The sequence below is a fragment of the Dubosiella muris genome (genome assembly GCF_004793885.1).
Classification (GTDB): Bacteria; Bacillota_I; Bacilli_A; order Erysipelotrichales; family Erysipelotrichaceae; genus Dubosiella; species Dubosiella muris.
On record NZ_SRYG01000004.1, the window covers coordinates 1 to 114,440 of the forward strand.

Here is a 114,440-nt window from a genome sequence, read left to right on the forward strand (position 1 = left end):
CAAACAGCTTGTTTATATTACTTCTCTTTCTCCCGTTCGTCAACCCTTGTTTTGACTTTTTTAACAAGTTTGTCGTTTTCGAGAGGCGTTTCCTTAACGCTCACTTATCATACCGCACTCCTCATCAACTGTCAACTACTTTTTATATCTTTTTTAAAGAAATTTAGATGACAGATGAAGGGAGAAAAAAAGAGCGAACACGTTCTTTCGCTCTTTGTCTTTCATCATTATTTTGAAAGCTTGCTTGCCGCTTCCTTGTCGATAAACACGACAACATCGTCATGATTTTGAAGAATGGAAGCCGGGCATGCTGGATCCACAGCGCCTTCCACCATGGCTTTTACCGCGTCCGCTTTGTTGGCTCCGTTAGCCACCAGCAGGATTTTCTTCGCTTTCATGATCGTTCCGATTCCTTGCGTAATCGCTTGCGTCGGCACTTTGTTGATGTCGTTATCGAAGAAACGCGCGTTCGCTTCCCGTGTATTTTCCGTCAAATCCACGATATGTGTCGGTTCGTCGAATGGAGTGCCCGGTTCGTTGAAACCGATATGTCCGTTTTGACCAATTCCAAGCACCTGGATGTCGACACCATTGACCGCGTCCTCGTATTTTTCGCAATCTTCTTTCGTATTGCCGTAAGGAACATGCGTGTTCGCCGGATCAATGTCGATACCCGAGAACAAATTTTCGTTCATGAACGTGTAATACGATTGCAGATCGTTGCGGTCGATTCCCACATACTCGTCCAGATTATACGTTACGACGTCTTTATAGCTCGTTCCGTTTTCCTTATGATCTTTGATCATGTCCTGATACATGCCGACTGGCGACGATCCGGTTGCCAGACCTAATACGGAGGCCGGTTTTTCAACGACTTGTTCCTTGATCACTTCGAACGCCTTGTTCGAAAGATCATCATAATTTTCACACACTACAACTTTCATATTTTGCTTACTCCTTCGTTGGTATAGTCATTATATCATTCATACTCCGGTAAAGCCACCGCTGAAAGCGGTTTTTACACGATAAGCCTGTCTTTTTTCGCTTATTGGTATAGACCAAGCGGTCTAAATTGGAGAAGCTCGCGACCTCTCCTGTCTCTTTAGTCGCTCAAGTCCTCCCCGTTGCTGGCAATGACTTTTTTATACCAGTAGAACGAGTCTTTCCGGTAACGGTTCAAAGTGCCTAAATCAAACTCGTCACGATCCACATAAATGAATCCATACCGCTTTTTCATCCCCTCGTGCGTGGAAATCAAGTCGATCGCGCTCCAAGGATTGTAGCCCAGCATTTGCGCGCCATCCGTGATGGCTTCCTGGATTTGCGCGATATGCTGGCGCAAGTATTCGATTCGATACGGATCGTGGACCTTTCCGTCCTCTGTCAGCGTGTCGTAGGCGCCCAATCCGTTTTCCGTGACAAGCAGCGGCAAATGGTAGCGCGAATCCATCTCGCGAATCGTCGCGCGGAAGCCAACCGGGTCGATTTCCCAGCCAAATTCCGTCGTCACCAGATTTGGATTCCGGAATCCTTTGTACATTCCCGCCTCGATGCTTCCGCTTTGCTGGTCCGCCACCGCGTCCGCCAAAACTTCCTCATCCGAGGCGGCTTCCACCGTCGCGGTGTTGTAGTAGTTGAAGCCGATGAAATCCGGATGCGCGTTTTTCATCGCCTCCTCGTCACCAGGCGCAAACGTCGGCGTCGCGTCGTTTTCTTCCAAATAGCTCCATACGATCGCGTTGTAAATGCCGTAAACCGCCATATCCAGATACAGCCAGTTTCGAATCGCGTTGAAGTTTTGCGCCGCGATCACGTCCTCCGGCTTGCATGTGGCCGGATACACTAGCGAGATGTTTGGCGCCGGTCCGATCTTGGCTTCCGGCAGCATCTGGTGGCAAAGCACCATCGCTTTCGCCTGCGCGACAAGCATGTGGTGGTTTTGCTGGTACACTTCCTTTAAAACGTTCGTGCAGCCTTCCGGAATCATCAAAGTCCCGATCACCGGACCAACCAAAGTAAGCATGTTTTGCTCGTTGATCGTCAGCCAGTACTTGACGCGGTCCCCGAAGTTTTCAAACAGTACCCGGGCGAAGTCGACAAACCATTGCACCGAATCCGGGTTGCCCCAGCTTCCGCGCTCGTCCAGCGCCGCCGGCATGTCGAAATGGAACATCGTCACGATCGGCTCGATGCCGTACTTCAAGCACTCGTCGATCAGTTCGTTGTAAAAGTCGATTCCCTTCTGGTTGATTTCGCCGGTTCCCTTTGGCAGGATCCGCGTCCAGGCGATCGAGAACCGGTACGATTTGAATCCCATTTCCGCCATCAGGGCGACGTCCTCTTTCATGTGATGGTAATGATCCGCGCAAACCGTCAAATCCGACGTGCCTTCCGGCACTTCCTTCACGTCCTGGCATGAAGGGCCTTTGCCGTCTTCCAGATTCGCTCCTTCGACCTGATACGCCGAAGTCGAGGCGCCCCAGAAAAAGTTTTCCGGAAACGGCTTTCGTGTTTTATGTTTCATCAATCAATTTCCTTTCCTGTTTTCTACTTTAAAACGTCCAGAGATTCCGCTTTCATGCCCGGCACTTTTTTGATTTCCAGTTCCACGCCGTCTTTTTCCATTTGGCGGAACGCGTTCAAATCTTCCTCGTTCACCGCTACGCCCGGCGCGATCAAATGCTTGCCTTCCTTCATATCCATATTTCCGATATTGACTTTCTTGATCGGGATCCCGCCCTCGATCAGCTTCAGCGTGTCTTCCGGATTCGCGACCAGAATCATGATCTTCTGATCCTCATCCGCCTTCGCCAGCGTGTAAATGGCCTCGTCCACCGTCACATAGCGTGTTTGCGCGTAAGCCGGCGCGGCCATGTTCATCAGTTCCTGCTGCATTTCGTCCCCAGCTACTTCGTCATTGACAACAAGCATCCAATCTGGTTTCAGTTCCGTGCACCATTGCGAAACGACTTGTCCATGAATCAGGCGGTCGTCGATTCGCGTTAATAAAATATTCGACATTGTCCTGTCTCCCTTCTAATGATAGCGCTTATAAATTAGCTGTTTTTATTATACACGATTCCAAACGGTTTTTCCCTTTACACTATTTAACGATGCGTTTATACTTTTTAATATAAGATATATACGAGTGGTGACATTTATGCAAAAAAGAACAACGAACTATTTTTTTAAAAAATATGGAGACGTCTATTACCGCATGCCGGAAGCGGCGGAAAGTCTGAACGACTCGACGCTCACTTTGCGAGCGAAAAAATTCGATCGGATGTTTTACTCGTCCTCCGATATTTATATCGCGAACGAGGAAGGCATCTCGATGCTGTTCGTCTCCCAGGACGGCGAGAACTTCGAACAGTTCATTATGCATCGAATCGTCCGGATCGACCCAAATGTGTATTTTAACATTGTCCCGATTTCCTCGAAGTCCACGATCAATTTGCGCTATAACGAGGAAACGTTCAGGCAAAAAATGATCGCGGAGCCTATTACCTTTAAGCCAATCGTCCCGCACCTGCAAATCGAGGAGATTTTATCCGCGAGCTTCCACGTCCGCAAAGCGAACTACCACGGCAAAGGGCATGTCGACGATTTCTTCGAACTCATTTATATCGACCACGGGCGAATCCACCTTTTAGTCGACAACAAAGAGTGCGTGCTCAGCGACTACGACACCCTGGTCGTCTATCCGGGACAAAACCACGTATTGTACACGACGGAACAAGACTCCTGCTCCTATTTGGTCATCGACTTCCAAATGAGCGAGTATTTTTCCCAGTCGCTTAAAGACCAGGTTTTCCGGACCGACAAGCGCATTTACAAAATCCTGTCCCGCTTTATGACCTCTTTGGAAAAAAACACCGAGCTGGACGACGATCTGGCGATCATTTATTTGAAAGAGGCGCTGCTTTTGCTGCATCAAAACCGGAGCGAAGACCAGCTGGACGACCCGATGCACGAGAACTTTGAAAACACGCTGCTGAACGAGATTCTCGTGTACATCCACAACAACTTGTACAGTCCGCTGGCGGTCGAGGACTTGTGCGAGCGCTTCACGATTTCGCGCTCCACGATCCAAAACTTGTTTCGAAGCCATATCCACACGACCCCGAAACAATACATTTCGGATTTAAAGCTCAACGAGGCGAAAAAGATGATTCTCGAACACAAGTACACGATTTCGGAAATTTCCACCAAGCTTGGATTCACGAGCATCCACTACTTTTCCCGCAAATTCAAAGAGCACTTCCAAATGTCTCCGACCGAGTTTGCCAAAAGCTCCTATACGAAAAAAGTCCGCCACGATCCTTCGTGACGGCTTTTTTTCTCGTTTCACTTTTTTTTCCGAAGCTTAAAATGCCCGATGGCGCTTCTGCCTGTTTCTGCGGCCTGTTCCGCCAGTCCAACGACATCGTCGTTGAATTTCCGGGCGGTTTCCATCTCAACAAGCATCCCCAGATTGCACCCGGCCACGACTTCGACCTTTCCGGTCGGCACGCCGATGCGAACGGCGCTTTTGAAAGGCGATCCGCCAATCAGATCCGCCAACACGAGCACACAATCACACGCATCCAGCAAAGACGCCAGCGCTTGGGACAGCTTCTCCTCCAGACGTCCAACCGAGTCGTCCGCCTCGAAATCCACAAATTCGACCCACTTTGCCGGCCCGGCGATGACTTCCATGGCGCTCACCATGCCGCTGCCAAACCGGCCGTGTCCTGTCACGAGCAATCCAATCATCGCGCGCTCCTTAGTCGCACAGCTCGATCGAATAGCCCGTCTTGAACGTTTCGCCTGGCTGCAAGATCAACGTTCCTTCCCGCGCGTAAAAATCGTCGCACGACATGTCGAAATCCGCGTGCCCGTACCAGGGCTCGATGCAAAGGAAATGGCTGCGTGACGGATGCGACCACAGCGCCAAAAACGGAAAGCCCGGAAAGCGCATCGTCAGCCGCGGCTCGCCCGCGTGCTCAAGCGTCACGCTCGTGGACGTGTAGTCCTTGTATACGATTGTGGCGTATTTTTCGATTTCGTCCCGGTCCAGCTTCCACGTATCCAGATGCACGTCCTGTTCGCGGGCCGGAACGCGCAAGTCGTCGCTAAACACGATTTGCCGCGCGTCCTCCTCGTTTTCAAAACGAATCGAATACTCTTCAAACGTTTCCCCCTCGTATTGCGGCACCCGGAACGCGGGATGAAGCCCGAAGGAAAACGGCATGTCTTCCGCTCCCGTGTTTTTGATCGTGTAGTCGATGCGGACGGTGCCACCATCAAGACGGTATTCGATTTCGTATTCGAAGTCGAAAGGATATTGTTTTCTCGTTTCCTCGTCGCTTGTGTACGTGAAGGCGACCGAGTCCGGCGTCTGCCGGCCTTCCAGCGTTGCGTAGCGAATCAAACCGTGGTTTTTCATCGAGTATTCGCGTCCGGCGATCGTGTAGGTTTTTTTATACGTCGAGCCGATGATGGGAAACAGCGATGGATTCGAACCGCTCCACCCTTCATCGCCTTGATAAATTACTTCTAAGTTTTTTTTCTTGTCGATCAGATGCAGCATTTCGCCGCCTTTAGGGGTGCATTCCAGCTTGATCCGATCGTTTTCCAGTCCGTACGTCATGTTGACTCCTCCCTTTCCTTTTTGGTTTTCGGTTTTATTCTCTTTCATTCTAGCTTCTTTGCCCGAAAAAGAAAAGGTCACCACGTGACCTATTCAATAAACGCTTTGATTTCCTCGATTCGCGCTTTCGTTTCATCGTATCCTAGCTGGAACCACGGCTTGAGCTTTTTTGGATCGGTCGTGTAGCGCGTGACGCCCAGATCCTTATGCGGCCGCAGGACAAGCGCCTTTCCTTCTTTTTCCAGTTCGGCGATGTGATCCCATTGTTCCTGATACCGTTCGTGGCGATGGCGCAAGTCGTCGACGATTTGCGGATCCTTGTACACCATTTTCGTCAGCCAAAGCTGGTAGCCCGGCGCTTTTTTGCGGACGTAGCCTTCCTCCTTGGTCGAGATAATGATATGACGTTCGCATCCGTGCTTCTCGGCCTGGCGGATGCTGATCATATCCACCAGCCCGGCGTCGAAATATTTTTTCCCCTGAAACTGGTACGGCTTGGTGAGCAGCAGCAGCGCGCAGCTCGCCTTGATCAATGTCATGGACGGATCGACGTAGCTTTTGTCGAAATACTCGATCGTATGCTCTTCCATGTTGTACAAGCCCGTATCCATTGCGGTGGAGCTGCCATAAAACGCCTTGAAATCCAGCGGCGTTTCCTTTTGGATAAAGTTGTTGGTGCTCTCGATCCCGAAAATGCTCCCTTCCTTTAACCAGGCGGAAAGTCCGACCGCCCCTTTCTGGCTTGGCGCCTCGATCCCCGTCACTTCCAGACGGCGGATCTGGCGGGACACGTACGGAAGCAGCACTTCCGCGCCGGCCGAAATCCCCACGCAATACGGAACGAGGATGTCTTCTTCCAAAAAGCATTTGAGAACACCCGCCGTATAGGCGATCTTCGTTCCTCCCCCTTCCGCAACGATTGAAACGTTTTTCATGCGAATGTTACACTTCCTTCCATGTTCGCACGACGTGGCTTTCCCGGGCCGCCTGCGCGACCGCCTCGCTCACGGCCGGAACGACCCGCTCGTCCAGCGCCGACACGATAATATATTCCGGCGAAAGCTCCTCGTCGCCAACGAGGCCGGCAATCGCCTTGACGGCCGCGATCTTCATCGCGTCGTTGATCTCGGTCGCCTGCGCGTCCAGCGCCCCCTTGAAAATGCCCGGGAACGCCAGCACGTTGTTGATTTGATTCGGATAGTCGCTTCGGCCTGTCCCGATGACTTTGGCCCCCGCTTCCAGCGCGTCGGCCCGCTCGATTTCCGGCACCGGATTGGCCATCGCGAACACGATCGGATCCGGCGCCATGGAACGAATCATGTCCTGGCTGACAATGTGCGGCGCGCTGACGCCAATCAAGACGTCGGCGCCTTTGAGCGCGTCAGCCAGTGTTCCTTGCCGGCCGGTCAAGTTGACCCGGTCGATCAGCTTGCGCTGACCCGATGTCAAATCCATGTCCGGACGCAAAATGCCTTGCCGGTCCACGAGAATCACGTTGCCCAGTCCCATATCGAGAATCAAGGTCGCGATCGCGATGCCCGCGCTTCCGGCTCCGTTGACTACGATGACCGGATCCTTTTTTTTCGTCAGGCGCAGCGCGTTGAGCAGCGCGGAGCAAACAACGATCGCCGTTCCGTGCTGGTCGTCGTGGAACACCGGAATGTTCATGATTTTTTTCAGCCGCTCTTCGACTTCAAAGCAGCGCGGCGCGGCGATGTCTTCCAAATTGATGCCGCCAAAGCTTGGTTCGAGCGCCGCGATGATTTGCACGAGCTCGTCGACGTTTTGCGTATTCAGGCAAAGCGGAACGGCGTCGATCCCGCCCAGCGCCTTGAAGAGGACGCATTTTCCTTCCATGACGGGCATGCCGGCTTCCGGTCCGATGTTACCAAGTCCAAGCACGGCCGAGCCATCGCTGATGACCGCCACCGTGTTGCCTTTGCCCGTGTAGGTGTATACCTGCTTCGGGTCGTCTTTGATGGCCAGGCATGGCGCGGCGACACCGGGCGTGTAGGCGATGGAAAGATCGTCGTGGCTGGCGATATCCATCTTGTTGACGACTTCCAGCTTTCCTTTCCATTCCTTGTGTTTTTTCAATGCTTCTTTTGCGTAATCCATCTTACTCTCCCTCAACGATATCGCGGACGATGCGAACCATCCGGTCCATTTGCTGGACGCTCGCGAACTCGAAACGCCCGTGATGATTGTACGATCCGGTGCCCAGGTTTGGACAAATCAGCCCCCGCTGCGTCAGCATGGCGCCGTCCGTTCCTCCGCGGACCGCGATCGAAACCGGTTCCAGCCCGGCTTTCTCAATGGCTTTTCGCGCCCGTTCGACGGCGCGCATATCGCCTTTCATGTAGTCTTTCATATTGGCGTACTGACGACGAACCGCCACCTCGATTCGATCGCCGTACTTTTCATTGAGCGTGTCGCGCACGCGCTCGATCGTTTCGATTTGTTTTTCGAACTTTTCCGCGTCGTGCTCGCGCAAAATGTACGTCAACGTCGCGCTTTCGCACTCGCCCTCCATGGAAACGAGATGGTAAAACCCTTCCCGGCCTTCGGTTTTGGCCGGTGTCTGGTCTTCGGGCAGCATGGAGGCGAACTCGACCGCCAGCAGGGCGGCGTTCACCATCCGGTCTTTTGCGTCGCCGGGATGGATCGAGGTGCCCTGTATGGAAACCGTCGCCTGGGCGGCGTTGAACGTTTCGTAGTCGACCGCGTCGATTCGATCGCCATCCACCGTGTAGGCGTACTCGACCGGAAAGAGCGACAAATCAAAATGGTCCACGCCACGCCCGATTTCCTCGTCGGGTGTAAACGCGACCGCGATTCGCCCGTGCGGCGCGTCGTCGCGGATGATTTCTTCAAGCGCCTGCATAATGATGGCGATGCCCGCCTTGTCGTCGGCGCCTAGCAGCGTCGTCCCGTCCGTCACGATCAAATCATCGCCAACGACTTTTTTCAAAGCCGGAAACGTCGCGGGATCCATCGCGTACTGCTCATTGAGCGCGATGACGCCGCCATCGTAGCGTTCGACGCGGCGCGCCTTGACGTTGGCGCCGCTCAATTCGGAAGCGGTGTCCATGTGGGCGACAAAACCGATGGGCGTGCGCGGCTCGCTCGTGTTGGCCTCCAGCGTCGCGTAGACGGTTCCGTCTTTTTCCCTCACCTCGTCCATTCCAAGCGCCTGGCATTCCTTGACAAGCGCGCGGGCGAGCTTTCGTTGTTTTTCAGTGCTTGGCGTCGTTTCACTGTTTTCGTCTGACTGCGTGTCAAACGTGACATAGTTCAAAAGTTTATCAGCGGCTGACATGTTGCATCCTCCCTTGTTTTAAATGAGTTCTTTGGAAAGTCCCGGCACGATTTGTTTTTTGCGGGACACGAAGCCCTGGCGTTCGAATTCGTCAATGGCCGGCGCCAGCAGGCCGGAAAGCTTTCCGGTATACAGGAAGCGGGAGCCTTTGCCTTCGACATTCGTGAAAACCATCAGGAACAAGTCCATGTGCCGCGACTTGTTTTGCTCCTTCATGAACTCGATGAAGTCGTCCTTGATCTCGTCGACGACGGAGAAATCGAAAATGAACACCTGGGACACGCAGACGTGGTAGCCGTTGAGAATGTACTCCTTGGTGTCGTTGTTCAAAATCGACTCGAACTCCTTGCCTTTGATCGTCGCGGTGTTTTCAAACAAGTCTTTCGCCATCGCGTCCAGATCGAGGTCGTATTCCTCGGCGATGCGTTTGGCCAGCATCCGGTCGATGGGCGTGCACGTTGGCGAGTTAAAGTTCATCGTATCGGAAATCATGGCGTATGTCACAAGCTTCGCCACTTTTTCCGACATCTTGATGCGGTACTCGTCGTACATCATCGCGATGATCGTGTTCGAGCTGCCGACGATCATGTTGCGGAACACGATCGGCCGGTCGGTTTCGATGTCCCCGATGCGGTGATGGTCGACAATTTCGATGATTTCCCCATGCTCGATGTCGTTGATCGTCTGCTTCTTTTCGTTGTGGTCGACTAAAATAAACTGCTTCCGGCTGCTTTTGAGCAGATGGTAGCGCGCGACCGATCCAATCAGCTTTCCTTGCTGCACGACCGGATACGAAGAGTGGCGCGTTTTCAGCATTTCCCGCTCGACGTCTTCCAAATACTCGTTTTTATTGAACTGGATCATGTTTTTGGCCGGCGTCATGATGAGCGAAACCGGAATCGCCCGGTACACCATCTGGATGATTTTCATAATATTATACGGGGTGTTGATTAGCGTCACGCCCATCTGCCGCGCCATCTCGATAATGTAGTCGTTGGGAACGAAATTCTCGGCAATCAGGATCATGGCGCATCCTTTGGCCATGCTTTTGATCATCGAGTCCTCGTGGTCGTTGAGCACCATGATGGCGCCCTTTAAATCCCGGTCCATAAGTTTTTTGTCCGCGATGCGCACTTCGCCGTTCAGTGGTTTGTTTCCTTCCAGCAGGATTTTCCCTTTCAGCGCTTTTTGGAAGTTTTCAATCGGCGTTTCCTTAAGCAGTTCCCGGGTGATGTTTAAATCCTGCATCTGGATTTTTGAAATGTCGCCCAAGGTGACCAGCCCCTTGTACTCGTCGTTTTCATCTATGATATAAAGCGTTTTCGCGTTGTTTTCAATGAGCACGTCCCAGCCCGTGCGCAGCGTGTCGTGGGTGCCGACCGTGTACGCCTCGTCGATTTCAATTTCCGACAAGGTGGATTTCGCGGTCGAAATGTGGATTGGCGGCGTCACGCCGACTTTGTTCAATATATATTCTGTTTCCGGATTCAAATGGCCGATCCGTGCCGGAATCGCGTTGATGCCCTGCGCTTGTTTCAGCTTTGCCAGCGCGATGGCTCCGCAAATCGAATCGGTATCCGGATTTTTATGCCCGATGACATAAATCGGTTGTTGCATGTGTTCTTCCTCCGTTTTTCTTTCCTGAACATTATACCATGATTATTTTCACGCCAAGAAAAAAAGAGAGGGGTTTCCTCTCTTATTCGTTGACTGCGTCTTTCAAACCTTTGCTCGCTTTGAATTTGACCGATTTCGAAGCCGCGATCTGGATTTGCTCCTTCGTTGCCGGATTGATACCTGTCCGCGCAGCTCGTTCACTGATCGTGAATTTACCGAAGCCCTTAATATCCACGGTTCCTTCCCCAATCAATGTTTCCGCCATCTGGTCAAAAACATATTGTACATATCTGGCCGCGTCCTTTTTCGAAACGTTCATTTCCTGGGCAAATTTGTCCGCCAGATCCTTTTTCGTGAGCATTAAAGCCATTGTCTACTTCCTCCTTAGATAAAGATCCCACTTATCATAGCATTGTTTATACCTCGATTCAATGATGGATGCCCGTAAAGATACTCGCCAAAACCCCCGTTTTTTCAGCGTCCATCCTCCGGCAAATCCTTCGCAAACACCACGGTTTGCGCCCAGAAGCCGGGCTCATCCAGCCTTCGATAGCCGCAATGTTCGTAAAACCGGTGGTTGCGCGTCGAGTAGTCCGGCGTTTCCAGACGGATCAGACGGCAGCCGGCCGCTTCCGATTCCAGCGCGGCCATCGCCTGCCGTCCAAGACCAAAGCCATGAAGCGAAGGATCGACAAACAAGATCTCGCCAACGCACACGTCGCCTTCCTTTCGATAAATCAGGGCTCCAATCCGTCGGGATCCTAGCCAAAGCGTCCGGCAAAAAGCTTCCGGTTCGGCAAGAAAACGACGCAGCAGCCGGCCGTCGTCATAGCCTTCGGGGCCGTCTTCCATTAAATCGGTGTGCCGTCTTGTATCCTCGTCGAACGCAGCCTTCATGACGGGCGTCAAAACGTCGACATCCTCGAGGCGCATCGCGCGAATCGAAAACAAAGAATTATCGTTCATTGTTTTTTTACTCCTTTTCGTCTTAAAGTTTTTGTTCCACCAGCGCGTTCATGGTCGCGTCCCATTCTCTGGCGTACGCGTTTTGTTCCACGCCAATCCATTTCCAAGCCGGCGTCAGCACGTTGTTTTCCTCGTGGAAAATATAGGACGGTTCAATTCGGCCGATCCGCACGGTCAAATCTCCCACATCTGTCCCGGTTTGTTTTAAAGCGGCAAGTGTTTCGGCGGGCGCGAGCAGTTCGACTTGTTCCTTTTCTTTTCCCAAAACGACGTCGAAGCGAATCATCGCGAGATTGCCGCATGGATCGAGCTCCATGTGGATCGTGCCGAAATACAAGCCGTCGTCCGCGATTTCCTCGACCGGATACTCCACCGCGATTTTTTCCTCTTTTGTTTGAATGAATGGCTCGCCTAGCGGGATGGTGTCTGGCACAAACGAATACAGCCATCGTTTCGCCTCCTCGTTCCAGTCGGGATCGACCAGAGGCGCCGTTTTCGGCTGCCGCTTTGTCATGAGCAGCCATTTTCCGCACGCTCTCGCGTACACATCCACATCCTCACCGTGAAGGACGGATGTTTCAACATCTTCCCCCGCCTGAAACGTTTCGTCGGTCCCGAATTGTTCCTGAATGCTCTTTTCCAGCCGCTCCAGCCCCACGACCGGACGGCTTTCGTAGACGACGCCTGTCGTCCGCCGGGTATCGGGTTTTTGATCCAAAACAATTTCCGTTGGCTTCAAATGGGTGTAGGCGAACGTCAAAATATTTTGACGACGTATTTCCTGCTGGATCAATGCCGGCAGGCACGCCACCAGCAACGTCAATCCAATCGTGAACGCGCAAAAGCCAAGCATGCGCCATTGAAAAACCCGGGTCCGGCAAAACCGAACGATAGAGCCCGCGCTTTTGTAGGCAAAATACCCGATGAGAACGCCAAATCCATTCGCGAGAATATCGTCGATGTCAAATATTCTTCCGCACAGAAACTGAACGCTTTCAATCGCACACGGGATGAGCACGCCTGTTCCCAGTGTCCGTTTCCATGTCGCGTTTCGCGGAAAAGCCAATGGATAGAAAAGACCAAACGGGACAAACATCCAGACGTTGAACGTGTACTGGATCAATGCGCCGTATTGTCCGTTTTGCGCTACCTCCCAAAACGTGTGGAACGGCTGCCACGCCACACTGCGGGTGGCGGCCATGAAAGAGCCGGGCAGCAGTGTGATGAGCGCGACCATGCACGCCCAGCCAATCATCGTAAAGTCGATCCAGTCTTTGGCGCGATCGTTCCCCACGATCCCTTTCTTTTTCAAAATCCAAAAAATCACCATATCCAAAACAAGTGCGATGAAAAAACTTTGAATCCCCGTCTTTAACATTTTTTTCTCCTTAAATCGCGCGAATCGAAAACAAAGATTCCGTGTTCATCGTCTTCCCTTTCCCGCCAGGGCGAATCCATCCAAAACGATCATGAACAGGCAAATCGCGTTCATTCCCATTCGAAGTCCGGCATCCAGCGATTCCATATTCCATTGAAACAGCCCGGCAAAAAACGGCGTCGCGATCGCGGCAAGAGAGAAAACCAGGTTGCCGATCCATCCCGCCTTGCCTCCTGTGGCACGATGCAGCCAGTAAAGAACGAGCCAAATCGCAATCAGGAGCGAATACCCCGCTTTCGGCGTCCAGGAAAAGATCATAAAATTCAAAAAGATCATAAAAGGGCAAAGAATCAAAAGGACATCGCTTACGCCTGTCTTTGCCTTGCCGTTTGGGTTTTGTGGTTGCGTTCCCGCGTTTTCTTGCTTCATCCCAGTTTCCGGTTCCATGTAAAAATATGGAACATCCTTTCTTTTTTATTTTAACGGGTTCGCGAAAAAAAGGAAACAAGAAATATTTTATTTTTTTTCTGCTCTTTTTTTAGAAATTGTTTCCCAAATCGACATCGACCTGTTATAATAGATAACGTTCCAGCAGGAACGCGATCAATGCCGGTATAGTATAATGGCAATACACGTCCATGGTAAGGATGAACTCGTGGTTCAATTCCGCGTACCGGCACCATTTGACGATCCACCCTTTCATCGAAAGGGTTTTTTATTTATCTGCCAGGAGAAATTGATTTTTAAAAAATCGCGAAAAGTTTACCTGGTCTACGATAAAATAAAACACAGAAAGAAGGAATTTGATGCTTGCTCTCCAACTAGAGATTTTTCTGCTCATCGCTCTTGGCTACGGTTTGTACAAAAAAGGCTTCATCGACGAGCCGATGCGCAAAAAGCTGACCGATCTGACGCTCTCGCTCATTTTGCCATGCGCCATCATCCAGTCGTTTGAACTCGACTTGACGCCCTCGCAACGAAACGCGTGCGTCTTTGTTTTTCTCGCCTCGCTTGGCGTGCAGGCGCTGTACATGGTGTGCAACCGGTTTTTATGGAAAAAGGAAAGCGCGAACAAACGGATTTGCCTGCAATACGCCACGCTCGTTTCCAACGCCGGCTTTTTCGGCATGCCCATCGCCCAGGCCGCCTTTGGCGAAATCGGCTTGCTGTTTGCGTCCATCTTTTTGATTCCCCAGCGCGTCGTCATGTGGTCGGCCGGCCTTTCGCTGTTCGCCGGCTCCACGCATTGGAAACAAACCGTTCGGCAGGTGTGCACGCATCCGTGCATTGTCGCCTTGGCGCTTGGCTTGGCCGTGCTCGGCTTGCGAACGATTGGCGTCGAATTGCCCGAGCCACTTGATTTGACGATTCGCGCCATCGCCGCGTGCAACACGCCAATCTGCATGTTTGTGATTGGCGCCCTGCTCGCCCATGCGAAAAAAAGCGACATCTTCTCCAAAACGATCATGACCTACTCCGTGGTGCGCCTTCTCGTTTTGCCAGCTGTCGTGTTTCTGCTTTTCGGGTTTCTCCCTATGGACCCGCTCGTGATGAAAATTTGCGTGCTGGAATCCGCGATGCCGGCCGCCAGCACGACCGCCATGCTGGCCGCCCGCTACGACAAGGAGCCCGCTTTCGCTTCCCAGCTGATTTTCGCCTCCACCGCTTTGTCGCTTTTGACTTTGCCGGCCTGGTCGTGGCTTTTGACGAGCCTGTAAGCGCGAAAGGGCAAGAAACAGAAAAGATCGACTCCGTCCTGGATTCGATCTTCTTTTTTACCGATTGATGATTTTCCTGAGGATCCGGTCTGTTTTCGCATCCGGCAATCCAACGACATTCGTGTACGATCCTTCGATTTTCTGCACGAAATCGCATTCCTGGATTCCGTAAGACCCCGCTTTATCCATGCACTTTCCCGAACCGACATAATCCAAAATCTCCTGTCCTTCCAAATTTCGAAAATGGACATGGGTCGTTTCGCAAAAAGAAATATCCGAATTCGGCAAGCTGATGCACACGCCCGTCTTCACTTCGTGCGCGCGGCCGCTCAAATCCACAAGCACGTCGATCGCGTCCTGTTTGGACGCCGGTTTTCCCAAAATCCTGCCATCCAGCACGACAACCGTGTCCGCCGCGACGATGCAGTCGTCGGGAAACCGCTTGCGCACTTCCTTCGCCTTTTCCACCGCAAGCTCTTCGATCGCGTGATCAATGCCTTCCTCAAGCTCAATTTTTTCATCACTTCCGCTCGGTACCACTTCAAAGCCGTACCCAAGGTTCTCCAAGATTTCCTTCCTTCTCGGAGACTGGCTCGCTAAAATGATTTTCATATGGACTCCTTCAAATCAGAAAATAATTTCTACTTTCTTATTCTACCACGGAAAGGCATTAAAAAAAACCGGTCAACCTGCATCCAGGCCAATCGGCAGTTTCTTTTTCAGCAGCCACCACGCGCCTAGTTCGAGCGGCAGCAAAATGAAAGCGGTACGCAGCAAAATCGCGACCACCAGCGCGCTGAACATCGACTCGGGGCAAATGACGATCATGAAATCGGTTGCCGGATCGAGCAGCCACAAGTCGTTTGTAAAAAACAACGTGTGGAACCGCGTCCAGAAATCCGTAAAGTCGGTGGCGATCCACAAACCAAGCCACACCAGCACGATCCCAAAACAAAGCGAGGCCGTCAACAGACCCGCGCACGCGTTGGCCAGCAGCCGCTTTGGATCCTTCGCGATCCACGCCATGCCAAACAACGTCAGCACCATGCCCGCCACCGCCGCGCCCAAAACAATCATCGCTCTTTCATACAGGAGGCGCACATCCACCATATGCGCCTTCTCCTTGGCGTTGTACACAGGCACTGTTCGACCCTCGCGCACGATCCTCTCGTTCAGATCGGCCCGCTTTCCTTGCACAAAGTCGAGCATGACCTGCATGCTTTTCGTCAAGTCCGCTTCGGACACGCCGATTTGCGACGCCAGCCTCGTCTTTTCATAATACGCCTCGTAAAACGAACGGTCGAACGCTTGCAGGCGCACCGAGCCAAGCACGACGCTCACCAGCACGCACCAGCCAAATAAAAACCGCAGCGCCTTCATCATTCGACGGCGACGAGTTCCGCTTTTTCCACCACGTCGAGCGAATTGATCAAAACGAGCAAATCGTCGGTGCTGTTCGCCAAGTCGGTAATGTCGATCGTCAGCGTGACCGAGGCGATCCCGTTGATTGGGATCGACTGGTTGAGCGCGATAATGTTCACCTTCTGGCTCGAAAGCATGCTCAAAACGCTCGACAGCGATCCCGTTTCGTTTTTCAAAATAATCGTGAAAATCGCCTTTCGCTTCGACGAGTCCTGATTGAAGGAAAACACCGCGTCTTTATACTTATAAAACGTTCCCCGGCTAATGCCTACTTTTTTCACCGCTTCCGAAATGCGGCGCGCCTGTCCGCTTTGCAGCAACGTTTGCGCCTCCATCACCTTGTCGAGCACTTCGGGAAGAATCTCGCTCGACACCACGTAGTATTTACTCATACCTCACGTCCGCTCCTTTCCTCGCGATTCGCACTTTCCGGCACGCCAAGTCCGAAAGGTCGTTTCGAAGCGCGTCCAGTCTGGACTCCTCCAGCGCCAAGACGATCATCGTCGAGCCGCTTCCCGAAATCCACAACGGCAGATTCCGCGCCGCGCAAGCCCGCTTCACCCGCTCGTATTCGGGAATGAGCCGCTTTCGATACGGCTCGTGGAGCGCGTCCACGCTGCACGCCCGCAGCACCCGCTCGTCGCCTTCGCGAAGCGCCACCTCCATCAGCAAAGCGTTGGCCACCTGCTCCTTGGCTTGCTGGAAAGACAAGGCTGCCGGCAGCACCTTGCGCGCCTCCTTGGTCGAAACGGTTTGCTCGGGCACCACGACGAGCGCTTTCCATGGCGCGGTTTCCAGCGTTTTCGAAACGACCTCGCCTTCCTGCATCGCGCTGACGGCCACGCCGCCAAACAGCGCCGGCGCGACGTTATCCGGATGGCCTTCCATTTCCGTCGCGAGCGCGAGCAGCGCCTCTTTTGACAGCGGCGAGCCAAACCAGGCGTTGGCCCCTTCCAGCCCCGCGACAACGCACGTCGCCGAGCTGCCAAGTCCTCGCGCGAACGGAATGTCCGAGTCGATTTTCAGCGCAAACGGCGGGCGCGGGCGGCCAAGCGCCTGGCACACCCGGTCGAACGCCTGCACGACGAGGTTGTCCTCGGTTTGGTAGGCGGGCGGGCAGCCTTCGATCGTCAACGTTTCGCTGGAAGAAAACGAGAACGTTCCAAACCAGTCCACCGCCATGCCCATGCAGTCGAATCCGACGCAGCAGTTGGCGCTCGTCGCCGGCACCCGCACGACGATCATAGCAGCGCCTCCAGCCCCTGGCGAACGACTTCTTTCATCTGCCCGACCTCGATGACGTCGCGATGGCGGATCGGCTTCGTTTCCAGCGCGGCCAGCGGCGCCGGAATGGCGTCCTGGCACACGGTTTCCAGCTTGCGCAGCGCGTCCCACTCGTCGACGGAAGCCGTTCCCAAAGCGTCGAGCACATCCATGCTGAACTTGTAAGGCGAGGCAGTCGCCAGCGCCACGACCGGTCTTTCCGGATGGGACCGGGCCACCCGATACCCGATCGCGGTGTGTGGATCGAGCACGATGCCCGTCGTCTCGTAAACGGACTGGATCGTTTCTTTCGTTTGCTCGTCGGTGACAAAGTCGCCATCAAAAAGCGAGCGGATGCGCGCCAGCGTGGCATCGTCCACGGTGTAGCGGCCCTGCGTTTTCAACTCGTCCATCCAGCGCGCGACTTTGGCGCTGTCCTTTCCGGTCATATAATACAAAAGCCGTTCCAGATTGGAGGAAACCAAAATGTCCATGCTTGGGGAAATCGTCTGGACGAACGCCCGGTTTTTGTCGTAGACGCCCGTTTTCAAAAAGTCCGTCAGCACTTTGTTGGAGTTGCTGGCCACGTAGAACTTTTCCACAGGCAGTCCCATCATCGAAGCGTAGTATCCGGCCAGCACGTCCCCGAAGTTGCCCGTCGGCACGCTAAACGACACCTTGTCGCCAAGCGCGACGACGCCTTCGCGAACAAGATCTTTGTACGCTTCGAAATAATAGACGATTTGCGGCACAAGCCGGCCGACGTTGATGGAGTTGGCGCTCGTGAGCATGACGCCCTGTCGGGCTGCCTCGGCGTTTAGCTCCTCGTCCATGAACAGCTCCTTCACCTTGGTTTGGGCGTCGTCGAAGTTGCCTTCGATGGCGAACACCTTGACGTTGTTCCCTTCCTGGGTCGCCATTTGCCGGTACTGCATCGCGCTCACTTTGTTGTGGGGATAAAACACCTCGATCGCGATGTTGTCCACGTCCTGAAATCCCGCCATCGCGGCTTTGCCGGTATCGCCGCTGGTCGCCGTCATGATCATCGCCTTTTGCCCGGTCGTCTTGAGCGCCGTGCTCATCAGCTGGGGAAGCAAAGTCAAGGCGACGTCCTTGAAGGCGCTGGTCGGACCATGGAACAGTTCGAGGACGTGAATATCGCCCACCGCGCGCAGCGGGGTGATCGCCGGGGAGGCGAACGAGTTTTTATAGGCGTTGTCCACGCACGCGCGCAGCTCCGCTTCGGAATAGTCGCCCAGCAGCGCGTTCAAAATATATACGGCGTTGTCCAAGTACCCGTTGTCCACGATTTTTTCCAGATCGACGCGCACTTTGTCGACGTCGGGCCACACAAACAGCCCTCCATCGGGCGCGATGCCTTTTAAAATCGCCTGTTTCGCGCTCACGGCGCATTTTGGATCTCTTGTCGATACGTATTGATTTTCCATCTCAAATCCTGCCCATTCGAAGCGCTGAAAGGGGAATCGAATGCGGCTTTATCCTTTCTGTGTTCGGAAATTCCGTCCCGATTCGAAGAAAGACGGGATCCGGTTCAGCGGCCGGCGCGTTTCAGAACTTCCGTTTGTCTAAGATTGCTCCTTGAAAAACAACAACTCCTATGATACAATGTCCGCGTTTTAAATACAAGTGTTTTCTGACAAGAAACAAGGAGGGTTTGTATGAACGCAGTCTTACTTGGATACGGCACCGTGGGAAAAGGTGTCGAAGTCCTTTGCCGCAACGTGGACGACTTGCATCTTTCGCAAGTTTTCGTCCTTCCCCAGTTTGAAGATCTCCCCTACTTTTCCAACGACGGAATCGGGATGGTCACCCGCGACGACGTGGATATCGTATTCGAATGCTTGAGCGGCACGGAGCCGGCCAACACGTTGATTACCGCAGCGTTGGAACACGGTAAGCACGTCATCACGTCGAACAAAGCCGTCGTTTCCCCGAATTTGGAGCGCTATATCCAGCTGGCCCAAAAACACGGCGGCTCGATTCAGATCGAGGCCAGCGTGGCGGGCGGCATTCCGTTTCTGGACGCGATCCTGAAACTGCAAAAGCTCGAGGACATCGACGGCTACGAAGGCATTTTCAACGGAACGAGCAACTATATTCTCGACCAGATGCAGACGAAAGGTCTTGATTTGGCGACCGCGCTCGAGCAGGCGCAGGCGATGGGCTACGCGGAAGCGGACCCGACCAACGACATCGAGGGCATCGACGTCTACTATAAAGCCAACATCACGAACATGCTGGCGTACCAGACGAAAAACGACGCGATCCTGCCGCCGCTTGGCATTTCCAAGCTGAACACGAAGGACATCGAGCTGGCGAAGAAAACCGGCAAAGTCATCCGGCACATCGCGCGATCCGTGCAAAAAGACGGCGCGTTCGCCACGCTGATCGCGCCGGCCTTTCTGGAACCGGACAACTATTTGGCCAACGTGCCTTCCAACTACAACGCGCAGCTGCTGTTCGCCAAGTCGTTTGACCAGCTTGGCTATTTCGGCCAGGGCGCCGGCCGCATGGCGACGGCCCAGGCGATGCTGGCCAACGCGCTGGACACGCTGGCCGGCACGGAACGGCGGATTGATTTAAAATTTTCAAAGCGCGTCGACAACGACTTGCTTCGGGAGGACTGGATCGTGCGCAGCGAGGCGGATTTGAGCGCGCTCGAACCCAAATACCACGAAGACGGCTACTGGATGTTTGAAAATCGCGACGGCGACTTGATCGCTGGCGTGCGCGCCATCGACCCGGACGCCATGATCGCTTTGTGGAAGTAGAGAAAGGATACGAGTGAGCCTATGTTGAAAATTACGAAATTCGGCGGATCGTCCGTCGCGGACGCCCGCCAGTTTTCAAAAGTCAAATCCATTATCGAAGCCGATCCGGACCGGAAATACGTGGTCGTGAGCGCGCCGGGAAGGCGGTTCCACTCCGACTCGAAACTGACGGACCTGCTGTACTTGCTTGACGCCCACCGCCAGTACCACGTGGACGCGAGCAACGTGTTCGCCATGATCAAGGAGCGCTTTTTGGAAATCAAAACCGAGCTGGATCTAAAACAGCCCATCGAAAAGGAGCTGGACTTGTTTTACACGAATCTCAACACGATGACCCAGGCGGAAATCGTGTCGCGCGGCGAGTATTTTTGCGCCAAGCTCATGGCCGAGTACCTCGGTTTTCCATTCGTAGACGCCAAGGACGTCATCCGGTTCCGGCTGGACAAGACGATCGACTGGGAGGCGACGAAATCGAAGCTGATCGCCAAGACGGCGCAGCATTCCAACTTTGTCATGCCGGGCTTTTACGGCGCGACAAGCCACGACCAGGTGCAGGTGTTCAGCCGGGGCGGCGGCGACATTTCGGGCGCGATCCTGGCCCGCTGCATCGAAGCCGACGTGTATGAAAACTGGACGGATGTTTCCGGTTTCCTCATGGCCGATCCGACGGTCGTGAAAAACCCGGAGCCAATCACCCACATTTCGTACTCGGAGCTGCGCGAGCTGTCGTACATGGGCGCCAGCGTCCTGCACGAGGAGGCGATTTTCCCGGTCAAGGAAAAAAACATTCCAATCCACATTTTGAACACGAACCGCCCGCAAGACGCGGGAACGATCATTCAGGAGCGAACCGCCAAAACGTCGCCATACGCGATTACCGGCATTGCCGGCAAGGCGGGCTTCATGTCGATTTACATTTATAAAAAGCACATGTCCAACGAGGTCGGCTATATGCGCAAGGTGCTCTCGATTTTGGAAGACTACAACGTGAGCATCGAGCACATTCCTTCGGGCATCGACTCGTTCACCATCGTCATTCAGGAAAAAGACATCGAGGATAGGCTGTACGAAATGCTCGCCCGCATCAAAAAGGAACTGCGCCCCGACGAGATTCGCACCCAAAACAAAATCGCCCTCATCTCGACGGTGGGCAAAAACATGTCCTCGCGTCCGGGCGTGAGCGGAAGGCTGTTCGGGGCGCTGGGCATGAACAACATCAACATCGTCATGATCGCCCAGGGCAGCGACGAAATCAACATCACGGTCGGTGTCAACGAGAACGATTTTAAGAAAACGGTGCGTGTCATTTACGACACGTTCGTCACAGAGGAGGAAAAACGATGAAGAAAACGGTAGCGATCGCGGGAGCGACCGGCGCGGTCGGGCAGCAAATGCTCGAGTGCCTGAAAGAAAGAAACATGGACGTCGACGTCAAACTGCTGGCAAGCGCCCGCTCCAAAGGAAAAGTCATCGACGGCTACGTCGTGGAGGAGCTGACGCCGGAATCTTTTCAAGGCGTGGACTATGTGCTTGGCGCGTGTGAAAACGACGTCACGAAAATGTGGATGCCGTGGGCGATGGAGGCCGGATGCGTCGTGGTCGACAACTCGAGCGCGTACCGCCTCGACGACAACGTGCCTCTTGTCGTGCCGGAAATCAACGCGGACGATATCGCCAAAAACAACGGCATCATCGCCAACCCGAACTGCTCGACGATCATCGCCCTGGTGGCGTGCGACGCGCTGAAAAAGGAGTTTGGCATCCGCCGTATGGTCGTCACGACGATGCAGGCCGTCTCGGGCGCGGGTGTGAAAGGCATCGCCGATCTGGAAAACCAGATCAAGGACGAAAACGCCCCGAAAACCGCGTTCCCGTACCAAATCGCGTACAACCTCATTCCGCAAATCGGCGACTTCGACGAGCTGGGCATTTCCAAGGAAGAGTGGAAAATGCAAAACGAGGGCCGCAAGATTTGGCACGACGACGACTTGCTCGTCAACTGCACGTGCGTGCGCGTGCCGGTGCTGCGCAGCCATTCGGAAAGCATCCTGCTCGAATGCGACAAGGAAGTCGATGTTGAAAAGGCAAAAGACGTCCTGAGCAACGCGCTGGGCGTCCAGCTCAAGGACGATCCGCAAAACAAGGTGTATCCAATGCCATTGGACACGACCAACCAGGACGACGTGTTTGTCGGCCGCATCCGCAAGGATCTTACCGATCCAACCGGAAAGACGTTGTCGTTGTTTTGCTGCGGAGATCAAATCCGCAAGGGCGCCGCGACCAACGCGGTGCAGATCCTCGAAAAACTGCTTGCACAAACCGAACAATAAAAAAGACCGGGACGCCATCCTCCTTTATTCGATGGCGTCCCGGCTTTTTGCCTTTTCCTTCATCACGAAAACGCCGGCATCCTGTCGCCATGGCGAACGTCCTGTTCAAAAACGGCTTCCACTTCCTCTTTGACATCTTCCGGCAGCGCCAGCGGCTCGAAGTCGATCGTTCCCCGCTCTTGCGTCTTTCCTTGTTTTCCATTGATCAATGCGTCGAACGCGATGGATCTCATCAACCCCTCCTGAGCATCCAGCGTATACGTCACGGACACCGGAACGAACCGGCTTGTCGAGAACCGTTCCATCCGCTCCGTCAGGCTCATGGCGTTCAGCTGGCTTTGGGTGTAGGCCGCCTTTTCACGCCGCAGCCGTCTTTGCGTCCAGTGCTCAAAATCGCGCAGTTCCCCGACCGTTTGGTTTCCTTCTGTGCGCCACGAAAACGCGGGACTCAGTTCTATATTTCCTCTCATATCCTGCTCGAACATTTCCCAGCACGTCTGGAAAACGGGCGCGAAAAAGAAATCCGTTTTCGCAATCTCGGCTTCCTCGATCAATTTGACCTTTCCTTTCGCGTCCAGGCGAATGACTTTTTCTGTATTGTCATGAAAGCGGGACAGCTCGATTTGCGTCGTTTCCCCGTCTTTTTCCCCACGCTCCACGCGGTAAAGACGATCCCCGTCGATCCATACGGAAGCCGTTTGGACGTCCCGATCGTCCACATCCGTTTGCATCCATCGGGTATGGACGGTGTACCCGCCTTGTTTCTCCCACGCCATCAGGGCGCCGGCACCGGTTCGGTCCGGAAAAAGCGTCGAGACGGCCATCGCGAATCCGGCGACCAGCAGCACGAGCGCCAGTCCTTTTCCCAGCGTGTCTTTCCAGCCGGAACGCTCTATCAACCCCCGTTTTCTGAACAAGGCCTCCAGTTTATGCAGCTCGGATGAGGAGCCGCAAACATAGAGGTCGCCCGGCTGGTCCGTGCCTTCCAAAAGCAGCCATTTCCCGTTTTGCCGAAACGCGCCAAACCGCGATAGCGGCTGCGTCACGCGCTTTTCCGGTTGATTTTCAAGCGTCAGCACCGAGCGCACCTCGTCGTTTTCGATCGTCACCTCGACATGCCCGCTACCCTGGATCTCCTTTGCGGCCTGTTTGCCAATGGCGACGACGTTCCAGATGACGAGCCCGAGTCCGCAAAGCAGGCAAAGGATCTTGAGCCATGCAGCCTTCACATACCACGCCAGTCCAAACAAAACCAGCGGAAAGAGCGCGCTGGCCAAAACGGTCTGGACGGGCACGCGCCGCCAAAACATCGCTTCGGCCCATCGTTTGTCGATGGCGTATTCGCATTGAAACTTTTCGTTCATGCTCTCACCTTCTTCGAATCCCCGCTTGTTCAAGAAAAGCGATCAAATCCATCTTTTCCTTTTTCGACAAGGAGCCGGTGTAAAACACGAACGGTTTCTCCTTGTCGAGCAGTTCGAGAAAATACGGATGGTCGATGTAGCGCTGAAAGTCACGCAACGGAAAGCTTTCGGTCACATCTTTCCCGTCCCATTTCTTTTCGATACGAAGCCCGTTTTCGTCGATTTGAAAAACAAGCTGCGTCCCGGGCTCGCCCATGTCGTCGAGCTTTTTTACCACTTCGTAAGCGGGGCGCACAAACCGGTACAAGCCCCAGCTTAAAAAGACGATCCCGACGACGAGCAGAAAACAGCCGATGGCGACGTTGCTGTCGAGCGAGCCAAGAAACGTGTCGATGCTTAAAACCAAAAACAAAACGGAAAGAAACCAATGGTGATCCATTCGGCGGGCGTGATGCGGCGTAGCGCCTGCGCGAGTGTTCCTTCCTTTGAAAGCGTGCATGTCGTTTGAAATTTCATCGTTTTCCCTCTTTCATTCAAATTCAATCGTCTGGTCGAACGCGTCGATGACGCGCGGTTTGTGGGAAATCATCACCACGGCCGCGTCGATGGAGCGGATCGTCGCCAAAATGGCGGCTTCGCTCTCCTCGTCCAGCGCCGACGTGATTTCGTCAAACAAGTACACGTCGGCTTTTTTGAGCAGCGCTCTGGCGATCGCGATGCGTTGCAGCTGGCCTTCGGACACGTTTTGTTTTCCTAGGCCATCCAAATGCGTGTCGTAGCCGTCGGGCAGCCGGACAATGAAATCGTGGATGTTCGCCTTTTGGGCGGCTTCAACCATGTCCTGTTCGCTTGCGTCAGGATTTCCCATGCGGATGTTTTCCCGGATGCTTCCCAAAAACAGCGACGGAGTTTGCGGCACATACGCGACGCGAAGCCCTTCCTTGCGTCGCACCGCGCCTTTTTGAGGCGTGTACAGGCCGGAAAGAATTTTCAGGAAGGTCGACTTTCCGCCGCCGCTTGGTCCGGCGAACAGGAGTTTCTCTCCTTCGTGAAGCGTCAGGCTCCGATCCTGAATGACGTCTTTTTTTCCGTCGTATGTGTAAAAGACGTGGGACGCCTGGATGAGCGTGTCGGCCGGCAAGTCTTCGGGATTTCTTTTTGTCCCGCTTTCCGCCTTTTCATTCGAATACAGCCGGGTGTAGGACACGCTGGCGCGCGACAAGCCGGCAAGCAGGCGGGACAGCTCGTTGAACGGCCAGCTCAATTCCATCGACAGCGAAATGAAGCCGACGAACACGCCAATCGTGATGACGTGTCTGGCGATCAGATAGATGCCCGCGATCATCCACATCGCGTTGACGCAATAGCCGATGCCGACGCTGACGGAGTTCATCATTTCCTCTTTTTTCCGGTTAGCGATGGCGTGGCGGCGATACGTTTCCACGCGTTCGTCAAATCCTTCGGCCACGTGGTTTTCGGCGCGAAACGATTTGATCATCGGCACTTCGTCGAGTACGGACGAGGCGTAGTCGCGCACGCCGGCGTCGCTGGCCTGCTTGTTTTCCTGCGTCTTTTCAATGTGCTTTAAAAATAAGGCGGGCAAAAAACACGCGATGGACGAGGCGGCTAAAATGATCAGTGTGAAGACGACGGAGTTCAAAAAGCCGTACACGAGCGCGAGACTAAACTGGAACACGCCCAAAATCAACAAGGAAACCGTCCCGGGATACGTGTCGGCTTGCAGGATATGGGCCAGCCGGGCGATGTTGTCCGGATCGAGCGCGGAAAACGGCTCGTCCATGACGACAAGGCGGGCGTTTGCGGCCATCGCCCGGGCGATGGCGAGGCGCTGCGCCTGCCCTTCGGAAAAGTCGTGGTCGACGCCGACGATCGTGTCGTATTTTTTCGGCAGCGATTGAATGACGGTGTCCATGTTGACCCGGGCGCAAAGCGAATCGAGTTCTTTTTCATCGAGCGAACGGCCCAGGCAAAGGTTGTCCCGGATTGTCGTGTGCAGCAGGGATCGGCCCTGGGGCACGTACGCGACGGCCTGGCGCAAGGTGGGGCCTTCAAGATTGGCCAGGCGAATCGTGCCGGTATCGGGCGCGTACAACGACAACACGAGTTTCATGAGCGTGCTCTTGCCGCTTCCGCTCGGGCCGACGATGTAGTTGATGGCTTTGGCGTCTAGCGTGGCGTCGAGGTTTTGAAACAGCGGTTGGGCGTTGGAATAGGAGAACGAAACGTGGTCGAGAACGAGCGTGTCGGGGCGTTTCAATGAAACGGTTTGTCCGCCTTGTTCCTGCGGCCAGTCCATGATTTCCTGGACGCGTTCGAGCGAGGCGCTTTGCATCGAAAGCCCGCCCAGCATGTTGGGCAGATCGGCGACGGAATACGCGATCGTGCCGATGGTGACGTTCCAGATCCCGATGAGCGTGCCGATGGCAAGACTGCCTTGCGCGACGTAAAACACGCCAATGAGCAAGTTGAAAATTTCGAGCAGCCGCACACCCGCTTCGGTGAGCGACACCATCCTGCCCATCGCTTTCGCGTTGCGGACCGCGTTTTCATACTTTTTCGCAAACAGACGCTGATGTTTTTGGGAAAGCGGCTGGAACAGAGCGAACAACCGGGTGACGGCGTTATTGTCGTAAAGATTTTCAGCAAAACTTTTGATGCTCGACTCCGCTTCCTGCATGCGCGTAAAGGACGTGTGCACCTGCCTGGCGCACCGCTGGTTCACGAAGTAAAAAAACGGCACCCAAAGCAGCGTGAACAAGCCCATTTGAAGATTGTAGTAGAGGACGTAGCCCAATCCGAACACGATCGAAAGCGCGATTTGGATCGCGGGCAGCATATTGACGACGACCATTTGGGAAATCTGGTCGCAATCGTCGAACAAGCGCGTGAGCAAATCCCCTTTCTCGTACCGTTCAAACGTCGAATACGGCGCTTTCAGCACCCGCTCCATCCCTCGTTTCCTGTTCGTTTGCGCGATGCTTTGCACGACCTTTTCCTGAAACACGCCAAACAAATACCCGGCAACCGCGTAGCCGCCGCTGGCCGCGCAAAACAACAGCGTGTAGCCGATAAACCTTGAATCCACAAAACCGCCGGTCACCATGTTGATGCCTGTTTGCACAAACATCGAAAACAAAATATTAAAAAACGCCAAATACATCATTGTGCCGATCAATACGACGTATTGACCGATTGGCGCTCGTGAAAAATAGAGGATTTCCTTCCAACGGGACATCGCTCTCATACCATGCACCTACCTTTCTGATTCCAACAAAAAAGTGATCCAAACACCGTCCTGTTCACACCAGAAAAGACTGGATGAAAAGCGTTTTCTTTATGAATTTCCGATTAATTATATACTTATATTTAAATATTCTGTTCATTTTTTATCTCCTTCTTTGATTCTACACGTAAAATATATCTCTATCAAATATTCATTGCTCCCAATATTCAATTTATGTAGTAAAAAGCAGAGTTAGAATATTAACTCCACTTTTGCCCCTCTTAGTAACTTTTACCGCCGCAATAGGATATAAATTTAAGAAGCATTCTATTTCAATCTTGGATTATTGATTCATTCTGAAAATCTTTTTCTGATTACGCTAAATCAAAGCTTCTCTTCAGTACATCGCACTATTTTCAAGTCCATCCATCAAAATATCATCATTTGTTTATCATACATTTTGAAAATCATCTATAAGAGAACCTCCTGAAATATTTTTCAGGTTTAAAATCTCCTTGATCTGGCTTTTCTCTTTTTCTTCCGATTCTGAAAGGGAATACGCAAATTTCGCAGTTTTTACAACCTCTTCTAAATCTGACACGGTGATTTCTTCGATTCTGCCCTCGTCGTCCATTTGAATCATATATTTGAATCCTTCCTCGTTCGAAGGTTGGATTTCATAGGTATTAGAACTTTCTTTACTTAATTCATATCCTTCTGCAAATACGATTGAATCCTCGTCTTCAACCACAGCCGGCGCGAGGATTCCTTCTAAAATCACTTTATCTGAAAGTGGGCCTCGATGATCAGTTTCATTAACGCCTTCCACAGCCAACATATCGCCAATCTTCCGAGCAAAAATCGACTTTTGTTTTGTTGGGCGATATTCGACCAATTCGACAATCGTTTTTTCCGCTTTGACTTCTTGATCCCCTTTTTTCACATAAACCCATGCCCCGTATTGCGTTTCTTCTTCCTTCCAGTTCAGCATCGTCGCCTGTGAGTTCAATCGCTTATCAGAAATTGTAATTACAAGTGAATCTACATCCGTGCTCTTGCTAATACATTTATCCAATTCCGAAATATCAAGCCGCGACTGACTTCCACATCCAACCAAAATCAGCGCAATCATTGCAATCAAAAAACTCTTCATTTTTCTCCCTTTTGTTTGCATATTTTCCTCCTCTATATCACTAACTGGCTAAATTAAAAATTTAATTTTTCATAATATCTTTTCCTTTCTTTGTTATGAATATGATAGAATTTACGCAAAAGAAAGGGAATGGATTTCTTTCGAAATTCAAAATTTTTAAAATGAGGTTTTTTAAAGAAAATAAACAAGAAAAATACGACAAAGAACGCTTTTATGGCGCTTATATTCATGATTTAAGAAGATATTATGAGATTTCCCAAAAAGATTTAGCGAAAATGCTTCATGTTAGTGCTCCTGCCCTATCAAAAATGGAGTCCGGACAACAAAATATGGATTATGGAACATTTCGACAATGTATCAACTACTTTAATAAAGTTGATCCTGATTATAATTTCAATGAAAAAATTTCGAAATTAGCTGAAGCAGAACAATTACTTGAGTTCTGCGTGCAAGAGTTTATTAACCTATCCTACTTTGATAAAACAGATAGAATTAAAAAATATCTCGATAATCAGGATAACAAAAATTCTATAGCTTACTTTCACTACAAAATGATTGAATCATTTTATGAAATGTTTAATGGAAAAGGGACAATGGAACAAATACGAGTAATATTAGAGATTAATTATTTTTTGAGTCCCGATTATTTAGCAGTTCTTTATGATTTATATGGAATTATAGAAGATACTAAAAACATTGAAATCACTCAATATCAAATCAAATTACTTCAAAAATCTCGTGCACTCGCTCAACAATCTAATCAATCCGATCTACTCGGTTTAGTTGAATATCACTTGGCTTACCGTTTTAATAATTGCCATAATTACTATTCTGCTTTAGAAATAATCGAACAGGCTGAAACAAATCTACAGAAATCAGGTTCCTATCGACGGCTTGTTACAGTGCAAATGAATAAAGCGAATCTCTACTTAAAGCTTAAAATTTATTCACGCGCCAATTTAATTTATTCAAATCTATTATCAAGAAAGGACCAAATTCAAAATAATCTTGTAGAGACCTCTCTTTACGATAATATCGCCTGGTGTTTATTCATACAGGAGAAGGATGAACAAGCCCTTGCGTACGCGATGCAGGCGCTCTCTTTAGGAAGCACCTTCCCCGACATTTACATCGTCCTCGCCTTCTCCAACTATCGCCTGCACCAGTTTGATCTGGCAAGGCAATACGCGACCGAGTTTCTTGAAAAGAATTTTGAGGAAGAACGCGCCGTTCTGATTGGACTGTTTATGGAGCTCATGCTGGCTGTTTTGGATTAGGAACCGGACATCGCTTCTTTATCTTATGAAATCACTGCCCTGCTTCCAGACTTCCGGGCGGTTGAACTGGAAATTCCGTTTTACTCTTTGTTGACCGACTACTATAAATCGCAAAACGATTTTTCCAGCGCTCTGGACGCGCAGGACAAGCTTGTTTCCTATTTGAAATTCGACTTTAATTTCCATTAAAAAAGCTGGTTTTGATTCCAGCTTTTTCTACAAAATCGGATCGTTTTTCTCCACTCGCAAAACCGAAGACGGCGCGTCCTTCGTCAGTTGTTCCATCAGTTTTTCGGCTTCCTTCCGGTCCGCAAAGTACGCTTCCGAATTGATTTGAACCGGCTTTTGGGACACATACACATGCTGCATCGAATCGTCATTTAAAACAATGCGCAATCCAACGTACAAGGCCGGGTTGCCCGCGATAGGCATCAACATCGTCACCCCGCTCAACACCTGATGGGTGAACGGCTTCGTCTTGCCTTTGTATTTCGCGTCCTCGTTCAAAATCGTCACCTTTTTGATCGCGTTCAAAGAATACGTCACACCTTCGAGTTCAAAAGAATCGTCATAAATTTTCATGTTTTCGCTCATACCATTCTCCTCTTCCATCTTCCATACAGGAAATACGCCCCGACCACCACGACTTGCGCCACATACGTAAACCATGCGATTTGGTAAAAAAACAAAGTCGCCACATCATACACAATCAATGAAACGATCAGTATATAAGGCGTGTAACGGGTCTTGTCGTATTTTCTCAACGCCGCGATTGCCAACACGAGCACCACGATATTCACCATCGGGTAGAGCGCCCGAAGCGTCGTCGAAACATCCATGCTCCCCCAATTACAAACCAAGACCATCAAAGCCCCCGCCACCAAAAATAAAACACTTGTCATGTCGCATTGACCTCTCTTTCCTTCTTCTCCATTTTAAAAATCATCCACAAGAGCGCCTTCCGAAAGATCTTCCTTGTTTAAGATTGCCTGGATCGGGTTTTTCTCTTTTTCTTCCGGTCCCGAAAGCGAATACGCGAATTTCGCGCTCTTTACGACCCCTTCCGGATCCGACACGGTGATTTCTTCGATCTTCCCCTCGTCGTCCATTTGAACCGTATATTTCCATCCTTCCGATTGGATTTCATACGTATCCGAACTTGTTTTGCTTAATTCACAGCCTTCCGCCAACGCGATCGAATCTTTGTCTTCCACCACGGCCGGCGCGAGGATGCCCTCCAGCATCGCTTTCTCGGGAAGAGGACCTCGATGATCGGTTTCATTGACGCCTTCCACCGCCAGCATGTCGCCAATCTTCCGGGCAAAAATCGACTTTTGTTCGGCTGGGCGATATTCAACCAGTTCGACAAACGTGTTTTCCGCCTTGACTTCCTGATCCCCCTTCTTCACAAACGTCCACGCTCCGTATTGCGTTTCGCCTTCCTTCCAGTTTAACAACGTGGAAAGCGGATTCGATTGTCCATCTTCCACCGTCACCACAAGCGCGTCGGCATCTGCGCTTTTTTGCATACACTCATCCAGTTCCGCAATATCGGCCGGCTACTGACTTCCACATCCTGCCAACCCCAGCGCGAGCAGCGCGATCAAAACTCTTTTTATGTCCATCTTCCCTTCTCTTTCTACTTCGCCACCCACACATGGAACGCCGTTCCCGTCTTCGAATCGCACGGCATCGCAAAATCAATCGCGCCCGTGTTCAAATTGTAGGCAAGCAACCTTGTTTCTGATAAAATCAGCAGACGATCGGCGTCCAGACGATGAATATCCATGATCCGCTCCTCCTGCTCTTCCAGCTCGACAAACGAGCTCGTTCCCGTCGTTTGATCAAACAACGTGAAGCCAAACCGAAACATGTGAGTGATCGCCAGCCGGTTTTCCCCTACGTCGTACAAATCCAAGGGTCCGCTTTCCCTGATCGGAAAAAATTCGCCCGTTCCCTGACCGATATCGTATCGAAACATCGAACCTTCCATCACTTTTTGCCGCGTCGCCGGATCCGTCCAGCCCAGACAAACGCAATAAAACACATCGCCCTGACCAAGCGTATCACCAAACCAGTACGCTCCGTTTTCGAGCGCGCCCCGGTTTTCTATCGTCAGCTTTCCATCCTGCACGCTTCCTTGCAGCAGGCGGTTTTGAAACACCCGGTTTCCAAACTCGTCCACGCTTTCCTGCAAATCCGAACCAGTCATGAAAAACGGATTGTCCGCCACTTGAAAATCGTTCACAAGGACAGAAGGTTCCAACTTCACATAGTCCGTTTCCTTCAGCTCGGGCGTAAACACCGCCACGCCATTCGTATACGCGAAATAGTTGTCGTTCGACGAACCGGCCGTCGTCCACGCGCCATGCTTCGTTTTTTGAAAACGAACTTTTCCTTCGTGGAAATCGACCGAAACCACCCGGCCCGCCTCGTCGAAAAACACGACATACCGCTCATGGAACTCTGCCCGGTGCACGAGTGGATTGACGCTTTTTTTCACAAGTTTCATTTCCGTTTGCGCGACGGGCACCGGTTGTCCGTTATCCATTCGATACCCGGTCACGCCATCGTAGCCAAGGATGTAAAAATCCGCCCCATCCACAATATCAAACCGTTTTGTTCCTCCACAGTCCGCAAGCAGGAAGACAAGAAGGAGAGCGAGTCCGAAGCCGGTTCTCCTTCGTCGTTTTCTCATGTCTGATACCTTTTTACAAACCGCCGGATGGACTCGGGACTCCGGTCCCAGTTCAGCCGAACCGACTCATCGTCTTTCGAAATATAAAGCAGCGTCGGGACCCGCTCGATCACATACGTCGCGGCGATTTCCTCCTTCTCGGCTTTTGTCAACGCGCTCATATCGAGATAGAAAACGAGCAAACTCCGGTCTTTCTCAAGCACCTCGTCCAGTCCTTTATAGAAGCTGCCGCAATGCGGGCAGTCGTCTTTTGAAATCAAAAGAAACGAATCCGAAAGATCTTTTGTCTTCCACTGCGCGAATGTCAATTCCATGATTCCCGTTTGCTTTCCAAATGCGGCCCGACCGATAACGATGAGCACCAGCGCCCAGCCGCAAACCGCGAGCAAAACCGGGATTCCCTTCTTCCATCGCTCCATTTTTCCCTCTCCTCTTTTTAAATTCCTCAAAGAACGACCGAAGACGTGTACAATTCCGCCGTATTCGAAATCTCGAACGGGACGCCGTTACATTCCTTTTGAACGGCTTTCTCCAGCTCTTCTTTTGTCAGCGTGTCCGTTCCGCCAACCGAATACAGCTGGGTGCCGTTTTTCATCCACTTGCCAAACTTGTTCAACGATTTCGACTGCGTCAGATCCGGCGCATTGTTCTTGTCCGGGAAAAACACGTACCACGTGTTTCTTGAACGTAGATCGCTGTTTTTGTTTTTGCGGTACTGTATGAGAAAGTACGCGCCGCAGGCGACAAACAGCCCGAAGATGACAACGCCTAAAACGATTGAGTTATTCATGGATTTTTCCTCGCTTTCCAACTCCATAAAACAAAATTCCCGCGCCCAAAAGCACGATCCAGAACCATGGCTGGAACTGGTACGCTTCCACAAACGTCAGCGACGCGCCCGTCATCCACTTGGCGTACGCGACGGAAAAGACGATTTCGCCAGCGACAGTCAGCAATCCCCAAAGCAAATACGTCCGCTTTTGCAGCGACAGCATGCCGCAGCAGCCAAACCCGATGAGTGAAAGGACTAGCAGAAGCCATTTTCCCGTCGCCAAAATCGTTTGATTCGTCTGGATCTGCGCCATCATTTCCTGACTCACTTCCCCTTGCAGCGAAAACAGCTGAAACAAGGTATTTTGCATGAGCAGCACGCAGCCGATATACAACACGATGGACGCCAGCCATCCGATTTGAAACATTTTCTTCATGACAAGAGCCTCCTCTTCTTCTGCTTCCTATTTTACAAAACGATATCAGTATCCAGCAATCATTTTTACTTTATTTATAATATTATAAGAAAAATAAGCCAAAAAAAGAACCATTCTTTCCATCCGTCTCATTCATACCCGATTTGCGTCGGCAACTGGGAAACCTTGTGAAAAACGACGTTCCCCAGCGTGAGCACGTCCCTTTCGATCGTCGCCTCCTGCCGGGCCAGCGGGCCGTCCTCGAAAACAATCGTCGTTCCCTTTAACGTGTAACGCCCGCCTGTCGTCGTGTACTCGGACTGGGAAATGTACTCGTACGCGTCCTCCTGGGCGTAAAACGTAAGAAAATCTTTCGGAAAGTCCGCCTGCTGAAACGTCCCAGGTAAATCCGGCACCGGGTTTTCGTTTCTTTTTTTCCCGTCCGCGACGTACGCGGTCAAAAAAACAATCATTGCCAAACTAATGAGCCATCCTGTTTTCTTTTTCATCATTCAACCCTTTTCCTTTCAATAATTATTTTACAGCAATAGATCCGGATTCGAAAACACTTTTCTTTTATTGACCATAAAATCCACGATTTTTCCATCTTTTTCCGATACTGGTGTTCTATAATAAATTGCAGGAGGTATTCATGAACTCAAAAAAAGACGCAAAATTTATCACGATGGGCGAAATCCTGCTCCGGCTCACCCCGCCCAACTATGGCAAGATCGTCGTCAGCAACGTCTTCGAAGCCAACTATGGCGGCAGCGAGGCGAACATCGCTCTCGCCCTGTCCAATTTAGGCGTCGACAGCACGTTCTTTTCCGTCGTCCCCGACAACAGCCTGGGCAAGGCGGCTATCCGCATGCTGCGCAGCAACGACGTGCACTGCACGCCCGTCCTGCTCTCGACACCGGAACAAACGCCCTCGCACCGTTTGGGAACGTATTATTTGGAAACCGGATACGGCATCCGTCCAAGCAAGGTGACGTACGACCGCAAGCATAGCGCGATTTCCGAATTCGACTTTTCCACCGTCGATCTCGATTCCTTGCTGGAAAGCTTTGACTGGCTGCACTTGAGCGGCATCACGCCCGCGCTGTCGCCAAGCTGCGCCCGGTTCGTGCTCGATTGTCTGAAAACCGCGAAAGAGAAAGGCCTGACAGTCAGCTTCGACGGCAACTTTCGCTCCACGCTCTGGACATGGGAGCAGGCGCGCGACTTCTGCACCCGATGCCTGCCGTACGTCGACGTGCTCTTTGGCATCGAGCCTTACCATTTGTGGAAAGACGAAAGCGACCCGTCTTTAGGCGACTGGAAGGACGGCGTGCCTTTGCAGCCAGGCTTCGAACAGCAGGAAGCCGTGTTCCGCCATTTTGTCGAGCGCTATCCAAATTTAAAATGCATCGCCCGCCACGTGCGCACGGCGCCAAGCGTGAGTGAAAACAGCTTGAAAGCGTACATGTGGTATGAAGGACGCACCTACGAAAGCAAGCAGTTCTCGTTCCACATTTTAGACCGGGTCGGCGGCGGGGACGCGTTCGCCAGCGGCCTCATCTACGCGATGATCAAAAACTTCCCGGCGCAGGACATGGTCGATTTCGCGGTCGCCAGCAGCGTGATCAAGCACACGATCCACGGCGATGCCAACATCATCGACGACGAGCAACTCATCCGCAACATTATGGACATGAACTACGACATCAAACGATAAAAAAACGGAAATTGGAAAGAAGAAGATGCGAAATCAGAAGCGTCTTCTTCTTTTTTCCTTTTCCCGCACAAAAAGTGGAAGAATCGAATTTTCTTCCACTCCTTACTTCATTCATAAGACAGGCGATGAAATGATCATGGATCTTCGCGCGGATTTCAATATTATCCGTCCTACGCTCTCCTGTCTTGCTTAATCAGCTAACAAGGTATGGAAGCACAATCGCGCGAAATTCCTCGTCGTATCCAAGCAGGTCGCACGCTTGTTCGGCGGTGAGCCCTTGTTTGGCCATAAGGCGTTGAGCCGAGACGACAGATCTGGAAATCATTTGGTCAATTTGACGGTCTTTTTCTTCCAACCGTTGGTCCTTTTCCTCTAACTGACGGTCTTTTTCTTTCAGCTGCCGGTTGTACTCCTTGTCTTTTTTTTCAAATTTCAAATAAGCTTCTTCTTCAATATAGTCGATCACACTCCGCATCGTGATCCCTCCTTTCTTTCGCTCGTATAAATCAAATTGTTCCAAATACACATACAGCGCCTCGGTCAGCTTCCTGTCATTGGAAAAAGCCGCCAGCGTCATCAGCGTCTCCTCCACATGCTCGATTTTCCATTGTTTTGGAGGTTCGTACATCGGATGGTCCGGATCCTTCTTCCGGCTGCGCCGGATTTGCGCGCAATAGTCCGCGATGATCCGAAAATCACTTCGAATCGACGCGATTTTCTCCTCGCTCCACCACGCGATGTTTTCTAAATTCATTGTATAACCGGAAACGAAGGGTTTCAAGAAGGGCGTCTTCTCAAGCCGGGTCAAATCATCCAAGGATTTGGCGTTCCAGGCATCGTCGCCATAATGCAGAACAAATATGACACACGGAATAAAACGGGAAAGAGGGATCTCGAATGGAGCTTTCGATTTGTGAAGGATCTGGCTTCGCTGCCAAAAGTAGAGGGTGTCGCCATAGCCTAAGGCGCGTATAGGCATCGTCCAGTCGCGCCAAATCTGGTTTTCAAAGCAGACGATAAAAAGCGGGTTCCCTTGTTTATCGAGAATCATAGCGCAAACGTCGCGGTACAAGTCGTGAAGGGAGTCGTCGAATACAAAATGGCTGGGAATGTCAAGATAGCGAATCTGATTCGAAGAAATGATGGGCGCGTTGTGAAACAAAAGCAGGTTCACAAGAGAGGCGAACACATCGGGGACGCGAAGAAGCGCCTTTTGGGTGATGTCTTTGTTGGACATGAACAAGAAATTCCTTTCTATTTAGGATTTCCATGGAAAGATCGTTTTGGGATGACCCGTCGAAAGACGGGGTTGAAATATTTCATCCCGATTATAACAATTTCCCCCTAAAACGCAAACAAAAAATGATTTTTCTGTTTCACAAAAAAGCGGAAGGATTCGATTCCTTCCACTCTGTTTGTTTCTTTCACGACAACTCGAACATCCCTTCGTACAACTGATAGTACATGCCCTGCTTTTCCAGCAGCTCGTCGTGACTGCCCCGCTCCACGATTTGACCGTGATCGAGCACGATAATGACATCCGCGTTGCGAATCGTCGACAGCCGGTGCGCGATGACGAACACAGTCCGCCCCTCCATCAAGGCGTCCATGCCCTTTTCAATGAGCTTTTCCGTCCGCGTGTCGATCGAAGACGTCGCCTCGTCTAAAATGAGCACGGGCGGATCGGCAATCGCCGTGCGCGCGATGGCGAGCAGCTGCCGCTGCCCTTGCGAAAGCGACGCCCCGTCGTTGGTGATCATCGTGTCGTAGCCATCCGGAAGCCGCTCGATAAACGAGTGGGCGTTGGCCAGCTTCGCCGCCCGCTCCACTTCCTCGTTGGTCGCGTCCAGCTTGCCAAACCGGATGTTGTCGGCAATCGTGCCCGTAAACAAGTGCGTATCCTGCAAAACGATGCCCAGGCTTTTACGCAAATCGTCCTTTTGAATGAGCCGGATGTCGATGCCGTCAAACGTGATCGCCCCGCCCTGCAACTCGTAAAACCGGTTGATCAAGTTCGTGATCGTCGTCTTGCCCGCGCCAGTCGCGCCGACAAACGCCACCTTCTGGCCCGGCTTGGCATACAACGACAAGTTCTTCAAAATCGGATGGCGCGGCGTGTAACCAAAGTCGACCTGGTCGAAAACGACATCGCCCCGCACCGGAACGACTTCCATGCGGCCATCGGCTCTAGGATGGAGCCAAACCGGTTTGCCCTCCTCGTCGCCCAGCTTCACCTTGCCATCGTCGACTTCCTCTTTTTGCTCCATGAACTCGAAAATCCGCTCCGCTCCCGAAACGCCTACAAGCACAAGGTTGGACTGCTGGGTAAACTGGTTGATTGGCATCGCGGCCTGGCGCACGAACACCAAATACGACGCCAGCGAGCCAAGATCCGAAAGCCCGGTCAGCACCATCCAGCCGCCCACCAGCGTGACGATCGCGTAGTTGACATACGACAGCGACACGACCATCGGCACCATGGTTTGGGCGAACGCCTGCGCCTTTTGCGACACGTGCTGAAGGCGGGCGCTCTTTTCCTCAAACGCCTTCCAGTTCGTCTGCTCGTGGTTGAACACCTTCACGACCTTTTGTCCCGACACCATTTCCTCCACAAAGCCGTTGAGCGCGCCCAGGCCTTGCTGCTGCAACGCGAAATATGCCTTGCTTTTGGTACCCGCCATTTGGATATACACCATCATCAAGCCGTAAAACACGAAAACGATCAGCGTCAGCCGCCAGTTGAGCACAAACAGCAGCACAAGCGTGCCCGCCGCCTGAATGAACGCCTGCACCATCATCGCAAACGAGTTGTTCAGCGCGTCGCTAATCGTGTCCACGTCGTTGGTAAAGCGCGACATCAAGTCGCCATGCGCGGTCGTGTCGAACACTTTGACCGGCAGCTTTTGCAGCTTGGCGAACAAGTCGTGCCGGATCTCTTTGACGACTTGCTGCGCGGCCACCGCCATGATTTGCGTATAGCCAAGCGACGACAAGACGCCAATCAAAAAGATGACCGCCATCGCCACGATGCCTTGCACCGCCTTGTCCCAGTCGCCTGAAGGCAGCGCGTTGACGACCGGCCGGATCATGAACACGCCAAACAAGTTGGCCAGCCCCGCCAGCGAAACGAGGATCCCGACCACAAGAAACAGCTTCGCGTGACGTCCCATATACGACAACAGCGTTTTGAGCGTCTTCTTTAAATCCCGCGGACGACCGTACTTAGCCATGGTTTCTGCCTCCTTTTTTTTTGCGTTTCATAAATTTCCCGATACACCGCGCTGCCGGACAGCAGCTCGTCGTGACGCCCTCTGGCGACAATTTGTCCATCGTCCAGCACGATGATTTGATCGCAATGCTCCACGCTTTGCACGCGCTGGGCGATGATGATTTGCGTCAGTCCCTCCATCGAGGCGAGCCCTTTTCGAATTTTGGCGTCCGTATGGGTGTCGACCGCGCTTGTCGAATCGTCGAAAATCAAGATCCGCGGCTTTTTCAGCAAGGCCCGCGCGATACACAGCCGCTGTTTCTGGCCGCCCGACACGTTCGTTCCGCCCTGGTCCAGACGCGTGTCGAGCCCCTCAGGCAGCCGGTCCAAAAACTCGTCCACGCACGCGATGCGGCACACCCGCTCGATGTCTTCCATCGAGGCGTTTTCGTCGCCCCAGCGCAAATTTTCCAAAATCGTCCCCGAAAACAAGACGTTGTTTTGAAGGACGACGCCGACCTGGTCGCGTAAAAACGCCAAATCGTAGTTTTTCACATCCACGCCGCCAATCGTCAGCGCGCCCGCCGACACGTCATACAACCGAGGGATGAGGGAAACAAACGAGCTTTTGCCGCTTCCCGTTCCGCCCAGCACCCCCAGCGTCGTGCCCGGCTCGATCGTCAAGTCGATGTTTTCGAGCACGTTTTTCCTGCCGGCCGCCGCGTATTTGAAGTCGACATGGTCGAAGACGATGGTAGAGTCCGGCATCGTTGTCACGGGATTTTCGCTTTGGGCAGCCAGCGGTTCGAGCAGCACCTCCTCGATGCGCCGCACGGAAGCCATGGAGCGCGTCATGAGCAAAAACACGTTCGACAGCATCACAAACGAGTTGAGAATTTGCAAAACGTACGACAAAATGCCCGTCAGCTGGCCGACTTCGAGCCGGCCCTCCAAAATCAGGCGGCTTCCCGTAACCATCAGGACGACAATCGTCGTGTACATGCAAAGCTGGAACGCCGGGGTGTTGAACAAGGCGTAGTGGAACGTTTGCCTGGTGATGGACGCGACCTCGTCGTTGACCTGGTCGAAGCGTTCAAGCTCGTAGTCGCCGCGAACAAACGCCTTGACGGCCCGAATGGCGATCAGGTTTTCCTGCACGACCTGGTTGATCGTGTCCAGGGCGCTTTGCATGCGCGGATACTGGGGCGCGACTTTGGAAACGATCCACACCATGATGAGCGCGAGCACCGGGCAGACGAAAAAAAACACGAAGGCCAGCTCGGCGTTGATTAAAAACGACATGACCAGCCCGAGCACGAGCATGATCGGGCCGCGGGCCAGCGGCCGCAATCCGCTCGTGATGGCGTTTTGCACGACAGTGACATCGCTCGTCATCCTCGTCACGATGCCGCTTGTTTCAAAGCGATCCAGATTCGTGAACGAAAAACGCTGGATGCGCGCGAACTGCTTGTCGCGCAGCAGCTGGCCCAGCTTCGTGCTCGACTTGGCCGCAAAGCGCGCGTACAGCAAGCCGGTCGCCAGCGACAGCAAGGCGCACGCCAGCATTCCCAATCCCCGGGAAACAAAAACGCCCATGTCCTTGTTCACGACGCCCTGGTCGATGATGTCGGCCATCAGCAATGGAATCAGCACTTCGAAAAGCGTTTCGATTCCGACGAAAAAAACAGCCAGCGCGAAATATTTGTGAATCGCCTTCGATTCCCTGGCAAGCAGTCGGATGGCATTCATTCGATTCATCCTCTCTTTCTATTTCTTTTCCATTATACGCAAAAAAGAAGGCGGATGCCTTCTTGATCGTTGTAAACCATAGTTTAAAGCGATTTCTTCACGTCTTTGACCGCCTCGTCCGCCGCCTTGTCGACGGCCTTTTCGTTGGCTTTGGCGTCCTTGATCGTCTGGCGGGCCGCCTCGTCGATCGCGTGATCCTGCTCGCGCTTGTTTTGACGGGCCGCTTCTTTTTGATCGCGCATGACCGCGTCGACTTCGCGTCGCTCCTCCCGGTCGAGATCTTGCTCACGCGCCGATTTTTTCTGCGCTTTCACAAACGAGTCGACCAGATCCTTGTCGGTGTCGACTGCCGCTTTCGCGACGTCCTTTTCCGCTTTCGTCAAATCCTTCTCGTCTTTGAATTGTTCGCGCGCCTCTTTTTTGGCGTCGTCGCGAACGGCTTTCGCGTCTTTGACTGCGTCGTGCTTCATTTCGTCAAAATGAATTGGTGCGCCCGTGGCGGCCGCTCCTTCCACGCGGGCGCACCAGATGTCCAGCGCGGCGATCATCACATAGAAGATGAGCGTGAAGCAGATCGGCGCGTAGCTCGAGCTGATCACGTACGCGAAAATATCCATGAAACCATACGGCATGCCCTGGTAGTACGAAGCGAACGTTCCATACGCCTGGAATACCGTGAAACAAGTATAGATCAATGACAAGATCGTCACTACATACAAAAATATACGTAGATTTTTTTCTTTTTTCATTTGACTGATCCTCCTACTTTCAGTATTTTAAAATTTTGACGGCGCGAACGCAATAAAAAAGCTTCGCCCTTACGAGCGAAGCCATGGAAGATCCGGCCGGTTGTACGCGGAGAAAAGCGACTCGTCGATCCACTTGCCAAAAGAAATCAGCTTCAGACCCGCAAACGTCAGCCGCCCCTGGCTGCCGACCGCCACCCGATCGTACTTTTCCTCGTCGACTTGGAAACTGAGGATGCCCCTCTTCGTTTGAAACACCAATTTATAAATAGACCTGCCGCTGCCAAACGCTGTTCCCTTTTTCTTGTTGATCAAAAGCGCGTTGAGCGAATCCTGATTTTGAAACATTCCTACCAACATTCCTTTCTTTCTTATGTGTTTTTATTTTACACCGTTTTCTGTAAATTGTTTCATTTTTTTCTGAACTTTCCTGCAAAACGCCATGTTCTTCCACATAAAGCGCACTTCAGGAATTGCACAAATTGCGATTCCGCCTATAATTAGGAACGAATCGACAACGAAAGGAAGGGATTCATTTGAACAAATCGCAAGTCGTCATGACCGAAGGCGCCATCTGGAAAAAGATGCTGCTGTTCGCTCTCCCCATCTTTCTCGGACAGCTTTTCCAGCAGTTGTACAACACCGCGGACTCTTTGATCGTCGGCAATTTTCTTGGCTCGCACGCGCTGGCCGCCGTTTCCAGCTCAGGCAATTTGATCTTTTTAATGATTGGCTTTTTCAACGGCATGTCCCTGGGCGCGGGCGTCGTGATTTCCCGGCTGTATGGGGCCAGGCTGTACGAGCGCATGCAGGAAACGATTTACACGACCGTCGCCCTCTCGATCGGGATCGGGATCGCGCTGACGGCGCTTGGCACGTGGCTGTCCCCGCTGCTGCTGGCCTGGATGCAGACGCCCGCCGAAGTGCTGGCGGAATCCAATTTGTATTTCAGCATTTACTTTGCCGGCTCGCTCGGCTTGATTTTGTACAACTTTTTATCCGGCATCATGCGCGCGGTCGGCGACTCCACGACACCCCTTTATTTTTTGATCGTCTCCTCCGTGCTCAATGTCGTGCTGGACATCGTGTTCATCACCCGCTTTGGCATGGGCGTCGACGGCGCGGCGTACGCCACCATCATCGCCCAGTTCGTCTCGGCGTTTTTGTCGCTGCTCGTCATGCTGCGCAAAAACGTGCCTTACCACATTCGTCTGCTGAAAATCCGCTTCTACAAAGGATGCATGGGGGAAATTTTGACTTACGGCTTGCCGACCGGCGTGCAAAACTCGATTATCTCGATCGCCAACGTCGTCGTGCAGTCCAACATTAACGCGTTCGGCCCGATGGCGATGGCGGGCTGCGGCGCGTACTCGAAAGTGGAAGGATTCGCGTTTCTGCCCATCCTGTCGTTCAACATGGCCATCTCCACGTTCGTGTCGCAAAACATTGGCGCCAACCAGTTCGAGCGGGCCGACGCCGGCGCGAAATTCGGCATCCTCTGCTCGGTCGTTTGCGCCGAGCTCATCGGCTTGCTCATGGTGCTGGGCGCAAGGCCAATCATCGCCTTGTTCGATTCCAACCCCGCCGTTGTTGGCTTTGGCGCCGACCGCATTTTCTGCAATGCCTGGTTTTACTTTTTGCTCGCCTACTCGCACGCGGTGGCGGCGGTGCTGCGCGGTGGCGGCAAGCCGGTCGTGCCCATGTACGTCATGCTCGCCTGCTGGTGCGGGTTGCGCATCGGTTTTTTGATGGTGACCGGCGCCTTGTTCCACAACATCTGGTTCGTGTACTGGGTGTACCCGCTGACGTGGGCGGCCTCGTCGGTATGCTTTTTCTTTTCCTTCCGGTCCAAGACGTGGCTTTACGACCAAAATTTCGCCCGTTACGAAGAAGCGGAGGAAACCAGCTAACGGTTTCTTCCGCTTTTCCTTTATCCCGCGATCCAAATCGAATTGTTGAGCACGATGCTGCAGGCCATCATCGCGATCGCGACGACGCAAAGAATGAGCACCGCGCCTGCCAGCAGCGAGATAAACGTCATCAGCACGCTGCCAAATCGCCATTCATCCACACTCGTCTTTTCATTCGCTTCCATCTCTTCCACCTCGTTTGTTTTAAGCATAGCATTTCCGGCTGTTTCCTCTCGGAATCGGTGTTTGTAAACATGAAATGTGAGAAAACCCTAAAAACATCTTATGATTTTGTGATGAGCCATGGAAGCGTAGGATGCCTGCGGTAAAACGCCTCTTTGGAGTGGACTTTTTTTTCAAAACTTGAAAGAAAAGCCACAAATAGCCTAGCGCCCTTTCGATTCTTTTTTTGGTTTGGACAGCAGCTCTTTCAAATACGCTGTCGATTTAAGTTGATACGTTTTTGTTTTCATGGTCAAAGCATACCATCCAAATCGAAAGATTTTCGAAACAACCGCCTAAGATTGACGAAACGGTTTCCAAAGCGGAAAAATCGGCATAAAAAAAGCCGGAACCTGTCCGACGTTCTTTTCAAATGGTGAGGCCGATGCGACTTGAACGCACACGACCGAAGTCACTACCCCCTCAAAGTAGCGTGTCTGCCGATTCCACCACGGCCTCATTACTCTTAAGAGTATACCGATTGCGTTCCGGTTCGTCAAGAGAAGTTTTCGTTTTTTCGCGTTTTCTTTAGAGTGTCATTTGAATCCCAGTCAAAAATGCGATTAAATAGAAGTTGAACGCAAAGGAGATTATTATGACAACCCAAACAAAAAAAGACCTGTGCTGGTGTCTGCTGTGGTTCGTGCTCTTTTTCGCCCTCACTGCCGCGCTTTGCGTCGTTGACGTGCAGCCGGCAGGACCGCAAAACAGCCTGATTGGACTGGCAGCCATCAACACCGCTTTTCATACGTGGACGGGCCAGACCGGACTGCTGGACAAGCTGACCGACATTCCATTGTATCTCGCGTTTTTGGAATGCGCCTTTTTCGCCGGACTTGGACTCGTTCAGCTCATCCGCGGCAAAAGCCTGCGCAAAGTCGACCCTTCGATTTACGCGCTGGCCGCCATTTACGTTTTGATGGCCGTTTTGTACGTCGCTTTCGAGCACGTCGTCATCAACATGCGCCCGGTTTTGGAAAACGGGATTTTGGAGCCATCCTACCCTTCCTCGCACACGATGATGGTCGTCACGATTTACGGCACCGGTATCGTCGCCTTCCACACGCTGTTTCCCAAAAACAAAGCGCTCAGCTTCTGGATCCCGGTCGCCAGCTTCGCGCTGATCGCGTTTGCCGTATGCGGACGGCTGCTTTGCGGAGTGCACTGGCTGACGGACATCGCGGGCGGACTGCTGCTTGGCTGCGCGCTCGTCTGGCTGTACAAAGTTTTTGTGGATGTGTTTCATTAAACTTTCCCGATTTGAAATGCTATGATGGCATTAAACAAAAGGAGAGATTCCAATGAATACAAAACGCATCGCTGTTTTCGCGGTTTCGGCCCTCATGCTGGCCGGATGCAGCAGCGCCCCGGCCTCGACGTCGAAGCCCGGCACGGAAAACGCGAAACAGGAAACAAAAGCAGAGAAACAACAAATAAAAACAGAAAAACGGGAAGATATCCGTTCGGATGTTATTGACGGCATTTTATCCGATTTGGAAAAAGATGGCTTCAAAATCGAAAAGGATTTCGACAGCGACGGCATCACGAACGCCACCATCCACGAGGCCGAAAAAGGAAAAACCGATTACGAGTTTTTCATCTTCGCCAACGACGCCGACGCCAAAGCCGGAATCCAGACGCTCTACAACGACGAACTGGTCGACCAGGACACGGACGAGGGCTCGACTTTGACCTTCTCGGACGACCAGACCCAAATCGAGGACATCGACATGGAAGACCACGAAGTGACATTGTACGTGCTCAACGACAACGTCATCGTCAAAGGCACGGTTCCGCAAGACCAGTACGACGCGATGAAAGAGCAATTTATCACCTGGGGCTTCCTGTATGGCGAGCAAGTCACCAACGAGGATATTGAAAAAACCGAGAAAAACAATTAGCATTTGAAAAGAGTGTACGTCGTATGCTCTTTTTTCAAAAACGTGAAATCAAAAAAGAAAGAAGGTACTCCTATGGAAAAAACCCTTGTCGTCTATTTTGGCGGTCAAAACCCGAGCCAGTCCACCATGACCAAAGTCGCGAAGGAAATCGCGGAAATGACTGGCGCCGACCTATTTGAAATCAAACCGGTCCACCCTTACAGCAAGAAAGAGGAAGACTGCGTCAACGAGGCGCTGCGCGAGCTTGACTCCAACGCGCGTCCGGGCATCGTCGAGCCGCTGCCCGATCTGGCCGGCTACTCCACCGTCATCCTCGGCTTTCCAAACTGGTGCGGCACCGCGCCAATGCCCGTGTTCACATTTTTGGACGCCAAGCAAAAAAACGGCGAACTGGCCGGCAAGCGCGTCGTCCCGTTTGTCATTAACGCGGGCAGCGGGCCGCAAAACTGTATAACCGATTTGAAAGCCTCCTACCCTGAAGCCGCGCTTGACGAAGGATCCAGCTTCATTTCCGGCAAATACGATTCCGCGATCCCGCTCGCTCTGGAATGGGCGCAAACCATTATGTAAACGAAAGAACCAGGATACCATACCGGCATGTCCTGGTTCTTTTTCTTTTGATTCATGCGTCCGGCTCGACAAACCACGCCGGCGCCTTGTCCTTGTATTTTCGATAAACAAAAGACTCGTCGCCTTGCAAATTCAGCTGGTACATCCGAAAGACCACCGGAATGTTTTTCGGCTGCCATTGTTCTTCGTAAGAGTACTGGTAGCGCATCCCGGCTTTTTTCATCACCCCGCCGCTTCGCACTCGATACCCTGGCGCCAAAATTCCCGGTGAAGTCCATAGCCAAGATCGTACGGCTCTTCCTCCCCCACTTGAATATAGCCAATGGGCTTGTCGTCTTCCCGCAAACAAATCGCGTACGCCCGCGCATTCGAAGCGAATCGCTCTTCGTAAAACCGCACGGTTTCCGCCATCGTCCTGACCGGATACCACGGCAAAAACGTGTTGACTTCCTCGTCCTTCAAAATTTGAAACAGCGCCTCCATGTCCCGCGGCGTGAATTTTCTCAAAATCAGCCGTCCGGTTTGTAACGACGGCGCGCTCATTCGCGTTCCTTCACGATCCGCGCCACGCACTCGATACCCGTCGTATACGGAAACATGTCGACAGGCTGGATGATTTCGCAGCGATAGCCGCTTTGGGCCAGACGCTCCACATCGCGCCTGAGCGTCTTGGGATTGCACGAAATGTAAATGATCTTTTCGGGATCCAGCTTTTCGATGTGGCAGATGCCTTCCTCGCTCATGCCTTTGCGGGGCGGATCGACGACGAGCACATCGCACGCCCCGGCATACTCGCCAACGAACGCCGTGGCATCCTGACAAACATAGCGGCAGTTTTCCAACCCGTTCCACCGGACGTTTTCGTTGGCGTTTTCCACCGCCTCGGGCACGATCTCGACGCCCACCACTTCTTTGACGTGGCCGGCCATCGCCATGCCGATCGTGCCGGTTCCCGCGTACAACTCGACGCACGTTTCATCGCCTTGAAAGTCCGCCAGGTCGATCGCGGTTTGATACAACGCCTCCATCTGGGCGGGATCCACTTGAAAAAACGCCTTGAAATGCAGCTTGACCCGATTGCCCATACATCGTTCCTCGATCCAGTCGCGGCCATGCAGGACGGTGTACGTCTCGCCCAAAATCACGTTGTCGGCGCGCCGGTTCTCATTGAACACGACGCTTTGAATGGCCGGGAACCGCTCGACCATTCGAGCCGTCAAGTCGTCCAGACCGATGTTTTCACGACCGATCCACACAACTTGCGCCTCGCCGGTTTGGCTGGAAACCCGAATCATCACGTGCCGCAGCGCCTCGGCTTGCGCGATGGACAAGTGCGTCTTGATCCAGGCGAAAATCTCGTTGATCGGCCTGGACTGGATCCAGCATTGCGTCGTGTCGACGATCGTGTTGGATCGCGGGCGGTAAAACCCCATCTCGACTTGCCCGTTTTGGACGGAAACCGGAAACTGCGCTTTGTTGCGGTAAAAAAGCGGCTCTTTTGCCGGAAGGATCGGCCGCACGTCACCATCTTTGAACAAGTCGCGCATCCACTTGTTTTTGAAGCCGCACTGCGCCTCGTAGCGGACCGACTGCATCTGGCAGCCTCCGCATCGCTTCGCCACCGGGCAAACCGGATCGGTTCTCGCCTCGCTTTTTTTATGGAGCGCCACCACTTTGCCGATGGCGTATTTCGAGTACGTCTTTATGATCCGGATGTCGGCTTGCTCGCCCGGAAGAAAGTCATACACGTAGACGACTTGTCCGTCCACTTTGCATACGCCCGCGCCCAGATCCGTGAGCGACAGGCATTCCACGGTATATTGTTCATTCTTTTTCATAGCTCCATCGTAGCACAAACATCTTTTTCTTTCCCTTGTTTTTCTTTTTTGTTGCGTTTTCCCGGCAATTTCGCGCGATTCGCCGTACCATAAAACGCGAGGAGGAAAAACGATTGACTTTGAATATATAGCGCACTATAATTAAGCCTAGCACACTATATATTTCCTAGAAAGGAGCGCTTATGCCGCAAAACACCTATCCGCTCGGTTTTTTCTTTCGAAGCACGTCGCATAAAATTGAAAAAATCATGAATCGCAAACTGAAATCCATGGGCCTGACGAAATCGCAATGCGATGTCCTTTTCTTTCTTGCCAAAAACAAGGAAAACGACATCATTCAACGGGACATCGAAAACTATTTTCACATTTCCAATCCCACCGTCACAGGCATCCTGAATCGTTTGGAGCAAAAAGGCTACATCGTGCGGGAACAAAGCAAAAAAGACAAACGGATCCACCGCATCCGCTCCACGTTCGATGAAGAGGAACTGTGTGCTCAATTTACGAAACAGCGAGAATATGTGGATCAAATTCTCACCAAGGGGCTTTCCGACGAGGAAAAAGCCCAGCTGACGCTGCTTCTTGAAAAAGTCATGAACAACGTCATCGAGGAAGCAAAGGAGGAAAAAAATGATAAAGACCTTACTCTCCCATTTGAAAGAGTACAAAACTGACGCGATCAAGACGCCGATCTTCGTCGCCTTCGAAGTCATCTTCGACGTCCTGATTCCGTATCTTATGTCGCTGCTGGTCGACCAGGGCATCAACCAGCACGACATGAACAAAGTGTGGATGTACGGCGGACTCATGCTGCTGTGCGCGTTTCTGGCGTTGTGGGCCGGCGCCAAATCCGGAAAATACGCGGCCATCGCCTCGGCGGGCTTCGCGAAAAACCTGCGCGAAGCCGAATTCAGAAACATTCAAAATTTCGCGTTTTCCAATATTGACGAATATTCGACGGGCGGACTGATCACCCGGATGATGACGGATGTCACCAACGTGCAAAACTCGTTCCAGATGATCATCCGCGCCTGCGTCCGTTCCCCGCTCATGTTTCTTTTTTCCATGGGGATGGTGTTCTTTCTTTCGCCGGTCATCGGCTGCATCTTCCTTGTGATCGTCACCTTGCTCGTCATCGTTTTGTTTGGCATCATCTTCCTTGTCCGGCCGATTTTCGAGAAAATGTTCAAGAAATACGACAAGCTCAACGAGGACATTCAGGAAAACATCACCGGGATCCGCGCCGTCAAGTCGTTCGTGCGCGAGGATTATGAAATCAGCCGCTTCGACAAGGCGAGTCAGGATATTTACGTCATCAACAAAAAAGCCGAGAAACTGCTCGTGTGGAACTCGCCGGTCATGCAGTTTTCCATGTACGCCCTGACGCTGGGCATCTCGTGGTTTGGCGCCAGACAAATCGTCGGCGGCTCGATGGAAGTCGGCACGCTCATGTCGCTGTTCACGTACACGGCCAGCGTCCTCATGTCGCTCATGATGCTTTCGATGGTGTTCGTCATGGTGTCCATGTCGATTGCCAGCGCCAAGCGAATTACCGAAGTCATCACTCAGGTCAGCTATTTGGAGTCGCCAAAAGACGGCGTGCGCCACGTGGACAACGGCGATGTGCGCTTTGAGCACGTGTATTTCAACTACGCTGAAAACGACGAGAACGAATACGTTCTCGACGACATCAACCTGACGATTCCGTCCGGTTCGACATTTGGCATTTTGGGCGCGACCGGCTCGGCGAAGTCCTCGCTTGTCCAGCTCATTCCCCGGTTGTACGACACGACGAAGGGAAGCGTGAAAGTGGGCGGCGTCAACGTGCACGACTACGATTTGAAAACGCTGCGCGACAACGTCGGCATGGTGCTTCAGAAAAACGTGCTGTTCTCGGGGACGATTCTCGACAACATGCGCTGGGGCGACCCGGACGCGACCGAGGCGCAAATCGAGGAAGCGTGCCGGCTCGCGCAAGCCAGCGAATTCATCGAGCGCATGCCGGACAAATACCATACGTACATCACCCAAGGCGGAACGAACGTGTCCGGCGGCCAGCGCCAGCGTCTTTGTATCGCGCGCGCGCTGCTGAAAAAGCCGAAAATCCTCATTTTGGACGACTCGACCAGCGCGGTCGACACCCGCACCGACACGCTGATCCGGCAGGCGTTTCTGGAAAAAATTCCCGACACGACGCGGATCATCATTTCCCAGCGCATCAGCTCCATTCAGGACGCGGATCAAATCCTCGTTTTGCACGATGGAAAGATCGCGGGTCTGGGCACGCATGCGCAGCTGTTGAAAACCAACGAGATTTACCGCCAGACGTACGAGGCCCAGCAGAAAGGAGAGGACGAACAATGATTGGAAACAACTTAAATGGATTGAAACGCGTCATGAAGGAAACGATTCGCCGCTACAAGGTCCAATGCCTGATCGTCTTCCTGCTTATTCTCGTTTCGGCGATCGCCAACGTGTATGGCAGCGTCTTTTTGCAGACGCTCATCGACGACTACATCACGCCGCTGACCATCATGAGCGAGCCGGATTTCGGCCCGCTGGCGAAAGCCATCTTGTATTTGGCTTGCATTTACGGCTTGGGCATCGTGTCCACGTACACGTGGAACCGGCTGATGATCAACATTTCGCTTGGCACGCTCAACGACACCCGCGAGTCGTTGTTCAAGCACATGGAATCGCTGCCCATCGCCTACTTTGACACCCACGCCCACGGCGATATCATGTCGGTGTACACCAACGATACCGACACGCTGCGCCAGCTCATTTCGCAAAGTCTGCCGCAAATGATCTCGTCGCTGTCGATGATGGTGTTCGTCCTCATTTCCATGCTCATGCTCAGCGCCCCGCTGACGCTGATCACGATTTTCATGGGCGCCGTCATGATTTTCACAAGCCGCTTCATCACCCGCCGCTCGGGCAAGTATTTCCGCGAGCAGCAAATGACGCTGGGAGAAGTGAACGGCTTCATCGAGGAAATGATGGAAGGCAGCAAAGTCATCAAGGTGTTCACCCACGAACAGCAGTCGATCGCCGACTTTGAAAAAGTCAACGACAAGCTGTGCAAGGCGAGCACCGAAGCGAACAAGTTCGCCAACATCCTCATGCCGATCGTCATGAACCTGGGCTACGTTTCCTACGTGCTCACGGCCTTTATCGGCGCGTGGTTCGCACTGCACGGCATGTTTGGCATGACGATTGGTACGATCGCCTCGTTCCTGCTGCTCAACCGGCAGTTCACGAACCCGATCGGGCAAATCTCGCAGCAAATCAACGCCGTCATCATGGCGGGCGCCGGCACCAACCGGGTGTACGCCATTCTCGACGCGCCAAGCGAAGAGGACCATGGCGTCGTGACGCTCGTCAACGTCCGCGACGAAAACGGACACTGGGTCGAATGCGTGGAAAGCACCGGCCACTGGTGCTGGCGGCATCCGCGTCCCAACGGCCACGTGGAGCTCGTCGAGCTCAAAGGCGATGTGCGCTTTGAAGACGTGACGTTTGGCTACACGCCAAAGAAAGTCATCCTGCATGACATTTCGCTGTTCGCCAAGCCGGGACAAAAGATCGCCTTTGTCGGCGCGACGGGCGCGGGCAAGACGACGATCACGAATTTGATCAACCGCTTTTACGACATTCAAAAAGGCTCGATCACGTACGACGGCATCGACATCAAGCTGATCAAGAAGCCGGATTTGCGCCGGTCGCTTGGCATCGTGCTCCAGGATACGAATTTGTTTTCCGGCACGATCATGGAAAACATCCGGTTCGGCAAGCTGGACGCGACGGACGAGGAATGCGTCGCGGCCGCCAAACTCGCCAACGCGGACGAGTTCATCCGCCATCTCGAGCATGGCTACAACACGGTCATTTCCGGTTCGGGCGAGTCGCTTTCGCAAGGCCAGCGCCAGCTGATCGCCATCGCCAGGGCGGCTGTCGCCAACCCGCCGGTGCTCATCCTCGACGAGGCGACGTCCTCGATTGACACGCGCACCGAGCGCATCGTGCAGGAAGGCATGGACAAGCTCATGAGCGGCCGGACGGTGTTCGTCATCGCGCACCGCTTGTCGACGATCCAAAACTCGAACGCCATCATGGTGCTCGACCAGGGCCGGATCATCGAGCGAGGCGACCACGACGACCTGATCAAGCAAAAAGGCACGTACTACCAGCTGTATACGGGCGCGTTCGAGCTCGACTAACCCAAGAGTCCCGGTTTTTCCGGGACTTTTTTCATGTTTAGGAAATCTTTAGAAAATCCTGTCGTTTCTGCTTAGAAAGTTTTCGTATAGTACGTCCATAAGGAGAGCGCCCTTCGCGCAACATTCATTTCGCTCTCCTTTGATTGAGGTGATAACGATGGAAATGATAAAATGGATTGGAATCGGACTTGGAATCTTGTGGGTTTGCGCCGGATTCCTTCTGCATCCGATGCAGGAAAGCGAGGAGGAGAATATATGGAACATACAATATTAGTCGTGGAGGACGACCAGGGCATCCGCGAGGCGATTGGCATTTATATGGAAAACCAGGGCTATGAAGTCGTGCTGGCGGAAAACGGAGCCGACGGACTGGAAAAAATGAAAACGCATCCCATCCATCTGGCAATCGTGGATATCATGATGCCGGTCATGGACGGCATTCAAATGGTTGTGCAGGCGCGCAAGACGTACGACTTTCCCGTCATCTTTTTGAGCGCGAAAAGCGAGGACATGGATAAAATCAACGGCTTGATGATTGGCGCCGACGACTATATCACCAAACCGTTCGCGAGCATGGAGCTCATTGCCAGAGTACGCGCCCAGCTGCGTCGCTACGAGCAAATTCTCGCCTTGCAGTCGGGTGGCGCCTCCGAGGGGGACGCGCTCGTCATTGGCGACCTGGAGCTGAATCCGCTGACCAAGGAAGTGTCCGCGCATGGGGCGCCAGTGCACTTGACGCCCAAGGAGTTCGCGATTCTCGAGTTGCTTATGCGCCATCCTAACCAGGTGTTTTCGGCCCAGCAGATTTACGAGCTCATCTGGCAGGAGGAGGCGATCACGACCGACACGATTACGGTACACATCCGCAAGCTGCGGGAAAAGATCGAGCTGGACACGAAAAAGCCGATGTACATTCAGGTTGTGTGGGGGGTCGGCTACAAGCTTAGAAAGGATTGACGGATGAAAAAAAACAAGATTTTCTTTACGATCGCCTGCATTTTGACACTTGGTTTCGCCACGATCGCGACGTACGCCATCGGCCAGGGGCGTACGCTGCCTTCCACGCTGACGCACTGGGGCGAGCAAAGCCTGAACGAGGACATCGAGGCGATGGCGCTCTCCTATGCCAGGGAGCTGGATCCCGACTACGAAATCATCACGTTCGAGGACAACGCTCCGACCGAGCTTCGCAACATGGTCGAGCAGGCAGTCGAGGGGCTTGTGCTGGAATCGCGCCATCTTCTGGAGGACGATTCGAACTTTCAATTCAAGGCTTCCTACAAAAAAGAGAGCGCCGGCAATTTGGATGGCGACGCGCTGAAAAACGCCCGGCAGGCGACGAAGGTCGAAACGCTCGAACAGCAAATCATGAATCATTTGGGCTGGGACTATGGCAGCGAGCAGGTTGGCTACACGATCAATCCGCTGCCGGCCGGCTTCACGTTCGAATACACGCTCAAGGATCCGCTCGTCAACGATGGCGGATACGTGGCCTCGTTTATCGACTACGACTCGTACATGATGCCTTGCATCCTGCTTGCGGCTTGCGTGCCGCTCGCCCTGATTGGCTTGTTTGTGCTGTTGTTTCCATACAAGGACGAAAAGGAGGCGCCGCTCGTTCGCAAGACGCTGCAATGGAAGCTCGAGCCTTCCATCCTCTTTTACGGCACGTTGTTCACGTTTTTGTTCATGGGCGTGATCTTGTTGTCGCAAGCCTCTTTGATGGACGGCAAAAGCCTGCTGTTTGACGGCTTGCTTCAGGGCAACATTTACAAGGCGCTGTACACGCTGCTTTGGTTTGTGTGGTCGCTCGTTTACGGCTCCTACTTTTTGGTTCTTGTGTATTTGAAGCGCATCTTTTGCGAGGGAATCGGCCGCTTCATCCAGCGCGACACGTGGCTGTTTGGGATCATCCACTGGGTGCAAGGAAAAACGGACGCGCTTTTCGCCCTCGATCTTGGACGGCACAATTTGGATAAAATCGTCATCGCGATGGTCGCTTCCCTTGTCGTCGTTTCGATTTTATTCGCGATCGCGCCATTGGGCTGGATCGTGGCGATGCTGCTCATGACGTATGGCTTTATCAAGTTTTTTCAATACTACAAGCGCATCAAGGCGGATTACGAAAAGACGCTGGCGGCGACGCGGCAAATCGCGGCCGGCGACTTCGACAAGGTGCTGCCGTATCCGGTCGGTCCGTTCCAGTCCATCTACAATACCTTGCTGCAAGTCAAAAGCGGCTTCGAGATCGCGCTGAAGGAAGGCATCCAGTCGCAAAATATGAAAACCGAGCTCATTTCCAACGTGTCGCACGACTTGAAGACGCCGCTGACGGGCATCAAGACGTACGTCGAGCTGCTGGAAACGACGGACGACCCGCAAAAGCTCAAGGAATACGGTCAAAAAATCGAGGGCTACACGAACCGGCTCGACCAGCTTGTCGTCGACTTGTTCGACGTGTCCAAGGCGAACTCGGGCAATATCCAGCTGGAACGCCAGCCCGTCGATCTGGTGGAACTCATCGGCCAGGTGCAGGCCGAGCATTTGGATGAATGGGAAAAGAAAGACTTGCAAGTCGTCTACAAGCACCCGGATCATCCGGTGACGCTCCTGCTGGATCCAAACAAATCCATGCGCGTCTTCGAAAACCTCATTGGCAACATTTCCAAATACGCCATGGACAACACCCGCGTGTTCATCGACGTGAAAGAGGAAGCGGACACTGTCACGATCACGTACCGCAACATTTCGAGCCAGCCGCTCGACTTCGATCCGGACGAAATCGTCGAACGTTTCGTGCGTGGCGACAAGTCGCGGCATGAAATCGGCAGCGGTCTTGGTCTTGCGATCGTGAAAAGCTTTACCGAGATCCAAAACGGCGAGTTCAAGATCGACATCGACGGCGATTTGTTCAAGGCGATCGTCACATTTAAAAAATAATTTTATCGAAGGTGCCGGAAACGGCATCTTCTTTTTCGCTTTCTACAAAACAAAAAAAAGAAGGCACATGTCCTTCCTTTCCGCTATCGGGATTTCTTTTTAGACAACCCTTCAAGCTCTTCCAAAGAGCAGTCAAACACGCTGGCGATCGTTGTTTTGTCGACGCCGGCCGCTAAGAGCTGCTTCATCTTTTGGATATTTTGGCGTTCCATTTTCTTTTGTTGCTTCTCCATCTTCTTTTGGATCCGCTCTATTTTCCGCTCGTCGATAAGTCTTTGCTTCTCCATCCCCTGTTCCAGGATCCCCTGACTTAAATTGCACATCTCGCTGACCTCCTTTTCCATCTTCTCGCTCATGGGTATGTGAAATTCCTCTTCCAGCACCTGCCGTTTCTTCGGTTCCTTTACCTTGTTGGACAACAGCGTGTGCAGCAGCTTGTAGATTCCATCGTATTTTTCCGATCCCGGATCCCCAAGCCACAACATGATCCCCGTCATCAAGTCGTAATCCGACTTCTTCAGCTTCACGTTGCCCGCCACTTGTTTTTCCGTCATCTCGTACACGTTCATCGAATTGGCGCGGCTCTTTGGCGCGTCCATGCAGATCCAGATCGAATACACCTTTTGCAGGTTTCCGTAGTCGTCATGGGTGAATTCCACCCCATGCTGACTGGACGCCAGTCTGGCTAAATGGTACATCATCCTCGATACGAGCAGGTACTTTTCATTCTCCTTGTTTTGCGCTTCCACATTGATCAGCAAAAGCATCCTTCCTTGGCCTTTGGGAAGCAGGGCTCGAAAGAAGATATCGTAGCGTATCGTTCCCACATACAGATCCGTATCCTCGGTATTATCTCCATGAATGCGTGGTCCCTGCACCGGCACCACCGACACTTCCACGCCTTCGATGTATTTGTGCATGATGTCGTCGATCTTTTTGTCCTTGTATTCGGGCACGCATTCCTTCAGAATCCAGGCGAGAATGATCTTTTCGGACAGCAGGCGTTTGCACGCCGCGTCGTATTGCGACTGGTTTTCCGTGTTGTGGACAGCCTGCGCGATCGAGGTGTCCTGCCGCTTACATTGTAGCACAGCATAGGGTGGAGTTTCGGGTTTTTGTTCCGGTCCAAATGGATACGCCATCGTTGTTTGCTCCTTTCTGATCGTTTGTCTTTCTTGTGTATGGCACCGTTTTTCCTCCTTCCCAATGAATGTTTTATATACGACAAAACGAGAGAAAACCGGACAATATTTTAAAAAAAGTTAAAAAAGCGCAAAAAAGGAAGGGCTCCCGGCGTTCATCCAGCATTTGTCCTTCCTTTTTTCGCATTATTTTCTCATTCCAGCAAATCGACCCGGCCAAAACATGTGATCTTTCGATCTTCGTCGATCAGAATGCCACCATCCTCGTACATCGCGTACACCGGCTTGCCGGTTTCCTGCCGCACCTTTTCGATATATCCGTTTTGATGCGCGTTGTTGGCGTAGTGCACCTCGATGTCAAAACCATTCACATATCCCAAACCGGTTTGATACGAAAAATCAGGATAGTCCGCATCGGGCGTGATGTGGTAGCGGTCCAGCTGCATCATCGCCCCGGCGCTGTACCCGATCACGACGCCCGAAAAGCGCTTCAGCGCTTTTTTCAATCCTTTTTCCTTGATTCGCTTCATCGCAAGATCAGGCGCGCCGCCCGTCAGCATGAGCACGTCGGCCTGTTCGATTTTCCGGCGCATGTCCTCGGTCGAATCCGAAAAATAGCGAATCCACGAAATGTCCTCGTCGCGGATGCCGTAGCGAAAAAACACGTCGTGGTTGCTGCGGTACCAAATGCCCTGTCCCGGAGCGAACTGCCGGTTCCAGTCGGCCCCGGTTTTCGTGTCGTCAAAAAACGACAGCGCCACGACGCACACTTTCATGCCCGGCTTGAGCGCCTTCTTCAAAACCGGCACGCACCATTTCTCGTCGATCATGCTCGTGTTCATCAAGATGTTGATCATGTTTGATTTTCTCCTTTCAAAAAAAGAACACCTCGTCGAAGTGTTCCTCTGTGTTTTACTGCCGCACGATCTGGTTGACAAGATCCTGGTCTTTTGGCTGCGTCAGGTAGTCGGTCACCCGGTTGCCCGCGCCTGTCTTCGTCACCTTGATGTAAATCTGGCTTTCCTGCGGATGGGCCTCGTCCACCAAATAGTTGTAGCCATCCACTTCCAAATCGTACATTTTTCCGTTCTCGTTGTTTGTGAAGTACGTTTCGATTGGCAAAATCGCGGCCACGCGGTTGTACGCCTCGTCCACGATCGCGTTGATTTGATCCTGGCTCGCGTCGTCCATGACGTTGAGATGGACGCGCAACGTCGCCGACTTCAAGTTGACCGTCACGCCTTCCACGCCTCCGATTTCGCTCAGGCTCGCCTGAAGCTGGTCGAGCTGGTCCTGCGTGATCTTCGGGTCGATGTCCCCTTTTTGGAACCGGTTGCCCACGACCGGCTGGTTTTGCTGCTCCATGCTCGTAATGAGCACGTACCCGACCAGCACGCACGGAATCGCGATAATGATCAACGTCAGCCACACCAGCTTATGCCCTTGCTTCACCTTCTGCTTCGACGGCGTTTTCTTTTTCAGTTGGAATTTTTTTAAATCCGGCATCTTTCTCTCCTATCGTTTGGCGAGCTCTTCACGAATCAGCTCGTTCGTTCGCTTCGGATTCGCCTGTCCTTTCGACGCTTTCATCACTTGCCCGACAAGGAAGCCAATCGCCCGGTCCTTGCCGTTTTTATAATCCTCGATGGATTGCGGGTTGGCATCCAGCACCGAATTGACGAGCGCCAAAATCGCGCCGTCGTCCGACACCTGCTTCATGCCCTTTTCCTCGACGACTTGTTTTGGATCCTTGCCCAGCATCACTTCCTCGAACACGACCTTGCCTTGCTTGCCGCTGATCTCGCCCTTGGAAATCAAGTCGATCAGCGTAGCGAGCGCCTGCGGCTCGACTTCGATCGTTTCGAAATTTTTCGCGTTTTTGTTCAGCCACGCCGACATGTCGCCAATGATCCAGTTGGCAGCCTTCTTCGTTTCCTTCGTCTGCTTCGCGACCGCCTCGAAGTAGTCGGCCATCGCCCGGTCCGCCACGAGCACGCCAGCGTCGTAGTCGTTCAATCCATAGTCGCGCATGAACCGCTCGATTCGCGCGTCCGGCAGCTCCTCCAAATGGTCCTGGATGTTTTGGATCCACGCCGCGTCCAGCTGAATCGGGAAAATGTTCGGTTCCGGGAAGTATTTGTAGTCGACGTTGCCTTCTTTTTTCCGCATCAGGATCGTCGTCTTCTGCGCCTCGTCAAAACGACGCGTCGCCTGCTCCACCTCTTCGCCACTGTCCAGCAGCGCCGACTGCCGCTCGATTTCCGCCTGTACCGCCTTTTGCACGTTGGCGATCGAGTTCAGGTTTTTGATCTCCACCTTCGTTCCCAGCGTGTTTTCATCGGCGCTTAGGGAAATGTTCACATCGCAGCGCATGCTTCCCTCTTCCATTTTCACATCCGACACGTTGAGATAAAAGAGGTTTTTGCGCAGCGTTTCCACATAGGCCGCCGCCTCCTTGGCCGAATGCATATCCGGCCGCGACACGATTTCAATCAATGGCGTTCCCGCCCGGTTGAAGTCGATATACGTTCCCGTTTCCTTATGGAACTGCTTGGCGGTGTCCTCTTCCATATGAATGCGCTCGATCCCGATTTTTTTCTTTTCGCCATCCACGTCGATTTCCACGTAGCCGTCTTTTCCAATCGGGAAAAACTGCTGGGTGATTTGATAGCCCTTTGGCAAATCGGAATAGTAGTAGTTTTTGCGGTCGAAACGCACAAGCGGGTCGATCGCGCAGTGCATGCCCGTGCACGCCTTGATCGCCAGCTCGATCGCGTGCTTGTTGACACAAGGCAGCGTTCCCGGATGGCCCAGGTCGATTTCGTTGACGCATGTGTTGGCCACCTCGCCAAACGACGTCGGCGCGCTGGAGAACATCTTCGTTTTCGTTTTCAATTCACAATGGATCTCGATTCCGATCGTTACAAAATAGTTGCTCATGCTCTACCCCTCTTTCACCTGATTGGCCAGTCCGGTCAGCTCTTCGATGCCTTGCGCCAAGTCGAACATCGTCTGCTCTTCAAACGGCTTGCACGCCAGCAGCACGCCAAACGGCATGCCATCCTCTTTGCCAAGCGGCAGCGTCATCGAAGGATAACCGGAAAAGTTGCCTAGCTGCATATGCTCTTCCGCGAAAGACGAAGCGCCAAAACGCAAGTCCGCGCTCTCCTCGATGTGCGGCGCGATCGTCGGCGCCGCGATCGAAAGGACGCCATCCACGCCATCGAACATCTTCGCGTACGCGTCCACCAGCAGACGGCGGATTTTTTGCGCCTTGCGAAACAGCCGGTCCTGGTTTTCCTCAAACAAGGAATACGAGCCGATCACGAACCGCGCCCGGACATAGCTGGAAAATCCTTCGGTCCGCGAGCGCGTCATCACATCTTCCACCGAGTCGCCATCCACACGTCGTCCAAACCGGATGCCATCCAAGTTGGAGTGGTTCGCGGTCGCTTCCGCGTTGGCGATCGTCCGGTAAACCGGCGCGATCAGCTCCATGTACTCGCGCGGCATTTCGCGCTCCACCAACGTCGCGCCGGCCGCCTTGAGTTTTTCCTCGAGCGCCGCGAACGCCGAGCGGATCGTTTCGTCCTGCACCTCGTCGTTGACCGTCTTGAAAATCGCGATCGTCTTTCCGCTCAAGTCGCCATTCAGCGCCTCGCTGTACGCGCCCACCGGCTCGTTGGACGACGTCATGTCGTGGTCGTCCCGGCCCGCCAACACTTCAAGCGCCAGCGCCGCGTCTTTGACGTTCGTCGTGAAATAGCCCACGTGATCCAGCGAGCTGGCGTAAGGAATGATGCCATAGCGGGAAATGCGGCCATACGTTGGCTTGACGCCCACGACCCCGTTGTAGGCGGCCGGCTTGCGAATCGAGTCGCCCGTATCGGTTCCGATCGAAAGCGGCACCAGATCGGCCGCCACGACCACGGCGCTTCCGCCCGAGCTTCCGCCCGAGATCCGGGACGGATCGTATGGATTGTGCACGGCGCCTGTGAGCGCGTTTTTGTTCGTTCCGCCCATGCCCAGCTCGTCCATGCTCGCTTTAGCCACGATGACGGCGCCCGCGTCTTTGAGCTTTTTCACGATCGTCGCGTCGTAAACAGGGACATAGTTTTCCAAAATCCGGCTCGAGGCCGTCGTGACATGATCCTTCGTGTTGATGTTGTCCTTGAGCACGACGTTCACGCCCGCCAGCTTTCCGGTTTCGCTTTCCGGTTTTGGATCGTCGTAAAAGGAAACGACGGCGTTGAGCACCGGCTGGCTCGCTTTCATGCGCGCGATCGTTTCGCTCGCGCTGCGTTGTTCATTGATCTTCATCCTACTTTACCACCTTCGGAACATGGACATGTCCCATTCTGACATCTTTCGCGTTTTTCAGCGCGTCTTTTTGGTCGAGCACTTCCTCGACGACATCCTCACGCACGTAGACAGTCGGCGTCTCGAATGGGTACACCATCGCCTCCACGCCTGCCGTGTCGATCGAATCAAACAGCTCCACCTGCTGTTCCAGGGCGATGAAATCCTTTTTCAACGCCTCGATTTCCTCGTCGCTGAGATCGAATTTCAAATCGTTCGCGAGTTTTTTAAAATATTCGTTGCTGAATTTTTCCATTGTTTCTCCTTTTATATCGCCGTTGTGATGAGCACGTTCGTCGAGTCCTTGGCCCGCCGCATGAGGGCGTAGACATCGTCGTCGTTTTTGACCGTAACCACATACGCGCACTCCGTATCGGTAAACAAATTCATCTTTTCCTTGGCCTCCTGCGTGATGGCCATGACTTCGGCCAGCGTCTTGCCGTGGGCCGTCACCGTCAGCGACAGCTTTTGCGTCACGCCCTTGTTCAGCTTGGCCTCGCCCGTCACGTACGTGGCGTCGGGCAGGACATTGAGCAGCGCGTTTTTAAATTCCGTAAAATCGGCCGCCATTTCCGGGTCGAGTTCGGTGAATTTCGCGCTTGGCACCGTCGCCTGCGTCTGGTCGAGGTTGTGGAACGTGCTGTTCGTTCCATCGAAGTAGCCATCATACACATACCCGCCTGGCGAAGACGTGAGCGGATCGGAATCGAGCTCGTAGGCCGCCACGAAAATCGGCACGTTGACGGTCACCTCGTTAAAGCGCTCGCGCATGTACGTGACAAGCTTGCTGAACGTGACATTCAAATAGTTTTCCATCTTCTCGGGCGTGATCTCGTAGTCCTGGTTGTTGTAGTTGATCTTGTCGTTGACGATCAAACCTAGCGAAATTCCCGCCAGGCGGTCGTTGGCGTACCAGTCCAGCTCGTAAATATCCACGAGGATGATCCCGCCCTGCACGACGCCGTTGCCGGTGTCGAACTCCTCGTTGGCGTTGGGATTCAAGCCGTTCGGATTGCCGTCGCGCAGCGTCCCAAGCAAGCCGCGCGAGCCATCCGTGGCGTCCAGCTCGTCATAGTCCAAAAACGTGTGGGAGCGGAAGGCGACGTCGTTAGGCGAGAAATACTGCCTGGACAAGTCCATCAGCCCTTCCTCCATTTGCATACGCACATCCATATCCGAAATCAGGGAAACGTGCTTGACGCGCGTGTCGTTTTCCTGAAACGGCAGCGCCGCCGTGTAGTCGCCCGACGTCAAATACGACGCGTCGCGCGTGTTGGCGATGTCGCAGCCCGTCAGACAAAGACAAGCCAGCGCGGCCAGCGGCCAGCGTTTACGCTTTCGCATTGTCCACCTCCTGTTCGAATTGCTCCTCGCTCATTTGCGGCACCCCGAGCGCCTGCGCCTTGGCCAGCTTGCTGCCGGCGTCCTCGCCGTAAATGACATAGTCCGTCTTTTTCGAAACGGAACCCGCGACGTTGGCGCCAAGCGATTCGAGAATCTTTTTCGCTTCGTTGCGCGCCATCTTGAGCCTGCCGGTCAGCACCACCGTTTTTCCTGTGAAAACCGACTCTTTTTTCTCGACGCGCTCCTGCGTCATGTTCACGCCTTCCCGCTTCAAAAACTCGATCAGCTCGACGTTTTCCTGCTCCGAGAAATAGGCGCGGATGCTTTGCGCGGTGACGCCGCCAATAAACTTGACCGCGGCCAGCTCGTCTTCGCTGGCGGCGCGAATGGCGTCCATGCTGCCAAAGTGCTCCGCCAAAATCGCGGCTCCCTTCTTGCCGACCAGCCGGATGCCTAATCCAAAAAGCAAGTTGGCGAGAGGCCTTTTTTTGGACGCCTCGATGTGCTCCAGCAGCTTGTCGACGCCTTTTTGCGAATACCCCTTCTTTTCCAGCAGCTCTTCGCGGCGGCGATGCAGGCGGTAAATGTCCTCGATCGAGTTCAGGAAATGCCACTCGTGCAGCTGTTCGATCTTTTTGTCTCCGAGCGAGTCGATGTCCATAGCGTCGCGCGAGGCGAAATGGATCATGCTTTCGACGATACGGGCCGGGCAGTCCGGATTGATGCAAAAATGCTCGGCCTCCCCTTCGAGCCGGACAAGCTTGCTGCCGCACACCGGACAGTCGGTTGGATACTGGTAGGGGATCTGGGTGTCGTCGCGGCGCTCGGGCACGCTTTTGACGACTTCCGGAATGATTTCACCCGCTTTGCGGATGACGACGATGTCGTTGATTCGCAAGTCTTTGGACTTGATCATGTCCTCGTTGTGCAGCGTCGCTTTGGAAACGAGCGTGCCCGCCACGCGGACTGGTTCCAAAACGGCGTTGGGCGTGATCCGGCCGGTCCGGCCCACGCTGACGAAAATGTCCAGAAGGCGGGTTTGCACTTCTTCGGCCGGAAACTTGTACGCCGTCGCGTAGCGGGGCGCCTTGGCGGTAATGCCCATGCGCTGCTGGTCCTCGAGGTCGTTGAGCTTGATGACCATGCCGTCGATTTCGTACGGAAGCTCGCCGCGCTGCCGGCCGATTTCCTCGATGAAATCGTAAATCTCGTCGGCGGTTTTGCACACCTTGCGAATCGGATTGACGCGGAAGCCCATGTCTTTCATCGCGTCCAGCGCCGCTTCCTGCGTGCGCAAGCCAAAATCGCGGGCGTTTTGAAAATAATACCAGTACGCGTCGAGTTTGCGATGCAGGCAAACCGTCGAATCCAAATTGCGGATCGAGCCGGCGGCCGCGTTGCGCGGATTGGCGAACAGCGGCAAATGAAGCGTCGCCTGCAGCGTATTGAGGTTTTCAAAGCTCTTTTTCGGCATATACACTTCGCCGCGAACCTCGACGCGTTCCCTGGTGTCGATGTACATCGGAATGCTGGCGATGGTGCGCACGTTGTTAGAGACATCCTCCCCCGTCACGCCGTCCCCGCGCGTTACGGCGCGCACGAAGCGGCCGTTTTCGTATTCCAGCGACATGGCCAGTCCGTCGTACTTGCATTCGACGACAAATTCGGGGTCCTTCGCCTCCTTGGCGACGCGGTTGACAAATTCTTCGATTTCCTCTTTGTTGAAGACGTTGCCCAAAGAAAGCATGCGCTGGGCGTGGACGACTTTTTCAAACCCTTCCATGACCTGGCCGATAATGCGGCGGCTTGGCGAGTTGGGATCGTCCAGTTCCGGATGCTTTTCCTCCAAAGCGATGAGCTCCTGCATCAGGCGGTCGTATTCCTGGTCGCTGACGCTGGGCGCGTCGTTGTCGTAATATTCTATGGCGTATTTTTCCAGCAGCTTTCGCAGCTGTTCGATTCGTTGTTGTTCTGTCAGTTGTGTCCTCATTGTATTTCCACCTTGAACCTTAATTATACCACTAACGGACCGGTTCCATCATGCTTTATGGATCGAGGGATGCGACAAGTCGATTTTTTTGATGCCGAATTTGTGGCCAAACGCCACTTTGCCAACCGTCCCGTCGATGTCGACGACAACGCCCTGGCCGTACTTGTCGTGATCGACCACATCGCCCCGGCGGTATTTGCCGGCCGCTTTTTTATTTTTGGAAGACGGCGCGGCAACCGGCGCGCTTTGCCTGGCGTACGGCAGCTCCATCAAAAACCTCGATGGCGTTTTGAAGGTTTGAAGCACGTAGCTGAATCCGTTGCTCCATGTGACGACCAGGCTTTTTTTCGCGCGGGTCATCGCGACGTACAACAGCCGCCGCTCCTCCTCCAAAGCCCGTTTTCCTCCCTCGTCCAGCGAATGGCCGCTAGGAAAGATGCCGTCGTTGAGATCGACGACGAACACGACCGGAAACTCCAGCCCTTTGGAGGCGTGGACGGTCATCATCGTCACCCCGCCTTCGCCAGCGCCTTCCTGCTCTTTGTCGGTAAAGAGCGCGATATCCTGCAAATACTGTTCGAGCGTCGTGTTCGGATCGGCTTTGAGGGCGTCGGCGATATCGGAACGAAGCTCCATGATGTTTTCGAGCCGGTCTTCCTCTTTGGTCCCTTCCAGCATCGCTTTGTAGCCGCTGTTTTCCAGCAGCGCGTCAAACATCGCCAGCAGTCCGGACGCGTGCCGTATGGCTTTCAAGTCCTCGATCATGTCGTAAAACTTGACGAGCTTGGCGGTCGTCGACTTGGCGAACCCTTCCGGATGCGAGAGGACGTCGTACAAATTCAAATGCTCGGCCGACGCCTGCGCCCGGATTTTGTCGAGCGTCTTTTCCCCAATGCTTCGTTTGGGCACGTTGATGACCCGCGTCACGGCCAGATCGAGCGCGAAGCGGTCCGGATCGTCCTCGTCAACATCCGTGCAAAGCCGCAAATACGACAAGATGTCCTTGATTTCCTGCCGCTCGTAAAAGCGGATGCCGCCATAAATGCGGTACGGAAGGCCAATCGAGCGAAACGCCTTTTCAAAAGCGCGCGACAAGTAGTTGGAGCGATACAGAATGGCGATGTCGTTGTAGGCGACACCCTGCTTGTGGAATTCCTGGATCTTGCGGGCGACAAACAACGGCTCCTCGCTGTCTTCGATTGCCTCGTGGTACACGATGGGCTCGTCCTCCTCGCGGCTGGTGAACAGCTCCTTTTCGATGCGGTCCATGTTGTTGGCGATCAGCTGGTTGCTCGCCTCCAAAATGGAGCGGGTCGAACGGTAGTTCTCGTTAAGAATAATGGTGCGGCAAGGAACGAAATCCTGGTCGAAGCGCAAAATGATATCCACGCTGGCGCCCCGCCACGTGTAAATCGTCTGGTCGGGGTCGCCGACGACGCACACCCGGGTCGCGGGCGCGCAAAGCTGCCGGATGATGGAATACTGGATCGGATCGACGTCCTGGAACTCGTCGACGTGAATGTACTCCAGCCGGTTTTGCCATTTGTCGCGGATCGCCGGCTCCGTTTTGAGCAAGCGGTCTGTTTCCCAGAGCAAGTCGTCAAAATCCATCGCTTTCATTTCCTTGCGGGTCTTTTCGTAGTGCTCGTACAAGAAGGCGAACGTCTTGTGGTGCCGCCCGGCCAGCTTCTGGGCCTGCTCGACGGAGACGTCCGAGGACTTGTTGTTGGAAATATAGGAAATGACCGCGCCGGGCGCGGCTTCGCTTTTGTCGATGCCGTTTTCCTTGACGAGCCGGCGCAAAATGGACTTTTGATCGTCGGGATCGAGAATCGCGAACGATTTCGGGTAGCCGAGCGCCTGTCCGTCCTCGCGCAGGATGCGCACGCAAAGCGAGTGGATCGTCGAGATGCGCACATCCGAAGCGACATCGCCAATCATGGCGCGCAACCGCTCTTTCATCTCGTTGGCGGCTTTGTTCGTGAACGTGATGGCCATGATGCGCCATGGCAGGATGCCGACTTCGTTGATCAAGTACGCGATGCGGGCCATCAGGACGCGGGTTTTTCCCGATCCGGCGCCGGCGATGATGCGCACGTGCTCGTCGATCGTCGTCGCGGCTTCGCGCTGCGGCTCGTTTAATGTATGTAAACTTGTTTCAAGCATAATTTATCACCGTTCTTCATTTTACCATACTTCATGGTTTCGCTCGGGAAATTCTTGGATTTGTCCGAATCCGCCCCGGTTTCCCGTTTCGGAATTTTCTTTTGGGTGCAAAGATGGTACTATAAACTTGGTGATTTTATGAAAAAAGTGAAAAAGAAGGACGTATCCGTCCTGAATCAACCCCCTATAGATACGACACCGAAGAAACCGAAAACGCCGAAAAAATGGCTGGACTGGATCGAATGGGTCCTGGCTTTGGCCGTGACGGTCTTTTTGCTGTTTTGTCTATATCGTTTGAGCATGTTCGAACTGCAAATCGTGCTCAGCATTGCCGGCGTCCTGCTCGCTTTCGTTTTGATTTTGCTCATTTTGCTGATCAAGCGAAAAAGCGGCGGCTGGAAAGCGACGCTGTATCGAATCGTCCTGCTGCTGTATATCGCGGGGGCCGGTTTTGGCGCCTACACGCTCAACAACACGTACGTGACGCTCAACGACATCACGTCCGCCAGACAAAGCGTGATCCAGATCGACTTGCTCACGAAAGCCGATTCCAGTCTGGATTCCGTCGAGGATTTCGCCAAAAAGAAAATCGGCTACTCGAACCACGCGGACTCGTTTGCGTCCAGCGCGGCGATGGCGGACATCAACACGCAAACCGCCACGGTCGAGTACGTGGACATGAACGACTACCAGCAACTGTACGAGAAGCTGCAGGCCGGCGAGATCGACGGCCTGCTCATTCCGCACAACCGGATCTCGCTGCTGCGCGAGGAGTACAAGTCGATTGAAAAGGACACCAAGACGATCGAGACGTTCAAGGCCGAGCGCGAAATCACGCCGGTGACGTCGAACATCGACATTTCCAAAGAGCCGTTTGTCGTCTACGTGGCCGGCATCGACGAAGGGGACGATCCTTCGATCGACGCGCGCAGCGACGTCAACATTCTCGTGATGGTGGATCCGCAAAACAACCAGATGACGACGGTGTCGATTCCGCGCGACAGCTACGTGCCTAATCCCGCTTTGGAAAACGGGTCGGACAAGCTGACGCATTTGGGCAACGACGGCGCCCTCAACAGCATGGAGGGCATCGAGGAGGCGTTTGGCATCGACATCGACTACTACGCCAAGGTGAACTTCCAGTCGCTCATCCATATCGTGGACGCGCTGGGCGGCGTGGACGTGGATGTCAAAATCGACTTCAACGAGCAAGACGAGAACCGCAGCTTTAAAAAGAGCGACAAGATTTATTTGAAAAAGGGAATGCAGACGCTCAACGGCAAAGAGGCGCTCGCCTACGCCCGCCACCGCAAGACGGAAGGCTATGGCACGACGGGTCGCGAAAACGCCCAGCAGCAAATCATTCAGGCGATCATGAAAAAGCTGACGACGGCCGAAGGCATTTCCCACATCAACGACTTGATGAATGTCGCCAGCAAATACGTGGCGACCAACATGCCGCTTTCGGCCATCCAGTCGTTCGTTTCCAAACAGCTGCGCGACGTGAAGCCGTGGAGCGTGGATTCGATCACACTCAAGGGCGGAACGGACGCGACGCTGACGACCGTCTCGATGCCAAGTCTGCCGCTGAGCTGCTACTTGCTCAGTCCTGACGACATCGTGAAAGTGTACAACGCCTACCAGCGCATGTACGACTCGTCGCCGATGAAAAACTTCGCGTTCAACTTGAGCACGAACCCGCAATGCACGATCAAATACCCGAAAGATCAAAGCGTCAGCGAGTTCATGATTACGAGCGCCGCGGCCGACCGCCTCAACCCGTACAGCGTGTACTACGGCATCGACCGGGTGGATTCTTCCAACGCGGGGGCTTCCGAACAGCGGGCGCAAACCAACAACATTGAAATCGTCGTTCCGCAAGCGCCGGTTTACGATTATTACGTCCCTTCCCAGCCGGACTATGTGCCGGACACGGGAGGCGAAAACACGGGCTCGAGCGAGCCGGTCACGCCGCCGGCCACCGATCCGGGCACGGGCGATGGAGATGGAACGACAACCACGCCGCCATCCACCGATCCGGGTACGGGCGATAATGGCGGTTCCACGACACCATCCGAACCGGTCACGCCGCCGGCGGATACCGGAACAGCGGAATAGAAAAAAATGGATAAAAAAGATCCCGGCAGGATTTCCTGTCGGGATTTTCTTGTGTCGCTTCACTCGTCGGCGAGCTTTTCCCCTTCGGCGAGGAACGTTTCGTAGTCGATTTTGTTGCGAATCGTCTGCATGTGGGTGTCGAGCAGCGAGCTGATTTCCGCGCACTGGAACAAATGTTCCGAAAGCGACTCGACGAGTTCGTTGGACAAGTCCTTTTTGTAGCGCATCTGGTGTTCGAGCGAGGCCCAGAACTCCATCGCGATCGTGCGTAGCTGCACTTCGACTTTCATCATTTTCTTTTCATGCATCAAAAAGATGGGCGTCTCCACGATTAGATGGAGCGAGCGGTAGCCATTGGGCTTGGGGTGGCGGATATAGTCCTTCTTTTTGACGAGCCGCACGTCGTCCTGTTCCAAAAACGCCTTGGCGAGCCGGTCGATGTCGTCGATAAACGAGCAGACGACGCGCACGCCGGCCACGTCGAGCACTTCGTTTTCGATGTTTTCCTTCGTGAGCGCGAGGCCTTTGCGCTGGAGCTTGTTCGTGATGCTTTGGGGCGACTTGAGCCGCGTCTGGATGTCGTTGATGGGATTGCGGTCGTTTAGAAGCGCGCATTCATCCGCTAAAATCTGGAACTTCGTTTCCACTTCGCGTAAAGCCGAACGATAATACGTCATCCACGTCAAAAACTCCTGCGACTTGGCCTGGAATTTTTCCAGGATCTCAGGATTGGGCTTTTCAATGTCCCGTTCCCATTTTTCCTTCCATGTTGTCATTTCTCTTTCCTGAACTTTCCTTTTCTTTATTCACTCATAAAACCGCTTTGGCGAACGCATTGTTTCAAATACGGAATTTCCCGCTCGGAAACCGCCACATCGTGGAAGTAGAGCGTGCGGTTGTCGTAACGAAGCATCGCTTCCAAAACGTAGTAGCCGTCTTCCATCCAGTCGTCGAACCAGATGCTTTTGCCATCCACCAGCTCGGGCTCCTGTTCCTCGAGCGCCTTTCGATTCGTCACGATGTCCGGGTGCGTGCTGGCCTGGATGAGCCACGACCACTGCCCGTCGTCGGTATACGGTGCCATGAGATTGACCGATTTCGTAATGGGGTCATAGCTTCGTTCCGCGGCGCCGGGCGCGACGATTCTGGCGTCGTCGAACAAATGGTATACGTCTTCGGTTCGGTACTGGATCGCGTCCTTTTCCATTTTTGGCGCGTCTTTGAGCTTGTTTTCCCGGCCAAGCAAGTCGACCAGCTCGGTGTATTCCTTGACGGGAAGCGGCAGCTCCGGATCTTTTTCATGGGCGATTTCCAAGTCGTCGCACACTTCGTTGGCGACTTTTTTCGTCTGCTCGTTCATGTTCGTGTAGGCGCCCACGCCTTCTTTGGCCAGTAGCGTCAAGGCCGCGTTGCGGTAAAACCGGGCGTCCCGGTCCCAGTCGTTCCATACGTAAAACGCGTCCATCAAATCGTGCAGCTCCTTGTGCATGAACGTGTCGCGGTCCATGTCGCCAATCGAAGTCAGCACGCGGTTTTCCTTTTCCATAGGCAAAAAGTACGTTTCGTCGTACAAGTAGTTTTTTTGGCGAAACGCGGGATCGGTCAGCAGCAGCTTGCGTATGTAGTCGAGCTCGTTTTCATACACATGATGCAGGCGGTGGAAATCCTCGTCATTGGCGTACTCCAAATCGTCGATCAGCTCGTACTCGCCGGGCACTTCCTCCTCGATGTCTTTGAACAAGTCGACGACAAACGCGTGGAAGCCCGCGCCGGCGTGGCGGGTGTTGGCGGTCATGACCATCGTCATGTCGTCTTCGGTCACGACGATTTTCCCTTGCGGACACACGAGGATCTCGACGCTGGCGCCCCGGTCCTCGATTTGCACGCCTTCGCGCTCGCACAAGGCGCCGAGCACTTCATACAGTTCATTCATTTCTTTTTCATTGCGGTCTTTGCATATGAGTTGTACATACATTTTTCTATTCCTCCAAAAAAAGACACCGAAGTGTCTTGTATCATTCCACGGCAATCATACGATACACATCTTTGGGCTCGCCCGCTTCCTTCGTGCTCGTCACATCCGAGCCCGGAACGTAGTGGACGTCCTTCATTTTTATCATCGTACATTTCGCGTTCGTTTTAAAGTTGGACGCTTCGCTGCTGTCGGCGTATTCCATCGCGGCGTTCATCGTGTAGCCGTCGTACTCTTTGTCAAGATACGACACTTTGGCCGGCGCCATGTCGGTGAGCTTGACGTTCACGACTTGCGGCAGCGCCGCTTTTCCCTCGTTCGTTAAAATCTGGGCGTAGTTGTTGTAGTAGTAGTATTTGGCGTATTCGGAAAACGCTTCGACGCTGGCGGAAGGAATGTAGTCCAGTCCGCCAATGTCGCCGTCGTTGTCTTTGTTGGACAGCGTGAAGAAATCGGCGAGAAACGCCTTCGCGACGGCTTCGGCTTGTTTTTGGTCCGCCGCCCCCAGCGTGGCGGTGACGTCGTCGTACGTCTTGGCGATGTACTGGGTCGGATCCTCGGGCGCCCAATACGTGTCGTTTTCCTTCACGGTGTACTTGACGGCCTTTTCCTCCGTCTTTTCGCGATCGGCTTGTTTGCCGCTAGAACACGCGCTTAGCGGCATGGCGAAGGCGAGCAGGCCGGCCAGCACAAAAGCGCGCGTATATTTACAAATTGCATTCATTGTGGTTCCTCATCTCTAATCAAGTCCTAGTATACCACATGCGCGCACCCAAGACTATGGTGGCCAAAAACGAATCCCTTCTTTCTTCCACAGCGATTGTTTAGGCTTTTGGGGGCGTTTCGAGTATAATGAAAGCGACGCAAAGGAGCTGTTTTATGAATCAAATCGCAAAGGACTGGGTCGATTACGAAGTCATCGACACCGGCAATAAAGAAAAGCTGGAACGCTGGAACGACGTCGTGCTGCGCCGTCCCGATCCGGTCGCCATCTGGCCGATCGAGCAGGAAACGCCATGGAACAAGGCGGACGCCGTCTACCATCGTTCCAACAAGGGCGGCGGCAGCTGGGAATACAAAAAACAATTAAAAGAGGAATGGACGATCGCGTACAAAGACTTGCGGTTCAAGATTTCCCCGACCGGCTTCAAGCACACAGGCCTGTTTCCTGAGCAGGCAAGCAACTGGGATTTTATGATGGACACGATTCGAAAGGCGGAAAAAAACGGCAGAAAGGACATCAAGATCCTCAACCTGTTCGCCTACACGGGCGGCGCGACGATGGCGTGCGCCAAAGCGGGCGCGGCGGAAGTCGTGCACGTGGACGCATCCAAAGGCATCAACGAATGGGCCAAGGAAAACATGCGCCTCAACCACCTCGAAGACCATACGATCCGCTTTATCGTGGACGACGTGCTGAAATTCATCCAGCGCGAGATCCGTCGCGGACGCAAGTACGACGGCATCGTCATGGATCCGCCAAGTTACGGGCGCGGGCCGAAAAACGAAGTGTGGAAGCTGGAAAACCAGCTGTACGAGCTCGTGAGCGAGGCGGCCAAGCTGCTCAGCGACGATCCGTTGTTTTTGATTGTCAACTGCTACACGACGGGCTTTTCGCTTTGCACGCTCGACGAGGTGCTCAAGCGGGCCATCAAACAAAAGGGAGAAATCGAAGTGGGGGAAAACCTGCTCCCGGTTACGACCAACGAGGGCGTTCTGCCGTGCGGCATCTTCGGGCGCTGGACACCGGACAAGAAATAGACAAAAAGGAGCAAAAAACGCTCCTTTTTTCTATCTCATTTTTTGTATAGACTCAAAAACAAATACATCAAATCGGCGACGACGAAGCCGATGGCCGCGTACCCGAACCACGCGCCAGACAGGCGGGTTTGAAAGAAAATACAGCCAAGCTGAAACAGTAAAATTCCTTGCACGATCAAAGCCAAAATCGAAAAGAAGCGACGAACCACCCTTTTAGCCGATGGGTTTCCAGAAGCAAAAAACCGATATTGGAAAATTTGAATTTCCCCCGCTTCGCTTCCACTTTCCAAGCCGATTTTTTGGAACAAAACCGATAATCCCATAAGCAATCCGTAAAGCAGGAAAACAAACGCCGAATTTTGAAGATCGCCTTGTTCGGACATTCCAATCAAATACAAATGGATCGGCTTACCAAAATTCAATATGAAAATCAGCAGGGCGAGTCCTGTGTTCAATATTCCAATCATCTTTAGTGCTTTTGTCATTTTACGCTCTCCTTTCCTTCTAAAAAAATTCCTTGTTTTTATGGCGTAATGATACAATATATATGTATTTATGTCTATGTTCTTTTTGAGCAAAACAAAGATAAAAAAGAAAGAATTTCAATATATAATATATAAACAAAAGGAAGAAACGATTCAAAGATGAAAATAAACACAGCCTTTTATCCGTTATACACGCAGTATTTACGGCAATACTATGAAATTTCCCAGAAAGATTTAGCGAAAAACACCGGAATCAGCAACTCTTCTTTGAGCAAAATCGAGGCCGGCAAACAAGAAATGGATGACGCGACGTTTAAAAAAGCCATTTCTTTTTTTGAAAATCTTGATCCTGATTTTCATTTTTCATTTGATCTCTCTTTAGTGGATCATGCAGACGCGTTTGTCTTCAAATGCATTCAGTCTTTGATTTTTGTCACTTACCCTTCTTCTATGTATGAAATAGAGAATTTTATTGATCATTCACAATACAGGGATTCCTTCGCCTTCTTTCATTATTTGGTAGTTCAAAATATATACGAATGCATTCAGGAAAAAGACTGTATGGAATCCACTCAATATTTGATTGATTCAAATTTTTTTGTCGACCCTCGATACTATGCCCTTTTATATGACATAAACGGTGCTTCCGGTTCCCTTAAAAACGATCAAATGTTTATGAGACAAATTCAGTCTTTCCAAAAAGCACTTGGTTTTTGTCATGGAGCAAATTGTGATGGCCTACGCGGACTGATTCTTTACCATCTCATTCTTATTTATAAACAATATAAATGTTTAGGCGCTTTTCAATATTTAGAAGAATGCGAACACAGTCTGGAAAAAGCGGGCGCTTATCGTCGATTACTTTATGCGAAGCTAAACAAAGGAAATTTTTATATAAAGCTAGGTCTCTATCCTCTAGCTCAGGAAATATATAGGAATCTTGAACATTCTCAATCTCAAATTGATGAAAAAGAAATAATTTCTAGAATTTGCGCGAGCTCTTCCTGGTGTTCCCTCCTGCAAGGGAAATACGAAGAAGCGATAGAGAAAGCCCGAAAAGCGGAACGATTAGGCAGCCGGTTTCCCGATATTTATATCACCTTCGCGTATGGCTACTACAAACTAGGGGATATCCAATCGGCCAGACAGTCGATTACTCGTTTTCGACATTCTTTTTCATCCGACCCTCGTGTGAATTTCATCAACTCGTTTTTCACCATTTTGGAACGTATAATGGATGATAAAAACGTGCCGGATTATTTGATTGAGCGACTTTTTAAAAAACTGCCCGATTTTCGGGATGTGGAACTCGAGATGGTTTTGTATCCCCTGCTATCGGACTACTATTGTTCCCTGGGTTCGTTTCAGGAAGCGTATCGCATACAAAAACGCTGGAATGACTATTTGCAGTTTGCGAATCTTTAAAAGAAAAAACAATTCGCCGCCTTTATCTATCAAATTATTTTCGCATAGGACTTTGCCAGAAGAAGATCTTGCATAGTAAAATATAAACAAATCGAGAAACGCGATAGCCCAAATAAGGAGGAATGAAGATGCCATTTACTGAAATATGTATTTATCAAGTCAAACCGCAAAAGGTGGAAGAATTTGAGGCTCTGATGCTTGAAGTCAAAAGCCTTTTGGAAAAACAAGAAGGATTGCTTTTGCTTCGATTCGCCAAAAGAGGATATCGTATCGACATGGAGCAAATTAAGGAAGGTCTTCCGCCACTTCAAATCAAACGAATTGTAAAAAGCGTGAAATATATGCTGTACTGGGAATTTGACACGAAAGAAAACTACGGCATTGCGCAAAAAAAGCTTTATGACAGCTATTGGAAATCCATTGAAAAATGTTTAATCGCTCCTCACGACAAATATTTAGGCGAGCGCTTATTTTAAGAATCGAATCGCATACAAAAACGTGATTTTGGTTGCGCAAAATCACGTTTTCATTTCCTCCCGTATTTCCATTAAGGCAAAACCAAGCCGGTTTTCCCCTTTCCAGCGTCGCATGTCGAAACGGTTGGGATCGTGCATGGACAAGCCAATTCCCCATACCCGGTCTTTTACGGCGCACTCCACAATGATCTGATCGCCCGTTTCCAAATGGTGTCGTCATAGCCTTCCACTTCCCGTCCAAGCCGTTTGATTTGCGCGGGATCGCTGGATGCCAAAATCAAATCGGCCCGCTTTTGGTCGTGAAAGCGAATGGCCTTGTTCCACATCATGTATTGTTCGACCGATGTAAAGGTTTGTCCATTCTCGGCAAAATTTGACTCATACCAGTTGGCTAAATAGCCGTTGGGCTCATCCACATTGTGAAAACAAATCATGCTGGTTTCCTCCAACCTTATCCACGGCTAGACGCAAATCGAGATCATGCACTCCCGGGTACGCTTTTTTCAAAAAATCAAAGGGAACTTGACGAATGGTTTCTTCACTGGACAATTTGTTTTCCCATTGAAACAGCGCGTAAAATTCTCCCATCCATTCAGGGACAAATCCAAAAAGAGTTTTCCCTTTTTTCACTTTATAGCCATCCGCCTTTTGAAAATATTCCCACAAAGTCACTGGATCCATTGTGTTTACGTACGGCTGCCCATCGTCAATAAATCGACGGGTCTTGCTTTTCATATACGTTTCCACAAAATTTTTGAAAATCGGCTTCGGGAAATGTCTCCGCCACATACTCGAATAATTTTCCTTGGGTTTCCACCACATCGTCTAAGTAAACTTCTGCATAAGGTTTCATATTTTCTCCTTCAATACATCGCTAAATACATGTGTAACGGTATTTCGATCGGATTCAATCAGCTCTTTCATCTTTCTTCGAGCCTCTTGATCCCGCTGTGAATATTTCGCATTGAATATTTCAAAAGGAACTTCAATCCCTTCTTGTTTAAGAATCTTTTTTTCTTTTTTAAGATATCATGCTTTCTAAATTCCTACAAAAAATACAGTTTCTCCTATTGAGAAGTCCGATCAATAAAAAACATACGTTTTGTCACGTTTTTCCCATCTTCTCCAACAACAACGTTTCCAGCGCCTTGGGCACATGCCTGGCGCTACGCACCGCCAGCAAGCCGTTTTCCTTCAGCCTCTCGATCGGAAACTCGTCGTCGTACCGTTTGATTTTCCTTAGCTTCATTCGTTTGGCTTTCTCGTCGGCTTCCACGACCTGACACGCGAACCGGATTTTCTGAATCGGCGCGCTCAAATAAATAAACACCAGATCGCCCTTTTGCATGCTCGCCTTGCGATGCCACGTGATCGTGTCGCTTTCCCTGAACGCTTTTTCCACATCGTACACGCTCGGCTTGGATGGAATGACCCAGCTTTTCGCGCTCGTCTGCGTCAGCCTGTGACTCTCCCCGACCCGCTCCATGATCTCGATATCCGGCAAGGTGTCATCGAGCCGGATCGAGATCCAGTACGTCTTGTTCATATGGTACGCCGGCTCGTATCCTTCTCGTTCCAGCAGCGTTTTCACACGCTCCTTGTCCAGCTTCACGTTCAATAACGTCGTTTTGTCCTTGCGCGCCAGCACGATGCCATACCACTTGTCGTTGTCCGGGTTGCGAAAGACGCCCGTCTGCTCGTCGTTCTTGAACAAAAATTGCGGCTCGTCGCCATACGCCTCCAAAATACGATGTGCGATCCGGTTCGCCTGCGCGTTGTCGAGCCACACGTCCTCGAAGGCTTCCTGCGCGATTGTCTTCAACACCCGCTCGATTTCCTCCTTCATGCGCAGCGCGAACTCCCCGTCCGTCACTTTGTAGCCGATGTACTCCTCGCCAAACGCCACGTCCAACACGTGAAACGACGGGACTTCGTTTTCGACGCGCACGACAAGCTCAAAGTCGCCCGCCATAATTGGCACGCGCTTTTCCCACACTCCGTTTTTGTTTTCAAAGCCAGCCTCTTCCAGTTTGGATCCAACCGGCCGCTTCCTTCTCCATGCTTGTTCCATAGTTTTACTCTACCAAATTCCACCCAAAAGAAAAGACCGGTTTCCCGATCTTTGTGCTCTTATTGCGCCGCCTGCACAGTGTCGCCAAAGTTTTCCGCGATAAACGCCTTGATGTCATCCGACTTCAGCACTTTGACAAGCTCCTGCACCGCTTCGTTGTCCTTGTTGCTTTCTTTGACCGCGATCACGTTGGCGTACAGTTTCGCCGCGTCGCTGTCGGCCGCCTCCTGCGCGCGTAAGGAATCCGTGATATCCGCGTCCAGCGCGTAGTTTCCATTCACGACAATAACATCCGCGTCCTGCAGTCTTGCCGGAATTTGATCCGCCGCGATCTCGACGATTTCCACGTTTTTCGGATTGTCCTTAATGTCGGCCACCGTCGCCTTGTCGATCGTCGCATCGTCGTTAAGCGTGATAATGCCCAGATCCTGCAGCAATAGCAGCGCTCTGGCCTCGTTGGTCGCGTCGTTTGGCACGACGATTTGCGCGCCCTCGTTCAAGTTGTCCAAATTGACCTCTTCCACTTCTTGCGAGTACACGCCCATTGGCTCGTAGTGGATCGAGCCCGCGCTCACCAGGTAGCCGTCGTCGCCTTCAGCCAGGTTGCTGTCGGCGTTATAGCTGTCCAAATACGGCTGGTGCTGGAAATAGTTGGCATCCAGCGAGCCGTCGCTCGTCGACGGGTTGATGTTTGGATAATCGGAAAATTCCGTAATGTTCAGCGTGTAGCCGTCTTTTTCCATGATCTTTTTCGCCTCTTCCAAAATCACCACGTGCGGCGACGTCGTCGCGCCCACGTTGATCGTCTTCGATTCCGCGTCGCTTCCGCCTTCGCTTGATCCGCAAGCCGTCAAAGCCAAAGCCAGTCCGGCGGCAGCCGCCAGTTTGAAAAATTTGTTCATCTCATTGTCCTCCTCTGTTGTTTTCTTAAAACTCAATGGGTCGTTTTTTCGACCAGTTTATTACCAATCGACTGAATAATCGAAATGATAATCAAAATCACGATCACAACCGTGTACGTGATGTCGTACATGTTGCGCTGTCCGTAGCGGATGGCCATGTCGCCCAGTCCGCCGGCTCCAACCGCGCCCACGATCGCGATCTGCCCAATCAAGGCGATCAGCGTGATCGTGATGCCGCGAATCATACCCGGAATGTTCTCATGCAAGTACACCTGGAAGATGATTTGCATCGGGGACATCCCCATCGAAATGCTCGCCTCGATGATGCCGTCGTCGATTTCCATCATCGCCGACTCCATCTGCCGGGCCATGAACGGAATCGTCCCGACCACAAGCGGCACGAGCGCGCCGTTGATGCCAATCGTCGTGTTGAAAATCAAACGCGACAGGAAGTAAAGCATCGGCACCAAAATGATAAACGGAATCGCCCGGAACAAGTTGATGATCTTGTCCAGCACGAAGAACACCACCTTGTTTTCCAAAATCCCGCCCTTGCGCGTCACGACGATGACGACGCCAAGAATGAGTCCAAGCACGAGCGAAATGATGCCCGAGTACGCCAGCATGACAAGCGTGTCCACGATCGCCTTCGGAAACTGGTGGGCGTACTTCACGACGTTTGGAATGAAATCAATCAATATGTCCACGTTTCAACACCTCCACATAAACGCCTTCCTCGCGGCAGCGCTCCAGCGCCTCCTTGATCTTGCCATCCTCGCCGGTAAACACGGTCACCAGCGTGCCCAGCGGCGCGTCCTTGATGACTTCCACGTTGCCAAAGACGATCGAGCAGTCGACGCCGTAGTTTCGCGAAATTTGCGAAATGAGCGCCTCCTTCGTATTTGCCGACGTGTATTTAAGCCGGACAAGCTGCTGGTTCGGCTCGAGCTGCGTCAGCGGATGCTTCTGGGCGATCAGCTCGTTGATCTTGTTCGAATTGTTCGTCGTATTGATAAAGTTTTGCGTGATCTCTTCGATCGGGTTGACGAAAATCGGCACGATGTCGTTTTTCTCGACGACGCGCCCGTTTTCCATGACCGCCACCCGGTCGCAAATTTCCTTGACGACCAGCATCTCGTGCGTGATCATCACGACCGTGATGTTCATTTCCTTGTTCACCTTTTTAATGAGCTTTAAAATGCTTTGCGTCGTCTGCGGATCCAGCGCGCTGGTCGCCTCGTCGCACAGCAGCACCTTCGGGTCGCTCGCCAGCGCCCTGGCAATCGCCACGCGCTGCTTTTGCCCGCCCGACAGCTGCGACGGGTACGAGTCCTTGCGCTCCACAAGGTCGATGAGCTCCAGCAGCTCGATGACCTTGCGGTCGATTTCCTTTTTATCCTTTTTCATCATCCGCAGCGGCAGGGCGATGTTTTCGTAAATCGTCTTCGCCCGCAGCAAATTGAAATGCTGAAAGATCATGCCCATTTTCTGACGCTCGGCCCGCAGCTCCGAAGGGGAAAGCTCAAGCAGGTTTTTGCCGTCGAAAATGACCTTGCCGTCTTCCGGCCGCTCCAGAAGGTTGATGCAGCGCACCAGCGTCGATTTCCCGGCCCCGGAAAACCCGATGATGCCGTAAATCTGCCCTTCCTTGATATCCAGACTGACATCCTTGACCGCGTGGACATCGCCATCCTTCGTTTGAAATGTCTTTGTGACATGTTCGAGTCGGATCATTGTATCCATCCTTTCCAAAAAAAAACTTCCGCCCGCATAGGGCGAAAGTGAATTTCGCGTTACCACCTATTTTCGTCCTCTCCTCGCGGAAAAGACCTCCTCAAGTACAACCATACTCTATCACGATAACGGGCGAAACCGTCGCGACCTACATTTCGATCACGCAACTCCAAGACCATGTTCATCCAACGCTTCACGCTTTCTTCCACCAGCCGAAAGCTCTCTATCCATCCGGGTTGGACTACTCTTCTTTTCAACATCAATTTGTAGTTAGATATTAACAGTTTTACAAAATCATGTCAAAGACTTTCTGAAAAAATTTTCAGCACCGCAATATCTCCGGATAAAACTGAATGCCGCTCTTGATCATCCGGTGGATGCCCTGCTTGCCAACCTGGGAAAAATACTCCTCGATCGTCGGCGCTCCTAGCACAAGCAAATCGCCCTGCCGGCCTTTTTCGATCACGCCCAAATCGCGCAAGCCAAACTCCCAGGCCGGGTTGCACGTCATCGCCCGCAGCAAATCGCTCGCCCCGACACCCCGGTACACGTAAAGCACGAACGCGAGCGGCTGCATCGAGTACATCTTGTGCGGCAGGGAGTTCATCCCGCACGACAACAAAAACGGAATGCGGATCTTCTCGTCCGGAATGCCTTGAATGACCGGCATCCGCGGGTTGTGCCTGGACGTCAGCACTTCCTGAAACAGCTCCTTTCGCCGCATCGAAGGGTCTTTACTGATGAGCGTCAGGATCCCGTTCATCCGCATCGCGTACAAGGCGTCCGACACCTTGCGCATCCGGTCCCCGTCCAGCTCGTCGAGCGGACTGTTGAAATGGCAGTCGATAAACGCCGGCACGACGCATTCCCCGCGCGCGTCCAAGACCCGCGTCGCGTCGTCGATCCATTTCTTAGGATCGTGATGGCCGAAATCAATGATCTTATCATGGTGAAGCGCGATAAAAGCATGATGTTCGATTCGATTCTTTTGATTGCATGTATATAGATTTTCTATATTTTTTATTAAAAGAGTTGCTTTCATACGTTCTCCTTTTTTATAATTGGCAAAAGAAATGGGGGATTTAATGCTTTGGAAATTCAAAAAACGGCCCGTCGTCGTGACCGTTCACGGATTTGGCGCCCGCACATCGCACGAAATGGATGATTTGGCCGCCTTCCTAAAACAAAACCACTACGACGTCGTTCAATTCAATTTATACGATATCAACGATCCGACCGACGCGAACATCAAGGCGTGGATCGAACGCGCCGAGCAGGCGCTCCAAAACGCGTTTCGCAAAACCGACGAAGTGTATTTGCTCGGGTTCAGCATGGGCGGCGTGATCGCCAGCTATCTGGCCACGCTCTTTCCCGTCAAATGCCTGATCCTCGTGGCGCCGGCTTTCCACTACATCAATTTGCAGATGGCCAAGACCGCGACCAAAAAGACGTTTTCATCTTCGTCCTCTTCCAGCAAGGTGTCGCCAAGCCGCGCCCAGACAAAGGCCTTCACCGAAATCGTCAACATGTACAAGGAGTCCATCGCGCACATCGAATGCCCCGTCCTTATCCTGCATGGCACAAAGGACGAGGTCATCGACTATTCCAGCTCGGTTTCCGAATACAAGCGCATTCCGCACGAGCGCAAGCGTCTGCTCCTTGTCGAAGGCGCGCCGCACCGCATGCTTTACACGAAAGCGTTCGAAAACACCGCGTTTCAAATCATTCTCGCCATGCTTCAGGGAAAGCTACTCTAGCTTTCCCTTTTTTTAGCGATACTGCTCCAGCAGCCGCAGTTTGAGATCCAGCAGTTTTTCCGACAAGTCCACATAGTATTCCTGCGGAAAGGCGAATCGTTTGATCTCGTCCCAAATCGTGTCCAGCTCGCTCTTGCTGTAGGCGCGAACCGCCTCCAGCGACGGCAAGTCGTACACCAGCTCGCCCGCCTTGAAAACCGGAACGAGCAGCGGACGCACATCGTATGTCCCGCCCGGAATGACTTTGTACTTCCACCGGTTCATCGGATGGAAAATCCGCAAATCCGCATTTGTATCAATCGTTTCCTCTTGCAGCGTCATCAAATCCGCGATCGCCATCTTCGTTTCCCGATCGTAAATACGATACAAGTCTTTCACACCCGGATTCGTCACCTTGCCCACGTTGTCGCTAATCTTGATTTTCGGAATCCACCGCCCGTCTTCCTTGATGGCGACCATCTTGTACACGCCGCCAAACACCGGCGAATTTTTAGAGCAAATCAAATTCTCGCCCACGCCAAACGCATCGATTTTCGCGCCCTGCTGGCGAATGAGCGACTCGATCACGTACTCGTCCAGCGAGTTGGACACGACAATGGCGCAATCCTCCATGCCCGCCGCGTCCAGTCTGGCCCGCACTTTCTTTGACAAATACGCCATGTCGCCGCTGTCGATCCGCACCCCTTTGAGCCGGTACCCGTTCGGTTCCAAATAGTCCTTCGCCACTTTGATCGCGTTCTCGATGCCCGATTTCAGCGTCGAGTACGTGTCGATGAGCAGCGTGCACGCGTCTGGATACGTCTTGGCGTAATACAAAAACGCGTCGTACTCGCTTGGAAAGCTTTGAATGAACGAATGCGCCATCGTTCCCAGCACCGGAATTTGGAACTTCTCGCCGGCGTACGTCGTCGCCGATCCCGCGCATCCGGCAATATACGCCGCCCGCGCACCGTAAATGGCCGCGTCGAAATTGTGGGCGCGCCGGGCGCCAAACTCCATGACGGCCCGTCCCTCGGCGGCCTGCACGATGCGGCGCGCCTTGGTCGCAATCAGCGTCTGGTGGTTGAGCGCGAGCAAAATCGCCGTTTCCACAAGCTGCGCCTCGATGATCTTGGCCCGCACGCGAATGAGCGGCTCATGCGGAAACACCGGCGTCCCTTCCGGAATCGCGTCGATGTCCCCGGTAAAGCGCACCGTGGACAAATACTCTAAAAATTCCGGGCTGAACTGGCCCAGACTCGCCAAATACTCGATGTCGCTTTTCGAAAAGTGGAGATTTTTCACGTATTCCACGACTTGTTCGAGTCCGGCCAGCACGCAAAGGCCTCCGTCATCCGGATTTTTCCGGTAAAATAAGTCGAAAACGACTTCGAGATCTTTGTTTTGATTAAAATAGCATTGACTCATCGTCAACTCGTAAAAGTCCATGACCAACGTCAGGTTTCTTGGTTCATCCATTGTTTAGTCCTCGATTCTTTCCGGAACCACGATTCCGTTGGCCGCCATGTTCGCCAGCGCCATCGCGTTCCACGCTTCGGCCTCGTGGGTTCCATCGAGATGAAACGTTTCCACGGCGTTGGCCGGCACGATGACCCGGTGGTTTCGATCGTCGTTTTCATTCAAATAGCTTTGTAGCGAAAGCGCGAACTGAAGCACGCACAAATCCGTGCAGCACCCCGTGATCACAAAATCGCGGTACGTTTCCAAAAGCTCCGGAAGCCGCTGTTGAAACGCCGGCGCCATGAACGTGTTCGTGCTGTTTTTAGGCAGCACGTCCCGGGCGTATGGCGACAAGGCGTCGATCACCGCCGCCTCATGACTGTCCTGCACGCAATGGGGCGGATACGCCGCGAACTCGCGCGCGTCGCCCGTATGGCTGTCGCACACAAAAACGGCTGGATAGCCTTTGTCCCGGATCAGTTTTTCGATCGCCGGGACGATCGTTTCGATTCGTTTATCGCTCAACGCTCCTTCGTGTAAGAACCCGTTGACCATGTCCACGACGAACACGACCGGTTTGTCCAGCGAAAGCGCGGTTTCTTTTTTTCTATTTTCTTTTGTCATTTCTGACCTCTTTTCCGTGCCTCAATTATAACATAGAAAAGGAAGTTCCAAGAACTTCCTTCCGTGTCAAATTATTCTTCCGAGGCCGCTTCCCCGTCTTTTTTCGCTTCGTCTTCCTCGATCGCCATTTCCAGCGTGTCGTCGACTTGCGGGTTCATGGACGCTTTCAAACGCGTTTCCAGCTCCTCTTTCAGTTCCGGATGCGTTTTGATATACTCCTTGGCCGCTTCCTTTCCCTGTCCGACTTTCTCGCCTTCGTACGAGTACCAGGCGCCGGCCTTTTTCAAAATACCGGCTTCGACGCACAAGTCGACCAGCTCCGAAATGTACGACACGCCCTCGCCATACATGATTTCGAGAACCACGTTTTTAAACGGAGGCGCCACCTTGTTTTTGACGACCTTGACCTTGACTTTGTTTCCGACGATATCCGATCCGTTTTTGATCGCGTCCGCCTTGCGGATGTCGATCCGCACCGACGAATAAAACTTCAAGGCGCGTCCGCCCGGCGTCGTTTCCGGATTGCCGTACATCACGCCCACTTTTTCACGTAGCTGGTTGATGAAAATCGCCGTACATTCATTGTGGTTCATCAAACCGGCCAGCTTTCGCATCGCCTTGGACATCATTCGCGCCTGGGCGCCCACCTGCATGTCTCCCATCTCGCCATCCAGCTCGACCTGGGGCACGAGCGCCGCCACGCTGTCGACCACGACCAGGTCGACGGCGCCGCTTTCGATGAGCATGAGCATGATGTTCAATCCCTGCTCGCCCGAATCCGGCTGGGACAAAATCAAATCGTCGATATCGACGCCAAGCTTTTTCGCGTAAACCGGGTCGATCGCGTTTTCCGCGTCGATAAACGCCGCGCGTCCGCCTTTTTTCTGCACTTCCGCGATCGCGTGGAGCGCCAGCGTCGTCTTACCGCTCGATTCCGGTCCGAAGATCTCGATGATCCGTCCCTTCGGATAGCCGCCGATTCCCAGCGCCTGATCCAAAAGCAGGCTTCCCGAAGGAATCGGCTCGACGTCCGTCGCCGCCCGGTCCCCCAGCTTCATGATCGCGCCTTTTCCGTATTCGCGCTCGATCTCGTTCAACACATCTTTTAACAGTTTGTCTTTATCTTTTACTTCTGCGGCCGCAGCTGTTGTCTTTTTTGCCATTCACTTTCCTCCTTCATGATGGTCAGCGTGTTGGCGACCATGTCCGCCACGACCCGCGCGCGGATCTCGTTACGCGCCAACCCATCCCATTGAAAACGAAAATCAAAAACCGTTCCTTCCCGTTTCGCCACGGCGCAATACACCAGCCCCGCCGGTTTGCCTTCCATTGCGGACGGCCCCGCGTTGCCCGTAAAGGAAACCGCGAAATCGACATCCATGAGCCGCTGGGCGTTGAGAGCCATCGCCCGCGCGCAAGGTTTGGATACGACGCCAAAGCGTTCGATAAGCAAAGCGGGCACGTCGAGCATCCGCTCTTTCATTTCCGTGAAATACGTCACGTACCCGCCCTTGAGCACCGCGCTGGCGCCAGGGCACGACGCGATCGTCGCGCTAAAGAGCCCCGCCGTCAAACTTTCGGCGCTGCCGATCGTCCAGCCATTTTGTCCGGCGACTTCGATCAATTCCTTGACGGCTTCCATCACATCGTCTCCAAAACGTATTTTTTCAGTTTTTGAAAATAAATCCATCCGCTATACACGGACACGATCGTCGCCGCCCACAACACGATTGAAGCCAGAGGCACGCCAATCAGGGCGAACGGCCAGTTGTTCAGCAACAGCAAAAGAATCGCGATCATCTGCAAAACCGTCTTGAGCTTTCCAAAAAAGCCCGCGCTGACGACTTCGCCGCTTTGCGCGGCGCTCATCCGCAGTCCGTCCACGATCAAGTCGCGCGCGATCATGATCAGCACCGCCACCACGTTGGCCGCGTGCGCCCAGACAAGCAAGATCAAAACCGTGTTCACGAGCATCTTGTCCGCGATCGGATCGGCGAATTTTCCAAACGACGTGATCCAGTTGTTTTTTCTCGCCAGCATTCCATCCAAATAGTCGGTAATCGACGCCAGAGCGAAAATGATCAAAACAAGAAGATTGCGCAAGCCCAGTCCCGTCGCCGCGTTGACGATGCCGGCATCCGCCGGCACGCACAAATACACCGCCACGACCACCGGCACGAGCGCGATCCGCAAAATCGTAAGTTTATTCGGCAGATTCATATGTCCTCCTATTCCCCATAGCCGTAAGGATCGCCGTAGCCATAGTCTGCGGCCTCCTCGCCATAGGCGTAGTCTTCCGTACTTCCATCATACCAGCTTGCGTCCCACTGGCCATATCCGTTTGATTCGTCCGCCACCGGCGCGCTTTGGCCAAACGCGAGTTCGATCTGCGCCGGCTCGTCCTGCCCGCCTTCCTTTGGCGTATACGCCACGACCTGGCCGTTGAGCGTGATGGAGTTGTTTTTGTAGGAGGAAATGACAAGCCGGTACGTCTCGGCCGATCCGATTTCCAGCACGGTGCTGAAATCGGCCGTCTGCGCCTGGTCGGCGTCGCCGGCCACCAGTTCTTCTCCTTTGTACACTTCTATTTTTGTTTCCGAAGGAACCGACACGTTTAACTGCACGGTCCAGGGCATCGCCTGATCGGAATGGATATATACGGTATCGGGAACATCGGCTGTCTCGCTCAAAGTCAATGCGGTCTTCGCCTCTTCGAGCCTGGCTTCTTTTCTCTGCTGCGACAAACGCTGCGTTTCCTGTTCTTTTTTTTGCAATTCAGCCTGACGGGCGGTTTCCCTCGCCTTCGCCTCGTTGGCGCTCAGCATCGAGCTGACCATGTTCGTCAGCAAAAAACCGCCAGCCACGATGACGATTCCCCACAAGGCAAGCGGGGACAGTTTCCGTTTCGACCAGTGCAGGGAGCGCGAGGCTCTGGAAATGCTCGACTGGAAATGCGACCGTTTTTTACGCGAGCGCTTGGACGCCTGCGCCTTGGGCATGTTTTCCACGATCCGCCGCTGCGCCTGGGTGAGCGCCATGTTTTTCTTGTGCGCGTGGTATTTGATCGTCTGGTCCACTTCGACCGAGATCGCCTCCCAGTTCACGCCGATGGCGTTGGCGTAGGCATGCACGAAATATCGGACAAATGAATAGTCATCTGAAAATACATCAAGATCATTTTCCTCGATGGCCGCGATGTACTCAGGCGCGAGCCGCGTCTGCACCGCCACATCTTGGATGGAGAGTTTTAAATCAATTCTTCGCTGTTTCAGGATTTGATAATATGTCATTAAAACTTCCCCTTTCAGTATTTTATTATACCAAATAAAACACGTGAAAAAAAGGACATATCATCCTTCACACTTTTCTCTTTTTAACCTCCTACCCTTTATATACGATAAAAAATCAAAAAAAGTCCCGTTCCATCAAAAAAAATTTTTCTCCCGTAAACAAACACATTATTTTCGGTAAACAGATTATATCACATCCAGTTTTACTGGGCAATCGTTTTTTCAAAAAAAGCCGAAAATCCGGCTTCTCTTCGTATTAGTCCTCCAAACGGGCGTCGATATCGGAAATCTGCTGCTCCAGCTCGTCGATAAAGTCTTCCTTATCGTCGATTTCCGCCTGAATGTCCGCCATCGTCGCTTCGCTGACAAGGCCGAACATGTCGTTTTGCAGACGCTCGATCTGCCGCTTCTGGTTGTTGATGAGCTCCACTTTTTTATTGCGGGCCTCCATCATTCTGGACTTCCAGTCCTGCTGACGCTGCTCGCTCATCTTTTTCAAACCGTCGAAATACAAGTCGTTGGCCGCTCTGAACTCCGCCCAGATCCGGTCGTCGTGCTCGCGTCCCGCGAAGCCGATCTTTTTCCAGTCGTTGGAAAGCTGCTTCATAAACTCCGTGTTTTCACGCGAGTACACGCCGCCGTCCGCGACCGCCTTGGCCTGCTCCACCAGCGCGCGTTTCTTGGCGTAGTTTTCCGAACGCGTCCGGGACAATTCGTCGTAATGCTCGTTGCGGCGCGTGTAAAATTCCTGACGGGCGTCGTTGAACTCGTGCCACAGGGCGTCGTCGACTTTGTTGCCGGCGTGGCCGATGCTCTTCCACTCGTCCATCAAGTTCTTCATCGCGTTGCTCGTTTTTTGCCACTCCGTGGAATCCTTCAATTCCCGGGCGCGCTCGATGAGCACTTCCTTCGCTTTTTTCGCCTCGTCGAACTGCGCGTGCATTTCCTCCCACGCCTCGTGCTTGCGCTGGTAGAAAATATCGCGGGCGGCCTGGAACTCGGCCCACAGTTTATCGTCCGTTTCCCGTCCGGCGTGACCCGCCTTCTTCCATTCGTCCATCAGCTCGTTGGCTTCCTTGCTCGCTTTATTCAAGTTGTCGGTCTGCGCCAGTTCCTGCGCGCGCTTCACCAGGTTTTCCTTGATCGTCTGCGCCTCTTTATACACTTCATTGCGTTTTGCATACACCGCGTCGAGAGCCGATTCAAACTCGTCTCTGAGCTGGTCTTCATAATCCGATTCCCAATAGTGGATTCGCTTCCATCTTCTCTTCAGGTTGGAGAGTTCGCGCTGCGTCTCGTTCCAGTTGGACGATTCGGCGAAATTCTTCGCCTCTTCGACTAATTCCTCCTTGAGCGAAATGTCCGCATCCATGTCTTCAACTTCGTACAATTCATCATTCATCTGTGCCATATGTTTCCTCACTCATATAGATTTACTATCTAATACATTATTTTACACGTCTTTACACAAATAAAAAAGGGATAAAACGAATTTTTTTCGAATTATCCATTTTTATGCAAATTTTCACGCGCGATCGAAAGCATCAGCTTGATCCGGTTTTCCTGATTCACCTTCGTCGCTCCCGGATCGTAGTCGATCGCCACGATGTTGGCTTGCGGATACGCCTTGCGCAGCGCCCCCATCATGCCTTTGCCCACGATATGGTTTGGCAAGCAGCCAAACGGCTGGGCGCACACGATGTTACCATACCCCGCCTCGGTCAGCTCGATCATCTCCGCCGTCAGCAGCCAGCCCTCGCCCATCTTGCAGCCGTTGCCGATAAACGGCGTCACGATCTGCTTCAAATGCGCATAGCTGGCCGGCGCCACAAACGATCCATCGCGCTTGACCGCCTGAATCAGCTCCGTTTCAAACCGCGTCAAGTAATTGAAAATGACATGCGTCGCCTGCTGGCTGAACCGGCTGCCGCCATACAGGCGCGTGTCCTCCATCGGCATGTCGATGGCATACAACAAAAACTGCATCACGCCCGGCACCATGACTTCGCACCCCTCGTCGCGCAAAAACCGCTCCAGGCCGTTGTTGGCCAGCGGCGAGTACTTGGCGTAAATCTCGCCGACGATTCCAACTTTGACCTTCGGCACGGCGTGACGCTCGATCGCCGAAAACTCCGCCACCATTTCCTGATAGTGGCGCGTCACCTGCTTGAGCGAAAAGCCCTCGTTTCCATCAAACCAGCGCGACGTGCGCTCGATCCACGACTCGACAAGTGCGTCGGTTTCACCGCAGGTGACTTCGTAAGGCCGCGTCTGGTTGGACAGCAGCATGAGCATGTCCCCGTACGCCAGCACCGCCAGCATCCGCCGCAGCATCGGGATCGTGATCCGAAACCCCGGATTGCTTTCGAGGCTGCTCAAATTGATCGTGACGACCGGCACCTGGCCAAGCCCGGCGTCCCGCAACGCCTTGCGCAGCAAATACGCGTAGTTGCTCGCCCGGCACCCGCCGCCGGTTTGCGTCATAAGCAGCGCGACGTGGTCCACATCGTAGCGGCCGCTCTTGAGCGCGTCGATCATCTGGCCGATCGTCAGCAGCGCCGGATAGCACGTGTCGTTGTGGACATAGCGCAAGCCTTGCTCCACGACGCCTGGCCCTTCGTTCATGAGCACCTCGATCCGAAAGCCGTAGCTGCGCAAAATGTTACGCAAAATTTGAAAATGCGTCGTCAGCATGTTTGGAAACAGCAACGTGTGCGTTTCCTTCATTTCCTTCGTAAACGGAATCGCCGCCACCCGTTCAGACATGCGTTCCACCTCGTTTCTCTTTCGCCGCCGCGAACAGCGAGCGCAGACGGATTTTCACCGCGCCCAGATTGGTGATCTCGTCGATCTTGATTTGCGTGTAAATCTTTCCATTCGACTCCAAAATCGCCCGGACCTCGTCGGTCGTGATCGCGTCCAGCCCGCAGCCAAACGAAACGAGCTGAACCAGGTCGATTTTATCGTATCCGCACGTGTTCACAAAATCCGCCGCGCTATACAGCCGGGCGTGGTAAGTCCACTGGTTGAGCACGTCGGTGTCGACCTTCTTCACCATATGCCCAAGCGAATCCTCGGAAAGCAGCACCGCGCCTTCCTGCGTGACAAATTTGTCGATACCGTGATTGACTTCCTCGTCCAAATGATACGGCCGCCCGCACAAGACGATGATCGGCAAATTCCGCTCGACCGCGTACTGGTACAACCGGTCCCCCTCGTTGTGAATCGTTTCCAAATGCGCCTCGTAGCGCGCGTACGCTTTTTCCGCCGCCTCGGCCACTTCCTTTTTCGAAAAGTCATGGTCGAACGCCTCGTTCAAAAACGCCCGGAAGTGCTTCGGGAAATCCTTGCGGCGGTGAATGCCTAAATACGGATGGAGCAGCCGCGCCCGGCTGCCGGCCGGCAGCGCGTTGCGCAGCACTTCAGGATAGTAGGCGACGACCGGACAGTTGTAGTGGTTGTCCGCCTTTTGCTCGTCCATGTTGTACGACAGGCAAGGATAGAAAATGTGTTCCACCCCTTTATCCAAAAGCGCCTTCAAATGTCCGTGCATCAATTTGGCCGGATAGCACACGGTATCGCTGGAAATCGTGTTTTGTCCGGCATGGTACAGCTTTTTGTTCGACTTGCCCGACAGCTCCACCCCGAATCCCAGCTCCGTCAGCAGCGTGTGCCAAAACGGAAGCAGCTCATATTCGTTCAGTCCCATAAGCAGCCCGATCGTCTCCAGGCGGCCCGGCTGCGACGAATACGCGTCCAGCAGTTTCTTTTTCACCTCGAACATCGACGGCAGCGCCGCGCCGGACTGCCCGCGCGTCGGCTTGTCGCACTGGTTGCCGCCAATAAAACGCCGGCCGTCCGAAAACGTGTTGATCGTCAAGCGGCAGTGGTTCGTGCACCCTTTGCACGTCGTCGCCATGACCTGGTGGCGGAAATTTTGGAGCGCCGGCCCATCCAGCAGCCCGCTGCGCTCCAGACGATGATCGAGCGCGTACAACGCGGCGCCATACGCGCCCATCAAACCGGAGAGCGCCGGTCGAATGACGTCGCGGCCGATTTCTTTTTCAAAGGCGCGCAAGACGGAATCGTTCAAAAAGGTTCCCCCCTGCACAATGACGTGGCGGCCGATTTCCTCTTTGTCCTTCATTCGAATGACTTTGTACAGCGCGTTTTTCACGACGCTGATCGACAAGCCGGCGGCGATGTTCTCTATCGTGGCGCCGTCCTTTTGCGCTTGCTTCACGCTGGAATTCATAAACACCGTGCAGCGCGAGCCCAAGTCGACAGGCCGGTTCGCGAACAGTCCCCGGCGGGAAAAATCCTCGATCGAATAGCCAAGCGCGCCGGCGAACGTCTGCAAAAACGAGCCGCATCCCGAGGAGCAAGCCTCGTTTAAAAAGATATTGTCGATCGCCCCGTTGCGAATTTGAAAACACTTGATGTCCTGCCCGCCAATGTCGATGATGAAATCGACATCCGGATCGTATTGTCTGGCCGCGGTGTAATGGGCGATCGTCTCGACGAGTCCGTAATCGGCGTGGAACGCGTTTTTAATGATTTCCTCCCCGTATCCCGTCGTGGCGCTGCCAACGATTTTCGCTTGGGGGAACGCCGCGTACAGCTGCTCCAAAAACGATTTCACAAGCGGAACCGGATTGCCGGCGTTAGGCATATAGCGCGAAAACACGACGTGGCGGCGCGTGTCGATCGCGACCGCCTTCAACGTGGTCGATCCCGCGTCGATGCCGACCGCCAGCTCGACCGGCTTTGCGCTCGATGTCGTGATTTGCTGGTCCTGCTTCGAATGTCTGGCGGCAAACGCCTCGTATTCCGCCTCGCTTTCAAAAAGCGGCGCGCACGCGGCGTACTGGTCGCTGGCCGTGTAGCTTGCCAGCGCGCCCAGCAAGGCGTCAAACGAAAACGTCTTGTCCTGCGAAAGCAAAGCCGCTCCGTATGCCACAAAGTACAGGGAATGCTTCGGGCACGTTCCTTTTAAGCGCAACGCGTCGTCGAAAGTGGCGCGCAAGGCGGAAAAAAAGGTGAGCGGACCGCCTAAATACACGACGCGGCCTTCGATTTGGCGGCCATGCGCCAGGCCCGCGATCGTCTGGTTGGCGACCGCCGTAAAAATCGACGCCGACACGTCCTCTTTCGTCGCCCCCTGGTTGAGCAGCGGCTGGACGTCGGACTTGGCGAACACGCCGCAGCGCGAGGCGATGCTGTAAATCTTTTTGTGGTTTGTCGCCAGGGCGTTCATTTCGTCTTGCGAAATATCCAAAAGCGTCGCCATCTGGTCGATGAACGCTCCGGTTCCCCCCGCGCAGCTGCCATTCATGCAAACATCCATCGCGCCGGACAAAAAAAGGATTTTCGCGTCCTCCCCGCCCAGCTCGATGACGACATCGGTTCCCGGCAGCAGCGCGTTGACGGCTTCCCGGGTCGCGTACACCTCCTGGGCGAACGGAATGCCCAGATCTTGCGCGAGCCCCATGCCGGCCGAGCCGGATATACACAATCGAATGGTCGCTTGATCGGGAAACATGCGCTGGATTCCCGACAGCATTTCGATGACTTTTAACGTGATTTGAGAATAATGGCGTTCATACTGCTGGTACAAAATCGCGCCCGATTCGTCCAGCACTACGCTTTTCAATGTCGTTGAGCCTACATCTAAGCCAATTCTGATCATAAAGTCCCTCCTTTTCTCGGAAAGTATAGCACATTATATACTTTTTTCGCCCGTCGTGACAACTCAAACGCGAAAAAAAAGAGCCGCTAGTTCGACTCCTTTGCCAGCTGCGGCACGTTTTGTTTTTTTCCAGCCTGCCGCAGCGAAACGACCATCAGCGCTCCCGCCAGCGTCAACGCGAGCACGAACCGCAGCATCGTCTCCATGCCATAGGCGTCCTGCAGCATGCCGCCCGCCGTGTTTCCGATCGCCGAGCCAAATCCCGACGTCATGACGCCAATCATCGTCTGTCCCATGATTTGATGTTCTTTCGCCAGATTTTCCGCCACATAGTATGTCATGATGGGCGTGAACAACCCGTACGAAAGTCCCTGGAACGCCAGCCCGACAAACAAAACCGGCAGGCTTGGCGCCACGCACACCAGACCGTTGCGGGCGATATAAAACAAAGCCGCCGCCGCGAGCAGGCTTTTGGCCCCGAACCGGTGCATGAGCCGTGGCGCCACCGCCATGACCGGCAGCTCGCTGGCCGCCATAAAAAACGTCGCCACGCCCAGCATCGAGGCATCGCCGCCCAGGGACGTCACGATGTTGATCAAATACGTTCCAACGCAGGCGCTAGCCGCGAACGCCAGCCCGAAGCCTAGAAGCAAGCCAAAAAACAAGCGGTACCGCCCGGCTAGGCCAAACAGGCTGACGCTGGCCGCGCAATCTGCTTTCGCCTCCGTTTTCGAATACGTGGCCGGCATCCGCCACAAAACGACGACACATAGTATATTGGCGCCCAAAAACAGGAAGCCCAGCGCTGCCGGGGAAAACCAGCCGACAAGCTGGCCGGCGACGATGGCGCACAACGCGTAGGAAATCGAGCCGATTCCGCGCGACAAACCGAAATTGACGGGTTTCCCGTCCGCGATGTAGTTCATCGCGATCGTGGAGACGAGTGGTACGGTGCTGATATTCAGCGCGTACATCGCGATGTACAATCCCATCAAAAGCGCTTTGGGCAGAGGCAAAAACACGATGGCGCTAAACAACAGCGATTCGACGGCGAAAAAGCCGATGAGCTGCTGCTGTAAGGAAAACCGTTTCACTTTGGCGCATACGCCGGATACGACTGGCGACAAAACGATAGTCGTCAAGGAGGATCCGCCTGTGACGACGCCGATTTCCGTGTTCGTGAGTCCCTTGTGCTGCAAAAGCACGGCCACGAAGCCAAGCGCGCACAGCGTCCCCATCCAGTATGTCGCGTGCAGCGCGTTGTATTTTCTTTGCATTGTGTTGTCCATTCCCACCATCTCCCTTTTCAAAGGCATCTTATTCCCTTTTCGCGCAAAAAAGAAGCGCGGATAAAAAACGGGTTCCGTGTTTCGTTTCCGGACGGATTTTCAAGTGTTCTGGCGAAACAACATGACTCATGATACAATTTATTTATGTTAATCAAGGAAAAACTCAAGCATTCCAAATTTTCGGATTCGCAGCGAATCGTTGTCGACTACATGCTCAAAGCCGGCCCCAAGATCCGAAACAAAACGGTGCGCCAAATCGCCAAGGAAACGTACACGTCGTCCGCGACGCTGATTCGCATCGCCCACAAGCTCGATTTCACCGGCTGGGAGGAATTGAAGCGCGCCTTCATCGAGGAGCAGGATTATTTGTCATCGCATTTTCAAAACGTCAACGCCAACGTGCCGTTTGAAAAGGACGACTCTTCGATGACGATCGCCAACCGGATCGCCGTGCTCGAAAAGGAAGCCATCGACGACACTCTTGCCCTGATCGACTGGGGTGCGATCGAGCAGGCGGCCGCCATCGTGGACGACTGCCCGGTTGTCAACATCGTGGCCATGAACAACACCATCGCGCAAGCCGAGGAGTTCATGTACAAAATGGGCCGCATCCAAAAGCGCGTCATCGTCCAGCCGCCCAGCGGCGAAGGCTTGTACAACGGAACGATTCTGGATCCGGCCTCGTGCATGATCGTCATTTCCTACACCGGCGAGACAAGCAACTTCATCCGCTGGATCCGCTTCGCCAAGGAAAGCCATGTGCCGGTGATTGCCATTACCTCGCTGGGGGACAACACCATCAGCAAGCTGGCGGACTTGACGCTGCGCATTTGCACCCGGGAAAAGCTCTACTCCAAAATTTCGTGGTACGCTTCGGAGGCGTCGATTTCGTATTTGCTGAACGTGCTCTACTCGCTCGTGTTCGCGCGCCACTACGATCAAAACTTCGCCGCGAAAGTCGAACGGTCCAAAAAAATCGAAAAAGGACGCAAGTCCTCGATTTCGATCATCAACGAGGAAAAGCCGTAGGACGCGGCTTTTTTTCACCCGCCGATTAGCCTGGCTTAACCTTTTTTCAAAGTAAAACGATTGCCCAAACCGGCGGTCCGTGTTATAAACTATCCGACTGAGGGAGTAATCAGCATTCTCAAATGCAGCAATGTCGACATCCTGGCTGACGCCCGGTATTGCTTGAAAAGATGAGACTCATGAACTTTTTAATCGTTCATGAGTCTTTTTTATGATAGGAGGAGTGGAGAATATGGGAATGATCGAACTCGTTTTGATTGCGGTGTCGCTGTCGATGGACGCTTTCGCGGTGTCCATCTGCAAGGGGCTGTCGCTTCAAAACGTCAATGGAAAGCACATGGTCATCGCCGGCGCGTGGTTTGGCGGCTTTCAGGCGCTGATGCCGCTGATCGGCTATGGCCTGGGCAGTTTGATGGCCGGCTTCATCCAAAACTACACGCACTGGATCGCGTTTATCCTGCTGGCGTGGATCGGCGGCAACATGATCAAGGACTCGTTTGGCGAGGAGGAAGGCGTGGACGGCTCGATGACGTGGAAGTCGATGCTCGTTTTGGCGATCGCCACCAGCATCGACGCGCTGGCGGTCGGCATCACGTTTTCGTTTATGGACGTGTCGATTGTGCCGGCAATCGTCCTGATTGGCATCGTGACGTTCGCCTTTTCGGCCATTGGCATCAAGATTGGCAGCTTGTTTGGCGCCAAGTACCGTTCCAAGGCGACTCTTTTCGGCGGAATCGTCCTCGTTCTCATCGGGCTGAAAATCCTGCTCGAAGGGCTGAACATCCTGTAAGTGTTAGAAAGGAAATCGGGAAAGTGGTTTGATATGATGGACACAAGGAGGAGAAACACGTGAAATTTTACGACCAATCGGTTCCGGATGTGGAACGCTGTCTCGACACGAACATCCATACCGGACTGGATACGACGCAAGTCAAACAACGACAGGAAAAATATGGGCCAAACAAACTCAAAGAGGCGAAACAGAAATCCAGCTTCGCCCGGTTTGTCGACCAGTTCAAAGATCCAATGATCATCATCCTGCTCATCGCGGCCGCCATTTCGTTTGGAATCGCCATTTTTGAAAAGGATCCCGAAGGATTTTTCGAACCCGTTCTGATTTTGGTCATCGTGATTCTGAACGCCTTGATGGGAGTCGTTCAGGAATCCAAAGCCGAGGCCGCGCTCAACGCCCTCAAGCAAATGACGACGCCGCAAGCGCGCGTCATCCGAAACGGGAAAGAGGAAATCGTTCCTTCCCAGGATCTTGTGCCCGGCGACATCATCAAACTGGAGGCCGGCGACTTCGTTCCCGCCGACGCCCGCCTGTTTCAAAGCGTGAGCCTGAAAAGCGAGGAAGCCGCGCTCACGGGCGAATCCGTCCCGGCGGAAAAAGACGCCGGCGCCATCGTCAAAGACGGGGCCCCGCTCGGGGATCGCGTGGACATGGTGTACTCGGGCTGCTCCATCACGTATGGAACCGGCCAGGCCATCGTATGCGCCATCGGCATGGACACCGAGATGGGAAAAATCGCCGGTCTGCTCAACAGCGAGGAAAAATCCCAGACGCCGCTTCAGCTCAAGCTCGCCCAGCTTGGAAAGTACCTTGGCTTTTTGGCGATCGGCTGCTGCGCGATCATCTTTGTGGTCGGCCTGCTCAACGGCTTGCCGCCAATGGAATTGTTCCTGACGTCCGTTTCCCTGGCGGTCGCCGCGATTCCGGAAGGCTTGCCGGCCATTGTCACGATCGTGCTGTCGATCGGCGTGACGAAGCTTGCCAAACAAAACGCGATCATCCGCAACCTGCCGGCGGTCGAAACGCTCGGTTCGGCCTCGATCATTTGCTCGGATAAGACAGGCACGCTCACCCAAAACAAAATGACGCTCGTCAAGGCGTGGGCCGACGGCGACGAGGATGTCGTCGACATCACGACCGACGATCCAAAGGAAATCAAGCGCCTGCTTCAACTGGGCACCTTGTGCTCGGATGGCTCGATCTTGATCGAGGACGGCCAGGAGAAATCGGTCGGCGATCCAACCGAGACGTCGATCGTGTCGGCCGCCATGAAAAACGGCATGACGAAAGAAGCGCTCAATCAAATGTATCCGCGGCTGGCGGAGCTGCCGTTCGACTCGGACCGCAAGCTCATGTCCACCATCAACAAAATGGACGGCCAGCTCGTCGTGATCACGAAGGGGGCGCTCGACTCCATGATTCCACGCCTGAAAAGCGGCGACGTGAAAAAAGCGAAAGAGCTCAACGAGGCGATGTCCAAAAACGCCTTGCGCGTCTTAGCGATTGCCTCCAAACCGATTGACGAGGTGCCAAAAAACCCGACGAGCGAGCAGCTTGAAAACGACTTGAACCTGGAAGGTCTTGTCGCGATGATCGACCCCGCCCGGCCGGAAGCGAAAGAAGCGGTCAAAGTGTGCCGCAAGGCGGGCATCCGTCCGGTCATGATTACGGGCGACCACGTCATCACCGCCAGCGCGATCGCGAAGGAGCTTGGAATTTTGCGCGATGGCGACAAAGCCATCACGGGTGTCGAACTTGACGCGATGAGCGACGACGAGCTTGATCACGACATTGAAAACATTTCCGTGTACGCCCGCGTTTCTCCGGAAAACAAGATCCGGATCGTCAAAGGCTGGCAGCGCAAAAACCAGGTTGTCGCCATGACGGGAGACGGCGTCAACGACGCGCCGGCTTTGAAAGCGGCCGACATTGGCTGCGCGATGGGCATCACCGGCACGGAAGTCGCCAAAGGGGCGGCGGACATGATTTTGACCGACGACAATTTCGCGACGATCGTCTTCGCGGTCCGGGAAGGACGCGGTATTTTCTCGAACTTGAAAAAAGTCATCGGCTATTTGCTGGGAACGAACATCGGCGAGGTGCTTGTCGTGTTTGTTTCGATGCTGTTGTGGCACAAATCGCCGTTTGTGTCGATGCAGCTGCTGTGGATCAACCTCGTGACCGATTCCCTGCCGGCTATCGCGCTGGGCATGGAGCCGGTGGAAAAGGACGTCATGAACCACAAGCCGAAAGCGAAAAACGAAGGCATCTTCGCCAATGGCTTTGGCGCCCGTATCATCCTGCAAGGCGTCATGTTTGGCGGTCTGGCGTTGCTGTCGTTTTATCTCGGCCAGCAGCTGACCCACACCGAGCGGGGCGCGGAAACGATGGCGTTCATCACGCTGGCGCTTTCCCAGGTCATTCAGGCGTTCAACATGCGCAGCGAGCACTCGTTGTTCAAAACCGGCTTCTTTACAAACAAGAAGCTGAACATGGCGGCGCTCGTATCGTTCGCGCTGGTGGCGCTTGTCATCTTCACGCCGCTCAACATCCCGTTCAATTTGGAGATTTTGCCTTGGGGCGATTTCTTCATCGCCCTTGGTTTGGCGTTCGTTCCATTTGTCGTGATGGAATGCTCGAAGGCGTTTGGCTTGATCAAGCATTCCAAAAGCTACGACGAATAAACAATCCGATTCGAAAAAGTCTGTTACGGCAGGCTTTTTTTGTATATAATATAGAAAAAGGAGGAGGATCGTATGTGGATCTTGATCATCGGGGCGATTGCCTTGTTCGCTTTGTCCGTCTGGCTGGAGCGACGCGCTCCTCGCTCCGGACGTGATCAGCTGGACGAAAGCGGCGAGCAGGCGCGGCTCGACCAGCGCAACGCGGCGAACAACCAGAGCTTTCGCCCATAAGAAAAAGGTGTCCAATCGAAAATCGTTTCGATCGACACCTTTTTTAAATCCATTTTTTGCACAGCGTCAGCACGAGCATGTAAATGAGCGAGCCAATCAAAATCAGCAGCGAGCGAACGATCGCGCCATAGCCGATGGTCAGCGCTCCAAAGCCGAGTAAAATGAGCAGCTTGGCGTTCTGCGCGTTTTCGCGCAGCGATTTGACATACATCCAGCCAATGACTTCCACGCACAAAAAGAACAAGACGTAAATCTGCCCGAGCACAATGGGCGTTTTGGCGGTTTCCATAATTGGAAAAATCGTAAAGACGAGCATTTCCAAAGCGAACCGGAGATGTTGTTTCGAGGTTTGTTTCATAATGCGGGTTCCTTTGCTAGTCCGCGCATCCATCCGGATGAAAGCGGAGTTTTATTATACCACATCCTCCAAAGCGCCGGCCGGGACAAAAATAGAAAAATCTCCCAACTGGGGAAGTCGAGAGATTTTAAATTGAACTAAGATGAATCGTACCCGGTTCGTCGTTCAGGGTCAAACCGATACTAGTTTCGTCTTCTTTCATTCCTGGTGTGCGGACGTGAGTTGTCTGACTGCGTATAGCATTCGGTGTGAATGTTGTAATTTCATCATCGTCATAACCAATTACCATACTATTCTCTGATAAGAGAATCGGCCGCTTCAAAATCGACGGATTCTTCTGTATCAAAACAATCAATTCCTTTGTCGAGAAGTCATCAATCCCTTTCTCTAAAGAATGAAACACTTTTGAACGGACGGAAATGATATCTTCTGTACCATTTTCGCACCTTGACAACAAGTACTTAATCTCACTTTCTTTTAACACACTTGAAAAAATATTTTTTTCGACAAAATCTATATGATTATCTTTGAGCCACTGTTTTGCCTTCCGACAACTAGCGCACCCAGGAGAAGTATAAAGAATTACCATATACTGTCCTCCTACTCAAATTATACCTTTTTCGTAGGAAATGAAAAGATTTATTTTATTTATCGCTTAAGCGAAACTTAAATAATTCCGGTTTTTTACCACATTCCCCCGTTTGGATTGTGGCAGAAATTCATCGTTTTTTTTACAATTCTTCCGCGATTTGCGCCATTTCTTCCAGATTTCGCTCGGTTTCACGCGCTTTCAAAGTGACAATCGGCTCCACGAGGGTCATATTTTTCATTTTGTCCACATACCCTTGGATGACGCGCGCCGCCGACGGTCCCCACGATCCGTTTTGCATGATCGCGACCTTGCGGTTTTGGAAGTTTTTATGCACCAGTTCGATCAAAAACAGCTCCATGCTCGGGAACACGCCGCCGTCGTAGCTTGCGGAAGCGAGCACGAGCGAGCTGTATTTGAACGCGTCCGCGATCGCCTGCGATACGGGAACGCGGGACAGATCCGCCACTTTCGCCTTCTTGCCAAGGCCCTCGATCATGTCCTTGAGCAGCCCGGCCGCGTGCGCCGTGTGGCCGTAAATCGAGGAGTACGCGATAAACACGCCTTCTTCCTCCGGCGCGTACGAGCTCCACGTGTTGTACAAGTTGATGTAGTACCCCAGGTTTTCCGTCAGGATCGGGCCGTGCAGCGGGCAGATGATCTGCACATCCAAGCCGCTCAGCTTTTTCAGCAGCGCCTGCACCTGCATGCCGTATTTGCCGACGATATTCAAATAGTAGCGGCGGGCTTCGTCCACCCAGCCATCCTCGTAGTCCAGCGTTCCGAATTTACCAAACGCGTCCGCCGAGAACAGCACTTTTTCCTCCGGCACGTACGTCACCATGACTTCCGGCCAGTGCACCATGGGCGCCATGAAAAACTGCAGCGTGTTTTTTCCGATCGAAATCTGGTCGCCTTCCTTCACGACGACTTTTTTCTCATTCAGCCCTTCAATGTCAAAATAGTTTGGCAGCATGTTGAACGTCTGCGCGTTTCCAATGAGCCGCATGTTCGGATACCGCTTGCACAGCTCTAAAATATTGGCCGCGTGATCCGGCTCCAAATGCGAGATCACCAAATAGTCCACCGGACGGTCGCCGATTTTTTCGGCCAGGTTGTTCAGCCACTCCTCGCTTTTGCGAATGTCGATCGTGTCCATCACGACAATTTTCTCATCGACGATCACATACGAGTTGTACGACACGCCATGCGAAATCGGATACTGGCTTTCAAACAGATCCAAATCGTGGTCATTCGCGCCGATATATTTGATATATGTATTGCTCCACATAAAAAAAGCCTCCTGTTTCCTTTCACATTTTATCATCATCACTACATACAGAAAAGAAAAAGGAATCATAAATACAAAAAAGGCGCCCCGTTTTTCACAGAGCGCCTCGCGTTTCATGGCTTTTTTCGATGCAGCAATGCGTTCGCCGCGAAAGCGGCCGCCACGATGAAGCCAAGAACGATCGCCATATCGTACATCCAAATCCTTTCCTTTTGCCCTTAGTTTTCTTTCGACTCGACAAATTCCTTGGACGCCGTCAAAATCGTCGCCAGGTTTTGCAGCTCGCTTGGCACCACGATCTTGGTCGCGGTTCCGTTGGCCAGATCGCTGTACGTTTTCAAGCCTTGCAGCGTCAAATACTCCTTGGTCGGATTGGCGTCCTTGATCATCTGGATTCCACGCGCCTGCGCCTCGTAAATGGCCTCCATCGCCTTCGCCTTTCCTTCCGCCTCGGCGATCATCGCTTCCTTTTTGGCGGTCGCGTTCAGGATCGTTGCCTCTTTCTTTCCTTCCGCGGTCAAAATCGCGCTGCGTTTTTCGCCTTCCGCCTTTAAAATCGACTCGCGGCGTTCCCGCTCGGCGCGCATCTGCTTTTCCATCGCTTCCTGAATATCCTTTGGCGGAATGATGTTTTTCACTTCGACGCGTCCGACTTTGATGCCCCACGGATCGGTCGCCTCATCCAAAATGCTGCGCATCTTCGTGTTGATGATGTCGCGCGACGTCAGCGTTTCGTCCAGCTCGAGGTCGCCGATGATGTTTCGCAACGTCGTGGCCGTCAAATTCTCAATGGCCGTGATCGGCCCCACGACGCCATACGTGTACAGCTTCGGATCCGTGATCTGGAAGTAGACGACCGTGTCGATCATCATCGTGACGTTGTCTTTCGTAATGACTGGCTGCGGCGCGAAATCCTTCACGACTTCCTTGAGCGTCACCTTGTTGGCGACCCGGTCGATGAACGGGATCTTGAAGTGGATGCCCGTGTGCCACGTGGCATAGTAGGCGCCCAGCCGCTCAATGACGTAGGCGTTGGCTTGCGAAACGATGCTGATCATGCTCATGAGAATGGCCACGATGAGCACGATCGCCAAAACGATCAAAACGATTTTTACAATAGTCATCATTATTCATTTCCTTTCCCGAGCGCCTCCACGATGAGCTTGGCGCCTTCGATGTTCAATACTTTCACCTTCGTGCCCTTTTCAATCGTCTCGTGCTGAAACGACACCGCCGACCAGTACGAAGAGAGCACGTACACTTCGCCCCACTGGTCCTCCCTGATTTCCCTTGTCACCGTGCCGATCTGGTGAATCATGCGATCGGCGTTGGTCGGCACGACGTTGCCGCGCAAGTAACGCGACGCGATTGGACGGACGATGAGCATCGCCAAAAGCGAAACCAGCACGAACGCCACGACTTGCACAGCCACCGACAAACGCAGGATGGCCAGCAGCGCCGCCACCACCGCGCCCAGCGCAAACCACACGCTCACCAGCGCGGTTGGCGTCAAAAGTTCAATCAGCACAGCCGCCAGCGCGGCCGCGATCCAAATCAAAACCATCTTTTCATCCCTCTTTTCCCATTCCGTCTCCACACTCGATTTCCAGCAAATTCTCGTTTTGGTTGAAGGCGGCCGCGTATTTGCAGCCGTCCACCGGCACATGCATCGACGTGTAGATCTCGTGCATGATCGCCTTGTTGCTGATGCGTCCATACCCTTTCCCTAGCGAAAGCTTTTGCAGCTGTTCCCTTGGAATGACGCCAAGCTCGATCGTCGCCTTCGGAACCGGCTCGATCGCCACCCGCTTTCGTTCCAGATCCAGGCCGATGCGCACCCAGCGGATATCCTGAAAAAACGTACAAGCCGCGGCGTTGAGCGTGATATTGGTCGGATAAAACGTGACTTGGCACGTATAGGAATTTCCATTGATCCATTGATACACGTTTTCACTTCCTTCTGGTTCCAGTTTATTATTTCTCTTATTTTTTTGCAAGTTAAATTTTTCACAATTAATTCATCTTCGCTTAATAAAAAAAGGACCCCTGAAAAAGTCCTTCGTTACGACATGGAGGCGGCCTTCAGCATCCGGTATCCCACACCGATGTGCGTTTGGATGCACGAAGCCTTCTTGTCGATTTTCTCGATCTTTTTGCGCAGTCCCGCGACATACACCCGCAAGCTGGCGACATCGTTTTCCTGGCTGTGGCCCCAGATGCGGTTCGTGATTTGCGTATGCGTCAGCACCTTGTCCAGATTTTGCAGCAAAAGCGTCAAGATCTTATACTCGATTGGCGTCAAATGCAGCGGCTCGCCATTGACGCTCGCCACGCCGCGCGCCAAGTCGACTTCCAGCCCGCCGTTTTTCAAACAGGCATCCTCCATCCGCGGCCCGGTTTCCATTTGCGCCAGCCGCCGCTGCGTCACCCGCAAACGGGCCAGCAGCTCGTCCACCGAGAACGGTTTGGTCAAGTAGTCGTCGGCCCCCTGGTCGAGCGCCTCGATTTTGTCCTGGTCCTCGTTGCGCGCGCTAATGACGATAATCGGCACTTGCGACCACGAGCGAATCGTCTCGATGACTTCCAGCCCGTCCATATCCGGCAGTCCCAAGTCGAGCAAGACGATATCCGGCCGGTTGGACAACGTCTGCATGAGCGCATCCTTGCCGTTTTTCGCCATGTCGTATTTGTATTCGTGCAGTTTGAGCGTCGTCGCCATCAAGTGGCGGATCCTGGCGTCGTCCTCCACGATCAGCACTGTGTTTTTATTCATGTAAATCCACCTTTCGATACGGCAGCGTAAACGTGAACACGCTGCCTTTGGGCACATTGTCCTTTACCTCGATCGTCCCGCCATGGGCGTGCACGATCGACTCGCAAAGCGAAAGCCCGAGGCCAAGCGAGCGCCGGCTGTCGACGATTTCGTGGTCGCCGCAGTAAAACCGTTCGAACACCCGCGCCTTGACGGCGTCCGGAATGCCCTCGCCCTCGTCTTTCACCTCGACGCGCACCCGTTCGCCCTCCTTGCGCCACGCGATCTCGATTCTCGATCCGGACGGCGTGTATTTGATGGCGTTGTCCACCAGATTCACGAGCACTTGCATCACGAGTCTGGAATCGGCTTCGACAAACAAAAACGGGTCGCCGTCCGTCGCGATTTCGTGATCCTCGTTGTGGCGGATGTGGCCCAGCGCCTCCTCCACCAGCTCCTCGAACAGCTCCAGCGTCGGATGCAGCGCCACCTTGCCTTCCTCGATCCGGGTGATGGCGAGCAGGTTTTCCACCAAACCGATGAGCCAGTTCGACTCCTCGTAAATGTCCTCGATCGTCTGCCTTCGGGTAATTTCGTCCATCCCGGCCTCGTTATCCAGCAAATTCGACGCGTTGCCCGAAATCGACGTCAGCGGCGTGCGCAAGTCGTGCGAAATGGCCCGCAGCAGGTTGGCGCGCGTCTGCTCGTTTTTCGCCAGCATCCGCGCCTGTTCCTTTTCGGCCCGGCTTTGAATGCCTTCCAGCGCGAGGGCGCATTCGCCAAGCACCGACAAGACGATGCTTTGCTCCAGCGGGTCGAGCCGGGCGCCTTCGTCCATCGCGATCCCGACCACTCCGTACACCTTTTCGTTCAGACGGACCGCCAAATACAAACACTTGGCGCTGGACAGCGTGTCGGTGCTCGCGCCGGCGTGCTTGTTGTTGGTGGCGCACCAATAGGCAACCGCCCGCTCGTTGGGCGTCAGCAGCAGTTCCTTGCCCTCCCCATACACCCGGCCATGGCCGATGCGGCGCTTGGCGTAAGCGTATGTGACGATTGGACAGTCCAGCAGCTGGCGCAGCTGGGCCGCGCCAATCTCGAACACCACGTCCTCTTCCTCGACGCTTTGAAGCAACTGGTTCGTTTCGAGCAAAACTTTCGTCTTAAACGCCGAGCGGGCCGCGCTTTCGGCGCTTGAGCGAATCTTTTGCGCCATGCGGCTTGTCAGCAGCGCCGCGGCAAACATAAGCGCGAGCGTCAAAAAGTCCCCGGCGTGCAAGGCGTGGAACGAATAGCGGGGCGGCGTGAACGCGAAATTGAACAAAAGCACGGCCACCAGCGAAGTCACCAGACCGTTGAAGGCGCTGGCCGACAACGTGGAGGCGAACAACACCCCGAGCACGTACGTCGTGAGGATCGCGGTTTTCGGAAAGCCGCTCATCTCGAGCGCCAGGCCGGCTATCGTCACAAAGGCGAGAATGAGCACGCTTTTCAGCAGCGCGCGCGTCGGCTTCATGACGCGAAAGAGCTTTTTCTTTTGCGCCTTGTAGCCCGCCTTGTCGGGAATGATGTACACGTCCAGGTCGGGCGCCTGGCCAATCAGCCGCTCCGTCAGTGTCGGCGATGGAAAAAAGCGCGGCTTTGAAACGGCGCTGCGCCCCAGGACGATTTTGGTCACATGCGACAAGCGCGAAAACGTGGCGATTTGCTCCGCGATATCCTCGCCATACAGCGTTTCGATGCGCGCGCCCAGCTGCTGGGCGAGCCGTTTATGGTTTTCGAGCCGCTTCTCGTTTTCCTGCCCGCGCCACTCCTCGTCGTCGCGCTGTACATACACGGCCGAAAACCGCGCTTTGAAGGCGGCAGCCATCCGGGCGGCGGTGCGGATGATGCGCTCGTTGCTTGGCGACGAGGACAGGCAAACCAAAATGTGCTCGTCGCCTTTGGGGGCCGACGCCCCCTGGAGCCGGCTCACCCGTTCGGCGCAGCGCCGCAAGGCGATTTCCCGCAGCGCCCGCAAGTGGTCGAGCGTGAAAAAGTTGTCCATCGCCTGCATCGCCTGGGCGGGGGCGTAGATTTTTCCCGCCTTCATCCGCTCGAGCAGCTCTTCCGGTTCGATATCGACCAGTTCCACCTGGTCGGCTTCGTCAAAGCTCGAATCGAGGATGCGCTCGCGTACGCGCACGGTCGTGATGGCGGCGATCGTGTCGTTCAGGCTTTCCAGATGCTGCACGTTGACGGTCGTGTACACGTCGATGCCGGCGTTGAGCAGCTCCTCGATGTCTTTGTACCGTTTGTGGTGGCGGCTTGAAGAGGCGTTGGTGTGCGCCATTTCGTCGACAAGAATCAAGTCGGGATCGCGCGCCAGCGCCCCATCCAAATCGAACTCCTCGACGGCCACGCCGTTTTCCTGGTATTGTCGTTTGGGCAGCGCTTCCAGTCCTTCCATGAGCGCGAGCGTCTGCGCCCGATCGTGCGGTTCGACGTAGCCAATGACGACGTCGCGGCCAAGCGCCTTGGCTTCCCTGGCGGCGACGAGCATGCTGTATGTCTTGCCCACGCCGGCCGCGTAGCCGAAAAAGATTTTTAAATGCCCTTTTCTCAAGTGGATTCCCTCCTTTAGCGTTCATCTTACACGATTGACTGCGGGAAACTCAATTCAAATCATCCCTCAAAAAAAGCCAGCCAAATCCATGGCTGGCCGTACGATTTTATCGTCTTGTTTCCTTGTTTTTTCCGTTTATTTAAAACTTAATGTCCGATTTCGTCGAGCTTCAAATTGACCTCGAGCACATTGACGCGATCCTCGCCAAACAAGCCAAGCCACGCCTTGCTCGTGCAGGCGTCGATGACGTTTTGGACTTCCTTCTCGCTGATGCCTTTGGCTTGGGCGATCCGTTTGACCTGCGCCTTGGCGGCCTTTGGCGAAATGTCGGGATCGAGCCCGCTGGCGGAGCTTGCCAGCAAGTCCGCGGGCACGTCTTTTGGATCGACACCGAGTTTGACGGCCAGATCTTCCCGTTTGTTGGAAAGGTCCTGCTGGTAGGCTGAATCGGAGCGCACATGGTTGGCTGGCGCCCCATAGACGAGCGGCTGGCCGAACTCGTCCTGGAAGCTTGTGACGTCAATGGATGCCGGGCGTCCCCACAAGTGGTCGTCGTCCTTGAACGGCTGGCCGATCGCGGTCGATCCAACCACGACGCCATCTTTTTCAACGAGGCTGCCGTTGGCCTGGGCCGGAAAGAAAAGCTGCGCCAAAATCGTGACGCTTCCCGTGTACAGCACGCCGCAGACGAGCGTGAACAACAGGAAGAAGCGGACGCAAGGTTTCCAAAGGGTTGAAAGCATGATTGAACCTCCTTATATGCAGTTGATCAGCAGATCAATGAGCTTGACGCACACAAACGGCGCGACGAGTCCGCCCAGTCCGTAGACGAGCAAGTTGCGCGACAGCAGCTTGCCGGCCGGCAGCTCTTTGTATTGGACGCCACGCAGCGCCAGCGGGATGAGCGCCACGATGATCAAGGCATTGTAAATGACCGCGGACAGGATCGCGCTTTGCGGACTGGCCAGTCGCATGATGTTGAGCACGTCAAGCTGCGGATACAAGCCGACAAATAGCGCCGGAATGATGGCGAAATATTTCGCGATGTCGTTGGCGATGGAAAACGTCGTCAAACTGCCGCGTGTCATAAGCAGCTGCTTGCCGATTTGCACGATTTCGATTAGCTTGGTCGGCGAGGAGTCGAGGTCGACCATGTTGCCGGCTTCCTTGGCAGCCTGCGTGCCGGTGTTCATCGCCACGGCCACGTCGGCTTGCGCCAGGGCGGGCGCGTCGTTGGTGCCATCGCCCGTCATCGCGACGAGGTGGCCTTCCTGCTGGAACTTGCGAATCATATCCAGCTTGCCTTCCGGGGTCGCCTCGGCGAGAAAGTCGTCGACGCCCGCTTCCGCGGCGATGGCGGCGGCGGTCATCGGGTTGTCGCCGGTAATCATGATCGTCTTGATGCCCATTTTGCGCAAATCGCTGAATTTCTCTTTGACGCCTTCCTTGATGATGTCTTTTAAATAGACGACGCCGAGGATCTTGTTGTTTTTGACGACCACAAGCGGTGTGCCGCCTTTGGTGGCGATGGCGTTGACGACTTCGCGTGTTTCGAACGACACGTGACCGCCCGCCTTTTCGACGAATTTCATCATCGTGTCGGCGGCGCCTTTGCGGATTTGCACATCCTGGAAGTCGACGCCGCTCATCCGGGTCGCGGCCGTGAACGGCACGAACGTCATGTCCTTGATTTCCTGCTCGCGCAGTCCGTACTTTTCCTTGGCGAGAATGACGATGCTACGCCCTTCCGGCGTTTCGTCCGCCAGCGAGGAAAGCTGGGCGGCCTGGGCGAGCTCCATCTCGTCGGTGTGGTCGACGGGAATGAATTCGCTGGCCTGCCGGTTGCCCAGCGTGATCGTTCCGGTTTTGTCAAGCATGAGAATGTCGACGTCGCCGGCCGCCTCGATGGCGCGTCCGCTCATGGCGAGCACATTGGCCTGGTTCAGGCGCGACATGCCGGCGATGCCGATGGCGGAAAGCAGTGCCCCAATCGTCGTGGGCGCCAGGCACACGAGCAAGGCGACGCACGTCGTGATGGATACCGGGTTGGTGGCGCCTTCCATCGTCGCGGAAAACGCCGAAAACGCGTACAAGGCGATCGTCACTAAAATAAAGATCATGGACAGCGCGATCAAAAAGATTTGCAAGGCGATTTCGTTGGGCGTCTTTTTGCGGTTGGCGCCTTCCACCATCGAAATCATTTGATCGAGAAAGCTGTTGCCGGCTTCGTTGACGACTTGCAGTACGATCCAGTCCGAGAGCACGCTCGTGCCCCCGGTCACGGCGCTGCGGTCCCCGCCGGCTTCACGAATGACGGGCGCGGATTCGCCAGTGATGGCGCTTTCGTCCACGCTGGCCGCCCCAAGCACGACGTCGCCGTCGGCCGGAATCGTCTCCCCCGCTTTGACAAGGACGAGATCGCCTTTGTGCAAGTCGGGCGAGCAGACGGTTTCGACGGTTTCCAAATCGTCGAGCGAAGCCACGCGGCGGGCCTCCACTTCCTTTTTGGAGGAGCGCAGGGCGTCGGCCTGGGCTTTGCCGCGGCCTTCGGCGATGGCTTGCGCGAAGTTGGCGAACAGCACCGTCAGCCACAAGATGATGGCGATGGTGAAGATGTACGCGGTCGGGGCGTCCTGGATGCCGGCGAGCGCGAAAAAGAAGAAGACGGTCGTCAGCCACGCGCTCAAGTACACGAGAAACATGACTGGATTTTCGACCTGGGTTTTTGGTCCCATTTTTTTTACGCTGTCGATGAGCGCCGCCTTGATCATGGCGCCGTCGGCGAACGATTGTTTTTGTTGATTGTTCATATCGAATACCTCATCAATGGATCATTTGCGTCCACTCGGCGATTGGTCCGAGCGCGAGCGCCGGGAAGAAGCTGAGCGCCCCGATCACGACGACGATCAGGATCAGCAAAAAGACAAACAAGGCGTTGCTTGTGCAAAGCGTTCCCGACGTGCTGGCGACCATTTGCTTGCGACTCAAGTGCTGGGCCATGAAGATGGCGGCTGCCATGGGCACGAAGCGCGCGAACAGCATCATCGCGCCCAGTAGCGTGTCGAGCAAGACGGTGTGGCTGACAAATCCGCTCAAGGCGCTGCCGTTGTTGGCGCCCGCCGATGTGAAGGCGTACAGGATTTGCGTGAACGCGTGCGGCCCGGAAGCGGACACGCTATCCATCGTGGCCGGGTCCAGACAGGCGATCGTGCTTCCGAGCAAGATCGCGAATGGCGCGGCAAGCACCATGACGACGGCCCACTTCATTTCATACGGCTCGATTTTCTTGCCGGCGAACTCGGGCGTGCGGCCGACCATGAGGCCGGCAATAAAGACGGTCAAAATGACGAAGGCGAGCATGCCGTACAAGCCGCAGCCCGCGCCGCCGAAGATGACTTCGCCTAGCTGCATGACAAGCAGCATGGCCAGCTGCGCCACAGGCGACGTGCTGTCGAGCATCGCGTTGACCGATCCGCTGGACGCGGCGGTCGTAAAGCTCGACCAGATGCTCGAACCGACAATGCCGAAGCGGGTTTCCTTTCCTTCCAGCGCCATGGCGGGATCGAGGCCAAGGCCGGCGTGCTCGCCCAGCGCGATGACAAGCGTGGAAAGCAGCAGGCAAATGAGCATGGCCCAGAAAATGGCCCGGCCCTGCTTCATGTCTTTGAGCGCCTTGCCAAAGGTGAAGCACAGCGCGGCGGGAATGAGCAGGATCGAAACGACCTCGAGCACGTTCGTGAACGGCGTCGGGTTCTCGTATGGATGGGCGGCGTTGGTCAAAAAGTAGCCCCCGCCATTCGTCCCGCTTTGTTTAATGGCGATTTGGCTGGCGGCAAGCCCCGATGGCAGCGCCTGCTCGGTGATGATTTTCGCGTCGGGAACGATCGTTCCGTCGACGATCACGACGTCGTGTTCCTCGTCGATGATGGCGTTTTCAATCCACTCCCCTTTGGCGTTGACGGCGACTGGCTCCAGCAGTTTGGCGGTTTGCGTGCCGTTCATCGTCTGGACGACGCCTTGCGAAACGAGCAGCAGCGAGAGCACGAGGTTGACCGGGATCAAAATGTAAAGCAGAATCCGGGTCATGTCTTTCCAGAAGTTGCCAATCGTGCCGGTTTTCGTTTGGATGAGTCCGCGCACGAGCGCGAAGAGCACGGCCATGCCGGCGGCTGGCGCCAGAAAGTTTTGCACGCTCAGACCGAGCGCCTGCACGACGGGTGTCATTTGCGTTTCGGGCGTGTACGACTGCCAGTTCGTGTTGGTGACAAACGAGGCGGCTGTGTTGAACGCCTGCGCGATGTCCATGCCGACAAAGCCTTTGTCGTGGACAAGGCTTGCTTGCGTGACGAGCATCAAAAACAAAACGAGGAAGCCGATCAATGAAAACAGCAGCAGCGAGCTTAAATACCGCTTACCGTTCATTGGTTTGTCGGGGTCGATTCCCAGCACTTTGTAGGTCGCCTTTTCCAGCGGACCGACCAGTCCGGTCAGGGCGTTCTTTTTTTCAAACATGACGTTGTACATGTAAAGGCCGAGCGGATAGGCGAGCGCGCCGACCAGAAGCACATAGACGCCATAGCGTATGACAAGTGCCATCATTGCGCGTCCCCCTTTAACAAAATCACGATATACCATATCAATAATCCGATGGCGCATAGCGCCGACAGTGCGATGAGTATTGGCATCACAAAACCCTCCTAATGGACCTTATGATAGGCTTTTTTTTGTAAAATTGGCGTTAAGGAAAAGGCGTTCGTATAAAGATTGTATAAAGATGGCGGCTGATTTGCGTATAATGAAAGGAAAAAGGGAGGAAAGGGTATGGGAAAACATGTATACGAGGCCATGAAAGCGACGATCCCGGTCATGATGGGCTATATCGTGCTTGGCTTCGCGCTTGGGATGCTGCTGCAAAAAAACGGCTACGGGTGGGGCTACGCGCTGTTGATGAGCGGGTTGATTTACGCGGGGAGCATGCAGTTTGTCGCCATCGACTTGCTAGCGGGCGGGGCCTCGCTGATCAGCGCCGCGCTCATGACGATGGTCGTCAACGCCAGACACATCGTTTACGGTCTTTCGATGATTGGAAAATTTAAAAAAATGGGGTCTTACAAGCCCTACATGATCTTTTCGCTGACGGACGAAACGTATTCGCTGCTGGTGGGCGCGAAAACGCCCGAAGGTTGTGAGGAAAAGAAGTTTCTCTTTCTCGTTTCCCTGCTCGACCAATGTTACTGGGTGCTGGGAAGCGTGGCGGGCTCGCTCATCGGCTCGATGCTGACGATCAATACGACAGGTCTCGATTTCGCGATGACCGCGTTGTTTGTCGTCATCGTTGTGGAACAGTTTTTCACGTCAAACAGGCATCGCTATTCGTATTTGGGTTTTGGGGTAAGTGCCATTTGCCTTCTGTTTTTTGGAAGCGCCTCCTTCCTCATCCCTTCCATGATTGGCATTGGGATTGGTTTGTCGTGGTTGTATGGAAAGGAAGGAAAAGCGCGTGAATGAACTGATTTTGATTGGCGTCATCGCCCTCGTGACGTTTGGAACAAGAGTGCTGCCGTTTGTCGTCTTTAAAAACCAGAAAAGCCTGTTCATCGCGTATTTGGGCGATGTGCTTCCCTTTTCCATCATGGCGATGCTTGTCGTGTACTGCCTGAAAGATGTGGATCTGTTGAGAGGAAATCATGGCGTTTGTGAAATCATCGGGGTGGCGAGCGTCGTTTTGATCCACTTGTGGAAACGGAATACGCTCTTGTCGATCCTTGCGGGCACACTGATTTATATGGGGTGCGTGCAAGTCCTTTTTGCTTGAAGACGCTCCTTCAATAAAACTCTGCTGAATTTATTTTGCAGAGTTTTATAGGGTGGATCTATTCATTTTGATCTTTTTTAATAATTTTCTCATGTTTCGCGTTCATCCAGATCGACTCCGCGATTCGCTCTCGCTCTTGAGCAGAAAACTTCTCACCAACACTTGGCTATTGTAAAACTCGTTCCAACGCTTTCACGGCTTCTCCTTTGACAGGCATCAAAATCGCTTTCATATTTTTCCTCCTTGTATGACGCAAAAGCGTGTTGAATCTTTCGAATCGACACGCTTTTTTTGTTCATTGTGAATTGAGCTCCACCGAGAACGAGTACGCGTCCCCGCGGTAATACGCCAGGGTGAACTCGATCATCTCGTTGGCTTTGTTGTAGCCAAAACGCGTCCGGACAAGCAGGGCGTCGTTTTCCTTGATTTCCAGCTTTTGAGCGATGTCTTTCGGCGCGTTGATGGCTTTAAAGTTTTCCACCGCCCGCACAGGCTGCTTGATGCCCCGCTCATTTAAATACTCGTACAGCGACTCGCCATAAGAGGACGGATCCAGCGGCATATCGAGCGATTTGGCGAAATACGTTTTAAAATAGACGATTGGTTTGTCGTTGCCGGTTCGTACCCGGCTGACGCAAACCAGCTTTTCGCTTGGCAAAATGCCAAACGCCTTCGCGCCTTCTTCGGGCACGGGTTCCTCCCGGATTTCAAAATTCCGGGTTCCCGGTTCCATATGGACGGCGCGCATCTCATCCGTGAACGAGCGGATTTGCGAAAAGCGTTCCTCGATCGTGTGGTTGTAAATGACGTGCGTGCCTTTCCCCCGGGAGCGCACGACATACCCTTCCTTTTCCAAATCCGAAATGGCGCGTCGAACGGTGATTCGGGACACGTCGTATTTTTTCTCATATTCCACTTCGGATGGGATCTGGTCCCCGTATTGGTAAACTCCGTGAATAATATCGTTTTTAATGAGCGCTTTCAGCTGGACATACAGCGGAAGCGCCTCCTTGCTAAAGTCTAGATTCATTGCATCATCCCTCATTAGAAACCGCTTTTTGGCCAGAGCGCGGCAGACTCGATTTCCTTCCAGACGTTTGTCTTATATCATTATACCAAACCAGCGAAAAAAATAAAGAAGCAGGTGGGAAGTCTGCTTCTTTATCGGATTAATTATTTTACAATTAAGTGAATTTAGAGGAATATTACTACAAAAGGTATCTTCATCATCGAGTTATGGGAGCTCTACTCGATCAATCACAATACGGCTGCTAGGGATATTATATGATCTCGTTTGTGATGTATATCTTATAGATTCGATGATATTCCAGCGTTCGGCCCTCGTTTCGGGAAGAAATAACGCACTATATTGTATCTGGCCGAAGACTGGTTTCAAGAGGTTGTTTCCGATCGAATTATTCGTGTTGCATAGGTTGGGAATTTTTTTTATTATCTGAGGATCGGCTTGACTTTTGGAGACTTCGCTCCATAGTTGATGCGGTTTATTGTTTCTATTTAGCGATGCCCTCCATTTCTAGTAACAAGAAATCCGCTTTTGTATTTGCTGCTGGTGTAAGCGATTTCTTTTACAGGTACATCATACCATATTCCTACAAAAAAGCTAGTATTTACTTGAGTAAAATTTCGATTTTTTTTCACTTTTTTCAATCTTCCTCAAAAACCAATAGATTTTACCGAGGTAAACAAGTTGTTTACTCTCTAATTATCAAATTAAATCGTTTTTATTTGAAAACAAATTGGTAGTTCCTTTGACTTTTTGGACGAACATTCCATTACCCGGGTAAAAAACATCAATTTCCCCACTCAAACAAAAACGGAACGTTCCGCACCCGTTTCCGGTATTTTCAGCCATTTGCGGCTGCGCAGCCGATACACAAACAAGCAGCCCCGGACACCTAGTTCAAACGCCATCGCGAACCACACGCCCGGCAAGCCGTAAACCGGAGCCAACACGATGGACAGCACGATGCGAACGCCCCACATGCTCGCCAAATTGTACAAACTCGGCATCAACGTGTCCTTGGCGCCCCGCAACGCGCCCGCGATCACGATCGACGCCGCGAAAAACGGTTCCGCGAACGCCTCGATTCGCAGCACCTGCACGCCCAGCGCGCGCACCTGCAAATCGTTGGTCATCGTTTCGAAAAGAAAAGGAGCGAGCATGTACATGCCAAGCGCCGTCACCGACATGATCCCGACGCCCAAAAGCGTGGCCATATCGGCGAAAGCGCGCACCGCGCCCCAGTCTTTCGCCCCGACGCTTTGTCCAACGAGCGTCGTCGCCGCGCTGCCAATGCCATATCCAGGCATATAGCACAAGCTTTCCGCCGTGACGGCCAGCGAATTGGCGGCCACCGCCACCGTGCCCAGCGGCGCCACGATCCCGACAATGACGATTTGCGCCACATTGACGACCGAATGCTCAATCGCGATGAGCGCTCCAATCGCGAACGCGGTACGCATCGTCTGTTTTTGCCAGCGCCAGCTCCCCTCTTCGCGAATCGTCAGGATTGGCGAGCCAAAACACATTTTGCCCACCATCATTCCCGCGATCACGACCTCCGAGGCCGCCGTGCCAAGCGCCGCCCCTAAAACGCCAAGACCGCATCCAAAAATGAAAAACGTGTTGAACACCACGTCGAGCACGCACAACAACATATTGAGGGCGCTGGGCGTTTTCATATCGCCCGTGCACTGAAGCATATGGGACGCCATCTGCCGGTTGAGCACAAAAAACAACGAGCACGCGTACACAAGAAAATACTGGGACGCCATGACGCACACCGTCTCGCTGCCCCCAAGCCAGCGTGGAAGCGCCCCGCTCAACGAAACGGCCGTTCCGCTCAATCCCAGCGCGATCAGCGCGCAGATCCCCATCGCCTGCCGCATCGTGTCCCGCGCCTGCCTTGGCTGGCGGGCCCCGACAAATTGCGCCACCTGCACCGCGAATCCCGCCGCCACCGCCATGCCGATCCCGTTGATCAGCCACGTCGTGCTCGCCACCAGCCCGATCGAGGCCGAGGCGTCCGCTCCCAGCGAACCGACCATGCCCGCGTCGATATACTGCATGACAATCGACGAGATTTCCGCCAGGATGGCCGGCACGCTCAATCGCAGCACCATCCACATTTTTTCCTTCATTTCGGCATCCCTTCTTTCTCGTTCATTTTAACAAAACATCCCATACTTTTCACCTTGATGCGCGCTATAAGTTTTGCGTATAATGGAACGACGAGGAGGGTAAAACTTATGAAGGAAAATAAAATGGGAACGATGCCCGTCAACCGGCTGCTCATCTCGATGTCCATTCCAATGATCATCTCGATGCTCGTGCAGGCGCTTTACAATGTCGTGGACTCGATGTTCGTGGCGCAAGTCAGCGAAAACGCGCTGACGGCCGTATCGCTCGCCTTTCCCTATCAAAACCTGATGATCGCGGTCGCGACCGGAACGGGAGTCGGAATCAACGCGCTGCTATCCAAGTCATTGGGCGAAAACGATAAAAAACTTGTCAATAAAACCGGCTGCAACGCCGTGTTTCTCGCGCTTGCCAGCTGGGCGGTCTTCGCCATTCTCGGGCTGGCGTTTTGCCGGACCTTTTTTCAAATGCAAACCGGCGTCGCGGAAATCGTCGATGGCGGCACGGCGTATTTACGCATTTGCAGCGTGATCTCCATCGGTCTGTTCGTGCAAATCGCGTTCGAAAAGCTGCTTGCCTCCACGGGCCGCACGACGCTGACGATGTTCACGCAAGGCACGGGCGCCATCATCAACATCGTGCTGGACCCCATCTTTATTTTCGGATGGTTCGGCATGCCCGCCATGGGCGTCGCCGGCGCGGCCATCGCGACCGTGAT

The 114,440-nt window shown here is 53.3% G+C and carries 110 protein-coding genes, 2 tRNA genes, 1 pseudogene and 1 other annotated feature (1 of these 114 running past the window's edge); of the genes and pseudogenes, 29 read left to right on the plus strand and 84 right to left on the minus strand.

The annotated features are described in order from the left end of the window. Positions 1-227 precede the first annotated feature (227 nt). From nagB to E5336_RS02495, 3 genes are all read right to left on the minus strand, one after another. The gene (nagB, locus tag E5336_RS02485; RefSeq protein WP_135979517.1) at positions 228-944 is read right to left on the minus strand and encodes a glucosamine-6-phosphate deaminase; all 717 of its coding nucleotides are present in this window, start codon (positions 942-944) and stop codon (positions 228-230) included. Positions 945-1,102: 158 nt separating this feature from the next. Further along, positions 1,103-2,524 (minus strand): glycoside hydrolase family 1 protein, encoded by a 1,422-nt coding sequence (locus tag E5336_RS02490; protein WP_135979518.1) that lies wholly within the window; start codon positions 2,522-2,524, stop codon positions 1,103-1,105. Positions 2,525-2,547: 23 nt separating this feature from the next. After that, on the minus strand, positions 2,548-3,021 hold the full coding sequence (locus E5336_RS02495) for a PTS sugar transporter subunit IIB (RefSeq protein WP_135979519.1): 474 nt from the start codon (positions 3,019-3,021) through the stop codon (positions 2,548-2,550). Between the two features lie 139 nt (positions 3,022-3,160). Here E5336_RS02495 and E5336_RS02500 point away from each other — a divergent pair, with 139 nt between their 5' ends. Then, positions 3,161-4,330: a helix-turn-helix transcriptional regulator gene (locus tag E5336_RS02500; RefSeq protein WP_135979520.1), complete on the plus strand. Its 1,170-nt coding sequence runs from the start codon at positions 3,161-3,163 to the stop codon at positions 4,328-4,330. A 17-nt stretch (positions 4,331-4,347) separates the two neighbouring features. Here E5336_RS02500 and E5336_RS02505 read toward each other — a convergent pair whose 3' ends face one another. From E5336_RS02505 to E5336_RS02550, 10 genes are all read right to left on the minus strand, one after another. Continuing rightward, positions 4,348-4,755 carry a PTS sugar transporter subunit IIA domain-containing protein gene (locus E5336_RS02505; RefSeq protein WP_135979521.1) on the minus strand — a complete coding sequence of 136 codons (408 nt, stop codon included), beginning with the start codon at positions 4,753-4,755 and terminating at the stop codon, positions 4,348-4,350. Positions 4,756-4,765: 10 nt separating this feature from the next. Continuing rightward, the gene (locus tag E5336_RS02510; protein ID WP_277820750.1) at positions 4,766-5,680 is read right to left on the minus strand and encodes an aldose 1-epimerase family protein; all 915 of its coding nucleotides are present in this window, start codon (positions 5,678-5,680) and stop codon (positions 4,766-4,768) included. Between the two features lie 41 nt (positions 5,681-5,721). Beyond that, a complete protein-coding gene (locus E5336_RS02515; RefSeq protein WP_135979522.1) occupies positions 5,722-6,567 on the minus strand; it encodes a patatin-like phospholipase family protein in 846 nt (281 codons plus the stop codon). 7 nt (positions 6,568-6,574) lie between these two features. Continuing rightward, the gene (locus tag E5336_RS02520; protein WP_135979523.1) at positions 6,575-7,750 is read right to left on the minus strand and encodes an NAD(P)-dependent malic enzyme; all 1,176 of its coding nucleotides are present in this window, start codon (positions 7,748-7,750) and stop codon (positions 6,575-6,577) included. A gap of 1 nt (position 7,751) precedes the next feature. Beyond that, on the minus strand, positions 7,752-8,951 hold the full coding sequence (pepT, locus tag E5336_RS02525) for a peptidase T (protein WP_135979524.1): 1,200 nt from the start codon (positions 8,949-8,951) through the stop codon (positions 7,752-7,754). Between the two features lie 18 nt (positions 8,952-8,969). Further along, on the minus strand, positions 8,970-10,568 hold the full coding sequence (locus E5336_RS02530; RefSeq protein ID WP_135979525.1) for a putative manganese-dependent inorganic diphosphatase: 1,599 nt from the start codon (positions 10,566-10,568) through the stop codon (positions 8,970-8,972). Between the two features lie 82 nt (positions 10,569-10,650). After that, a complete protein-coding gene (locus tag E5336_RS02535; RefSeq protein WP_135979526.1) occupies positions 10,651-10,938 on the minus strand; it encodes an HU family DNA-binding protein in 288 nt (95 codons plus the stop codon). 104 nt (positions 10,939-11,042) lie between these two features. After that, the gene (locus E5336_RS02540; protein WP_135979527.1) at positions 11,043-11,534 is read right to left on the minus strand and encodes a GNAT family N-acetyltransferase; all 492 of its coding nucleotides are present in this window, start codon (positions 11,532-11,534) and stop codon (positions 11,043-11,045) included. Positions 11,535-11,556: 22 nt separating this feature from the next. Continuing rightward, positions 11,557-12,912 carry a VanZ family protein gene (locus E5336_RS02545; RefSeq protein WP_135979528.1) on the minus strand — a complete coding sequence of 452 codons (1,356 nt, stop codon included), beginning with the start codon at positions 12,910-12,912 and terminating at the stop codon, positions 11,557-11,559. A 45-nt stretch (positions 12,913-12,957) separates the two neighbouring features. After that, complete coding sequence (locus tag E5336_RS02550) at positions 12,958-13,341, minus strand: hypothetical protein (RefSeq protein ID WP_135979529.1); 384 nt, start codon at positions 13,339-13,341, stop codon at positions 12,958-12,960. Between the two features lie 179 nt (positions 13,342-13,520). Between E5336_RS02550 and E5336_RS02555 the strand changes: the two genes are divergently transcribed. Together E5336_RS02555 and E5336_RS02560 are read left to right on the plus strand one after the other, a co-directional pair. Next, a tRNA-Thr gene (locus tag E5336_RS02555) sits at positions 13,521-13,594 on the plus strand. Positions 13,595-13,718: 124 nt separating this feature from the next. After that, a complete protein-coding gene (locus tag E5336_RS02560; RefSeq protein WP_135979530.1) occupies positions 13,719-14,630 on the plus strand; it encodes an AEC family transporter in 912 nt (303 codons plus the stop codon). A gap of 57 nt (positions 14,631-14,687) precedes the next feature. Here the strand turns inward: E5336_RS02560 and E5336_RS02565 are convergent, their stop codons facing one another. The 5 genes from E5336_RS02565 to thrC form a co-directional block, all read right to left on the minus strand. Continuing rightward, the gene (locus E5336_RS02565; RefSeq protein WP_135979531.1) at positions 14,688-15,242 is read right to left on the minus strand and encodes a Maf family protein; all 555 of its coding nucleotides are present in this window, start codon (positions 15,240-15,242) and stop codon (positions 14,688-14,690) included. Positions 15,243-15,314: 72 nt separating this feature from the next. Continuing rightward, the gene (locus tag E5336_RS02570) at positions 15,315-16,013 is read right to left on the minus strand and encodes a TIGR01906 family membrane protein (RefSeq protein WP_135979532.1); all 699 of its coding nucleotides are present in this window, start codon (positions 16,011-16,013) and stop codon (positions 15,315-15,317) included. Next, complete coding sequence (locus E5336_RS02575) at positions 16,010-16,444, minus strand: ACT domain-containing protein (protein WP_135979533.1); 435 nt, start codon at positions 16,442-16,444, stop codon at positions 16,010-16,012. The genes E5336_RS02570 and E5336_RS02575 overlap by 4 nt, the downstream gene beginning before the upstream one ends. Next, positions 16,437-17,297 carry a homoserine kinase gene (gene thrB / locus E5336_RS02580; RefSeq protein ID WP_135979534.1) on the minus strand — a complete coding sequence of 287 codons (861 nt, stop codon included), beginning with the start codon at positions 17,295-17,297 and terminating at the stop codon, positions 16,437-16,439. Before thrB ends, E5336_RS02575 begins: the two co-directional genes overlap by 8 nt. Then, a complete protein-coding gene (thrC, locus tag E5336_RS02585; RefSeq protein WP_135979535.1) occupies positions 17,294-18,763 on the minus strand; it encodes a threonine synthase in 1,470 nt (489 codons plus the stop codon). Before thrC ends, thrB begins: the two co-directional genes overlap by 4 nt. Positions 18,764-18,994: 231 nt before the next feature. On the opposite strand from thrC, the gene E5336_RS02590 reads away from it, so the two are divergent. Genes E5336_RS02590 through E5336_RS02600 form a run of 3 tightly spaced genes read left to right on the plus strand, consistent with a single transcriptional unit; the run spans position 18,995 to position 22,437 of the window. After that, positions 18,995-20,107 (plus strand): homoserine dehydrogenase, encoded by a 1,113-nt coding sequence (locus E5336_RS02590; protein WP_135979536.1) that lies wholly within the window; start codon positions 18,995-18,997, stop codon positions 20,105-20,107. A gap of 21 nt (positions 20,108-20,128) precedes the next feature. Next, positions 20,129-21,451, plus strand: a complete 1,323-nt coding sequence (locus E5336_RS02595; protein ID WP_135979537.1) for an aspartate kinase — start codon at positions 20,129-20,131, stop codon at positions 21,449-21,451. Beyond that, complete coding sequence (locus tag E5336_RS02600) at positions 21,448-22,437, plus strand: aspartate-semialdehyde dehydrogenase (protein ID WP_135979538.1); 990 nt, start codon at positions 21,448-21,450, stop codon at positions 22,435-22,437. The genes E5336_RS02595 and E5336_RS02600 overlap by 4 nt, the downstream gene beginning before the upstream one ends. A 62-nt stretch (positions 22,438-22,499) precedes the next feature. Here E5336_RS02600 and E5336_RS02605 read toward each other — a convergent pair whose 3' ends face one another. The 4 genes from E5336_RS02605 to E5336_RS02620 form a co-directional block, all read right to left on the minus strand. Then, on the minus strand, positions 22,500-23,801 hold the full coding sequence (locus E5336_RS02605; protein WP_135979539.1) for a hypothetical protein: 1,302 nt from the start codon (positions 23,799-23,801) through the stop codon (positions 22,500-22,502). Positions 23,802-23,805: 4 nt separating this feature from the next. Continuing rightward, the gene (locus E5336_RS02610; RefSeq protein ID WP_135979540.1) at positions 23,806-24,240 is read right to left on the minus strand and encodes a hypothetical protein; all 435 of its coding nucleotides are present in this window, start codon (positions 24,238-24,240) and stop codon (positions 23,806-23,808) included. A 90-nt stretch (positions 24,241-24,330) separates the two neighbouring features. After that, positions 24,331-27,066: an ATP-binding cassette domain-containing protein gene (locus E5336_RS02615; protein WP_135979541.1), complete on the minus strand. Its 2,736-nt coding sequence runs from the start codon at positions 27,064-27,066 to the stop codon at positions 24,331-24,333. Positions 27,067-27,496: 430 nt separating this feature from the next. Next, positions 27,497-28,219, minus strand: a complete 723-nt coding sequence (locus tag E5336_RS02620) for a hypothetical protein (protein WP_135979542.1) — start codon at positions 28,217-28,219, stop codon at positions 27,497-27,499. Positions 28,220-28,299: 80 nt separating this feature from the next. On the opposite strand from E5336_RS02620, the gene E5336_RS02625 reads away from it, so the two are divergent. Then, positions 28,300-29,475, plus strand: coding sequence for a helix-turn-helix domain-containing protein (locus E5336_RS02625; protein ID WP_168353522.1), 1,176 nt, complete (start codon positions 28,300-28,302; stop codon positions 29,473-29,475). A 216-nt stretch (positions 29,476-29,691) separates the two neighbouring features. On the opposite strand, the gene E5336_RS02630 is transcribed toward E5336_RS02625, so the two are convergent. The 8 genes from E5336_RS02630 to E5336_RS02665 form a co-directional block, all read right to left on the minus strand. After that, entirely contained in the window at positions 29,692-30,069 is a 378-nt protein-coding gene (locus E5336_RS02630) for a hypothetical protein (RefSeq protein WP_135979544.1), read from the minus strand. Next, the gene (locus tag E5336_RS02635; RefSeq protein ID WP_135979545.1) at positions 30,066-30,377 is read right to left on the minus strand and encodes a hypothetical protein; all 312 of its coding nucleotides are present in this window, start codon (positions 30,375-30,377) and stop codon (positions 30,066-30,068) included. Before E5336_RS02635 ends, E5336_RS02630 begins: the two co-directional genes overlap by 4 nt. Before the next feature lie 33 nt (positions 30,378-30,410). Next, positions 30,411-31,004, minus strand: coding sequence for a hypothetical protein (locus E5336_RS02640; RefSeq protein WP_135979546.1), 594 nt, complete (start codon positions 31,002-31,004; stop codon positions 30,411-30,413). Positions 31,005-31,114: 110 nt separating this feature from the next. After that, positions 31,115-32,173, minus strand: a complete 1,059-nt coding sequence (locus E5336_RS02645; RefSeq protein WP_135979547.1) for a hypothetical protein — start codon at positions 32,171-32,173, stop codon at positions 31,115-31,117. Beyond that, positions 32,170-32,592: a thioredoxin domain-containing protein gene (locus tag E5336_RS02650; protein ID WP_135979548.1), complete on the minus strand. Its 423-nt coding sequence runs from the start codon at positions 32,590-32,592 to the stop codon at positions 32,170-32,172. Before E5336_RS02650 ends, E5336_RS02645 begins: the two co-directional genes overlap by 4 nt. Positions 32,593-32,618: 26 nt before the next feature. Further along, complete coding sequence (locus E5336_RS02655) at positions 32,619-32,963, minus strand: hypothetical protein (RefSeq protein WP_135979549.1); 345 nt, start codon at positions 32,961-32,963, stop codon at positions 32,619-32,621. Beyond that, positions 32,956-33,381 (minus strand): hypothetical protein, encoded by a 426-nt coding sequence (locus E5336_RS02660; RefSeq protein WP_135979550.1) that lies wholly within the window; start codon positions 33,379-33,381, stop codon positions 32,956-32,958. The genes E5336_RS02655 and E5336_RS02660 overlap by 8 nt, the downstream gene beginning before the upstream one ends. A 128-nt stretch (positions 33,382-33,509) precedes the next feature. After that, positions 33,510-33,872: a hypothetical protein gene (locus E5336_RS02665; RefSeq protein ID WP_135979551.1), complete on the minus strand. Its 363-nt coding sequence runs from the start codon at positions 33,870-33,872 to the stop codon at positions 33,510-33,512. 140 nt (positions 33,873-34,012) lie between these two features. Between E5336_RS02665 and E5336_RS02670 the strand changes: the two genes are divergently transcribed. Continuing rightward, entirely contained in the window at positions 34,013-35,077 is a 1,065-nt protein-coding gene (locus tag E5336_RS02670) for a sugar kinase (protein WP_135979552.1), read from the plus strand. Positions 35,078-35,270: 193 nt separating this feature from the next. Here the strand turns inward: E5336_RS02670 and E5336_RS02675 are convergent, their stop codons facing one another. The 5 genes from E5336_RS02675 to E5336_RS02695 all read right to left on the minus strand — a co-directional run bounded on the left by E5336_RS02675 (position 35,271) and on the right by E5336_RS02695 (position 41,128). Next, positions 35,271-36,314 carry a hypothetical protein gene (locus E5336_RS02675; RefSeq protein WP_135979553.1) on the minus strand — a complete coding sequence of 348 codons (1,044 nt, stop codon included), beginning with the start codon at positions 36,312-36,314 and terminating at the stop codon, positions 35,271-35,273. A gap of 187 nt (positions 36,315-36,501) precedes the next feature. Further along, entirely contained in the window at positions 36,502-38,307 is a 1,806-nt protein-coding gene (locus E5336_RS02680; RefSeq protein ID WP_135979554.1) for an ABC transporter ATP-binding protein, read from the minus strand. After that, positions 38,277-40,043, minus strand: coding sequence for an ABC transporter ATP-binding protein (locus tag E5336_RS02685; RefSeq protein ID WP_277820751.1), 1,767 nt, complete (start codon positions 40,041-40,043; stop codon positions 38,277-38,279). Before E5336_RS02685 ends, E5336_RS02680 begins: the two co-directional genes overlap by 31 nt. Before the next feature lie 74 nt (positions 40,044-40,117). Next, on the minus strand, positions 40,118-40,783 hold the full coding sequence (locus tag E5336_RS02690; RefSeq protein ID WP_135979555.1) for a hypothetical protein: 666 nt from the start codon (positions 40,781-40,783) through the stop codon (positions 40,118-40,120). Positions 40,784-40,852: 69 nt separating this feature from the next. After that, positions 40,853-41,128, minus strand: a complete 276-nt coding sequence (locus E5336_RS02695; protein ID WP_168353523.1) for a DUF2500 domain-containing protein — start codon at positions 41,126-41,128, stop codon at positions 40,853-40,855. 188 nt (positions 41,129-41,316) lie between these two features. Here E5336_RS02695 and E5336_RS02700 point away from each other — a divergent pair, with 188 nt between their 5' ends. Beyond that, on the plus strand, positions 41,317-42,690 hold the full coding sequence (locus tag E5336_RS02700) for an MATE family efflux transporter (protein ID WP_338400913.1): 1,374 nt from the start codon (positions 41,317-41,319) through the stop codon (positions 42,688-42,690). Positions 42,691-42,710: 20 nt separating this feature from the next. Here the strand turns inward: E5336_RS02700 and E5336_RS02705 are convergent, their stop codons facing one another. Both E5336_RS02705 and E5336_RS02710 read right to left on the minus strand, forming a co-directional pair. Further along, positions 42,711-42,902, minus strand: coding sequence for a hypothetical protein (locus tag E5336_RS02705; RefSeq protein WP_135979558.1), 192 nt, complete (start codon positions 42,900-42,902; stop codon positions 42,711-42,713). Between the two features lie 384 nt (positions 42,903-43,286). After that, positions 43,287-43,371, minus strand: a tRNA-Leu gene (locus E5336_RS02710). Positions 43,372-43,507: 136 nt separating this feature from the next. On the opposite strand from E5336_RS02710, the gene E5336_RS02715 reads away from it, so the two are divergent. The 3 genes from E5336_RS02715 (at position 43,508) to E5336_RS02725 (ending at position 45,383) form a co-directional block, all read left to right on the plus strand. Further along, the gene (locus E5336_RS02715; protein WP_135979559.1) at positions 43,508-44,161 is read left to right on the plus strand and encodes a phosphatase PAP2 family protein; all 654 of its coding nucleotides are present in this window, start codon (positions 43,508-43,510) and stop codon (positions 44,159-44,161) included. A gap of 52 nt (positions 44,162-44,213) precedes the next feature. Further along, positions 44,214-44,813 carry a hypothetical protein gene (locus tag E5336_RS02720; RefSeq protein ID WP_135979560.1) on the plus strand — a complete coding sequence of 200 codons (600 nt, stop codon included), beginning with the start codon at positions 44,214-44,216 and terminating at the stop codon, positions 44,811-44,813. A gap of 72 nt (positions 44,814-44,885) precedes the next feature. Further along, positions 44,886-45,383, plus strand: a complete 498-nt coding sequence (locus E5336_RS02725; RefSeq protein WP_135979561.1) for a flavodoxin — start codon at positions 44,886-44,888, stop codon at positions 45,381-45,383. Positions 45,384-45,435: 52 nt separating this feature from the next. On the opposite strand, the gene E5336_RS12550 is transcribed toward E5336_RS02725, so the two are convergent. The 3 genes from E5336_RS12550 to rlmD are packed head-to-tail and all read right to left on the minus strand — an operon-like array spanning position 45,436 to position 47,221. Beyond that, positions 45,436-45,606 carry a hypothetical protein gene (locus E5336_RS12550; RefSeq protein ID WP_277820752.1) on the minus strand — a complete coding sequence of 57 codons (171 nt, stop codon included), beginning with the start codon at positions 45,604-45,606 and terminating at the stop codon, positions 45,436-45,438. Continuing rightward, positions 45,606-45,926: a GNAT family N-acetyltransferase gene (locus E5336_RS02730; RefSeq protein ID WP_277820753.1), complete on the minus strand. Its 321-nt coding sequence runs from the start codon at positions 45,924-45,926 to the stop codon at positions 45,606-45,608. The genes E5336_RS12550 and E5336_RS02730 overlap by 1 nt, the downstream gene beginning before the upstream one ends. Continuing rightward, a complete protein-coding gene (gene rlmD, locus E5336_RS02735; RefSeq protein ID WP_135979562.1) occupies positions 45,923-47,221 on the minus strand; it encodes a 23S rRNA (uracil(1939)-C(5))-methyltransferase RlmD in 1,299 nt (432 codons plus the stop codon). The genes E5336_RS02730 and rlmD overlap by 4 nt, the downstream gene beginning before the upstream one ends. Positions 47,222-47,403: 182 nt before the next feature. Here rlmD and E5336_RS02740 point away from each other — a divergent pair, with 182 nt between their 5' ends. The 5 genes from E5336_RS02740 to E5336_RS02760 all read left to right on the plus strand — a co-directional run bounded on the left by E5336_RS02740 (position 47,404) and on the right by E5336_RS02760 (position 54,381). Continuing rightward, positions 47,404-47,895: a MarR family winged helix-turn-helix transcriptional regulator gene (locus tag E5336_RS02740; RefSeq protein ID WP_135979563.1), complete on the plus strand. Its 492-nt coding sequence runs from the start codon at positions 47,404-47,406 to the stop codon at positions 47,893-47,895. Then, positions 47,852-49,585, plus strand: coding sequence for an ABC transporter ATP-binding protein (locus E5336_RS02745; RefSeq protein ID WP_135979564.1), 1,734 nt, complete (start codon positions 47,852-47,854; stop codon positions 49,583-49,585). The genes E5336_RS02740 and E5336_RS02745 overlap by 44 nt, the downstream gene beginning before the upstream one ends. Continuing rightward, positions 49,582-51,441: an ABC transporter ATP-binding protein gene (locus E5336_RS02750; protein ID WP_135979565.1), complete on the plus strand. Its 1,860-nt coding sequence runs from the start codon at positions 49,582-49,584 to the stop codon at positions 51,439-51,441. Before E5336_RS02745 ends, E5336_RS02750 begins: the two co-directional genes overlap by 4 nt. Positions 51,442-51,696: 255 nt before the next feature. Further along, the gene (locus tag E5336_RS02755) at positions 51,697-52,398 is read left to right on the plus strand and encodes a response regulator transcription factor (RefSeq protein WP_135979566.1); all 702 of its coding nucleotides are present in this window, start codon (positions 51,697-51,699) and stop codon (positions 52,396-52,398) included. A gap of 3 nt (positions 52,399-52,401) precedes the next feature. After that, the gene (locus tag E5336_RS02760; protein ID WP_135979567.1) at positions 52,402-54,381 is read left to right on the plus strand and encodes a sensor histidine kinase; all 1,980 of its coding nucleotides are present in this window, start codon (positions 52,402-52,404) and stop codon (positions 54,379-54,381) included. An 83-nt stretch (positions 54,382-54,464) separates the two neighbouring features. Here the strand turns inward: E5336_RS02760 and E5336_RS02765 are convergent, their stop codons facing one another. The 9 genes from E5336_RS02765 to E5336_RS02805 all read right to left on the minus strand — a co-directional run bounded on the left by E5336_RS02765 (position 54,465) and on the right by E5336_RS02805 (position 65,382). Then, a complete protein-coding gene (locus E5336_RS02765; protein WP_135979568.1) occupies positions 54,465-55,523 on the minus strand; it encodes a hypothetical protein in 1,059 nt (352 codons plus the stop codon). A gap of 194 nt (positions 55,524-55,717) precedes the next feature. After that, positions 55,718-56,380, minus strand: coding sequence for a Type 1 glutamine amidotransferase-like domain-containing protein (locus tag E5336_RS02770; protein WP_135979569.1), 663 nt, complete (start codon positions 56,378-56,380; stop codon positions 55,718-55,720). Between the two features lie 55 nt (positions 56,381-56,435). Beyond that, positions 56,436-57,029: a hypothetical protein gene (locus E5336_RS02775; RefSeq protein ID WP_135979570.1), complete on the minus strand. Its 594-nt coding sequence runs from the start codon at positions 57,027-57,029 to the stop codon at positions 56,436-56,438. 9 nt (positions 57,030-57,038) lie between these two features. Next, positions 57,039-58,463, minus strand: coding sequence for an Asp-tRNA(Asn)/Glu-tRNA(Gln) amidotransferase subunit GatB (gene gatB / locus E5336_RS02780; RefSeq protein WP_135979571.1), 1,425 nt, complete (start codon positions 58,461-58,463; stop codon positions 57,039-57,041). 3 nt (positions 58,464-58,466) lie between these two features. Further along, the gene (locus E5336_RS02785) at positions 58,467-59,843 is read right to left on the minus strand and encodes an amidase family protein (RefSeq protein WP_135979572.1); all 1,377 of its coding nucleotides are present in this window, start codon (positions 59,841-59,843) and stop codon (positions 58,467-58,469) included. 1 nt (position 59,844) lies between these two features. Beyond that, positions 59,845-60,138 (minus strand): Asp-tRNA(Asn)/Glu-tRNA(Gln) amidotransferase subunit GatC, encoded by a 294-nt coding sequence (gene gatC / locus E5336_RS02790; RefSeq protein WP_135979573.1) that lies wholly within the window; start codon positions 60,136-60,138, stop codon positions 59,845-59,847. An 11-nt stretch (positions 60,139-60,149) separates the two neighbouring features. Then, positions 60,150-61,226 carry a CamS family sex pheromone protein gene (locus tag E5336_RS02795; protein WP_135979574.1) on the minus strand — a complete coding sequence of 359 codons (1,077 nt, stop codon included), beginning with the start codon at positions 61,224-61,226 and terminating at the stop codon, positions 60,150-60,152. Further along, complete coding sequence (gene ligA / locus E5336_RS02800) at positions 61,213-63,216, minus strand: NAD-dependent DNA ligase LigA (RefSeq protein ID WP_135979575.1); 2,004 nt, start codon at positions 63,214-63,216, stop codon at positions 61,213-61,215. Before ligA ends, E5336_RS02795 begins: the two co-directional genes overlap by 14 nt. A gap of 48 nt (positions 63,217-63,264) precedes the next feature. Then, positions 63,265-65,382 carry an ATP-dependent helicase gene (locus E5336_RS02805; protein ID WP_135979576.1) on the minus strand — a complete coding sequence of 706 codons (2,118 nt, stop codon included), beginning with the start codon at positions 65,380-65,382 and terminating at the stop codon, positions 63,265-63,267. Positions 65,383-65,520: 138 nt separating this feature from the next. On the opposite strand from E5336_RS02805, the gene E5336_RS02810 reads away from it, so the two are divergent. Then, a complete protein-coding gene (locus tag E5336_RS02810) occupies positions 65,521-67,500 on the plus strand; it encodes an LCP family glycopolymer transferase (RefSeq protein WP_168353524.1) in 1,980 nt (659 codons plus the stop codon). 59 nt (positions 67,501-67,559) lie between these two features. Here E5336_RS02810 and E5336_RS02815 read toward each other — a convergent pair whose 3' ends face one another. Genes E5336_RS02815 through E5336_RS02825 form a run of 3 tightly spaced genes read right to left on the minus strand, consistent with a single transcriptional unit; the run spans position 67,560 to position 70,196 of the window. Then, the gene (locus tag E5336_RS02815; RefSeq protein WP_135979578.1) at positions 67,560-68,276 is read right to left on the minus strand and encodes a GTP pyrophosphokinase; all 717 of its coding nucleotides are present in this window, start codon (positions 68,274-68,276) and stop codon (positions 67,560-67,562) included. Between the two features lie 26 nt (positions 68,277-68,302). Then, the gene (locus tag E5336_RS02820) at positions 68,303-69,475 is read right to left on the minus strand and encodes a hypothetical protein (protein ID WP_135979579.1); all 1,173 of its coding nucleotides are present in this window, start codon (positions 69,473-69,475) and stop codon (positions 68,303-68,305) included. Positions 69,476-69,515: 40 nt separating this feature from the next. Further along, positions 69,516-70,196, minus strand: coding sequence for a hypothetical protein (locus E5336_RS02825; protein ID WP_135979580.1), 681 nt, complete (start codon positions 70,194-70,196; stop codon positions 69,516-69,518). Positions 70,197-70,351: 155 nt separating this feature from the next. Here E5336_RS02825 and E5336_RS02830 point away from each other — a divergent pair, with 155 nt between their 5' ends. Further along, a complete protein-coding gene (locus E5336_RS02830; protein ID WP_135979581.1) occupies positions 70,352-71,233 on the plus strand; it encodes a class I SAM-dependent methyltransferase in 882 nt (293 codons plus the stop codon). Positions 71,234-71,268: 35 nt separating this feature from the next. Here E5336_RS02830 and E5336_RS02835 read toward each other — a convergent pair whose 3' ends face one another. After that, on the minus strand, positions 71,269-71,718 hold the full coding sequence (locus E5336_RS02835) for a hypothetical protein (RefSeq protein WP_135979582.1): 450 nt from the start codon (positions 71,716-71,718) through the stop codon (positions 71,269-71,271). A 159-nt stretch (positions 71,719-71,877) separates the two neighbouring features. Here E5336_RS02835 and E5336_RS02840 point away from each other — a divergent pair, with 159 nt between their 5' ends. Both E5336_RS02840 and E5336_RS02845 read left to right on the plus strand, forming a co-directional pair. Beyond that, complete coding sequence (locus E5336_RS02840) at positions 71,878-73,143, plus strand: helix-turn-helix domain-containing protein (protein ID WP_135979583.1); 1,266 nt, start codon at positions 71,878-71,880, stop codon at positions 73,141-73,143. A 122-nt stretch (positions 73,144-73,265) separates the two neighbouring features. Continuing rightward, positions 73,266-73,619, plus strand: coding sequence for an antibiotic biosynthesis monooxygenase family protein (locus E5336_RS02845; protein WP_277820754.1), 354 nt, complete (start codon positions 73,266-73,268; stop codon positions 73,617-73,619). Positions 73,620-73,661: 42 nt separating this feature from the next. Here the strand turns inward: E5336_RS02845 and E5336_RS02850 are convergent. The 8 genes and pseudogenes from E5336_RS02850 to E5336_RS02880 form a co-directional block, all read right to left on the minus strand. Beyond that, positions 73,662-74,053, minus strand: a pseudogene (locus E5336_RS02850) (NADAR family protein). After that, complete coding sequence (locus E5336_RS12555; protein WP_277820755.1) at positions 74,028-74,249, minus strand: hypothetical protein; 222 nt, start codon at positions 74,247-74,249, stop codon at positions 74,028-74,030. The pseudogene E5336_RS02850 and the gene E5336_RS12555 overlap by 26 nt, the downstream one beginning before the upstream one ends. Positions 74,250-74,325: 76 nt before the next feature. Further along, the gene (locus E5336_RS12560) at positions 74,326-74,472 is read right to left on the minus strand and encodes a hypothetical protein (RefSeq protein ID WP_277820756.1); all 147 of its coding nucleotides are present in this window, start codon (positions 74,470-74,472) and stop codon (positions 74,326-74,328) included. 252 nt (positions 74,473-74,724) lie between these two features. Further along, positions 74,725-75,690, minus strand: coding sequence for an MmcQ/YjbR family DNA-binding protein (locus E5336_RS02860; protein WP_135979584.1), 966 nt, complete (start codon positions 75,688-75,690; stop codon positions 74,725-74,727). A gap of 59 nt (positions 75,691-75,749) precedes the next feature. Then, positions 75,750-76,592, minus strand: coding sequence for a MetQ/NlpA family ABC transporter substrate-binding protein (locus E5336_RS02865; protein WP_135979585.1), 843 nt, complete (start codon positions 76,590-76,592; stop codon positions 75,750-75,752). Between the two features lie 32 nt (positions 76,593-76,624). Next, positions 76,625-77,299 carry a methionine ABC transporter permease gene (locus E5336_RS02870; RefSeq protein WP_277820757.1) on the minus strand — a complete coding sequence of 225 codons (675 nt, stop codon included), beginning with the start codon at positions 77,297-77,299 and terminating at the stop codon, positions 76,625-76,627. Continuing rightward, positions 77,283-78,326, minus strand: a complete 1,044-nt coding sequence (locus E5336_RS02875; protein ID WP_135979586.1) for a methionine ABC transporter ATP-binding protein — start codon at positions 78,324-78,326, stop codon at positions 77,283-77,285. Before E5336_RS02875 ends, E5336_RS02870 begins: the two co-directional genes overlap by 17 nt. A gap of 34 nt (positions 78,327-78,360) precedes the next feature. Further along, positions 78,361-78,592: a binding site (T-box leader), on the minus strand. Positions 78,593-78,648: 56 nt separating this feature from the next. Then, a complete protein-coding gene (locus E5336_RS02880; protein WP_135979587.1) occupies positions 78,649-79,368 on the minus strand; it encodes an amidohydrolase family protein in 720 nt (239 codons plus the stop codon). 43 nt (positions 79,369-79,411) lie between these two features. On the opposite strand from E5336_RS02880, the gene E5336_RS02885 reads away from it, so the two are divergent. Next, on the plus strand, positions 79,412-80,083 hold the full coding sequence (locus E5336_RS02885; protein ID WP_277820758.1) for an alpha/beta hydrolase: 672 nt from the start codon (positions 79,412-79,414) through the stop codon (positions 80,081-80,083). Positions 80,084-80,095: 12 nt separating this feature from the next. Here E5336_RS02885 and E5336_RS02890 read toward each other — a convergent pair whose 3' ends face one another. The 10 genes from E5336_RS02890 to E5336_RS02935 form a co-directional block, all read right to left on the minus strand. Continuing rightward, positions 80,096-81,541, minus strand: coding sequence for a nicotinate phosphoribosyltransferase (locus tag E5336_RS02890; RefSeq protein ID WP_135979589.1), 1,446 nt, complete (start codon positions 81,539-81,541; stop codon positions 80,096-80,098). 3 nt (positions 81,542-81,544) lie between these two features. Then, the gene (locus E5336_RS02895; protein WP_135979590.1) at positions 81,545-82,147 is read right to left on the minus strand and encodes a cysteine hydrolase family protein; all 603 of its coding nucleotides are present in this window, start codon (positions 82,145-82,147) and stop codon (positions 81,545-81,547) included. Positions 82,148-82,218: 71 nt separating this feature from the next. After that, positions 82,219-83,310: a recombinase RecA gene (gene recA / locus E5336_RS02900; protein WP_135979591.1), complete on the minus strand. Its 1,092-nt coding sequence runs from the start codon at positions 83,308-83,310 to the stop codon at positions 82,219-82,221. After that, positions 83,274-83,789, minus strand: coding sequence for a CinA family protein (locus E5336_RS02905; RefSeq protein ID WP_135979592.1), 516 nt, complete (start codon positions 83,787-83,789; stop codon positions 83,274-83,276). Before E5336_RS02905 ends, recA begins: the two co-directional genes overlap by 37 nt. Beyond that, positions 83,789-84,367: a CDP-diacylglycerol--glycerol-3-phosphate 3-phosphatidyltransferase gene (gene pgsA / locus E5336_RS02910; RefSeq protein ID WP_135979593.1), complete on the minus strand. Its 579-nt coding sequence runs from the start codon at positions 84,365-84,367 to the stop codon at positions 83,789-83,791. The genes E5336_RS02905 and pgsA overlap by 1 nt, the downstream gene beginning before the upstream one ends. Before the next feature lie 8 nt (positions 84,368-84,375). Next, the gene (locus E5336_RS02915; protein WP_135979594.1) at positions 84,376-85,437 is read right to left on the minus strand and encodes a helix-turn-helix domain-containing protein; all 1,062 of its coding nucleotides are present in this window, start codon (positions 85,435-85,437) and stop codon (positions 84,376-84,378) included. Positions 85,438-85,693: 256 nt separating this feature from the next. Beyond that, positions 85,694-86,848, minus strand: a complete 1,155-nt coding sequence (locus tag E5336_RS02920; RefSeq protein WP_277820759.1) for a DUF349 domain-containing protein — start codon at positions 86,846-86,848, stop codon at positions 85,694-85,696. 92 nt (positions 86,849-86,940) lie between these two features. Further along, complete coding sequence (locus E5336_RS02925; RefSeq protein WP_135979595.1) at positions 86,941-88,203, minus strand: 2-hydroxyacyl-CoA dehydratase; 1,263 nt, start codon at positions 88,201-88,203, stop codon at positions 86,941-86,943. Continuing rightward, positions 88,196-91,126, minus strand: a complete 2,931-nt coding sequence (locus E5336_RS02930; RefSeq protein WP_277820760.1) for an acyl-CoA dehydratase activase-related protein — start codon at positions 91,124-91,126, stop codon at positions 88,196-88,198. The genes E5336_RS02925 and E5336_RS02930 overlap by 8 nt, the downstream gene beginning before the upstream one ends. An 86-nt stretch (positions 91,127-91,212) precedes the next feature. Continuing rightward, positions 91,213-92,415 carry an MFS transporter gene (locus E5336_RS02935; RefSeq protein ID WP_168353525.1) on the minus strand — a complete coding sequence of 401 codons (1,203 nt, stop codon included), beginning with the start codon at positions 92,413-92,415 and terminating at the stop codon, positions 91,213-91,215. Positions 92,416-92,559: 144 nt separating this feature from the next. Here E5336_RS02935 and E5336_RS02940 point away from each other — a divergent pair, with 144 nt between their 5' ends. The 4 genes from E5336_RS02940 to E5336_RS12345 all read left to right on the plus strand — a co-directional run bounded on the left by E5336_RS02940 (position 92,560) and on the right by E5336_RS12345 (position 97,152). Continuing rightward, positions 92,560-93,444, plus strand: a complete 885-nt coding sequence (locus E5336_RS02940) for a MurR/RpiR family transcriptional regulator (RefSeq protein WP_135979597.1) — start codon at positions 92,560-92,562, stop codon at positions 93,442-93,444. Between the two features lie 232 nt (positions 93,445-93,676). Then, the gene (locus E5336_RS02945) at positions 93,677-94,234 is read left to right on the plus strand and encodes a manganese efflux pump MntP (RefSeq protein ID WP_135979598.1); all 558 of its coding nucleotides are present in this window, start codon (positions 93,677-93,679) and stop codon (positions 94,232-94,234) included. A gap of 59 nt (positions 94,235-94,293) precedes the next feature. Continuing rightward, positions 94,294-96,921 (plus strand): cation-translocating P-type ATPase, encoded by a 2,628-nt coding sequence (locus E5336_RS02950; protein WP_135979599.1) that lies wholly within the window; start codon positions 94,294-94,296, stop codon positions 96,919-96,921. A gap of 72 nt (positions 96,922-96,993) precedes the next feature. Continuing rightward, complete coding sequence (locus E5336_RS12345; protein WP_168353526.1) at positions 96,994-97,152, plus strand: hypothetical protein; 159 nt, start codon at positions 96,994-96,996, stop codon at positions 97,150-97,152. Between the two features lie 43 nt (positions 97,153-97,195). Here E5336_RS12345 and E5336_RS02955 read toward each other — a convergent pair whose 3' ends face one another. The 11 genes from E5336_RS02955 to E5336_RS03005 form a co-directional block, all read right to left on the minus strand. Continuing rightward, positions 97,196-97,510: a hypothetical protein gene (locus E5336_RS02955; protein WP_135979600.1), complete on the minus strand. Its 315-nt coding sequence runs from the start codon at positions 97,508-97,510 to the stop codon at positions 97,196-97,198. Between the two features lie 127 nt (positions 97,511-97,637). Then, positions 97,638-98,099, minus strand: coding sequence for a transcriptional regulator Spx (gene spx, locus E5336_RS02960; RefSeq protein ID WP_135979601.1), 462 nt, complete (start codon positions 98,097-98,099; stop codon positions 97,638-97,640). Positions 98,100-98,241: 142 nt separating this feature from the next. Next, a complete protein-coding gene (locus E5336_RS02965; RefSeq protein WP_135979602.1) occupies positions 98,242-99,390 on the minus strand; it encodes an FprA family A-type flavoprotein in 1,149 nt (382 codons plus the stop codon). 218 nt (positions 99,391-99,608) lie between these two features. Then, the gene (locus E5336_RS02970; RefSeq protein WP_422110297.1) at positions 99,609-100,517 is read right to left on the minus strand and encodes an SPFH domain-containing protein; all 909 of its coding nucleotides are present in this window, start codon (positions 100,515-100,517) and stop codon (positions 99,609-99,611) included. Next, positions 100,517-100,954 carry an NfeD family protein gene (locus E5336_RS02975; RefSeq protein WP_135979603.1) on the minus strand — a complete coding sequence of 146 codons (438 nt, stop codon included), beginning with the start codon at positions 100,952-100,954 and terminating at the stop codon, positions 100,517-100,519. Before E5336_RS02975 ends, E5336_RS02970 begins: the two co-directional genes overlap by 1 nt. Positions 100,955-100,958: 4 nt before the next feature. After that, a complete protein-coding gene (locus E5336_RS02980; RefSeq protein WP_135979604.1) occupies positions 100,959-101,336 on the minus strand; it encodes a hypothetical protein in 378 nt (125 codons plus the stop codon). 116 nt (positions 101,337-101,452) lie between these two features. Continuing rightward, a complete protein-coding gene (locus E5336_RS02985; RefSeq protein ID WP_135979605.1) occupies positions 101,453-102,163 on the minus strand; it encodes a response regulator transcription factor in 711 nt (236 codons plus the stop codon). Next, on the minus strand, positions 102,156-104,747 hold the full coding sequence (locus E5336_RS02990) for a sensor histidine kinase (RefSeq protein ID WP_277820761.1): 2,592 nt from the start codon (positions 104,745-104,747) through the stop codon (positions 102,156-102,158). The genes E5336_RS02985 and E5336_RS02990 overlap by 8 nt, the downstream gene beginning before the upstream one ends. A gap of 146 nt (positions 104,748-104,893) precedes the next feature. Further along, positions 104,894-105,490, minus strand: coding sequence for a K(+)-transporting ATPase subunit C (kdpC, locus tag E5336_RS02995; protein WP_135979606.1), 597 nt, complete (start codon positions 105,488-105,490; stop codon positions 104,894-104,896). Between the two features lie 12 nt (positions 105,491-105,502). Then, entirely contained in the window at positions 105,503-107,557 is a 2,055-nt protein-coding gene (gene kdpB, locus E5336_RS03000; protein ID WP_135979607.1) for a potassium-transporting ATPase subunit KdpB, read from the minus strand. Positions 107,558-107,570: 13 nt separating this feature from the next. Next, on the minus strand, positions 107,571-109,346 hold the full coding sequence (locus tag E5336_RS03005; RefSeq protein WP_277820762.1) for a potassium-transporting ATPase subunit KdpA: 1,776 nt from the start codon (positions 109,344-109,346) through the stop codon (positions 107,571-107,573). Positions 109,347-109,568: 222 nt separating this feature from the next. Between E5336_RS03005 and E5336_RS03010 the strand changes: the two genes are divergently transcribed. Together E5336_RS03010 and E5336_RS03015 are read left to right on the plus strand one after the other, a co-directional pair. Then, complete coding sequence (locus E5336_RS03010) at positions 109,569-110,255, plus strand: AzlC family ABC transporter permease (protein WP_135979608.1); 687 nt, start codon at positions 109,569-109,571, stop codon at positions 110,253-110,255. Further along, positions 110,248-110,562, plus strand: coding sequence for a branched-chain amino acid transporter permease (locus E5336_RS03015; protein WP_135979609.1), 315 nt, complete (start codon positions 110,248-110,250; stop codon positions 110,560-110,562). The genes E5336_RS03010 and E5336_RS03015 overlap by 8 nt, the downstream gene beginning before the upstream one ends. A gap of 295 nt (positions 110,563-110,857) precedes the next feature. Here E5336_RS03015 and E5336_RS03020 read toward each other — a convergent pair whose 3' ends face one another. Beyond that, positions 110,858-111,592 (minus strand): GntR family transcriptional regulator, encoded by a 735-nt coding sequence (locus tag E5336_RS03020; RefSeq protein WP_168353528.1) that lies wholly within the window; start codon positions 111,590-111,592, stop codon positions 110,858-110,860. 794 nt (positions 111,593-112,386) lie between these two features. After that, entirely contained in the window at positions 112,387-113,724 is a 1,338-nt protein-coding gene (locus E5336_RS03025) for an MATE family efflux transporter (RefSeq protein ID WP_135979611.1), read from the minus strand. A 108-nt stretch (positions 113,725-113,832) separates the two neighbouring features. On the opposite strand from E5336_RS03025, the gene E5336_RS03030 reads away from it, so the two are divergent. After that, positions 113,833-114,440 carry the 5' end (the start) of an MATE family efflux transporter gene (locus E5336_RS03030; protein WP_277820763.1) on the plus strand. It continues 766 nt past the right edge of the window, so 608 of the gene's 1,374 nt are visible here — the first part of the coding sequence; it begins with the start codon at positions 113,833-113,835; its stop codon lies off the right edge, out of view.

Bases quoted from the DNA above. Each gene is read 5' to 3' on its own strand.
- E5336_RS02775 (WP_135979570.1), bottom strand. From the start codon at position 57,029: ATGCCGGATTTAAAAAAATTCCAACTGAAAAAGAAAACGCCGTCGAAG.
- E5336_RS02820 (WP_135979579.1), bottom strand. From the start codon at position 69,475: ATGTATGTACAACTCATATGCAAAGACCGCAATGAAAAAGAAATGAAT.
- E5336_RS02510 (WP_277820750.1), bottom strand. From the start codon at position 5,680: ATGAAAGAGAATAAAACCGAAAACCAAAAAGGAAAGGGAGGAGTCAAC.
- E5336_RS02905 (WP_135979592.1), bottom strand. From the start codon at position 83,789: ATGGAAGCCGTCAAGGAATTGATCGAAGTCGCCGGACAAAATGGCTGG.
- E5336_RS02720 (WP_135979560.1), top strand. From the start codon at position 44,214: ATGAATACAAAACGCATCGCTGTTTTCGCGGTTTCGGCCCTCATGCTG.
- thrC (WP_135979535.1), bottom strand. From the start codon at position 18,763: ATGGAAAATCAATACGTATCGACAAGAGATCCAAAATGCGCCGTGAGC.
- E5336_RS02885 (WP_277820758.1), top strand. From the start codon at position 79,412: ATGCTTTGGAAATTCAAAAAACGGCCCGTCGTCGTGACCGTTCACGGA.
- E5336_RS02740 (WP_135979563.1), top strand. From the start codon at position 47,404: ATGCCGCAAAACACCTATCCGCTCGGTTTTTTCTTTCGAAGCACGTCG.
- E5336_RS02765 (WP_135979568.1), bottom strand. From the start codon at position 55,523: ATGGCGTATCCATTTGGACCGGAACAAAAACCCGAAACTCCACCCTAT.
- E5336_RS02975 (WP_135979603.1), bottom strand. From the start codon at position 100,954: ATGGTTTTGATTTGGATCGCGGCCGCGCTGGCGGCTGTGCTGATTGAA.
- E5336_RS02715 (WP_135979559.1), top strand. From the start codon at position 43,508: ATGACAACCCAAACAAAAAAAGACCTGTGCTGGTGTCTGCTGTGGTTC.
- E5336_RS02830 (WP_135979581.1), top strand. From the start codon at position 70,352: ATGAATCAAATCGCAAAGGACTGGGTCGATTACGAAGTCATCGACACC.
- E5336_RS02665 (WP_135979551.1), bottom strand. From the start codon at position 33,872: ATGATGAAAAAGAAAACAGGATGGCTCATTAGTTTGGCAATGATTGTT.
- E5336_RS02945 (WP_135979598.1), top strand. From the start codon at position 93,677: ATGGGAATGATCGAACTCGTTTTGATTGCGGTGTCGCTGTCGATGGAC.
- E5336_RS02565 (WP_135979531.1), bottom strand. From the start codon at position 15,242: ATGAAAATCATTTTAGCGAGCCAGTCTCCGAGAAGGAAGGAAATCTTG.
- E5336_RS02690 (WP_135979555.1), bottom strand. From the start codon at position 40,783: ATGAAAAAAGAAAAAAATCTACGTATATTTTTGTATGTAGTGACGATC.
- E5336_RS02610 (WP_135979540.1), bottom strand. From the start codon at position 24,240: ATGGATCACCATTGGTTTCTTTCCGTTTTGTTTTTGGTTTTAAGCATC.
- E5336_RS02490 (WP_135979518.1), bottom strand. From the start codon at position 2,524: ATGAAACATAAAACACGAAAGCCGTTTCCGGAAAACTTTTTCTGGGGC.
- E5336_RS02560 (WP_135979530.1), top strand. From the start codon at position 13,719: ATGCTTGCTCTCCAACTAGAGATTTTTCTGCTCATCGCTCTTGGCTAC.
- E5336_RS02640 (WP_135979546.1), bottom strand. From the start codon at position 31,004: ATGCAAAAAAGCGCAGATGCCGACGCGCTTGTGGTGACGGTGGAAGAT.
- E5336_RS02920 (WP_277820759.1), bottom strand. From the start codon at position 86,848: ATGGCACAGATGAATGATGAATTGTACGAAGTTGAAGACATGGATGCG.
- E5336_RS02515 (WP_135979522.1), bottom strand. From the start codon at position 6,567: ATGAAAAACGTTTCAATCGTTGCGGAAGGGGGAGGAACGAAGATCGCC.
- E5336_RS02635 (WP_135979545.1), bottom strand. From the start codon at position 30,377: ATGACAAGTGTTTTATTTTTGGTGGCGGGGGCTTTGATGGTCTTGGTT.
- E5336_RS02595 (WP_135979537.1), top strand. From the start codon at position 20,129: ATGTTGAAAATTACGAAATTCGGCGGATCGTCCGTCGCGGACGCCCGC.
- E5336_RS02505 (WP_135979521.1), bottom strand. From the start codon at position 4,755: ATGATTGGATTGCTCGTGACAGGACACGGCCGGTTTGGCAGCGGCATG.
- ligA (WP_135979575.1), bottom strand. From the start codon at position 63,216: ATGAGGACACAACTGACAGAACAACAACGAATCGAACAGCTGCGAAAG.
- E5336_RS02620 (WP_135979542.1), bottom strand. From the start codon at position 28,219: ATGCAAACAAAAGGGAGAAAAATGAAGAGTTTTTTGATTGCAATGATT.
- E5336_RS02495 (WP_135979519.1), bottom strand. From the start codon at position 3,021: ATGTCGAATATTTTATTAACGCGAATCGACGACCGCCTGATTCATGGA.
- E5336_RS02895 (WP_135979590.1), bottom strand. From the start codon at position 82,147: ATGACAAAAGAAAATAGAAAAAAAGAAACCGCGCTTTCGCTGGACAAA.
- gatB (WP_135979571.1), bottom strand. From the start codon at position 58,463: ATGAGCAACTATTTTGTAACGATCGGAATCGAGATCCATTGTGAATTG.
- E5336_RS02670 (WP_135979552.1), top strand. From the start codon at position 34,013: ATGAACTCAAAAAAAGACGCAAAATTTATCACGATGGGCGAAATCCTG.
- E5336_RS02815 (WP_135979578.1), bottom strand. From the start codon at position 68,276: ATGACAACATGGAAGGAAAAATGGGAACGGGACATTGAAAAGCCCAAT.
- E5336_RS02545 (WP_135979528.1), bottom strand. From the start codon at position 12,912: ATGTTAAAGACGGGGATTCAAAGTTTTTTCATCGCACTTGTTTTGGAT.
- kdpC (WP_135979606.1), bottom strand. From the start codon at position 105,490: ATGCTTTCAACCCTTTGGAAACCTTGCGTCCGCTTCTTCCTGTTGTTC.
- E5336_RS02805 (WP_135979576.1), bottom strand. From the start codon at position 65,382: ATGCTTGAAACAAGTTTACATACATTAAACGAGCCGCAGCGCGAAGCC.
- E5336_RS02520 (WP_135979523.1), bottom strand. From the start codon at position 7,750: ATGGATTACGCAAAAGAAGCATTGAAAAAACACAAGGAATGGAAAGGA.
- E5336_RS02695 (WP_168353523.1), bottom strand. From the start codon at position 41,128: ATGTTTCAAAATCAGGATTCGCTCAACGCGCTTTTGATCAACAAGAAA.
- nagB (WP_135979517.1), bottom strand. From the start codon at position 944: ATGAAAGTTGTAGTGTGTGAAAATTATGATGATCTTTCGAACAAGGCG.
- E5336_RS02550 (WP_135979529.1), bottom strand. From the start codon at position 13,341: ATGAAGCAAGAAAACGCGGGAACGCAACCACAAAACCCAAACGGCAAG.
- E5336_RS03010 (WP_135979608.1), top strand. From the start codon at position 109,569: ATGGGAAAACATGTATACGAGGCCATGAAAGCGACGATCCCGGTCATG.
- E5336_RS03025 (WP_135979611.1), bottom strand. From the start codon at position 113,724: ATGAAGGAAAAAATGTGGATGGTGCTGCGATTGAGCGTGCCGGCCATC.
- spx (WP_135979601.1), bottom strand. From the start codon at position 98,099: ATGGTAATTCTTTATACTTCTCCTGGGTGCGCTAGTTGTCGGAAGGCA.
- E5336_RS02785 (WP_135979572.1), bottom strand. From the start codon at position 59,843: ATGAAGATCAATGAACAACGCAGCGCGAGCGAAACGATCGCGCGCATG.
- E5336_RS02660 (WP_135979550.1), bottom strand. From the start codon at position 33,381: ATGAAGAAAATGTTTCAAATCGGATGGCTGGCGTCCATCGTGTTGTAT.
- E5336_RS02835 (WP_135979582.1), bottom strand. From the start codon at position 71,718: ATGACAAAAGCACTAAAGATGATTGGAATATTGAACACAGGACTCGCC.
- E5336_RS02965 (WP_135979602.1), bottom strand. From the start codon at position 99,390: ATGTGGAGCAATACATATATCAAATATATCGGCGCGAATGACCACGAT.
- E5336_RS12345 (WP_168353526.1), top strand. From the start codon at position 96,994: ATGTGGATCTTGATCATCGGGGCGATTGCCTTGTTCGCTTTGTCCGTC.
- E5336_RS02825 (WP_135979580.1), bottom strand. From the start codon at position 70,196: ATGAATGCAATTTGTAAATATACGCGCGCTTTTGTGCTGGCCGGCCTG.
- E5336_RS02940 (WP_135979597.1), top strand. From the start codon at position 92,560: ATGTTAATCAAGGAAAAACTCAAGCATTCCAAATTTTCGGATTCGCAG.
- recA (WP_135979591.1), bottom strand. From the start codon at position 83,310: ATGGCAAAAAAGACAACAGCTGCGGCCGCAGAAGTAAAAGATAAAGAC.
- E5336_RS03005 (WP_277820762.1), bottom strand. From the start codon at position 109,346: ATGATGGCACTTGTCATACGCTATGGCGTCTATGTGCTTCTGGTCGGC.
- E5336_RS02755 (WP_135979566.1), top strand. From the start codon at position 51,697: ATGGAACATACAATATTAGTCGTGGAGGACGACCAGGGCATCCGCGAG.
- E5336_RS02575 (WP_135979533.1), bottom strand. From the start codon at position 16,444: ATGAGTAAATACTACGTGGTGTCGAGCGAGATTCTTCCCGAAGTGCTC.
- thrB (WP_135979534.1), bottom strand. From the start codon at position 17,297: ATGATCGTCGTGCGGGTGCCGGCGACGAGCGCCAACTGCTGCGTCGGA.
- E5336_RS02955 (WP_135979600.1), bottom strand. From the start codon at position 97,510: ATGAAACAAACCTCGAAACAACATCTCCGGTTCGCTTTGGAAATGCTC.
- E5336_RS02875 (WP_135979586.1), bottom strand. From the start codon at position 78,326: ATGATCCGACTCGAACATGTCACAAAGACATTTCAAACGAAGGATGGC.
- E5336_RS02985 (WP_135979605.1), bottom strand. From the start codon at position 102,163: ATGAATAAAAACACAGTGCTGATCGTGGAGGACGACGCCAGGATCCGC.
- E5336_RS02530 (WP_135979525.1), bottom strand. From the start codon at position 10,568: ATGCAACAACCGATTTATGTCATCGGGCATAAAAATCCGGATACCGAT.
- E5336_RS02925 (WP_135979595.1), bottom strand. From the start codon at position 88,203: ATGTCTGAACGGGTGGCGGCGATTCCGTTTACGAAGGAAATGAAGGAA.
- E5336_RS02890 (WP_135979589.1), bottom strand. From the start codon at position 81,541: ATGGATGAACCAAGAAACCTGACGTTGGTCATGGACTTTTACGAGTTG.
- kdpB (WP_135979607.1), bottom strand. From the start codon at position 107,557: ATGAACAATCAACAAAAACAATCGTTCGCCGACGGCGCCATGATCAAG.
- E5336_RS12560 (WP_277820756.1), bottom strand. From the start codon at position 74,472: ATGAAACCTTATGCAGAAGTTTACTTAGACGATGTGGTGGAAACCCAA.
- E5336_RS02795 (WP_135979574.1), bottom strand. From the start codon at position 61,226: ATGCGAAAGCGTAAACGCTGGCCGCTGGCCGCGCTGGCTTGTCTTTGT.
- E5336_RS02725 (WP_135979561.1), top strand. From the start codon at position 44,886: ATGGAAAAAACCCTTGTCGTCTATTTTGGCGGTCAAAACCCGAGCCAG.
- E5336_RS02650 (WP_135979548.1), bottom strand. From the start codon at position 32,592: ATGGAGCGATGGAAGAAGGGAATCCCGGTTTTGCTCGCGGTTTGCGGC.
- E5336_RS02685 (WP_277820751.1), bottom strand. From the start codon at position 40,043: ATGAATCGAATGAATGCCATCCGACTGCTTGCCAGGGAATCGAAGGCG.
- E5336_RS02970 (WP_422110297.1), bottom strand. From the start codon at position 100,517: ATGATGACTATTGTAAAAATCGTTTTGATCGTTTTGGCGATCGTGCTC.
- pepT (WP_135979524.1), bottom strand. From the start codon at position 8,951: ATGTCAGCCGCTGATAAACTTTTGAACTATGTCACGTTTGACACGCAG.
- E5336_RS02915 (WP_135979594.1), bottom strand. From the start codon at position 85,437: ATGACATATTATCAAATCCTGAAACAGCGAAGAATTGATTTAAAACTC.
- E5336_RS02745 (WP_135979564.1), top strand. From the start codon at position 47,852: ATGATAAAGACCTTACTCTCCCATTTGAAAGAGTACAAAACTGACGCG.
- E5336_RS02770 (WP_135979569.1), bottom strand. From the start codon at position 56,380: ATGATCAACATCTTGATGAACACGAGCATGATCGACGAGAAATGGTGC.
- E5336_RS02625 (WP_168353522.1), top strand. From the start codon at position 28,300: ATGATAGAATTTACGCAAAAGAAAGGGAATGGATTTCTTTCGAAATTC.
- E5336_RS02810 (WP_168353524.1), top strand. From the start codon at position 65,521: ATGAAAAAAGTGAAAAAGAAGGACGTATCCGTCCTGAATCAACCCCCT.
- pgsA (WP_135979593.1), bottom strand. From the start codon at position 84,367: ATGAATCTGCCGAATAAACTTACGATTTTGCGGATCGCGCTCGTGCCG.
- E5336_RS02880 (WP_135979587.1), bottom strand. From the start codon at position 79,368: ATGAAAGCAACTCTTTTAATAAAAAATATAGAAAATCTATATACATGC.
- E5336_RS02605 (WP_135979539.1), bottom strand. From the start codon at position 23,801: ATGAACGAAAAGTTTCAATGCGAATACGCCATCGACAAACGATGGGCC.
- E5336_RS02935 (WP_168353525.1), bottom strand. From the start codon at position 92,415: ATGGACAACACAATGCAAAGAAAATACAACGCGCTGCACGCGACATAC.
- E5336_RS02705 (WP_135979558.1), bottom strand. From the start codon at position 42,902: ATGCTTAAAACAAACGAGGTGGAAGAGATGGAAGCGAATGAAAAGACG.
- E5336_RS02860 (WP_135979584.1), bottom strand. From the start codon at position 75,690: ATGGAACAAGCATGGAGAAGGAAGCGGCCGGTTGGATCCAAACTGGAA.
- E5336_RS02570 (WP_135979532.1), bottom strand. From the start codon at position 16,013: ATGATGAAGGCGCTGCGGTTTTTATTTGGCTGGTGCGTGCTGGTGAGC.
- E5336_RS02750 (WP_135979565.1), top strand. From the start codon at position 49,582: ATGATTGGAAACAACTTAAATGGATTGAAACGCGTCATGAAGGAAACG.
- E5336_RS02680 (WP_135979554.1), bottom strand. From the start codon at position 38,307: ATGGCTAAGTACGGTCGTCCGCGGGATTTAAAGAAGACGCTCAAAACG.
- gatC (WP_135979573.1), bottom strand. From the start codon at position 60,138: ATGGAAAAATTCAGCAACGAATATTTTAAAAAACTCGCGAACGATTTG.
- E5336_RS02540 (WP_135979527.1), bottom strand. From the start codon at position 11,534: ATGAACGATAATTCTTTGTTTTCGATTCGCGCGATGCGCCTCGAGGAT.
- rlmD (WP_135979562.1), bottom strand. From the start codon at position 47,221: ATGAAAAAGAATGAACAATATACCGTGGAATGCCTGTCGCTCACGGAT.
- E5336_RS02615 (WP_135979541.1), bottom strand. From the start codon at position 27,066: ATGAGAGCGATGTCCCGTTGGAAGGAAATCCTCTATTTTTCACGAGCG.
- E5336_RS02760 (WP_135979567.1), top strand. From the start codon at position 52,402: ATGAAAAAAAACAAGATTTTCTTTACGATCGCCTGCATTTTGACACTT.
- E5336_RS02675 (WP_135979553.1), bottom strand. From the start codon at position 36,314: ATGTCCAACAAAGACATCACCCAAAAGGCGCTTCTTCGCGTCCCCGAT.
- E5336_RS02500 (WP_135979520.1), top strand. From the start codon at position 3,161: ATGCAAAAAAGAACAACGAACTATTTTTTTAAAAAATATGGAGACGTC.
- E5336_RS02600 (WP_135979538.1), top strand. From the start codon at position 21,448: ATGAAGAAAACGGTAGCGATCGCGGGAGCGACCGGCGCGGTCGGGCAG.
- E5336_RS02840 (WP_135979583.1), top strand. From the start codon at position 71,878: ATGAAAATAAACACAGCCTTTTATCCGTTATACACGCAGTATTTACGG.
- E5336_RS02930 (WP_277820760.1), bottom strand. From the start codon at position 91,126: ATGATCAGAATTGGCTTAGATGTAGGCTCAACGACATTGAAAAGCGTA.
- E5336_RS02630 (WP_135979544.1), bottom strand. From the start codon at position 30,069: ATGAGCGAAAACATGAAAATTTATGACGATTCTTTTGAACTCGAAGGT.
- E5336_RS02655 (WP_135979549.1), bottom strand. From the start codon at position 32,963: ATGAATAACTCAATCGTTTTAGGCGTTGTCATCTTCGGGCTGTTTGTC.
- E5336_RS02845 (WP_277820754.1), top strand. From the start codon at position 73,266: ATGAAGATGCCATTTACTGAAATATGTATTTATCAAGTCAAACCGCAA.
- E5336_RS12550 (WP_277820752.1), bottom strand. From the start codon at position 45,606: ATGAAAAAAGCCGGGATGCGCTACCAGTACTCTTACGAAGAACAATGG.
- E5336_RS02590 (WP_135979536.1), top strand. From the start codon at position 18,995: ATGAACGCAGTCTTACTTGGATACGGCACCGTGGGAAAAGGTGTCGAA.
- E5336_RS03020 (WP_168353528.1), bottom strand. From the start codon at position 111,592: ATGAATCTAGACTTTAGCAAGGAGGCGCTTCCGCTGTATGTCCAGCTG.
- E5336_RS02865 (WP_135979585.1), bottom strand. From the start codon at position 76,592: ATGAACAAATTTTTCAAACTGGCGGCTGCCGCCGGACTGGCTTTGGCT.
- E5336_RS02645 (WP_135979547.1), bottom strand. From the start codon at position 32,173: ATGAGAAAACGACGAAGGAGAACCGGCTTCGGACTCGCTCTCCTTCTT.
- E5336_RS02730 (WP_277820753.1), bottom strand. From the start codon at position 45,926: ATGAGCGCGCCGTCGTTACAAACCGGACGGCTGATTTTGAGAAAATTC.
- E5336_RS02535 (WP_135979526.1), bottom strand. From the start codon at position 10,938: ATGGCTTTAATGCTCACGAAAAAGGATCTGGCGGACAAATTTGCCCAG.